General features: G+C 68.8%; 90 protein-coding genes, 2 tRNA genes and 19 pseudogenes (1 of these 111 only partly in view). 55 read left to right on the top strand and 56 right to left on the bottom strand.

Features of this window, described 5'->3' with window-relative positions; all coding sequences use genetic code 11:
• From ACFZBT_RS22700 to ACFZBT_RS22690, 3 genes are all read left to right on the top strand, one after another.
• A protein-coding gene (locus tag ACFZBT_RS22700; protein WP_391106166.1) for a glycosyltransferase crosses the window boundary here: on the top strand, nt 1-98 show its end. It extends 1,168 nt beyond the left edge of the window; 98 of the gene's 1,266 nt are visible here — the last part of the coding sequence; its start codon lies beyond the left edge, outside the window; its stop codon occupies nt 96-98.
• Nucleotides 95-904: a transferase gene (locus ACFZBT_RS22695; RefSeq protein ID WP_391106164.1), complete on the top strand. Its 810-nt coding sequence runs from the start codon at nt 95-97 to the stop codon at nt 902-904. Before ACFZBT_RS22700 ends, ACFZBT_RS22695 begins: the two co-directional genes overlap by 4 nt.
• A 187-nt stretch (nt 905-1,091) precedes the next feature.
• Nucleotides 1,092-1,754, top strand: a complete 663-nt coding sequence (locus tag ACFZBT_RS22690) for a YceI family protein (RefSeq protein WP_391106162.1) — start codon at nt 1,092-1,094, stop codon at nt 1,752-1,754.
• Nucleotides 1,755-1,980: 226 nt separating this feature from the next.
• On the opposite strand, the gene ACFZBT_RS22685 is transcribed toward ACFZBT_RS22690, so the two are convergent.
• The 4 genes from ACFZBT_RS22685 to ACFZBT_RS22670 form a co-directional block, all read right to left on the bottom strand.
• The gene (locus tag ACFZBT_RS22685; RefSeq protein WP_391106160.1) at nt 1,981-2,133 is read right to left on the bottom strand and encodes a hypothetical protein; all 153 of its coding nucleotides are present in this window, start codon (nt 2,131-2,133) and stop codon (nt 1,981-1,983) included.
• A gap of 39 nt (nt 2,134-2,172) precedes the next feature.
• Entirely contained in the window at nt 2,173-3,183 is a 1,011-nt protein-coding gene (locus ACFZBT_RS22680) for an MASE1 domain-containing protein (protein ID WP_391106158.1), read from the bottom strand.
• Nucleotides 3,184-3,233: 50 nt separating this feature from the next.
• Nucleotides 3,234-4,064: a SpoIIE family protein phosphatase gene (locus ACFZBT_RS22675; protein WP_391106156.1), complete on the bottom strand. Its 831-nt coding sequence runs from the start codon at nt 4,062-4,064 to the stop codon at nt 3,234-3,236.
• 137 nt (nt 4,065-4,201) lie between these two features.
• Nucleotides 4,202-5,005, bottom strand: coding sequence for a DUF817 family protein (locus tag ACFZBT_RS22670; RefSeq protein WP_391106154.1), 804 nt, complete (start codon nt 5,003-5,005; stop codon nt 4,202-4,204).
• 100 nt (nt 5,006-5,105) lie between these two features.
• Here ACFZBT_RS22670 and ACFZBT_RS22665 point away from each other — a divergent pair, with 100 nt between their 5' ends.
• A complete protein-coding gene (locus ACFZBT_RS22665) occupies nt 5,106-5,699 on the top strand; it encodes a DUF998 domain-containing protein (RefSeq protein WP_391106152.1) in 594 nt (197 codons plus the stop codon).
• A 187-nt stretch (nt 5,700-5,886) separates the two neighbouring features.
• On the opposite strand, the pseudogene ACFZBT_RS22660 reads toward ACFZBT_RS22665, so the two are convergent.
• Nucleotides 5,887-6,192 (bottom strand): annotated as a pseudogene (locus tag ACFZBT_RS22660) (hypothetical protein); the annotation flags it as partial.
• 268 nt (nt 6,193-6,460) lie between these two features.
• Nucleotides 6,461-7,132: a pyridoxamine 5'-phosphate oxidase family protein gene (locus tag ACFZBT_RS22655; RefSeq protein WP_391106150.1), complete on the bottom strand. Its 672-nt coding sequence runs from the start codon at nt 7,130-7,132 to the stop codon at nt 6,461-6,463.
• 237 nt (nt 7,133-7,369) lie between these two features.
• Between ACFZBT_RS22655 and ACFZBT_RS22650 the strand changes: the two genes are divergently transcribed.
• On the top strand, nt 7,370-7,720 hold the full coding sequence (locus ACFZBT_RS22650) for a transglycosylase family protein (protein WP_391106148.1): 351 nt from the start codon (nt 7,370-7,372) through the stop codon (nt 7,718-7,720).
• A gap of 30 nt (nt 7,721-7,750) precedes the next feature.
• Here ACFZBT_RS22650 and ACFZBT_RS22645 read toward each other — a convergent pair whose 3' ends face one another.
• Entirely contained in the window at nt 7,751-9,583 is a 1,833-nt protein-coding gene (locus ACFZBT_RS22645) for a SpoIIE family protein phosphatase (RefSeq protein WP_391106146.1), read from the bottom strand.
• 316 nt (nt 9,584-9,899) lie between these two features.
• Between ACFZBT_RS22645 and ACFZBT_RS22640 the strand changes: the two genes are divergently transcribed.
• The 5 genes from ACFZBT_RS22640 to ACFZBT_RS22620 all read left to right on the top strand — a co-directional run bounded on the left by ACFZBT_RS22640 (nt 9,900) and on the right by ACFZBT_RS22620 (nt 20,363).
• Entirely contained in the window at nt 9,900-14,084 is a 4,185-nt protein-coding gene (locus ACFZBT_RS22640; protein WP_391106144.1) for a HAMP domain-containing protein, read from the top strand.
• Complete coding sequence (locus ACFZBT_RS22635; protein ID WP_391106142.1) at nt 14,081-14,674, top strand: response regulator; 594 nt, start codon at nt 14,081-14,083, stop codon at nt 14,672-14,674. The genes ACFZBT_RS22640 and ACFZBT_RS22635 overlap by 4 nt, the downstream gene beginning before the upstream one ends.
• 114 nt (nt 14,675-14,788) lie before the next feature.
• Nucleotides 14,789-16,921 carry a telomere-associated protein Tap gene (gene tap / locus ACFZBT_RS22630; protein WP_391106140.1) on the top strand — a complete coding sequence of 711 codons (2,133 nt, stop codon included), beginning with the start codon at nt 14,789-14,791 and terminating at the stop codon, nt 16,919-16,921.
• A gap of 146 nt (nt 16,922-17,067) precedes the next feature.
• Nucleotides 17,068-17,622, top strand: coding sequence for a telomere-protecting terminal protein Tpg (tpg, locus tag ACFZBT_RS22625; protein ID WP_391106138.1), 555 nt, complete (start codon nt 17,068-17,070; stop codon nt 17,620-17,622).
• Nucleotides 17,623-18,212: 590 nt separating this feature from the next.
• Entirely contained in the window at nt 18,213-20,363 is a 2,151-nt protein-coding gene (locus ACFZBT_RS22620; protein WP_391106136.1) for an MMPL family transporter, read from the top strand.
• Nucleotides 20,364-20,560: 197 nt separating this feature from the next.
• Here ACFZBT_RS22620 and ACFZBT_RS22615 read toward each other — a convergent pair whose 3' ends face one another.
• The 10 genes and pseudogenes from ACFZBT_RS22615 to ACFZBT_RS22570 form a co-directional block, all read right to left on the bottom strand.
• Nucleotides 20,561-22,012: an ATP-binding protein gene (locus tag ACFZBT_RS22615; RefSeq protein WP_391106134.1), complete on the bottom strand. Its 1,452-nt coding sequence runs from the start codon at nt 22,010-22,012 to the stop codon at nt 20,561-20,563.
• Nucleotides 22,009-22,701, bottom strand: coding sequence for a response regulator (locus ACFZBT_RS22610; RefSeq protein ID WP_391106132.1), 693 nt, complete (start codon nt 22,699-22,701; stop codon nt 22,009-22,011). Before ACFZBT_RS22610 ends, ACFZBT_RS22615 begins: the two co-directional genes overlap by 4 nt.
• A 592-nt stretch (nt 22,702-23,293) precedes the next feature.
• A pseudogene (locus tag ACFZBT_RS22605) lies at nt 23,294-24,053 on the bottom strand (IS5 family transposase); the annotation flags it as partial.
• A 124-nt stretch (nt 24,054-24,177) separates the two neighbouring features.
• Nucleotides 24,178-24,399 (bottom strand): helix-turn-helix transcriptional regulator, encoded by a 222-nt coding sequence (locus ACFZBT_RS22600; RefSeq protein WP_054237256.1) that lies wholly within the window; start codon nt 24,397-24,399, stop codon nt 24,178-24,180.
• The gene (locus ACFZBT_RS22595; RefSeq protein WP_391106130.1) at nt 24,399-24,890 is read right to left on the bottom strand and encodes a DUF2975 domain-containing protein; all 492 of its coding nucleotides are present in this window, start codon (nt 24,888-24,890) and stop codon (nt 24,399-24,401) included. The genes ACFZBT_RS22600 and ACFZBT_RS22595 overlap by 1 nt, the downstream gene beginning before the upstream one ends.
• A 180-nt stretch (nt 24,891-25,070) precedes the next feature.
• On the bottom strand, nt 25,071-25,448 hold the full coding sequence (locus tag ACFZBT_RS22590) for a DUF1707 domain-containing protein (protein WP_391106128.1): 378 nt from the start codon (nt 25,446-25,448) through the stop codon (nt 25,071-25,073).
• Nucleotides 25,445-25,732 carry a hypothetical protein gene (locus ACFZBT_RS22585; RefSeq protein WP_391106126.1) on the bottom strand — a complete coding sequence of 96 codons (288 nt, stop codon included), beginning with the start codon at nt 25,730-25,732 and terminating at the stop codon, nt 25,445-25,447. Before ACFZBT_RS22585 ends, ACFZBT_RS22590 begins: the two co-directional genes overlap by 4 nt.
• Nucleotides 25,725-25,928, bottom strand: coding sequence for a helix-turn-helix domain-containing protein (locus ACFZBT_RS22580; protein ID WP_391106287.1), 204 nt, complete (start codon nt 25,926-25,928; stop codon nt 25,725-25,727). Before ACFZBT_RS22580 ends, ACFZBT_RS22585 begins: the two co-directional genes overlap by 8 nt.
• A gap of 254 nt (nt 25,929-26,182) precedes the next feature.
• Nucleotides 26,183-26,314, bottom strand: a complete 132-nt coding sequence (locus ACFZBT_RS22575) for a hypothetical protein (protein WP_391106124.1) — start codon at nt 26,312-26,314, stop codon at nt 26,183-26,185.
• Nucleotides 26,315-26,671: 357 nt separating this feature from the next.
• Nucleotides 26,672-27,853, bottom strand: a complete 1,182-nt coding sequence (locus ACFZBT_RS22570) for a cytochrome P450 (RefSeq protein ID WP_391106122.1) — start codon at nt 27,851-27,853, stop codon at nt 26,672-26,674.
• Nucleotides 27,854-27,951: 98 nt separating this feature from the next.
• Between ACFZBT_RS22570 and ACFZBT_RS22565 the strand changes: the two genes are divergently transcribed.
• A complete protein-coding gene (locus ACFZBT_RS22565; RefSeq protein WP_391106120.1) occupies nt 27,952-28,569 on the top strand; it encodes a TetR family transcriptional regulator in 618 nt (205 codons plus the stop codon).
• Between the two features lie 80 nt (nt 28,570-28,649).
• Here the strand turns inward: ACFZBT_RS22565 and istB are convergent.
• The 5 genes and pseudogenes from istB to ACFZBT_RS22540 form a co-directional block, all read right to left on the bottom strand.
• Nucleotides 28,650-29,445: pseudogene (gene istB / locus ACFZBT_RS22560) on the bottom strand (IS21-like element helper ATPase IstB).
• Nucleotides 29,442-29,741, bottom strand: a complete 300-nt coding sequence (locus ACFZBT_RS22555; RefSeq protein ID WP_391106118.1) for a hypothetical protein — start codon at nt 29,739-29,741, stop codon at nt 29,442-29,444. Before ACFZBT_RS22555 ends, istB begins: the two are co-directional and overlap by 4 nt.
• A 73-nt stretch (nt 29,742-29,814) precedes the next feature.
• Nucleotides 29,815-30,150, bottom strand: a complete 336-nt coding sequence (locus ACFZBT_RS22550) for a hypothetical protein (RefSeq protein WP_391106116.1) — start codon at nt 30,148-30,150, stop codon at nt 29,815-29,817.
• A gap of 419 nt (nt 30,151-30,569) precedes the next feature.
• On the bottom strand, nt 30,570-30,950 hold the full coding sequence (locus tag ACFZBT_RS22545) for a hypothetical protein (protein WP_391106114.1): 381 nt from the start codon (nt 30,948-30,950) through the stop codon (nt 30,570-30,572).
• Between the two features lie 151 nt (nt 30,951-31,101).
• A pseudogene (locus ACFZBT_RS22540) lies at nt 31,102-32,171 on the bottom strand (transposase); the annotation flags it as partial.
• A 190-nt stretch (nt 32,172-32,361) separates the two neighbouring features.
• On the opposite strand from ACFZBT_RS22540, the gene ACFZBT_RS22535 reads away from it, so the two are divergent.
• On the top strand, nt 32,362-33,018 hold the full coding sequence (locus ACFZBT_RS22535; protein ID WP_391106112.1) for a maleylpyruvate isomerase family mycothiol-dependent enzyme: 657 nt from the start codon (nt 32,362-32,364) through the stop codon (nt 33,016-33,018).
• A gap of 42 nt (nt 33,019-33,060) precedes the next feature.
• Here the strand turns inward: ACFZBT_RS22535 and ACFZBT_RS22530 are convergent, their stop codons facing one another.
• Nucleotides 33,061-33,612: an EF-hand domain-containing protein gene (locus ACFZBT_RS22530; RefSeq protein WP_391106110.1), complete on the bottom strand. Its 552-nt coding sequence runs from the start codon at nt 33,610-33,612 to the stop codon at nt 33,061-33,063.
• Between the two features lie 126 nt (nt 33,613-33,738).
• Entirely contained in the window at nt 33,739-36,051 is a 2,313-nt protein-coding gene (locus ACFZBT_RS22525) for a molybdopterin-dependent oxidoreductase (protein ID WP_391106108.1), read from the bottom strand.
• Nucleotides 36,052-36,851: 800 nt separating this feature from the next.
• Here ACFZBT_RS22525 and ACFZBT_RS22520 point away from each other — a divergent pair.
• Nucleotides 36,852-37,016: pseudogene (locus ACFZBT_RS22520) on the top strand (barstar family protein); the annotation flags it as partial.
• Between the two features lie 218 nt (nt 37,017-37,234).
• Here ACFZBT_RS22520 and ACFZBT_RS22515 read toward each other — a convergent pair.
• The 3 genes and pseudogenes from ACFZBT_RS22515 to ACFZBT_RS22505 form a co-directional block, all read right to left on the bottom strand.
• Nucleotides 37,235-37,498 (bottom strand): annotated as a pseudogene (locus ACFZBT_RS22515) (hypothetical protein); the annotation flags it as partial.
• The gene (locus ACFZBT_RS22510; protein ID WP_391106106.1) at nt 37,495-37,707 is read right to left on the bottom strand and encodes a hypothetical protein; all 213 of its coding nucleotides are present in this window, start codon (nt 37,705-37,707) and stop codon (nt 37,495-37,497) included. The pseudogene ACFZBT_RS22515 and the gene ACFZBT_RS22510, both read right to left, overlap by 4 nt.
• 330 nt (nt 37,708-38,037) lie before the next feature.
• Nucleotides 38,038-38,259: a hypothetical protein gene (locus ACFZBT_RS22505; RefSeq protein ID WP_391106104.1), complete on the bottom strand. Its 222-nt coding sequence runs from the start codon at nt 38,257-38,259 to the stop codon at nt 38,038-38,040.
• Nucleotides 38,260-38,375: 116 nt separating this feature from the next.
• On the opposite strand from ACFZBT_RS22505, the pseudogene ACFZBT_RS22500 reads away from it, so the two are divergent.
• Nucleotides 38,376-38,675, top strand: a pseudogene (locus ACFZBT_RS22500) (transposase); the annotation flags it as partial.
• A gap of 12 nt (nt 38,676-38,687) precedes the next feature.
• Here ACFZBT_RS22500 and ACFZBT_RS22495 read toward each other — a convergent pair.
• The 9 genes and pseudogenes from ACFZBT_RS22495 to ACFZBT_RS22455 form a co-directional block, all read right to left on the bottom strand.
• Nucleotides 38,688-38,761, bottom strand: a tRNA-OTHER gene (locus tag ACFZBT_RS22495).
• A gap of 66 nt (nt 38,762-38,827) precedes the next feature.
• Entirely contained in the window at nt 38,828-39,145 is a 318-nt protein-coding gene (locus tag ACFZBT_RS22490) for a hypothetical protein (RefSeq protein ID WP_391106102.1), read from the bottom strand.
• A 41-nt stretch (nt 39,146-39,186) separates the two neighbouring features.
• Nucleotides 39,187-39,986, bottom strand: a protein-coding gene (locus ACFZBT_RS22485) for an IS5 family transposase (RefSeq protein ID WP_391106285.1) whose coding sequence is annotated in 2 segments (ribosomal slippage) — nt 39,187-39,647 and nt 39,647-39,986 — 801 coding nt in all. Because the reading frame shifts where the segments join, the coding sequence is not laid out codon by codon here.
• Nucleotides 39,987-40,161: 175 nt separating this feature from the next.
• Nucleotides 40,162-40,932: pseudogene (locus ACFZBT_RS22480) on the bottom strand (Ku protein); the annotation flags it as partial.
• A gap of 183 nt (nt 40,933-41,115) precedes the next feature.
• Nucleotides 41,116-41,256, bottom strand: a pseudogene (locus ACFZBT_RS22475) (DUF6207 family protein); the annotation flags it as partial.
• A gap of 51 nt (nt 41,257-41,307) precedes the next feature.
• The gene (locus tag ACFZBT_RS22470) at nt 41,308-41,643 is read right to left on the bottom strand and encodes a hypothetical protein (RefSeq protein WP_391106100.1); all 336 of its coding nucleotides are present in this window, start codon (nt 41,641-41,643) and stop codon (nt 41,308-41,310) included.
• A 174-nt stretch (nt 41,644-41,817) separates the two neighbouring features.
• Nucleotides 41,818-42,269: pseudogene (locus ACFZBT_RS22465) on the bottom strand (HNH endonuclease family protein); the annotation flags it as partial.
• Nucleotides 42,267-42,641 (bottom strand): annotated as a pseudogene (locus ACFZBT_RS22460) (transposase); the annotation flags it as partial. The pseudogenes ACFZBT_RS22465 and ACFZBT_RS22460, both read right to left, overlap by 3 nt.
• 84 nt (nt 42,642-42,725) lie before the next feature.
• Complete coding sequence (locus tag ACFZBT_RS22455) at nt 42,726-43,319, bottom strand: hypothetical protein (RefSeq protein ID WP_391106098.1); 594 nt, start codon at nt 43,317-43,319, stop codon at nt 42,726-42,728.
• A 704-nt stretch (nt 43,320-44,023) separates the two neighbouring features.
• Between ACFZBT_RS22455 and ACFZBT_RS22450 the strand changes: the two genes are divergently transcribed.
• The 4 genes and pseudogenes from ACFZBT_RS22450 (at nt 44,024) to ACFZBT_RS22435 (ending at nt 49,864) form a co-directional block, all read left to right on the top strand.
• A complete protein-coding gene (locus ACFZBT_RS22450) occupies nt 44,024-46,741 on the top strand; it encodes a ricin-type beta-trefoil lectin domain protein (RefSeq protein ID WP_391106096.1) in 2,718 nt (905 codons plus the stop codon).
• A 23-nt stretch (nt 46,742-46,764) separates the two neighbouring features.
• A pseudogene (locus ACFZBT_RS22445) lies at nt 46,765-46,965 on the top strand (transposase); the annotation flags it as partial.
• A gap of 39 nt (nt 46,966-47,004) precedes the next feature.
• The gene (locus ACFZBT_RS22440; protein WP_391106283.1) at nt 47,005-48,273 is read left to right on the top strand and encodes an RNA-binding domain-containing protein; all 1,269 of its coding nucleotides are present in this window, start codon (nt 47,005-47,007) and stop codon (nt 48,271-48,273) included.
• Nucleotides 48,274-48,608: 335 nt separating this feature from the next.
• Nucleotides 48,609-49,864: pseudogene (locus ACFZBT_RS22435) on the top strand (IS256 family transposase).
• A 56-nt stretch (nt 49,865-49,920) separates the two neighbouring features.
• On the opposite strand, the gene ACFZBT_RS22430 reads toward ACFZBT_RS22435, so the two are convergent.
• Nucleotides 49,921-51,072 carry a hypothetical protein gene (locus ACFZBT_RS22430; RefSeq protein WP_391106094.1) on the bottom strand — a complete coding sequence of 384 codons (1,152 nt, stop codon included), beginning with the start codon at nt 51,070-51,072 and terminating at the stop codon, nt 49,921-49,923.
• Nucleotides 51,073-51,584: 512 nt separating this feature from the next.
• Here ACFZBT_RS22430 and ACFZBT_RS22425 point away from each other — a divergent pair.
• Entirely contained in the window at nt 51,585-52,472 is an 888-nt protein-coding gene (locus tag ACFZBT_RS22425; protein WP_391106092.1) for a hypothetical protein, read from the top strand.
• A gap of 994 nt (nt 52,473-53,466) precedes the next feature.
• Here the strand turns inward: ACFZBT_RS22425 and ACFZBT_RS22420 are convergent.
• Together ACFZBT_RS22420 and ACFZBT_RS22415 are read right to left on the bottom strand one after the other, a co-directional pair.
• The gene (locus ACFZBT_RS22420) at nt 53,467-57,411 is read right to left on the bottom strand and encodes a hypothetical protein (RefSeq protein WP_391106090.1); all 3,945 of its coding nucleotides are present in this window, start codon (nt 57,409-57,411) and stop codon (nt 53,467-53,469) included.
• Nucleotides 57,408-60,308 carry a hypothetical protein gene (locus tag ACFZBT_RS22415; protein WP_391106088.1) on the bottom strand — a complete coding sequence of 967 codons (2,901 nt, stop codon included), beginning with the start codon at nt 60,306-60,308 and terminating at the stop codon, nt 57,408-57,410. The genes ACFZBT_RS22420 and ACFZBT_RS22415 overlap by 4 nt, the downstream gene beginning before the upstream one ends.
• Nucleotides 60,309-61,393: 1,085 nt before the next feature.
• Between ACFZBT_RS22415 and ACFZBT_RS22410 the strand changes: the two genes are divergently transcribed.
• The 3 genes from ACFZBT_RS22410 to ACFZBT_RS22400 all read left to right on the top strand — a co-directional run bounded on the left by ACFZBT_RS22410 (nt 61,394) and on the right by ACFZBT_RS22400 (nt 64,691).
• Nucleotides 61,394-62,251, top strand: coding sequence for a BTAD domain-containing putative transcriptional regulator (locus tag ACFZBT_RS22410; protein WP_391106086.1), 858 nt, complete (start codon nt 61,394-61,396; stop codon nt 62,249-62,251).
• 480 nt (nt 62,252-62,731) lie between these two features.
• Entirely contained in the window at nt 62,732-63,292 is a 561-nt protein-coding gene (locus ACFZBT_RS22405) for a hypothetical protein (protein ID WP_391106084.1), read from the top strand.
• Between the two features lie 553 nt (nt 63,293-63,845).
• Entirely contained in the window at nt 63,846-64,691 is an 846-nt protein-coding gene (locus ACFZBT_RS22400) for a hypothetical protein (RefSeq protein ID WP_391106082.1), read from the top strand.
• Nucleotides 64,692-64,838: 147 nt separating this feature from the next.
• Here the strand turns inward: ACFZBT_RS22400 and ACFZBT_RS22395 are convergent.
• Nucleotides 64,839-65,072, bottom strand: a pseudogene (locus ACFZBT_RS22395) (helicase associated domain-containing protein); the annotation flags it as partial.
• 66 nt (nt 65,073-65,138) lie between these two features.
• Here ACFZBT_RS22395 and ACFZBT_RS22390 point away from each other — a divergent pair.
• Entirely contained in the window at nt 65,139-65,825 is a 687-nt protein-coding gene (locus ACFZBT_RS22390) for a Mov34/MPN/PAD-1 family protein (RefSeq protein WP_391106080.1), read from the top strand.
• Nucleotides 65,822-66,922 carry a patatin-like phospholipase family protein gene (locus tag ACFZBT_RS22385; protein ID WP_391106078.1) on the top strand — a complete coding sequence of 367 codons (1,101 nt, stop codon included), beginning with the start codon at nt 65,822-65,824 and terminating at the stop codon, nt 66,920-66,922. The genes ACFZBT_RS22390 and ACFZBT_RS22385 overlap by 4 nt, the downstream gene beginning before the upstream one ends.
• Nucleotides 66,923-67,011: 89 nt before the next feature.
• Here the strand turns inward: ACFZBT_RS22385 and ACFZBT_RS22380 are convergent, their stop codons facing one another.
• On the bottom strand, nt 67,012-68,058 hold the full coding sequence (locus tag ACFZBT_RS22380; RefSeq protein ID WP_391106076.1) for a hypothetical protein: 1,047 nt from the start codon (nt 68,056-68,058) through the stop codon (nt 67,012-67,014).
• A 190-nt stretch (nt 68,059-68,248) separates the two neighbouring features.
• Between ACFZBT_RS22380 and ACFZBT_RS22375 the strand changes: the two genes are divergently transcribed.
• From ACFZBT_RS22375 to ACFZBT_RS22345, 7 genes are all read left to right on the top strand, one after another.
• A complete protein-coding gene (locus ACFZBT_RS22375; RefSeq protein WP_003995367.1) occupies nt 68,249-68,512 on the top strand; it encodes a helix-turn-helix transcriptional regulator in 264 nt (87 codons plus the stop codon).
• Between the two features lie 169 nt (nt 68,513-68,681).
• The gene (locus ACFZBT_RS22370) at nt 68,682-69,530 is read left to right on the top strand and encodes a DUF6083 domain-containing protein (RefSeq protein WP_391106072.1); all 849 of its coding nucleotides are present in this window, start codon (nt 68,682-68,684) and stop codon (nt 69,528-69,530) included.
• Nucleotides 69,527-70,009, top strand: a complete 483-nt coding sequence (locus ACFZBT_RS22365) for a hypothetical protein (RefSeq protein WP_391106070.1) — start codon at nt 69,527-69,529, stop codon at nt 70,007-70,009. The genes ACFZBT_RS22370 and ACFZBT_RS22365 overlap by 4 nt, the downstream gene beginning before the upstream one ends.
• Nucleotides 70,006-71,475, top strand: a complete 1,470-nt coding sequence (locus ACFZBT_RS22360) for a UvrD-helicase domain-containing protein (protein ID WP_391106068.1) — start codon at nt 70,006-70,008, stop codon at nt 71,473-71,475. The genes ACFZBT_RS22365 and ACFZBT_RS22360 overlap by 4 nt, the downstream gene beginning before the upstream one ends.
• An 857-nt stretch (nt 71,476-72,332) precedes the next feature.
• Nucleotides 72,333-72,620 (top strand): helix-turn-helix domain-containing protein, encoded by a 288-nt coding sequence (locus ACFZBT_RS22355; protein ID WP_037885115.1) that lies wholly within the window; start codon nt 72,333-72,335, stop codon nt 72,618-72,620.
• On the top strand, nt 72,617-74,167 hold the full coding sequence (locus ACFZBT_RS22350; RefSeq protein ID WP_391106065.1) for a helix-turn-helix domain-containing protein: 1,551 nt from the start codon (nt 72,617-72,619) through the stop codon (nt 74,165-74,167). Before ACFZBT_RS22355 ends, ACFZBT_RS22350 begins: the two co-directional genes overlap by 4 nt.
• Nucleotides 74,168-74,743, top strand: a complete 576-nt coding sequence (locus ACFZBT_RS22345) for a transcriptional regulator (RefSeq protein ID WP_391106063.1) — start codon at nt 74,168-74,170, stop codon at nt 74,741-74,743.
• Between the two features lie 80 nt (nt 74,744-74,823).
• Here the strand turns inward: ACFZBT_RS22345 and ACFZBT_RS22340 are convergent, their stop codons facing one another.
• Entirely contained in the window at nt 74,824-75,588 is a 765-nt protein-coding gene (locus tag ACFZBT_RS22340; RefSeq protein ID WP_391106061.1) for a hypothetical protein, read from the bottom strand.
• Nucleotides 75,589-75,798: 210 nt separating this feature from the next.
• Between ACFZBT_RS22340 and ACFZBT_RS22335 the strand changes: the two genes are divergently transcribed.
• A tRNA-Met gene (locus tag ACFZBT_RS22335) sits at nt 75,799-75,872 on the top strand.
• A gap of 56 nt (nt 75,873-75,928) precedes the next feature.
• On the opposite strand, the gene ACFZBT_RS22330 is transcribed toward ACFZBT_RS22335, so the two are convergent.
• A complete protein-coding gene (locus ACFZBT_RS22330) occupies nt 75,929-76,963 on the bottom strand; it encodes a TniQ family protein (protein WP_391106059.1) in 1,035 nt (344 codons plus the stop codon).
• A 176-nt stretch (nt 76,964-77,139) separates the two neighbouring features.
• Between ACFZBT_RS22330 and ACFZBT_RS22325 the strand changes: the two are divergent.
• The 5 genes and pseudogenes from ACFZBT_RS22325 to ACFZBT_RS22305 all read left to right on the top strand — a co-directional run.
• Nucleotides 77,140-78,780, top strand: a pseudogene (locus ACFZBT_RS22325) (DEAD/DEAH box helicase family protein); the annotation flags it as partial.
• A pseudogene (locus ACFZBT_RS22320) lies at nt 78,759-78,980 on the top strand (hypothetical protein); the annotation flags it as partial. The pseudogenes ACFZBT_RS22325 and ACFZBT_RS22320, both read left to right, overlap by 22 nt.
• A gap of 180 nt (nt 78,981-79,160) precedes the next feature.
• Nucleotides 79,161-79,514 (top strand): Helicase associated domain protein, encoded by a 354-nt coding sequence (locus ACFZBT_RS22315; RefSeq protein ID WP_391106281.1) that lies wholly within the window; start codon nt 79,161-79,163, stop codon nt 79,512-79,514.
• A 206-nt stretch (nt 79,515-79,720) separates the two neighbouring features.
• Nucleotides 79,721-80,221 (top strand): hypothetical protein, encoded by a 501-nt coding sequence (locus ACFZBT_RS22310; protein ID WP_391106057.1) that lies wholly within the window; start codon nt 79,721-79,723, stop codon nt 80,219-80,221.
• Between the two features lie 157 nt (nt 80,222-80,378).
• A complete protein-coding gene (locus tag ACFZBT_RS22305) occupies nt 80,379-82,820 on the top strand; it encodes a Helicase associated domain protein (protein WP_391106055.1) in 2,442 nt (813 codons plus the stop codon).
• 200 nt (nt 82,821-83,020) lie between these two features.
• On the opposite strand, the pseudogene ACFZBT_RS22300 reads toward ACFZBT_RS22305, so the two are convergent.
• The 4 genes and pseudogenes from ACFZBT_RS22300 to ACFZBT_RS22285 all read right to left on the bottom strand — a co-directional run.
• Nucleotides 83,021-83,444 (bottom strand): annotated as a pseudogene (locus ACFZBT_RS22300) (TetR/AcrR family transcriptional regulator); the annotation flags it as partial.
• Between the two features lie 249 nt (nt 83,445-83,693).
• Nucleotides 83,694-85,166 (bottom strand): AMP-binding protein, encoded by a 1,473-nt coding sequence (locus tag ACFZBT_RS22295; protein WP_391106053.1) that lies wholly within the window; start codon nt 85,164-85,166, stop codon nt 83,694-83,696.
• A 37-nt stretch (nt 85,167-85,203) separates the two neighbouring features.
• Complete coding sequence (locus tag ACFZBT_RS22290) at nt 85,204-86,127, bottom strand: alpha/beta fold hydrolase (protein WP_391106051.1); 924 nt, start codon at nt 86,125-86,127, stop codon at nt 85,204-85,206.
• A gap of 7 nt (nt 86,128-86,134) precedes the next feature.
• The gene (locus ACFZBT_RS22285) at nt 86,135-87,103 is read right to left on the bottom strand and encodes an enoyl-CoA hydratase-related protein (protein WP_391106049.1); all 969 of its coding nucleotides are present in this window, start codon (nt 87,101-87,103) and stop codon (nt 86,135-86,137) included.
• 274 nt (nt 87,104-87,377) lie between these two features.
• On the opposite strand from ACFZBT_RS22285, the gene ACFZBT_RS22280 reads away from it, so the two are divergent.
• Nucleotides 87,378-88,061 (top strand): WHG domain-containing protein, encoded by a 684-nt coding sequence (locus ACFZBT_RS22280; protein WP_391106047.1) that lies wholly within the window; start codon nt 87,378-87,380, stop codon nt 88,059-88,061.
• 34 nt (nt 88,062-88,095) lie between these two features.
• On the opposite strand, the gene ACFZBT_RS22275 is transcribed toward ACFZBT_RS22280, so the two are convergent.
• Nucleotides 88,096-88,986 carry a short-chain dehydrogenase/reductase gene (locus ACFZBT_RS22275; protein ID WP_391106045.1) on the bottom strand — a complete coding sequence of 297 codons (891 nt, stop codon included), beginning with the start codon at nt 88,984-88,986 and terminating at the stop codon, nt 88,096-88,098.
• Between the two features lie 105 nt (nt 88,987-89,091).
• Between ACFZBT_RS22275 and ACFZBT_RS22270 the strand changes: the two genes are divergently transcribed.
• The 3 genes from ACFZBT_RS22270 to ACFZBT_RS22260 all read left to right on the top strand — a co-directional run bounded on the left by ACFZBT_RS22270 (nt 89,092) and on the right by ACFZBT_RS22260 (nt 91,379).
• Nucleotides 89,092-89,589, top strand: coding sequence for a winged helix-turn-helix transcriptional regulator (locus ACFZBT_RS22270; protein WP_391106043.1), 498 nt, complete (start codon nt 89,092-89,094; stop codon nt 89,587-89,589).
• 111 nt (nt 89,590-89,700) lie between these two features.
• The gene (locus tag ACFZBT_RS22265) at nt 89,701-90,234 is read left to right on the top strand and encodes an SRPBCC family protein (RefSeq protein ID WP_391106041.1); all 534 of its coding nucleotides are present in this window, start codon (nt 89,701-89,703) and stop codon (nt 90,232-90,234) included.
• Nucleotides 90,234-91,379: an LLM class flavin-dependent oxidoreductase gene (locus ACFZBT_RS22260; RefSeq protein ID WP_391106039.1), complete on the top strand. Its 1,146-nt coding sequence runs from the start codon at nt 90,234-90,236 to the stop codon at nt 91,377-91,379. Before ACFZBT_RS22265 ends, ACFZBT_RS22260 begins: the two co-directional genes overlap by 1 nt.
• A 308-nt stretch (nt 91,380-91,687) precedes the next feature.
• Here ACFZBT_RS22260 and ACFZBT_RS22255 read toward each other — a convergent pair whose 3' ends face one another.
• Together ACFZBT_RS22255 and ACFZBT_RS22250 are read right to left on the bottom strand one after the other, a co-directional pair.
• Nucleotides 91,688-92,182 (bottom strand): MarR family transcriptional regulator, encoded by a 495-nt coding sequence (locus tag ACFZBT_RS22255; RefSeq protein ID WP_391106037.1) that lies wholly within the window; start codon nt 92,180-92,182, stop codon nt 91,688-91,690.
• Between the two features lie 153 nt (nt 92,183-92,335).
• Nucleotides 92,336-93,562 carry an acyl-CoA dehydrogenase family protein gene (locus tag ACFZBT_RS22250; RefSeq protein WP_391106035.1) on the bottom strand — a complete coding sequence of 409 codons (1,227 nt, stop codon included), beginning with the start codon at nt 93,560-93,562 and terminating at the stop codon, nt 92,336-92,338.
• Nucleotides 93,563-93,625: 63 nt separating this feature from the next.
• On the opposite strand from ACFZBT_RS22250, the gene ACFZBT_RS22245 reads away from it, so the two are divergent.
• The 5 genes from ACFZBT_RS22245 to ACFZBT_RS22225 all read left to right on the top strand — a co-directional run bounded on the left by ACFZBT_RS22245 (nt 93,626) and on the right by ACFZBT_RS22225 (nt 97,818).
• Entirely contained in the window at nt 93,626-94,453 is an 828-nt protein-coding gene (locus ACFZBT_RS22245) for an SDR family oxidoreductase (protein WP_391106033.1), read from the top strand.
• 144 nt (nt 94,454-94,597) lie between these two features.
• Nucleotides 94,598-94,969: a nitronate monooxygenase gene (locus ACFZBT_RS22240; protein ID WP_391106031.1), complete on the top strand. Its 372-nt coding sequence runs from the start codon at nt 94,598-94,600 to the stop codon at nt 94,967-94,969.
• 80 nt (nt 94,970-95,049) lie between these two features.
• A complete protein-coding gene (locus tag ACFZBT_RS22235; protein WP_391106279.1) occupies nt 95,050-95,886 on the top strand; it encodes an alpha/beta hydrolase fold domain-containing protein in 837 nt (278 codons plus the stop codon).
• A 425-nt stretch (nt 95,887-96,311) separates the two neighbouring features.
• Nucleotides 96,312-97,067 (top strand): SDR family oxidoreductase, encoded by a 756-nt coding sequence (locus tag ACFZBT_RS22230; protein WP_391106029.1) that lies wholly within the window; start codon nt 96,312-96,314, stop codon nt 97,065-97,067.
• Between the two features lie 40 nt (nt 97,068-97,107).
• A complete protein-coding gene (locus tag ACFZBT_RS22225) occupies nt 97,108-97,818 on the top strand; it encodes a TetR/AcrR family transcriptional regulator C-terminal domain-containing protein (protein ID WP_391106027.1) in 711 nt (236 codons plus the stop codon).
• 207 nt (nt 97,819-98,025) lie between these two features.
• Here the strand turns inward: ACFZBT_RS22225 and ACFZBT_RS22220 are convergent.
• Nucleotides 98,026-98,376, bottom strand: a pseudogene (locus tag ACFZBT_RS22220) (alpha/beta hydrolase); the annotation flags it as partial.
• Between ACFZBT_RS22220 and ACFZBT_RS22215 the strand changes: the two are divergent.
• Together ACFZBT_RS22215 and ACFZBT_RS22210 are read left to right on the top strand one after the other, a co-directional pair.
• Nucleotides 98,374-98,517 (top strand): annotated as a pseudogene (locus tag ACFZBT_RS22215) (aromatic compound degradation protein PaaI); the annotation flags it as partial. The pseudogenes ACFZBT_RS22220 and ACFZBT_RS22215 sit on opposite strands and share 3 nt — an antisense overlap.
• Nucleotides 98,500-99,144, top strand: a complete 645-nt coding sequence (locus tag ACFZBT_RS22210; protein ID WP_391106277.1) for a CocE/NonD family hydrolase — start codon at nt 98,500-98,502, stop codon at nt 99,142-99,144. The pseudogene ACFZBT_RS22215 and the gene ACFZBT_RS22210, both read left to right, overlap by 18 nt.
• Nucleotides 99,145-99,255: 111 nt before the next feature.
• On the opposite strand, the gene ACFZBT_RS22205 is transcribed toward ACFZBT_RS22210, so the two are convergent.
• Complete coding sequence (locus tag ACFZBT_RS22205) at nt 99,256-100,011, bottom strand: DeoR family transcriptional regulator (RefSeq protein ID WP_391106025.1); 756 nt, start codon at nt 100,009-100,011, stop codon at nt 99,256-99,258.
• 250 nt (nt 100,012-100,261) lie between these two features.
• Between ACFZBT_RS22205 and ACFZBT_RS22200 the strand changes: the two genes are divergently transcribed.
• From ACFZBT_RS22200 to ACFZBT_RS22185, 4 genes are all read left to right on the top strand, one after another.
• Nucleotides 100,262-101,329, top strand: a complete 1,068-nt coding sequence (locus ACFZBT_RS22200) for a 2-keto-3-deoxygluconate permease (RefSeq protein WP_391106023.1) — start codon at nt 100,262-100,264, stop codon at nt 101,327-101,329.
• A gap of 44 nt (nt 101,330-101,373) precedes the next feature.
• On the top strand, nt 101,374-102,639 hold the full coding sequence (locus ACFZBT_RS22195; RefSeq protein ID WP_391106021.1) for a RuBisCO large subunit C-terminal-like domain-containing protein: 1,266 nt from the start codon (nt 101,374-101,376) through the stop codon (nt 102,637-102,639).
• A 1-nt stretch (nt 102,640) separates the two neighbouring features.
• Complete coding sequence (locus ACFZBT_RS22190; protein WP_391106019.1) at nt 102,641-103,945, top strand: four-carbon acid sugar kinase family protein; 1,305 nt, start codon at nt 102,641-102,643, stop codon at nt 103,943-103,945.
• A gap of 62 nt (nt 103,946-104,007) precedes the next feature.
• Nucleotides 104,008-105,051: an alcohol dehydrogenase catalytic domain-containing protein gene (locus tag ACFZBT_RS22185; RefSeq protein ID WP_391106017.1), complete on the top strand. Its 1,044-nt coding sequence runs from the start codon at nt 104,008-104,010 to the stop codon at nt 105,049-105,051.
• 468 nt (nt 105,052-105,519) lie between these two features.
• On the opposite strand, the gene ACFZBT_RS22180 is transcribed toward ACFZBT_RS22185, so the two are convergent.
• Both ACFZBT_RS22180 and ACFZBT_RS22175 read right to left on the bottom strand, forming a co-directional pair.
• Nucleotides 105,520-107,409, bottom strand: a complete 1,890-nt coding sequence (locus ACFZBT_RS22180; protein WP_391106015.1) for an acetate--CoA ligase — start codon at nt 107,407-107,409, stop codon at nt 105,520-105,522.
• 117 nt (nt 107,410-107,526) lie between these two features.
• Nucleotides 107,527-108,492: an alpha/beta hydrolase fold domain-containing protein gene (locus tag ACFZBT_RS22175; RefSeq protein ID WP_391106013.1), complete on the bottom strand. Its 966-nt coding sequence runs from the start codon at nt 108,490-108,492 to the stop codon at nt 107,527-107,529.
• 591 nt (nt 108,493-109,083) lie between these two features.
• On the opposite strand from ACFZBT_RS22175, the gene ACFZBT_RS22170 reads away from it, so the two are divergent.
• A complete protein-coding gene (locus ACFZBT_RS22170; protein ID WP_391106011.1) occupies nt 109,084-110,109 on the top strand; it encodes a 3-hydroxyisobutyryl-CoA hydrolase in 1,026 nt (341 codons plus the stop codon).
• A 410-nt stretch (nt 110,110-110,519) separates the two neighbouring features.
• Here ACFZBT_RS22170 and ACFZBT_RS22165 read toward each other — a convergent pair whose 3' ends face one another.
• Nucleotides 110,520-111,533, bottom strand: a complete 1,014-nt coding sequence (locus ACFZBT_RS22165; protein WP_391106009.1) for a zinc-binding dehydrogenase — start codon at nt 111,531-111,533, stop codon at nt 110,520-110,522.
• 159 nt (nt 111,534-111,692) lie between these two features.
• On the opposite strand from ACFZBT_RS22165, the gene ACFZBT_RS22160 reads away from it, so the two are divergent.
• Nucleotides 111,693-112,202 carry a winged helix-turn-helix transcriptional regulator gene (locus ACFZBT_RS22160; RefSeq protein ID WP_391106007.1) on the top strand — a complete coding sequence of 170 codons (510 nt, stop codon included), beginning with the start codon at nt 111,693-111,695 and terminating at the stop codon, nt 112,200-112,202.
• A gap of 33 nt (nt 112,203-112,235) precedes the next feature.
• Here the strand turns inward: ACFZBT_RS22160 and ACFZBT_RS22155 are convergent, their stop codons facing one another.
• Nucleotides 112,236-112,403 (bottom strand): CGNR zinc finger domain-containing protein, encoded by a 168-nt coding sequence (locus ACFZBT_RS22155; protein WP_391106275.1) that lies wholly within the window; start codon nt 112,401-112,403, stop codon nt 112,236-112,238.
• Nucleotides 112,404-112,437: 34 nt separating this feature from the next.
• On the opposite strand from ACFZBT_RS22155, the gene ACFZBT_RS22150 reads away from it, so the two are divergent.
• Nucleotides 112,438-113,310, top strand: coding sequence for an alpha/beta fold hydrolase (locus tag ACFZBT_RS22150; RefSeq protein WP_391106005.1), 873 nt, complete (start codon nt 112,438-112,440; stop codon nt 113,308-113,310).
• Nucleotides 113,311-114,033 lie beyond the last annotated feature (723 nt).

Below are 114,033 nucleotides of genomic sequence, written 5' to 3'. Positions count from 1 at the left end.
CGGACAGTCCGCTGGCCGGCCGCGGCCACGCCGCCCGCGACCTCGCCCACACCGCTGCCGCCGGCGCCCTGCGCGCGATACGGAAGGGACAACGATGAGCAAGCACCACGACACCTCCCCGCGCACCGACTGCGCCGTCGACACGGACGGCCGGATCACCTTCCGCCTCCCCCCTTCCCAGGCCGCCCGCCCCCAGCTGCTCCTGGTGCTGCGCCCCAAGAAGGGCAGGCCCGAGACGACCCGCCACCACCTCGGACTGGAACCCGACCCGGCCGACGGCGGATGGCACACCGCGCTGGAACCGCGCCAGACCCTCGACGAAGGCCGCTGGGACCTCTATCTCCTGCCGGAACCGGGAGCCGAACGACAGCGGCTGCGCCCCGGCCTGCGGGATCTGCGCGTCCTCATCGACGGACACCTCCGCGACCGGCCCTCGCCCATCACCGTCCGGATCCCCTACGTCACGAAGGACGGCTTCCTCGCCCTGCGGGCCTGGCTGCGCACCGCCCACGCCGAGGCCCGCACCATCGATGTCACCGACCGGGCCGTCACGGTCGAGGCCCGCCTGCACGGCGCCCGCCTCCACGAGGACGCCACCGTGCGGCTGCGCCTGCGCGGCAGCGACACCGTACGGAGCCTGCGCCCCCGGATCGCCGAGGACGGCAAGGGCTTCTCCTTCACCGCCGACCGGAAGGACCTGACGGTCGACGGTGGGGGAGCGGGCCGGTTCTGGGACGCCTTCGTCCGGCCCACCGCCGACGCGCGGCCGATCAGGATCGGCCGGCTCCTCGACGACGTGGCGGACCGCAAGCACGTATACGTCTATCCGGCGATCACCGCGGACGGAACTGCGGCGCGTCCCTACTACACCGTCGACAACGATCTCGCGATCGAGATGACGTAAGCCGAATACCGACATGCCCGAAATGAAATTCCATGGAGTTTCGGGTGGTTATTTCGTCAAAGCGCGGCGACAGGCATGTGTGGATTTTGTGCAAAGCGGCGGCAAAAAGGTCAGGGGTGCGTTCTCAACAGCCGCAAACCGGAAGGGGACTTGCGGCAATAACCAAACTCGCGTACCTAGGTGAATCATGAACCTGTTCAACCGCGTCGTGTCGTCCCGCCGGCAGGCGCCGCCCGTCCCCCCACAGCGCCCGGCCGGCGCACCGGCATCCCCCACCGCCGTGCTGCCGGACCCCCGTCTGACCGACCTCACCGGTGAATGGGTCGTCGATCCCGCGCACAGCAGGATCGGCTTCTCCGTCCGGCACGCCATGGTGACGACGGTGCGCGGTTGTTTTCTGGAGTACGAAAGCCGGCTCTACTTCGACGCGCACGACCCGGCCCGCTCGCGGGCCGACCTCACCCTGTTCACCTCCAGCGTCGACACCGGAGTGGAACAGCGCGACGCCCATCTGGTCGGCCGTGACTTCCTGGACGCCGCGACCTATCCGCGTATGCGCTTCACCAGCACCGGCGTGGAACAGACGGGCTCGGACCTCTTCCGCATGTCGGGCGAGCTCACCATCAAAGGCGTCTCACGCCCCGTCGTACTCGATCTGACCTACATCGGACACGTCACCGACCCCTTCGGCTACGAAAGGGCCGGATTCGACGGCACCACCACCATCAACCGCTCCGACTGGGGGCTGACGTACAACAGCAGGCTGGCCGAGGGCGGTGCGATGGTGAGCGAGAAGGTGCGTCTGCAGCTCGACATCGCCGCCATCCGCATGGCCCCGTCGGCCGGCTGACCGTTCCGCGCGCGGCCGTACGGCTCACGACTCGGCGTCGGCCCCGGTCACGACCCGGATCGTGGCCGGGCCGAGCGTGAGGACCCCGTCGCTCGGCGGCGTGCACCGGCCGATGGCCGGCGTCGTCCGGGAGGCTCTCCGCGGCCATGGTGGTCACCGACGCGTTCCGGGTGGGCGGGCCAGGGGCCCAGGGCAGTTCTGATGGGTCTCCGCAGGAGGAAAAGCCCTAGTAGCGGTCGCCGGCCAGTCCCAGATCGCGGCGTACCTCGGCCCGGGGCACGCGCTCGTCCGACGGGCCGGGGGAGGGCCCGTCCGCCCGCCGTCCGGCCGGCCGGTGCGCGGGCGACACCGGCAGCTGCGGCACCTCCACCTCGGCCATGACGCCCACCCTGCGTTCCGGTGACGGTGCGCCGGGTCGTCACTCGTCCTGTCTCCGCCCCGGCCCGCCCTCCTCCAGGGGGGCACGGCCGTCCGCCGACTCGCCCGCGGTGAGGTGCTCCAGGACCTCGACCAGTTCCTGGCACGCGCGCTCCACGGAACGCCGGGTGTTGATCTGCTCGGTGATCACGGCCGACAGGATGAGCGCCGTCAGGGCCATCGCCCCGTTGAAGGCCTGCAGTTTGAGCATCACCTCCACGCGGCTGAGCCCCTCGAACGGCCCGGTCCCGTCGGTCGCCGCCACCGTGATCATGATCGACGCGAAGAGGGCGCACAGCATGCTGCCCGCCAGCTGGAAACGCAGCGCGGCCCAGATCAGCAGGGGATAGACGAGGAACAGCAGACTGAGCCAGCTGTGTGCGGCCAGCGGCACGACACAGCAGGCCATCAGCGCCAGGCCTGAGGCCTCCTTCCAGCGCGTCAGGGGCAGGGGCCGGTGGAAGCGGGCCAGCAGGAGCAGCACCGGGGTGATGATCAGCACGCCCATGGCGTCGCCCACCCACCAGGCCAGCCACACGGCCCAGAAGCTCGGCCAGTCGAGCTTGCCCGTGGCGATCAGGAGCCCGGCGCCCACGGTCGAGCTGATCAGCATGGCCGTGAACGCCCCCAGGAACACCAGGGCGAGACCGTCCCGCAGCCGGGCGAGATCGGTCCGGAATCCGACTCGGCGCAGCAGCAGATACCCGACGACGGGCGCCGCCGTGTTGCCCGCCAGGACGCCGAGGGAGGACGGCGTGAGGGAGGTGATGGACACGATGACCAAGAAGGCACCCAGGGCGATCCCCGGCCAGCAGCGCAACCCGAGGAGCAGCAGGAAGGCGACCGAGACGCCGGTGGGGGGCCAGATGGGGGTGACGACCGCGCCCTCGACGACCAGCTCCCGCAGCAGGCCCAGCTTCCCCGACACGTAATAGCAGGCGGCGACGGCCAGCGTCTGCAAAGCGAGGACGACCGGCTTGCGCAGATCCTGGCTACCCACCACAGCAGCCATCAGACACCGAGGTCGCCGCGTCGGCGAGGCGGGAGCGGGGCTCTGCGGCCCTATGGCTGAGCGTCCGGCCCTTCGAGGCCGACCACCAGGACGGCGGCGTCGTCGTCGTGCCCCACCCGCTCGGCACCCTTGATCACGGCCGCCGCGAGCGCGTCCACGTCCATGCCCGCCACCACGGCGATGCCCGCGAGCCGCATCACCTGGTCCAGCCCCTCCTCGAGCGGCATCGACGGCCCCTCCACGACACCGTCCGTGAGCAGGACGAACACCCCGCCCGTGGTGAGCTCGTACCGGGTCACCGGGTACGAGGCCCCTGTCTGGACCCCGAGAGGCGGGCCGCCCTCGTCCGCGGTGAGGCCGGACTTGCCGTCGGCGGTCGCCCAGATGCAGGGCAGATGCCCCGCCCGTGCGCTCTCCAGCACCCCGGCGCACGGATCGAGCCGCATGAAGGTGCAGGTGGCGAACAGGTCCGAGCCGAGGGACAGCAGCAGATCGTTGGTCCGGGCCAGGACCTCGCCCGGCTCGCTGGTGACGGAGGCCAGGGCCCGCAACCCGGCGCGCACCTGCCCCATGAAAGCGGCTGCCTCGATGTTGTGTCCCTGGACGTCACCGATGGACAGACCGATACGGCCGTCGCCCAGCGTGAAGGCGTCATACCAGTCGCCGCCCACGTTGAGGCCCTGGGTCGCGGGCGCGTACCGCACGGCCAGGTGCAGCCGCCGGGCGACGGGCAGATCCCGCGGGAGCATGTCGCTCTGCAGCGCGAGGGCCAGCTCGACCCGTGAGCGCTGCATCTCGGCCTGCGCTCGCGCCTGGGCCGTCAGGTCCCCGAGCCTGGTCAGCAGCTCGTCGCCGTCGTCCGTGGTGCCGGTGCGGGACATTGATCACTCCGGCGAGGGTGGTCACGATCGATGAGAACCCTCGGGTGGCAAAACATCTCAAATGCGTCCATAGGATGATACTCAGTCGAGCGCTCCGGCGACGACTCGCGCTCCCCGCGCTCGCGCACCGTGCGCGCTCACCGCACCGGCCGGCCCGCCCCGGAATCCACCCGTCGGCCCACCGCCGCCAGGACGAAGGTCACGCTGATCAGCAACGCCCACGCGCCGAACTTCGCCACCCCCACGGGCTCCCACCCGTGCTCCTGGTGCGGATAGCGCCACGCGCCGACCAGGGTGGCCAGATTCTCCGCCACCCACAGAAAGAACCCGATCAGGACGAACGACACGGCCAGCGGCATCCGTCGGCGCGTACCCCGCACCGTGAAGCGCACCGACGTCCTGAACGTGACGGCCACCAGCAGCCCGGCCAGCACCCACCGCGCGTCGGGCAGCCAGTGATGACTGAAGAAGTTGACGTAGACGGCCGCGGCCACCGCGGCGGTCGCACGCGGCCGATAGCGCACGATCTCCAGATCGAACAGATGCCAGGCACGGCAGATGTAGCTCCCGACAGCCGCGTAGAGAAACCCGCCGTACAGCGGGACACCGGCGAACTTCAGGACAGCCGGCTCCGGGTAGCTCCAGGACCCGAGCGACACCTTCACCAGTTCGAAGGCCAGGCCGATGACATGGCAGACCGCGATGACGGCGACGTCCCGTCCGCTCTCCCAGCCGCGCATCCAGAACACCAGCGTGAGCAGCACGCCGTAGACCACCAGCAGGTCGTAGCGCGCCAGAGGGAGCTCGGGCGGCAGCGTGGACACGGCCACGCCGCACAGCAGCGCGATGGCGAACGCGCAGGCACGCGTCTGCGTCCACGCGAAGTCGAGCAATTGACGCACCGGTGCGGCCCAGGAGCCGGCGAAGCCTGAAGGGATCATGGTGCCCTGTAGGACGGCGGCGCACGCCGACCGGTTGCGGCGACCCTCCCACCCGCCACCCCTCGGGCGAGGAGCCGAAGATCCGCTTTACGGTGTCCTGGTGCGCTCTGTTCCGAAATGGGTCCTGCTGTCGTCCGGCTGCGCGCCCGTCGTGCTGATCATGGGCTGGGCGGTGTCCGCATCCCTGCAAGGCCCCTCCTACGACCCCGCCGCCCAGACGATCAGCGTCCTCGCGGCTCCCGGCGGCTCCAGCTACTGGGTGATGACAGCCGCCTTCATCGCCCTGGGCATCTGCCACCTGCTCACCGCGTGGGGACTGCGCCCGGCCGCGCCCGCGGGACGAGCGGCCCTGGCGGCCGGGGGTGTGGCGGCCCTGGCCGTGGCCCTGTTCCCGGCGCCGAGCAGCGGCGGCTCCCTCACGCACGGTTCGGTCGCCGTCGTGGGCTTCGTCGTCCTCGCGGTCTGGCCCCTCCTGGCCGCCAGAAGGGGCGACGCCGTGCCCTGGGCCCTGAGGCCCCTTCCCTCCCTGGGGGCGACCGCCGTCATGGCGCTGGGCGCGGCATGGTTCCTGGCCGAACTCCACCAGGAGGGCGCCCCTGGCGCGGCCGAACGCGCGGTGACCACGATCCAGTCGGTCTGGCCCTTCGCGGTGGTCCTGTCCTGCTTCTCCTTCCGCGCTCCCGCGCGGATCTGATCGACCGCCCGCTCCGGGCCGACGGTGTAGCGATGCACGGCACATACGCCCCGCCGGCGTACGGCGTGCTGCTGTCGGCCGAGAAGGCGAGGGATTCGACCGCCTCGCCGGGGGTGGGCAGCGGCCCGCCCAGGGGCTGCTGGGTGAGGGTGTCCCAGAGCCGCAGCGTGCCGGTGTCGCCGCCGACGGCGAGGGTGCGCCCGTCGGGGCTGAGAGCGAGCGCGCTCACTTCCTCGGGGGCGAGCCACCGAGGGAGGAGGGGAAGACGTTCCGCAGGATCCCCGCGCGATGCCGCAGCCGGCCGTCCCGCAGCGCGACCCGCCCGGTCCGGTCGCTCGCCGCCGGGACCCGGCCGTCGAGGCTGAACGCGAGGACGCTGATCTGCTCGCCCTGGACGAGGTCCCGGCCGCTGCCCGGCCCGCCGGGCCACCCGGTTGTCGCCGACGATCAGCCGTCCGTCGAGGCGTACCACGAGATGGGTGCCGGCGGCCATGAGTGCGCACCAAGCTGTCCAACGCCACCTTAGACAACGCCACTTCCCGCTGGCCGGCGCCCTCGTCGGCAACATCAACAAGGTCCGCGGCGCCGACAGCCGGGCCGTGCCCGCGATGCCCGCGTTCTGACGCACACCGGGCTTCCCGGCCGCGGCCGCCGACGCACCCCCCAGGGCGCCGGCGGCCGCTTCCCGCTCCACGCCGGGCTGTCGAGGCGGTGATGGCCGAACCGCCTCGAGGACTCCCTGCGGCAAGGCCGGCCGACACTCAGCGGGAAGCCAGCCCCCGCTCCTGGGCCGCCGCCCCGAAGTAGTCGCCGCCCTTGCGCTTGACGTCGTCGGTGCCCCAGGCCTGCTCGCCGTCGGCGCCGGAACCGTCCGCCCTGCCGCCGTTCTGCCGCAGCGGCGCTCTGACCAGCCTCGGTATGTGCTTCGAACAGTGGATGTACGCCTCCTCGACCTCGACCTCCACCCATACATGGGGACGACGGCCCGGTACGGGATCCACCGGCAGGTCGGGATACCTCTGGCGCATCGTGCCGTCGCTGACCAGCCGAGCCCGGCCGTTGACATGCAGGCCGATACGGTCCCGTGCGAAGTCGATCATCAGCAGGCCGACGTGCGGGTTCTCCCGGATGTTGCCGAGCGAGGCCATGACGCCGTTCCCGCGGTACTCCGGGTAGGCCAGGGCTCCTTCACCGAGTACCCGGAGAAAGCCGGGCGGGCCGGCCCGGAACGTGCTGTCGCACTCGCCGTGGCTGTCCGCGGTAGCGAGGAAGAACATCTCCTGGCGGGCCACGAACTCCCGCATGCGTGGATTGAGCCGGTCCAGCACCTGCTCGTCGTAGAACCGGTCGGCGCGGCCGACGGTGCCCAACTCACGTTGGATCTGGTGCTCGCCCTGACTTCCGGGCCGGTCCGCCCGCTCATCGTGGTGCAACGGTCCTCCTGACGGTTCACCTCGGCACAGCTGGCTGAATCAGCCACCTGTCAGGCCGAAAAAGCACCACCGGCCATGCAGGAGAGGGTAGAGCAGTCGCTCGCACGGCACTTCGGGGGACGACGACGAGACCGCGGTCCGCCTGCCTTCTTTTGGCGTAGGAGTTCATGTTCTCAATTCGCCACTTATCTCACGTGATGCAACGGTCTACATATGATTTCGTCACAGAACGTTGAAATGATCAGAACGCGCGACTGTCGCCGCCGCAGGGCGAGTCCGGCCTTCGTGCTCTTCGCGGCCGCCGTGATACTTGGCGTTGCCACCCGAGCGGAGGCCGCGCCGTCCGCTCGATTCGGGCCCGACTGGGACGCCATCGCCGCGTGCGAGTCCGGTGGGAACTGGAAGGCGAACACCGGCAACGGCCACTACGGCGGCCTGCAGTTCACCCAGTCCAGCTGGGTGGCCGCCGGAGGACGGAAGTTCGCCCCGCGCGCCGACCTGGCCACCCGCAAGGAACAGATCGCTGTGGCCAGGCGTCTGGCCGCGTTGCAGGGGATGTCCGCTTGGTCCTGCGCGCGGGTGGGGTAGCGCGAAGGCAGGTCCGCGGAGCGGGAACCCCTACGAGGGCGGCCCAAGCGGGTGGCCGGGCGTGATGGTTCCGTCGCTCCCGAGCACCGGCACCGCTTCGAGCACGAGTATGGCGAGGTCGTCGGCGATGGGCTGAGTGCTGAAGTCGTGGGTGGTCTGGCGGATGCGCTCGGCGATGGCCTTTGCACCCAGCCCGGTGCAGGTGGCGAGTACGCGGGCCAGGCCGTTGTCGTCGTCGAGTTGGTGCGTGCCGTTGCGGCGTTCGGTGACGCCGTCGGTGACGCAGAGCAGAGTCTCGCCCGGGGTCAGGGTGATGGTGTCGGCGTGGTAGTTGGTGTGTTCTTCGACGCCGAGCAGTATCTGGGGCTGGGCGGCGGCCATGACCGTGCCGTTGGTCGCCAGTCGCAGGGGCGGCGGGTGTCCGGCGCTGGCGATGGTGCATCGGGTGCTGCCGGTGGCGGCGTCGGGTTCGAGCTCTCCGTAGAGCAGGCTGAGCAGGCGGGGGCCTTCGTGTTCGCCGCGGAGTGCGGCGGCTTCGGCGGCTTCCTCGGCCATCGCGCGGTTGAGGCGGTTGAGAAGGGTCTCGACGCCGTGGCCTTCGCGCGCCAGAAGCCGTACGAGGTGACGTGCGAGTCCGGTGACGGACATGGCTTCCATGTCGTGGCCGGAGACGTCGCCGAGGAGGAAACACCACCGGTGCCGCCCCATAGGGAACAGGTCGTAGAAGTCACCGCCGACGGTCTGGCCCTCAGCCCAGGGCTCATAGACGATCGCCGTGTCGATGCCGGGGATGGCGGCGAGCGAGGTGGGCAGCTGCCGGCGCTGGAGTGTGCGGCTGATGCTCGCCTGGCGGGTGTAGTGGCGGGCGGTGACCACCGCCTGCGCCGTGCGGCGGGCGACGTCTTCGACGAGCCGTACGACGGTGTCGGTGAGTTCGGGTTGTCCTGCCTGGCCGATGAGGAGCGTGCCGTGGTACCGGCCGCCTGCGACGAGCGGGAAGGCCAGGGCGGAGCCGCCTGCGGTGTGGGTGGCTTCGCCTTCCGGCCAGGGCCAGGGGAGGCCGGTCGTGCGGAGTGCGGCGCTCGGGGGGTCCTTCTCCAGGGAGCCGCGGAGGGTGCGGATGCGCTGTTCGTCGGTGTGCCAGACGCGGGAGAGCCGCAGGCCGCCGTGGTCGGTGGTGAGCCAGATGCCGCACCAGTCGGCGAGCCTGGGGACCAGGAGCTGGCCGGCGAGGGCGGCGACCATGTCCTCGTCCAGCTGTCCGGCGAGGAGCTCTCCGGCCTCGGCCAGGAACCACTGCCCTTCGCGTTCGGCCCACTGGGCTCTGTGGCCGGGGTGCCCGCGCGGCAGGGCGGGCTCCGGGGGCGGCGGCGGGCGGCGGGCGACCTCGACCGGCAGCCCGGCGGCGCGGTGCTCGGTGCCGGCGAGCGAGGGCGCCGACGCCGCGCATTCCAGGCGGACCCACGTTGCCTTCCCGTCGCGCCGGCAGGTCACGCCCCAGGATTCGGCCAGTGCGTGCATGAGCTGCCGGCGGTAGCCGTGCACAGGGCTGTGCGGGCTCGTGGCGCCGCCGGTACGGCGGGCGGCTCCGTGCTCCAGCACCTCGACCACGACACCCACCCAGCCGGCCTCGCCACCGGCCTGTGCCTCCCCGGTCTCGAGGTGACAGGCCACTTCGAGGCCGGACCCGGCGTGTGCGGCGGCGTTGGTGACGAGTTCGCCGGCGAGGAGCACGGCATCGTCGACGGACCGGTCGCTGATCGCCGGCGCCGCGGGGGAGTGGGGCGCGGTCCGTTCGGTGAGTACGGCACGCACGAACTTGCGTGCCGCCGAGGCCGCCAGTTCGTTGGCTGGTACATGCATCCGTGCTGGTGCTGTCGAACGCGGACCGAAGGCCCGTCGTGTCTGCGACCCCGCTTGTGGCCTCACGGCAACTCCTGCCCAGCTCACTGCGGACCAGTACAGGACGAATGTAGCCTAATCGGTGAGTGGTCATATTTTGCGCCAAGAGAAGTGTGTTGTCATGGATTCTGTCGCTCGCTCTGAACTCGCTTCCACTGAGCCGGAATCCGGGGAGCGGCAGTCCGCTGCGACCGGTTACGCGGACGTGGGAGCGTCTGCGCCCGGCCCGGGGGGTGAGTGGGTGAACGTCGCCGAGTTGCGTCCGCTGCTGACGGCCATGAGTTCTCTGTGTGACGGCGACTTCACGGTACGTATGGGCGACGTGCCCGAAGGGATTCTCGCGGAGCTGGCAGGCAAGTTCGACCAGATCACCACCCGGAACGCGCACCTGGCTTCGGAGCTGGAGCGAGTACGCCGAGAGGTGGGCCGGCAGGGACGGCTGGACGAGCGGCTGGCGGCGAGCCCCGGGGCGGGCGGATGGACGACGAGCGTGGACGCCGCCAACGCGCTGCTGGAAGCGCTGTCGGTCCCGATCGTGAATGCCACGCGGGTCCTGGACGCGGTCGCCGACGGTGATCTGACGCAGCGCGCCGAGCTCCACGACGGCAGGCGCCAGCTCCGCGGTGATCTGCGGCGTCTGGGGCGCGGGGTGAACCGGATGGTGGAGCAGCTGTCGTTGTTCACCGGCGAGCTGACCCGGGTCTCCCGGGAGGTCGGTACGGAGGGCCGTCTCGGCGGGCGTGCCACGGTGCAGGGGTTGTCCGGTGACTGGCGCTATGTGACCGAGGCGGTCAACACGATGGCGTCCCGGCTGACGGCGCAGGTGCGGGACATCGCGGTGGTGACCACGGCGGTCGCGCGCGGTGATCTGACCCGGCAGGTCACGGTGGAGGCGACCGGCGAGCTGCTGGAGCTGAAGCTGACCGTGAACACGATGGTCGACCAGCTGCGGGCGTTCGCCGACGAGGTCACCCGGGTCTCCCGGGAGGTCGGTACGGAGGGACAGCTGGGCGGCCGGGCGCAGGTGCCGGGCGTGTCCGGGGTGTGGAAGGACCTCACGGACAACGTCAACTTCATGGCGTCCAACCTGACCTCGCAGGTCCGCAACATCGCCCAGGTGACCACGGCGGTCGCCACGGGCGATCTGAGTCAGAAGATCACGGTGGACGCCCGGGGCGAGATCCTGCAGCTGAAGCTGACCGTGAACACGATGGTCGACCAGTTGTCGGCGTTCGCGGGCGAGGTCACCCGGGTTGCCCGCGAGGTCGGCACCGAGGGCCGCCTGGGCGGCCGTGCCCAGGTCCGCGGGGTGTCGGGGGTCTGGAAGGACCTCACCGAGAACGTCAATTTCATGGCGGACAACCTGACCTCGCAGGTCCGCAACATCGCCCAGGTCGCCACGGCCGTCGCCCAGGGCGATCTGGGCAAGACGATCACCGTGGAGGCCAAAGGCGAGATCCTGGAGCTGAAGTCGACGATCAACACGATGGTCGACCAGTTGTCGGCGTTCGCGGGCGAGGTCACCCGGGTCGCCCGCGAGGTCGGCACCGAGGGCAACCTGGGCGGGCAGGCGCAGGTCCGCGGGGTGTCGGGGGTGTGGAAGGAGCTGACGGACAACGTCAACTTCATGGCGTCGAACCTGACTTCGCAGGTCCGCAACATCGCCCAGGTGACGACATCGGTCGCCACGGGCGATCTGAGTCAGAAGATCACGGTGGACGCCCGGGGCGAGATCCTGCAGCTCAAGGAGACCGTGAACACGATGGTCGACCAGCTGCGGGCCTTCGCCGACGAGGTGACCCGCGTCGCCCGCGAGGTCGGCACCGAAGGCCGCCTGGGCGGCCGTGCCCAGGTACGCGGGGCATCGGGGGTGTGGAAAGACCTCACGGACAACGTCAACTTCATGGCGTACAACCTGACCTCGCAGGTCCGCAACATCGCCCAGGTCGCCACGGCCGTCGCCCAGGGCGACCTGTCGAAGAAGATCGACGTGGACGCGCGCGGCGAGATCCTGGAGCTGAAGACCACGATCAACACGATGGTCGACACGCTGTCCTCCTTCGCCTCCGAGGTCACCCGCGTGGCCCGCGAGGTCGGCTCCGAGGGCCAGCTCGGCGGCCAGGCCCGGGTCGAGGGCGTCTACGGCACCTGGAAGCGCCTGACGACGAACGTCAACGAGCTCGCGCTCAACCTCACCACCCAGGTCCGGGCGATCGCGGAGGTGGCCAGTGCGGTCACCCAGGGCGACATGTCGCGCGCCATCACGGTCGAGGCCCAGGGCGAGGTCGCCGAGCTGAAGGACAACATCAACCTCATGGTCTCCAACCTCCGCGAGACCACCCGCGCCAAGGACTGGCTGGAGTCGAACCTGACCCGCATGGCGGGGCTCATGCAGGGACATCGCGACCTGGTGGAGGTCGCCGACCTGATCCTGCGTGAGCTGACGCCGCTGGTGAACGCGCAGTTCGGTGCGTTCTTCCTGGCCGAGGCGGGCGCGCCGCCGGGTGAGGGCCTGCAGTTCATCGCCGGGTACGGCACCGACCAGGCCGGCGGGGGCAGCCCGCTGCCCGGCAGCGGCACCCCGGGCCGCGGGCTGATCGCACAGGCCGCGCAGGAGAAGAAGCGCATCCTCATCACGGATGTCCCGCCCGACTACATCACCATCAACTCCGGGCTCGGCACGGCCCGCCCGGCCAGCATCGTCATCCTGCCCATCCTCTTCGAGGACCAGGTGCTCGGAGTGATCGAGCTGGCCTCGCTGAGCAAGTTCAACGATGTGCATCTGGCCTTCATCGACCAGTTCGTCAACACGATCGGCGTCTCGACCAACACGATCATCGCCAACGCCCGTACGGAGTCACTGCTTTCGGAGTCCCAGCGGCTCACCTCCGAGCTGCGTGAGCGGTCCGACGAGCTGCAGCGCTCCAACGCCGAACTCGAGGAGAAGGCCGCACTGCTGGCGACCGCCTCGCAGTACAAGTCGGAGTTCCTGGCGAACATGTCGCACGAACTGCGCACGCCGCTGAACTCGCTGCTGATCCTGGCCCGGTTGCTGGCCGACAACCCCGACGGCCACCTGGCCGAGCAGGAGGTGCAGTTCGCGACGACCATCTACCGCTCCGGCTCGGACCTGCTCCAGCTGATCAGCGACATCCTGGACCTGTCGAAGATCGAGGCCGGACGGATGGACGTACGCCCCAAGACTCTCCCGCTGATCAAGCTGCTCGACTATGTCCACGCGACATTCCGGCCGCTGACCATCGACCGCGGCCTGGGTTTCGAGATCGCGGTGGAGAAGGACGTGCCGGCCGAGCTGTACTCCGACGAGCAGCGTCTGCAGCAGGTGCTGCGCAACCTGCTGTCCAACGCGGTGAAGTTCACCCACGACGGCCATGTGGAGCTGCGTGTCAGCCGGGTGCTGGGCATGCACTTCACCGAGGAGACGCTCAAGAACGCCGATGCCGTCATCGCCTTCTCCGTGAGGGACACCGGGATCGGTATCGCCACCGAGAAGCTGCCGATGATCTTCGAAGCGTTCCAGCAGTCGGAGGGCACCACCAACCGCAAGTACGGCGGCACCGGCCTTGGACTGTCCATCAGCCGGGAGATCGCCGGAATGCTCGGCGGCAAGATCGTCGCCGAGAGCGAGCCGGGCGTGGGCTCCCGCTTCACCCTCTACATCCCCGCTCTGCACCCCGGCGCCACCGCGGTACAGGGCCCCGCGGACCTGCGCACCGTCGGCACCGCTCCCGCCCTTCCCCCGGAGCCCGACCCGTCGCCGGCCGCCGGGGACACCTCGCCCGAGCACGTGCTCGACACCACGGAAGCCCTCGAGCCCGGCACGACGTCCCCCCATCACCTGCCCGACGACCTGCCGGGCGACGGCCGGACCACCGAACCAGCCAATGGCCGCGAGGACACCTGGCCGGAGACCACCCGGCTCAAGGAGTGGCTCAGCGGCCGCCCCGGCCGCGTCCTGGCGGGCCGCCGCATCCTCATCGTCGACGACGACATCCGCAATGTCTTCGCCCTCACCCACGCGCTGGGCCGAGTCGGCATCACCGTGCGTTACGCGGAGAACGGCCTCGAAGGCCTCGAAGTCCTGGAACGCGCCGCTGACGTCTCCGTGGTCCTGATGGACATCATGATGCCCGAAATGGACGGATACGAGACTATCCGTGCGATCCGGGACACCCCCCGCCTCGCCCACCTGCCGATCATCGCCCTCACCGCCAAGGCCATGCCCCAGGACCGCGACAAGGCGATCGACAGCGGCGCCAACGACTACGTGCCCAAACCGGTCAACATCGACCGCCTGCTCTCGGCGATCTGCGACCTGCTCGACCCGCCCACCGACCCGCCGCCCCCCTCGCCCGCACCGGACCCGGACACCGCCGACGCCCCCGAACCACCACCACCGGCTCACGACACCGCCGACGATCCGCCCGAGGACGCACGATGAACACCGACCTGGCCAACCCGTGCAGCATCCTCATCGTCGACGACATGGAGGAGAACCTCATCGCCTTCGAGGCCGTACTCGGCCCACTGCACCAGCATCTGGTCCGCGCACGCTCGGGAGAGCAAGCCCTGAAGGCCATGCTGCGCCAGGAGTTCGCCGTCGTCCTCCTCGACGTCCGCATGCCCGGCATGGACGGCTTCGAGACCGCGGCCAACATCAAACGCCTCGACCAGACCAAGGACGTCCCCATCATCCTGGTGACCGGTACCGAGGGGGGTGCCGACTACGCCTACCGGGGATACGCCATCGGCGCCGCCGACTTCATCGCCAAACCGGTCGACCCCTGGGTCCTGCGCACCAAGGTCACCGTCTTCCTCGATCTGCACCGCAAGACCCGCCAGTTGGCGATGCGCGCCACCGGCACCGACACGGACCGGCTCACCGAGATCGCCCAGCAGCTCACCGAGATCAAACAGCTCCTGCGCGACGGTCCGCAACCCGAACCCGACATGGCGGCACTCGCCGACCGCGTCGCAGAGGTGGAACGCGCCGTGGGAACCCTCCTCCTGGGCCGCACAGCCACTGAGTAGCCGCGCTCTACACCCGCCCGCCAGCAAGAGCACTCCGGAAGCATGACTAGTCAGGTTAAAAGAAAGGGTAAATGTGAAGATAAAAAATGCTAGGGTCGGGGTGGAGGTAGAGGCATGGCATCCGAGGAAGAGCTGTTCGCGTCGGTCGACGCCCTGCTGGAGGAGGAGCCGCAGCTCCCGCCTCCGGTAGAGCGCGCCCGGCTGCGTGAGGCCGCCGGCATCACCCAGGCCCGTCTCGCGACCGCGTTGAAGACGTCGACGCAGACGGTGAAGAACTACGAGAACGGCCGCTCCGAGCCGAAGTCGCCGCGCCTGGAGGCCTATCAGCGGCTCCTGAAGGGGTGGGCGGCGAAGTACCCCGCACACGGCGCCCCCGCCGCTACTCCCGCCCAGGCCGCCACTCCGCAGATGGAGGCGCCGCCCACGTTCACCGGCCCGGCCAACCCCAAGCCGGTGCCTGCCTCACCGACCGTGGAAGCGCCCGCCGTCCAGGCCGCATCCGAGCGTCCCGCCCGTCCAGCCGACCGCCCGGCGACAACATCGCGGCCCCCGGCGGCGAAGCGGGCCGCGAAGCCCGCGGCCGATCCGCGCTTCCCGCACGGTCCGCTCGCCGTGCTGGACGGTGACGGCTCCGCGTACGGCGTGGACGGCCTCGTGCTGGACTGCCCGGCGACCACGATTCCCGAGCTGGTGGAGTGGACGCTGCGCGAGTCCGGCCTCGGTGCCGCGAAGCTGAACCGGCACGGCAAGGACTCCGACCCGCTGGTCGTGCTCACGGCGGCGGCCGCGGTGAAGCTCGGGCTTCCGGAGCGCCTGGAGGGCCACGAGCAGCGCCGCTCCCTGCGCCTGCCCGGCGATCACGACGTGGTCAAGCAGGTGGCGAAGGCGAAGTGGCAGCTGACGCAGCGCGGGTTCGGGCCGTGGGCGCGGATCTACCGCAAGGCGCAGGGGCGCGAGCGGCAGTGCGTGCAGCTGGCGATCCTGTCCTGGGACGCCCTCGACGAGCGGTCCTGGCCCGGTGTCGCGGAGATGGAGCCGGCCGACATCGCCCGAGTCCTCGGGGTGTACGCCCAGCGGGTCATCACCCCGCGCGGGTCGACGGCCGTCTCGGGTCTGGAGCTGATGACGGCGCTGCGCCCGCCCACCCGCGCGGTACGCGACGAAACGACCGGGAACTGGGTGTCCGGCCGCAACCCGGGCTCGCTGGGCACGGATCCGATGGACCCGGCGCCACCGGAGGCCACCGCCGAACACCCCGTCGTCGTCAACTCCGGCTGGGTGGGCGGGTTCCTGAACGAGGAGGCGTACCAGTGGGTGCGGTCGGTGGACACGCTCACCGATGAGGAGTGCGTGCTGCCCTTCGCGGTCGGCCTGGATCTGAACACCGCGTTCCTCGCGGCCGCCGCCCGGCTCACGGTCGGCCTGTCCGCCCCGGACCACTTCCACGGACCGAAGTTCAACCCGAAGATCCCCGGTTCCTGGCTGGTCGACCTGTCCCACGTGGAGCTGGACCCGCGCCTGCCCAGCCCGTTCACCCCGGACGGCACTCGGCCGACCGGTGCGGCTTGGTACCAGACGCACACCGTCGCCTACGCCCAGGAGCTCGGCTACGACGTCCACCCGATCGAGGCGTACCTGCGACGCGAGACCGGAGCCTATCTGGACCCGTGGCACGACCGGCTGCGGACGGCCTACGTCGACACCCTCGCCGACCTCGGCGTCACCCGGGACCTGGACGACCACGCCTTCCTTACGGCGATGGATCAGCACAAGCAGACCGACCCGGCCCTGGCCGCCGTCCTCACGGCCATCAAGGCGACGGTGAAGGGCGGCGTCGGCAAGCTCCGCGAGCGCCCCCAGGGCAGGTCCTACAAGGCGGGGGAGCGGTGGCCGGCCCTGGAGCGGCCGACCTGGCGCCCGGACATCCGCGCCGCCGTCATCTCCAAGGCCCGGGTCAACATGCACCGCAAGCTGCTCAACATGTCGAGGATGACGGGCCTGTTCCCGCTGGCCGTGCTGTCCGACTGCGTCGTCTACCCCTCGCCGGGCGACAGCCCCCTCGCCTTCCTCCCGTACGCGGCGTCCGGCAAGCCGCAGCCGGGCGGGTTCCGCCTCGGGCCTTCCCCTGGGCTGGCGAAGCTGGAGGGCGTCCAGTCGATGCTGTGGGCGGTCGACCTGATGGAGCAGGGCCTCAACCCGGCCCGCCACATCAAGGGCGGCGACGCCGTCATGGACGAAGGCGAGTAGGCCGTGACCACAGACACCGTTGCCATGACCAACCTCACCAGGTTCGAGCTGTGGCGGCACGACCTGCGTGAGACGCGCGAGACCTGAATCCGGCTGGTCGACCCCGCCAGCCAAGACCCCATCTCCGAACGGAGCCGAGCACCAGCATGGAGATCCATGACGCGATCGAGCGGGCCGACCGGGAAGGCTTCACCCGGGAGCCGCCCAAGACCCTCAAGGGTCAGATCGGCTACCTGATCAAGCAGTTGGGCAGCGCGAAGGCCGTCGCCCAGGAGATCGGTGTCACCGCCGACTCCGTCAACCGTTACCGGCGCGGCGCCCGCAAGCACGGCCGGCCCGACGTGGCCGCGAAGATCGACAACGCCGTACGGCAGCGCTGGCAGCCGCAGGTGCGCAAGCGCCGGCAGCGCCAGGCCGCCACCACCGGCGGGATCACCGTGGAGACCCGGGCCCGATTCGGCTACACCGCGCCGATCGGCACGACCGACGACGGACGCTTCCGGCGACTCACCGTGCACCTCCCCCCGCAGTACGCACAGCGCCTGTTCGACGCCCGCGACGCCGGGGCCAGCGACCAGGAAATGCGTGGGATCATCGCCGACGGATTCAAGGACGTGTATTTCCAGGACGGCGGAGTCCGCGCCATGGGACTGTCAGACGTGGCCATCAACGACATCGACTATCTGGATCTCGACTACTGAATTCTGCTCCTCTTGAGAGAGCGGAAATTCCCGTCTTGAGCCCGAAGCATGATCGTGTTCCGTCTGGTGCGGCTGGTCGGAGCGCAGAAGTGGTGACATCGAGTGAGGGGTTTCGGTGACATCGCGGCCCTGCAGGCCGAGCTCGTCCATGATCTCGGCATGCCGTACGTCTTGCCGGAGCCGTCGAAGAAGTAGCGGAGCCGCTCGGCGCGTTCTCCCGCCGCAGCCGCGCAAGCTCCTCGCTCCCACCGGCCGTCTCGGCCCGGCGCGCCCTGCGGGCCCGGAACACCCAACTGGCCAGCGTGGTCTCGTTGATCCCAAGATCCAGGTGCCTTCCAACACCGGCAGATCACCCGAGTACCTCTGACCGGGATGGACGCGCGGTGATCTCCCACTCGGTGCCCGAGGTGTCCGACGGACAGCGGCGCGGACGATTCACCGCGACGCACCCACCCACAAGACATCGATGATCAACATCACCGCCAACAACGGACGCCGGTTACTTCACAGGCTCTAACGGTCGTCTCAGGTTCGCTCATTAGGAAGTAGGCATCAGAAAAGCGATGTGACCCGTATGCAGGAGGCTAGTGATGCCAGTCAACGCAGCGCCGTCCCGGGAAGCGCCGGCCGGTCGGTTAGCAGGCCGGTGGGTGCCGTGGTTGGTGATTGGCTTGTGGTTGGTGCTGGCGGTGTTCATGGTGCCGCTGAGCGGAAAGTTGAGTTCGGTCACCACCGACAGCGCCGCGGACACCCTGCCGGCCAGCGCCGAGTCCACGAAGGTCGCGGTACTGGAGGACGGTCTCCCCGACGGTGACGACAACACGTTCGTCTTCGTGTACCACCGCGCCGGCGGCATGACCGACACCGACCGCGCGACGGTCGAGCGCCACTACAACACCCTTGCCAAGCGGTACCCGCCGAAGGCGACGGCGGCGGCCGGCGAGGACGACGAGGGCCCACCGACGAGCCGCTCCACCGACCGCAAGGCGATGATGTTCACCCTCGAGGTGAGCACGACCTACGGCGCACCGGAGGACATCGTCGGCCCGTTGCGTGACGCCGCGAAGGACCGCCCCGACGGCCTGGAACTCGACGTGACCGGCCCGGGCGCGATCGACGGCGACATGGATGCCGTCTTCGACGGCATCGACGTGCAGGTCCTCCTCACCACCATCGTCGTCGTCACGCTCCTGCTCATCCTCACCTACCGCAGCCCGGTGTTGTGGATCATCCCGCTGGTGGCCGTCGGCGCGGCCGCACTGACCTCGATGGGGACCGTCTACCTGCTCGTCAAGGGCTTCGGCATCGTGGTCAACGACCAGAACTCGGCGCTGCTGACGATCCTGGTGTTCGGCGTCGGCACGGACTACGCGCTGTTGCTCATCGCTCGATATCGGGAGGCACTGCACGACCACGAGAACGTCCGGGTCGCGATGGTCCACGCGCTGCGCTCCGCGGCGCCGGCCATCGTCGCGTCCGCGGCCACCGTGATCGCCGGCCTGCTCTGCCTGCTCGTCGCCGACCTGAACAGCACCAGCGGGTTGGGCCCGATCGGCGCGGCCGGCATCCTGTGCGCGCTGGTGGCCATGCTGACTCTGTTCCCTGCGGTGCTCGTGGTACTCGGCAGGCGGATCTTCTGGCCGGCCATCCCGCGGTTCAGCACGGCCCTGGAGGAGAAGCCGGGGCTGTGGGGGCGGCTCGGCGCCGCCATCAGCCGCCGCCGGTGGGTGGCGACGCTCGGCTCGCTCGGAGTCCTCGGCGTGCTCGCCCTCGGGCTGGCGGGCAACACCGGCAACCTGCGGGAGCAGGACCAGTTCCTGTCCGCGCCGGAGTCGGTCACCGGCTTCACCGTTCTCCGCCAGCACTTCCCGGAGCTCGGCGGCCAGCCGATGACGATCTTCACGCGGCCGGCGCACCAGGAGCGGGTGCTCGACATCGTCAAGGACACTCGCGGTGTGGCCCTGGCCGTCCCGGAGCAGACCAGCGGTGGCTGGGCCAACATCTCCGTATTCCCGAAGGACGCGCCGGACACCGTCGCGGAGTACGACACGATCAAGCGGGTGCGCACCGCCGTGCACGCGGTGAGCGGGGCGGAGGCGATCGTCGGCGGGCCGAGCGCGGAGAACCTCGACACCGAGGTGACCACCAGTAGCGACGAGAAGCTGGTGATCCCGCTGGTGCTCGCCGTCGTCCTGATCGTCCTCGGGCTGCTGCTCCGCGCGATCCTGGCCCCGCTGGTCCTGATGGCCACCGTGATCGTCTCATTCGCCGCGGCCTTCGGCGGCAGCGTGTTCGTCTTCGACACGATCCTCGGGTTCAAGGGCATCGACTATTCGGTGCCACTGCTGGCATTCCTGTTCCTGGTGGCGCTCGGCGTCGACTACAACATCTTCCTGGCCAGCCGGGCCCGGGAGGAGACCGTGCGCCTCGGCACCAGAGAGGGCATGCTCAAAGCCCTCTCCGCCACCGGTGGCGTCATCACCTCGGCAGGCCTGGTCCTGGCGGCCACGTTCGCGGTGCTCGCCACACTTCCGCTGGTGATGCTGATCGAGGTCGGGTTCCTGGTCGCCTTCGGCGTGCTGCTCGATGCCCTGCTGGTGCGGTCGGTCCTGGTGCCCGCCCTCACCCTGCTGATCGGCCGGCGGATGTGGTGGCCGAGTCGGCTGTCACGGCCGGCGGCGGAGCTGCCGGACGGTCAACAGTCGCTAGCCGACGGCGAGGAGCCCGCGCTGCAACGGTGAGCGCGGCGGCACGGACGAGATCCGGGACGGGGAGCACGGCCGGTCCCGGATCTCTTCATGGGCCCGACGGTCGCCGCCCTTTGGCCCTGAGCCACGCGCCGGGGCCGGGGCCGGCGCATCGCGGTGTCCTGCCCCGACGGTGAGCCGCGCGGGGCCATGCCCGAGGGCTGCGTCCTGCGCCGCGCCGCCGGGAGGGGTCAGCGCACCGCGGGGTCCTCCCCGGCGGTGCCCCGCGTGATCGGGGCGGGCGGTGCCGCGGCCGGAAGGTCGATCCGAAGCAGCGCGCCACCGCGTGCGGAGCGGGCGACGGTGGCGTGGCCGCCGTGGGCGTCGACGACCCGCTGCACGATCGACAGCCCCAGACCGGTTCCCGGCAACGCCCTGGCGCTGTCGGCACGGTAGAACCGGTCGAACACCCGCGGTACGTCGGCGGCGTCGATGCCCGGCCCGGCGTCGTCGACCTCGAGCACCGCCGACGAGCCCTCGGCACGGAGCCGGACCTGGACCAGCTGGTCAGCGGGGGACCACTTGCCGGCGTTGTCGATGAGGTTGAGCACCGCCCGCTGGAGCGCGGCGGGACGCCCGCTCACCCACACGGAGGTCACGTCGAGCGCGATCTCGATGTCGGGCACGCGGGAACGCGCCCGGGTCGCGGCGGCCACCACCACGTCGGCGAGGTCGAGCAGCTCGGTGTTCTCGTCGCTGACGTCACCGCGCGCCAGGTCGGTCAGCTCGGCGGCAAGGGTGCTCAACTCGGCCACCTGGGCGCCGAGATCGTTGAGCAGCCGGGTCCGGCTCTCCGCCGGCAGTGCGCTGTCCAGGGTGCCGCGCCGATCGAGACGGATCAGCAGCTCGACGTTGAGGCGCAGGCTGGTGAGCGGGGTCTTGAGCTCATGGGCGGCGTCCTCGGCGAGCAGCCGCTGGGCCCGCCGGGAGTCCCGGAGCGCGGCGAGCATGTCGTTGATCGACCGGATCAGCCGCCGGATCTCCCCACCGCCCTCGTCCGGGATGCCGGCGTCGAGATCCCGGGTGTGCGCGACACGTACCGCGGCGGCGGTCAGCCGGTCGATCGGTGCCAGCCCGGTCCGTGCCACGGTCCGCCCGACCAGGGCGCCGCCGACCACGCAGAGCAGCCCGATCAGCAGCATGCCGAACCCGAACCGGTTGATCGGGCTGTCGTCGGCGACCTGGGCCACCTGGACCGCGCCGTCGCCCGCCCGCAGCGTGTAGACGAGGTACCCGTCCTCGTCGCTGTCGTTCGACTCCATCAGGTCGGCCGACGCGCCCTGCGCCACGCGCCCGGCCTGCTCACCGACCGGGGGCAGCGCGGGTTGGCCGGCCGGCGTCCGGGTCGAGCCGTCGGGCAGGATGATCCGCACCAGCCGACCGGATCCGGGATACGGCGGTAGCCGGACCTGCGCCAGACCGGCGCGCTGCGCGTTCGTCGCCAGGACGCGGGAGTCGGCGCGCAGCTGATTCTCGGCGCTGTCCCGCAGCTCCCAGGCCAGTAGTTCGCTGGCCACCTGGAAGGCCAGGAACACGCTGACCGCGACGGCCGTCGCCGCGATCACCGTCAGCCTGCTCCGCAGGGACCGCCGGCGCCACCATCGGGTCAGCCGGCGCGGTTCCCGGCCGGCGGGCCTGCTCACGGAGGGGTCTCCCGCAGCACGTAACCCAGGCCGCGCAGCGTGTAGATCAAGCGCGGCTCTCCCTCGGCCTCCGTCTTGCGGCGCAGGTAACTCACGTACACCTGGAGGTTGTTGGCCGTGGCGCTCATGTCGAAGCCCCAGATCGCCTCGAACAGTGCGTCGCGGGTCAGGACCCGGGTCGCGTTGCTCATGAGGACCTGCAGGAGGGAGAACTCGGTCCGGGTCAGACGCAGCGGCCGCCCGCCCCGCCACGCCTCGAACCTGTCGGGATCGAGCCGGACGTCGGCGAACGACAGGATCTGCGACTCCTCGTCGGTCGGCGTGCGCCGGCGCAGCAGGGCCCGCACCCGGGCCAGTAACTCCTCGGTGGCGAACGGCTTGGGCAGGTAGTCGTCGGCGCCCGCGTCCAGCCCCGTGACCCGGTCGGAGACCTGGTCACGGGCGGTCAGCATCAGCACGGGCAGATCCTGGCCCGCGGCCCGCAACCGCCGGCAGGTCTCCAACCCGCCGAGGCGGGGCATCATCACGTCGAGGATCAGCAGATCCAGCGTGTCACCGTCGGCCCCACCGACCCCGTCGAGCACGGCGAGACCGTTGGCGACGGTGCTGGTTTCGTAACCCTCGACCTGGAGCACCCGCTCCAGCGACTCACGGATGGCCGCTTCATCATCCGCGATCATGATCCGCACGCCGGCCCGCCCCCTTCCAGTCGATGTTTTTGCCGCTCATTGTCCCCGATCAACCTGAGACCAGGATTAGCGCGTCGCTGGAAACCGGGCTCTTGGCTTGACTCTGTCGGGGATCTTGGAGTTTCGCGGTGCACCGGCCGGTCACCGCCGGCGCCTCGACGGCCTCCTCCAGGAGCACCTCTCGTCGGGTGTCGCAGCCGTCGCGGTCGGCGTCGCTCTCGGCGCGGAGCTGGGCGGCTGCTGCGTCCAGGTAGCGGTTGCTCCGCGGCACCACGGCATCGAGGACCAGGCCCGGGGTGGTTGGTTCAGCCCGTGTCCGCGACGCCTCTGCGGCCCTGATCAGCCTGGCCGGGCTCGCCGCCGAAGCCCGCGGGTGCGCCGTGTCGGCCGTCAGTGAGGTGCGCCGGATGTGGCGGGATCGACTGCGCTGCGGGTCATGGTCGGTGGTGCGGTGATGCACGCGGTGGCGATGAGGAGCCCGCAGGCGACGGTCAGGGCGGTGGTGTATCCGTGCACGGATGCCGCGGTCGGAGTGGTGTTGTGCGGTGCCGCCAGGTAAGACGTCGTTCCAGTTGGTGAGTCGGCGGTAGCTGATGAGGGCTGCGGCTATGCCGACGAAGGCAAGGAAGTGCTCGGCCTTCCGCTCGTAACGGCGGTGCAGCCTTCGGCATCCGGCCAGCCAGGAGACTGTTCTCTCGACGACCCAGCGGTGTCGGCCGAGCCGCGTGGACGATTCGATGCCCTTGCGGGCGATGCGGTGGCGGATGCGGCGCTCGCGAAGCCATTTCCGCAGGTGGTCGTAGTCGTACTCCTTGTCTGCGTGAAGCTTGGCCGGACGTCGGCGGCGCGGGCCGCGGCGGGAGCGGATGGGCGGGATCCCTCGTACGAGCGGTTCCAGGCCGAGGCTGTCGTGCATGTTGGCGCCGGAGATGCCCAGCGGCAGCGGCACGCCACTTCGGTCGGTGATGAGGTGGATTTTCGATCCCGGCTTGCCACGGTCGGTCGGATTCGGTCCGGTCAGTGGCCCCCTTTTGCCGCCCGGACGCTGACGGAGTCGATCGCGCACCGCGACCAGTCCAACTCGTCCTGAGCGCCGAGTTCGTCGAGGATGACCCGGTGCAGTCTGGCCCACACCCGATCCCGGCTCCACTGGGCGAAGCGTCGGTAGACCGTGGGCCAGGCCGCCCCGAACACCGGGGGCAACTGCCTCCAGGTGCAGCCCGAGGTGGCCACGAAGATGATCGCTGCCAGGCACTCACGGTCACCGGCCCGGCGTCGCCCGCCGCCCTGCGGGCGTATGACCTCCGTTAGCGGGACCACCGCCGGAACAGCACCCATGACTCGTCCGGCACCTACCGCCCCACCAGATCCGTCATGCACGGCTCAACGAGCGATCACGCCATCAGAAGCGACGTCTTACCCTGAGGACCGATCTCGTTGTTCTTCTCGCCTGCGTCTTGATCTTGGAAGGGGATGTCATTCCCCTGCGGTGTCCTCGGCTTCCCAGCGCAGCAGGTCGCCCGGCTGGCACTTGAGCACCTCGCAGAGCGCGGCGAGCGTCGCGAAGCGCACCGCCTTGGCGCGGCCGTTCTTGAGTACCGCGAGGTTGGCGGGTGTGATCCCTACGCGGTCCGCGAGTTCGCCCACGGACATCTTCCGCCTGGCCAGCATCACGTCGATGTCCACGGCGATCGGCATCAGATCACCTCGTCCAACTCGGCCTGCATCTGTGACGCTGCCACATCGCGCGCGACGGCCTGGGCGAGCAGCATCCGCAGCACGAGGACGATGAGTCCGACCCCCAGGATGGCCACACCGATCCCGCCCATGATGACGGTGACGCCCGGGTCGTCCCGCTGGCCTGGCGCATTGACGACCGTGACCGCGAACCACAGGAGGGCAGCCCCGACGATCGCGCCGATCACGCCGTCCACGTACCGGAAGGCGGCGTGGGAGAACACGGTTCCGCGTCGCACCATCGTCACCAGCCGCCATACGCAGATCAGGGCGACCTGGGCTGACAGCATGCCCAGGATCGTGATCACCCGCAGCGCGGTCAGCGGGAGAGACCCGTCCTCCGGGTCGCTCCCGCTGACCAAAGTCCACACCATCAATGCCTGCACGAACACGGTGCCGACGAGCACCACGACGAGCACGGCGCGCAGCGCACGCACGGTCAGCTTTCCCATGACCCATCCTTCCATCGAAACGCGATTGGAATCTATCGAGATTCGATAGGTAAAGCAAGGTGGGTTGTGATGAAAGGCGAGCGGCGCTTTCGCTGTCTGTGAATCGGGCGCGATCGGTGCGTGGGGGAGGGGCAGCCGATCCTGCTCCAGTAACCCTCCGCGATTACTCCCTAAGGTCTGCTAACTACGGATCCCGCGTTCAGGGCCCCCTTCCAGGGCTCGCGGTCGTGGGCTCCTTCGGCGTGCCGTGCGTTGGTAGATGAGCCAGTAGACGAGCGCCGCAGGTGGCGAAGTGCACAGCAGGATGATCAGCAGGCGGGAGTCGATCACAGGAGTGGGTGACGCGAGTTCTTCCACCTCGCTCGGCAGATCCCTCACGAGGGCATCGAGTTGATCGCGGGTGCGTGCTTCGCAGGCCACGGCCACACGTTCTTCGAGCTCGGGCAGTGTCAGCCGGCCAACCGCGTAGTGGTGTTGCAGCTGCGCCTCGACTCGGTCGCGCTCGGCGTCTGAAGCTCGTAAGACGGGGCTGGCAGGGGACTCTTCGCTATCATTCATGACGACCTCTCAGACTCAGGGGTAGCGGTGTTCAGGGGCGGTCGGTCTTGCAGGTCGACGACCGCGACAACCACCCGTGTCCAGACCCCTGAGGCATCACGGTCCCCAAACCGGGTGGCGAGCCGTTCGATGTGACCGCGCAGCTCGGCGAGCGCCTCATCAGTCAGCCGCAACGCACCGCGGTGGACATCGACCTCCCGTCGGCCGCCGACCTGCTTGGAGCGGTAGGCGGCGTTGATGTCGGCCCGGGTGGCGTCCAGCATCGAGCCGAGGAACTCAGCCATCTCTTCCGGGTCTGCGGCATCGCTGGGGGGTTCCGTGACCGCGGGGGGCATGGACCCGCTCGACCTTGCCGCGGGCCAGCGGCCGGTATTCGGCGATCTCGATCAGTCCGGCCCGTTCGAGCTGACCCAGGTGGTAGTAGAGCCTGTCAGCCGGAAGGTCGGCACGATCGGCAAGCTCACGTGCGGACTGTGGCATCTCCCATAGTGCTTCCAGGAGTCGGATGCGCAGAGGATCGGCGAGCGCCTTGTGTACACCGTGCCACCGCCTGGTCGATGCGTCAGGGCCCTGTGTGCTCATCGACCTGCCCATCCTCATTGCATCGATCCCCATTGATTGGAAAGGTCTACAACCAACAGGAGGATGCGCGCAGTTGGAGCTGGCGATGCCCAGCTCGGCGATGGCTTCCACCGCCCTGGGTACTGGGCCGGTGGGGTGCTCGGACGGCTGCGTCAGCTGATTGCGGCTTCCTGGGCTTGGGCCTTTGTGTGGGAGGGACGGCAGGAGTCGATGCCGGTCTTGGCGTCCAGCTCGTTGATCCCGTCGAACACGAGAGACCCCCAGAACGATGGGTCAGCCTGCATGACCATCACCGTCATCGGCCACAGGCGACGACCAGGGAGGCCCGTGGGGACTTGATGGAGCGTCAGTAGCCCGTCAGGCGGTAAGGCGTACGCGATCTCACACAATCGCGGTTCCTCGCAACCGAACACCGCAGTGACGCTCCGCGACCACTCCCCAAGATCTGTGCCAGAACCGAGGAGTGACAACACCGGAGGCCGCGATTGATCCATGCCGTGTGCCTGAGTGAGTTGATCTAGACCCGGACTTGAAGGGCCGGATGGCGGTGGGGAGCTGGCAGTGAAGGGGCGTTGCTCAAACTCACAGACGTCGCGCTGCAAGTCGCCGAGCACACATCGTTCTTCTCGACCTTGATCTGCCTACCAGGTGACCGGAAGTTCATGGACGCCGTAGACCGTCATGGCGGACCGCAGTGGCACTTCCTCGGGCGCGACAGTGAGACGTAGTGCCGGGAAGCGGCGAAGCAGTGCGGGGAGGGCGATGCGCATTTCGGCGCGGGCCAGCCGCTGCCCGAGGCACTGGTGGAGGCCGTGACCGAACGCGAGGTGTCCGGCAGTGGGACGGGTAAGGTCAAGCGCGTCCGGGGCGGCGAAATGGTCAGCGTCCCGGTTCGCCGCGGAGAGTGCGACGGTGACGGACTCGCCAGCCTTGATCAGGCAGCCGTGGAACTCGATGTCCTCGAGCGCGACGCGGACCACGTGATGGATGATCGTGAGGTAACGCAGCAGCTCCTCGACCACCGCAGGGGCGTCTTCCTCCTTGTCGCGGACCTGGGCTAACTGTGCGGGGTTGGCCAGCAGAGCGAAAGTGCCTAGCGCAAGCATGTTCGTCGTTGTCTCATGCCCGGTGATCAGGAGCAGAATCGCCAGTCCGGCCCTCTCGTCCGCAGTAAGTCCTTTGTGCGCAGCGAGCCCGCTGAGCACATCTTCCTCCGGCCAGGAACGCTTGTGGCGCAGCAGGTCCCGTAGATATGCCATGAGCTCCCTGACCGCCTCTTGCCGGTTTTCCGGTGTGAGGGCGATGTTCCATAGGGTGGCGGCGTTCCGCTGGAAGCCCTCCCTGTCGGAGTAGGGCACCCCGAGCAGTTCGCCGATCACCTGTGACGGGATCGGCAGCGCGAATGCCTTGAACAGGTCGGCCGGTCCCCCGGCGAGCTCCATCACGTTCAACTGGTCATGGACGATCGCTTCGATCTCCGGTTCGAGGAGCTTTATCCGGCGCATCGTGAAGTCACCGGTGAGCAACCGCCGATAGTGGTCGTGCTCGGGCGGGTCCATGCGGAGGAGGAATCCGGGCGGCACGGGCATCCGTGTCGGCTGGGCAATCGGTGAGCGCATCTGGTCCGGGCGAACGCTGAATCGGGGATCTGCCAGGATCGCCCGCGCTGTGGCATAGCCGGTCACCAACCACCCCTGACCGCCGTCGACGTAGGTCATCCGATGGATTGGGCCGAGTCCCTGCCGGCGGCGCAGCTCCTCGGGCGGGTCGAAGGGGTTCTGGCGGGCCGTGGGCATGACCATTGCCGGGGATGTGCTCTCCATCGGCCGCTCCTCGGTCGGTACGGACCTCCCGATAAAACAGCACTCGATGCAAAACGTCAACGAATGCAAAATTACATCGCGTGCGGTAAGGTGCTGTCGTGACCAGCGACCCAGGGCTGCGCCAGCGGAAGAAAATGCGCACGAGGCAAGCGCTCATCGAAGGCGCCCTGCGATTGTTCGCCGAGAAGGGCTACGACCAGACAACCGTGGCGGAGATCGCGGCCACCGCAGACATCGCGACACGGACCTTCTTCAGCTACTTCGACAGCAAGGACGACATCGTCTTCTTCGACGACAGGTCGCGGCTGGAGCGCGCGGTCGAGATCATCGGAGAACGGCAGCCCGGCGAACCGGTGGCCGACCTGCTGCGACGCGTCATCGACCAAAGTGTTTTCGCGGACACGGACTCGGAGTTGGCGCGGAAGGTCGGCCCGGCTCGGACCCGGCTGATCGCGTCAGTCCCGGCACTTCAGGCGCGCGAACTGCACCTGCTGTTCGACATCCAGCTGCAGCTGACCGAAGCGCTCCACCTGGCTTGCCCGGAGCTGGACCTCGTCGAGGCAGCCGCGGCGGTGGGCTCGCTGGTCGGGGCGATCAAGGTCGTCGTCGCCGCATGCCAAAAGCGGGGCAACCGGCCGGAGCAGACCTATCAAGCCGTTCAAAGGGCCACCGACATCGCGATCGACGGCCTCAACTCGCTCCCCCGCCCGGCTTAGCGTGTTCAGCGCACGCGCACTCGGTCGTGGCACGAGTAGCGGTGCATGCACTCTCTGGCCGGTTTTGGGGCTCGGACGGGTCAGCCTGAGGCTGCGTTCTGCGCCCGGGCGGCCCGGGTGCTGGCGAGCCGGTAGGAGTCGGTGCCGGTCTCGATGATGTCGCCGCCGAAGGTGAGGCGGTCGACGATGGCCGCGCAAAGCCGCGGGTCGGTGAAGGTTTTCGTCCACCCGCCAAACGACTCGTTGGAGGCGATGGCGACGCTGTTCTTCTCCTCCCACTCCGTCAGCACCTGGAACAGCATTTCAGCGCCCCTGCGGTCGAGTTCCATGTAGCCGAGTTCGTCTATGCAGAGGAGATCGACGCGTCCGTAGCGGGCGATGGTCTTGGTCAGGATCTTCTCGTCTGCGGCCTCGACCAGCTCGTTGACCAGCTTGGTGGCGAGTGTGTAGCGGACGCGGAAACCGGCCATGGCAGCCTCGGCGCCGAGCGCGATCAGGAGATGGGACTTGCGGTGCCGGAGTCGCCGATCAGGCAGAGCGGCAGTCCTTTCTTGACCCATTCGCAGGTCGCCAGGGTGTGGATGACCGCTGCGTCGATGTTCGAGTTGGTGTCGAAGTCGAAGGCCCGCAGCGACTTCTCCCGCGGGAACTGCGCCGCCTTGATGCGCCGTTCGGAGCGGCGGCGGGCACGGTCGTCGCACTCGGCCATCAGCCGTTCGGCGAGGAACCCGCGATAGGACATCTGGTCCCGGGCGGCGGCCTCGGTCAGCTCGGGGAACTGCGCGCGGATGGTGGGCAGCCGGAGCATTCGACATGCCTGGTCGAGGGCAGCGGTCACGGCCTTTCAGTCAGCCCGCGGTGACGTTTGAGTGTCACGGCATCTCTCCCTGGATGGCGGGGCGGTCGATCGGCTGCCGGTCTCGCAACAGCTGGTCGTAGGCCGCGACCGAGGGCGGCGGCCAGGTGTCGGGTGGCAGCTGGGCCAGCCGCCGTTCGGTCAGCGAGGTCACGTTCGTCCGTTCCGGCTCTGCAGAGGCAACCGGATCCGCGACCTCATCGGCTTCAGCCGCCTTCCTGGCTTCCAGAGCGACCGCGTCGGCAGTCAGGGCGCCGGCCCTGAGCTCGGAGGCAAGTCCGGCGGCCAGGTGTTCGTGCCAGACGTGGCGGCCCATCAGCAGGACCTCGATCAGGGTGCGAGTGCCGTCCCGCTCGCCATGGGCAGCTTTCGCCGCCTCCCACCAGGCGTCATGGACCGGCGTGAACTTCCCTGCGGAACGCGCCTGTTCGAGAGCGTTGGCCCCGGGAAACGCTCCGGGCTTGCGGACCAGGGGCGTCCAGGTAGTGGTCCAGATCCAGTCGGGCCTTCCCCTTGGCGATCAGCCGTTCATGGCGGGCGACCTCCTGCTGACCGTCGTAGACCACAAGTTCGGACGCGTGCAGCATCGCCCTCACCATCCGCCCGATCAGCCGCACCGGCACCGAGTAGCGATTGGTGCGGACACTGATCTGACTGAAGCGGTCCACCCGAAGGCTGAACAGCCGTCCCGTCTCGAGGGGGTCGTCCGGTAACGGCTGCAGCACCGGACGTTCGACGGTGAATTACTCGCGCACCGGCCGTGGCCGGGAGCCGATCCGGCCCGTTCGTCCTCCTCATCCCACTGCTCGATCATCGCGTTGAGCTCGGCGAGGGAGGCAACCTGGGGGACGGGGACCATGTGATTGCGGCGGAACCAGCCGATCTGCCCCTCCACCCAGCCCTTCTCGTGGGCGCCCTCGATGCCGGGCAGGCAATACGCAGCATCGATGCCGAAGTGCGACCGAAACGCGGTCCACCGCTCGTTCTAACGCGGGAGCGCGAGCTCAGCACCCGGGAGACCGCGGAGCGGAGGTTGTCATAACGGATTTTGCCGGTCGGCACTCCGCCCAGCACGCTGAGAGCGTGGACGTGGCCCTCGAGGAACGCCTCCTGGCCGCAGGAGGCGAAGACGCGGTGCACGGCCTTACCCGAATGCGACAGGCGCATCGCGAACACGAAAGCAGGTGACCTGCTCACCGGCCATCTGGGGCCGCCGGTCGGCGACATGGGCCCGCACCATCTGATAGGTCACCGCCTCCGCCCCGTGCACGTTCAGGAGCTGGTCGAAGATCCGCTTGACCGTGTGACGCTGCTTGCACGGAGCATCCAGATCCGTCCGGAGCATCTGGTCGATCAACGGCTTGTAGGCATCCAGGCGGGGCCCGCGCGGCCGCGGCTTCTTCCGCGGCTCCGGCCAGACCGACTCCAACGCGGCCTTCACCGTGCGGAATCCGACTCCGTACTCAGGCATCAAGGCCCGGTACGACATCCCTGCCCGGACCTCACGGCGGATCGCCGCGTACAAGTCGACCTTGGACTTCGGTGGCGCTATCGCAGCCTCATCCCGCAGAGCACGTCCATGCTCCCACCGCAACCCCTTCAGCGTTGCCAGAACTCACAGACATCGCGCCCTTCGGCCAATCAGGGTGTTCTCGGCCCTGAGCGACAAGTGGTGTCAGGTTCCACCGACAAAGCCATGCCTGCCAGGCCCGGTTGACGTCGGCGTCGTCGGTGCCGGTCGTCGAGGACCACAACCACACCGCCGGGGCCGCCCCGTCCTGCGACTGGTGCTCAACCTCCAGCCGGATCAGCGTGCCCTCGATCAGCGGGAGTTCGCCCTCGTGGTCCAGTCAGACGGCCCGATGGGTCAGACGCGGGTGGACCCGGTCCCACGCCTGCGCCGTCGCCTAGCCGTAGTTCGTGGTGGCGGTGCGGGTGTGACGGCGGGCTCGGGCCAGGTCTGGGGCTTGGTGAAGCGGAACTCCGGGCCGTGCTTCGGCGGGCGGCCGCCCTTCGGGTCGTAGACGCGCGGCGGTTTCGGCAGCCACATCACACGGTCACCGCGAGCACGGCCGGCCAGCTCAACGGGCAGATCCCGCAACACCAAGGCCAGACGGGCCACGTCGTATCCGGCGTCCGCCACGATGACGATGTCCGGTTCGCCCGGCGCCCACTGCCCCGCCGCGACGAGCCGTTCGGGAACGCCGCGGAGCTGGGCGGCGGTAACCGCGGTGGCGTCATCGGCCGGTCCCAGACGGACCGCGTCCAGTATCTGCGTCTACGAGGTGGCGCCCATCTCCAGCACGGCGACGAACGAGTGCGGCCAGCCGGGGACGAGCTGCGAGGCCGTCTTCGCCCGCCCGTAAAGGTGGCAGAACAGGCGGTCCGGCGAGCACGGCGCGTCCGATCGCAGCCACGGCGACACATCGACGGCCAGGACCAGGCGCCCGTCCGGGAAGCGGGGCAGCGACAGGCCAGCCAGCGACGACCGCAGCCCGTCGGTGTCAATCCGGCCCTGGTTGAGGCCGTCGTACATCGCACCGTATCCACGGCGGTGTTCGGGCAGGAGCGTCAGCTCGACTGCCGAGCGCACCGCGCCGGGCGCGCACAGCACCGCGTCCGCCAGCGCAAAGAACTCATCACCACGTCCTGTCAGACACGCGTATAACTCGTCCCGGAAGCATGACGCTTCTCCTACCGCAGCTTCAGGCAGCAGACGCACCCTCACGGCCTTCGTCTCGTTCAGCGCACCTTGATCGGAGTACATGATCAGACGAAGGCGCCGCAGCGTCAGGAGGATGCCCAGGTGAGCGGCTTTGTTCGAGGACGTTTCGACACTCGCAGGTCGAACAGGGACCCGCTACGCGGGGGCAGCCGATGAGTTTGGGCGGCGATAGGAGTCTGATGGAGGACACCCGCTCTCTGGAGGATGCCCTATGGCTACACCACACGTTCTGGAAGCTCGGAAAGCTCTGGAACGGGCGATCCACGTCGAGCGGTTGGCGCTCGCTCAAGACCTCGCCGAGCTCAGCGAGAAACAGTGGGCGAAAGCATCGCTGTGTGAACGCTGGACCGTGGAGGAGGTCGTAGCCCATCTGACGGCAGGTGCCAGCACGAGGATGTGGCGCTGGCTGCTGAGCATGCTGGCCGCGCGGTTCAACCCCGATCTGCACAACGACCGACGACTCGCAAAGCACCGTGGTGCTACACCTGAAGAGACCTTGCGGCGATTTCGCGAAGTTGTCACCGGGCCCGCCGGGCCGACAGGACATTCTGCGGCCTGGCTGGGCGAAATAGTCGTCCACAGCGAGGACATCCGTCGGCCATTGGGCCTTGTGCGGACACCCCCGGTGGCCACCACCACTGCCGTGGCCCGGTTCTTCGCCAGCCGCGATTTCACCGTCGCGAGCAACACTGCAATCGCGGGGTTGCGGCTCGAGGCCACCGACGGACCGTTCACCACCGGCTCGGGGGATCTGCTGCGGGGGCCGACGCTCTCGCTGGTGATGGGGATGGCAGGCCGCGCAGCGGCCTACGAGGACCTTGAAGGGGACGGTGCGGCAGTTCTGCGTGCCCGACTGCGCTCAGGTTAAAGAACAAGCTGAGCGCTGGGCCAGGGGCACATCCGGGGACTATCAGGCGGTGACCTTGCCGAAGATGTGGTTGGCGGGAGCGTCGGGGTCGTTGCCATAGAAGAACTCTTCGAGTGCCTGGTGGAACTCGTCACGGCTCAGTCCGCCGGAACCATCGAGGTCCAGAGCGGCGAAGACGGCGGCGCAGTCCTCGCCAGGGACGGCGGCGACCGAGCTGAACATCTGCTGGAACTCGGCCTGGTCGATCTTGCCGTCTCCGTTGAGGTCGACGAGGTCGAAGAAGCAGTTGGTGACCGGCGCAATCTGGTGCGGGTAGAACGCGCGGTCGGTCAGGACACTCTTGAAGCCTTCGGTCATCTCCCGCACATCGACCTTCCCGTCACCGTCCTGATCCATCGGGGCGATGACGTTCGACCAGAACTGGTCCATCCCCTCGATGAGCCGACGGACGGTCTCGGCATCAGGCGTGGTCTCGCGGGCGCTGATGTAGCGCTCGCTCATCTTGCGGACGTCGTGCTGGGTAATGAACCCGTCGCCATCGACATCGGCGCCCCTGAACCACTGGCCGTACTTGAGGTCTTGAAGTGCAGTCATGACTGCGTACCGTATTCACGCAGTTACGGCGACGCAAAGGTCCGAGTGGAGGCTGGGCACGGGTCGGACCTGCCGACCTGGCGCCTGACGAGGGTGAACACGGCATACCGTTGAGTTGGCTTCGTTTCAGTGTTCGAGGTGTGGTGGTGTGAAAGCGAGTACCTCCTCGACCGGCCCGTCGTAGACCTCGACATTGACGAGAGCACTGTGCGCACTGGGTCCCTGGGACAGACGCGAGCACCCGCGGTCCCCGGTGAGGGTGTTCGGGTTGCCGTGGCGGTCCAAGGTGCCGCTCCGGCCCGGCTGGGCCGGATCCCACCACGCTCCGGTGGACAGCTGGATGACGCCGGGCATCACGGCGTCCGACAGGATCGCGCCCGCCAGGCAGCTGCCTCGGTCGTTGAAGACACGCACGATCATGCCGTTCTCGATTCTGCGTGATGCCGCATCTTGCGGATTGATCGTTACAGGCTCGCGGCCGTGGATCTTTGATTTGAGGCTGTGGCCACCGTTGTCGTATTGGCTGTGCAGGCGTGAGGCAGGCTGATTCGAGATCAGGTGCAGCGGGAAGCGGTCCGCCAGGTCGGCGCGAAGCCACTCCACAGGTTCGAACCACGTCGGATGTCCGGCGCAGTCGTCGTAGCCGAACGAGTCGATCTCCTCGGAGAAGATCTCGATCCTGCCCGACGGCGTCGTCAGGGGGAAGCGCTGTGGATCGGAGCGCAGTGCCTCGAAGCTGCCGGGAAACGGCCCGCTGAGTGCCGGCAGTTCGACACCGCAGGCGCGTTGCCAGAAGTCGTCGAAATCTGGCAGGCCCGCGTCGTCGCCGAGATTCGCGCGGGTCTGAACGTACAGGTGCCGGACCCATTCGATCTCGGAACGCGCCTGGGTGAACTCGCGCTCATAGCCGAGCCGGGCAGCCAAGGCGGCGAAGATCTGGTGGTCGGTGCGTGCCTCGCCGGCCGGCTCGCGGACCTTCGGCATCGCGAGGAGGTGAGGGTCGGAGAACCCTGCGGCGAAGTCGTCACGCTCCAGGCTGGTCGCGACGGGAAGCACGATGTCGGCGAACTTCGCCGTGGTGTTCCACCAGGCTTCATGGACCACCACCGTCTCCGGGCGCTGCCAGGCTCGGGTGAGGCGGTGGAGGTCCTGGTGGTGGTGGAAGGGGTTTCCTCCGCACCAGTAGATCAGGCGCAGGTCCGGCAGGGTCAAGCGCTGACCGTCGTAGTCGATGGTCGCACCCGGTTCCAGCAGGGTGTCGGCGATCCGGGCGACCGGAATGAAGTCCGCAACAGGGTTCGCCACCCGCGGCATCGACGCCACGGACGGGCGGCCCGGGGCAACACCGGTCGCGTCCATCGTTGCGTAGCCCGCGCCCCAACCGCAGCCGGGCCGCCCCAGCGAACCCGCCATGGCCGCCAGCACCACCGACATCCAGATCGGCTGCTCACCGTGGTCTGCCCGCTGGATGGCGTAGTTGACCATGATGAGGGAACGCTGTGTGAACAGGCGGCGGGCGAGATCTGGGATCGTGTCGCGGCTGATGCCCGTGATCCTCGCGGCCCAGTCGGCGTCCTTGACGACGCCGTCCACGTCGCCGGTCAGGTAGGAGGCGAAGCGGTCGAACCCCACGCAGCAGCGAGTGAGGAAGTCCTCGTCGTACCAGTCGTTGACCAGCATCGTGTGCGCGATGCCGAGCATCAAGGCCGTGTCGGAATTCGGGATGACCGGCAGCCACTCGGCGTCGAGAAAATCGGCGGTGTCGCTGCGGATCGGGCTGACGTTCACGAACCGCACCCCGGCCTCGCGGCACTTCCGCTGCAGGTCCCGCGTCTGGTGCCGGGCCAGCCCGCCAGGGTTGATCTGGCTGTTCTTCAGGGCCAGCCCTCCGAACGCCACCACGAGCTCACAGCTCTCGGCGATCTCGTCCCACATCGGCATCCGGGACTGGTAGCTCCACGGAGCCCCGCCGATCACATGCGGAAGGATGACCTCAAGAGCGGCGGTGCTGTACGTGTTGCGCGAGTCGGTGTAGCCCCCGCCCAACGCCAGGAACCGCTGGAGCTGACCCTGCGCATTGTGGAAGCCGCCCGCACTGGCCCAGCCGTACGAGCCGCCGAACACCGCGCTGTCCCCGTGCTGTGCGCGCACTCGGCGCAATTCCTCGCTCACCAGCGTGAGCGCGTCGTCCCAGCTGACTTCTACGAAGGCGTCCGCACCTCTGGCCGTTTCATCGGCGCGCGGCAAGCCATGGAGCCACCCTTTGCGCACCGCGGGTCGCAGCACACGCGCACTGTCCTCAGCAGCCGTCACCATGCCCGGGCCGATCGGCGACGGCGCGGGGTCATCACCCCGGGGCTCAATGCGCACCAGCTGACCCGAATCGACCACGGCTACGAAACTGCCCCAGTGCGTTGCCACCGGCATGCGTCGTTCCACCGTGCACCAACTCCATCCCTGAAGTCTCTCCGGCTCTCGAACAACGGCCGCTACACCACAGGGGTTCGGCGTCAGTCAGCGGCCCGCGGGACACAGGATCCCCCTGGCGGATGCTGCCCAACCCTGACGGTGCGCACGACTCCCACCGCCGCCACTCAACCGGAGCCCGGAGCGCCTCTGTCGACCGCGACCTGACCGTCGTACGGATGCCGGACTCGGGCTCCAAGGGCCGGGGACGGTCAGTCCTCGGGCCGGAGCGGAACGGCCGCGGGTGCGACCTCGAGGCGGCAGGCGTGGCGACCGTCGACGACCAGATCACCGTCAGCGGCCCCGTCGCCGAGGCCGCCCGATTCGTCACCGTCAAGCCCGGCGACGCTTTCTCGACCATCGCCAGGTCCGAGTGCGGAACCAGCACCGCATGCCCGGAGATCTTCCGTGCCAACAAGCCGATGCTGGCACACCCGGACAAGATGTACCCGGTCTGGCCCTACGGCTGCCCTGGTACGACCGGGACCACGCCGGGCCCGCTGTCAGGGTGGCTGGCGGCGGGACTGGGAGCAGCGGGGAAACGCTCTGGCCTCCAGCTTCGGTCAGGCTCGGCGGGCGGCCGGTGCCGCCGCCGGTTCGAGGGCGGCGTGGCCGTGTATGTGCACGTCCCCGAGGTGCAGAAAGAGTCTGCTCTGAAGGGTGCCTGTGGCCTGCCGCACTCGTTGATCGCCCATATGAACCCGCTCCGCGAGGGCCAGGCCTGTCTCTTCGGAGCTCTGACGCCTTGGAAGATGGCCGATTACTCTGTCGTGATGGCCAAGAGGATTGAGTCCGAACTGGTGGTTGACCTGCGAGGTAGGCCGATCGAGACGCTCGATGATTTCTGGGACGCCGTGGCTGAGCCTTGCGGACTGCCGGAGTGGTTCGGCCGGAACACGGAAGCCTGGCGGGACACTATCCAGACGCGGGGCATCTCCATGTGCTCGTGCGGCAGGTGCCGGCCCAGCAGCAGGACCTCGATCAGGGCCCGGGTGCCGTCCCGCTCGCCGTGGACCTTCTGAGCCTGAGCCCACCAGGCATCGTGGACGGGGGTGAACCTGCCCGCTGAGCGGGCCTGCTCGAGGGCGGTGGAGCCGGGAAACGCGCCGGGCTTGCGGACCAGGACCTCCAGGTAGTGATCCAGATCCAGGCGGACGGCGCCCTTGGCGATCAGCCGCTCGTGCCGGGCCACTTCCACGTTCTGGTCGTAAACCACCAGGTGAGAGGCGTGCAGGACGACCCGCACCCGCTTGCCGATCAGCCGGATCGGCACCGAGTAGCGGTTGGTGCGGACCGGGATCAGCCCGGCGTACGACTGCGTCCTCCTGGACCTACGCCGAGAACCGGGCGCACAAGGCTGGCGACAGGCCCAGCGTGGGCTGCCATCCGTCGCTGTGAGGCCCTGGCCGTGAGCGTTCAGCGGCCGGACTGGGAAACGCCCTGCACCACCTGAACGACAACGTCCAGGATTCCCTGACCGAACGCTGTCGGCGCGATCAACACCCCGAAGACCAGCACGATGACAACGGTCAGCTTCTCGTCGTTCCGGCTGCGCGCATGCGTAGTCCGCCGCAGCCGCAGGATGATGATGACCGCCAGCAGCACAGCCACGTTGATCGTCACCAACACCAGGCCAGCCCTCCCCCATCAGGCACGTTCACCAACTTGTGTAGCCCAAGAGGCTCCAGGAGGCGGACCGCTTCCCCACTGTTGGCAGCAAAACGCTCCTGACCGGCTGAATTCACAACCTTGACCAGGCAATACAGGCCGGAGGCGCCGCAAGGTCAGTCGCTGCTGGGCAAGTCCCCGTCTTCGCGGCAGCCGGCTCCCAGGGTGCGGCCGGTGCGGGGAGTCGAGGCCAGGTTGGCGCCGAGCACTCCCCGCTCTGGCTTTGTTCACGGGTCGTGGCTCTGGCACGAGTTGTGTGACGCGGGCGCACGTTCAGCGACGGCCCCGTGCCTAGTAGATGTGGTCGTCGGCGCGTTCATCCTCGGGCTTCCGTCGAAGACGCCACACGCCGAAGCCGGCCCCGAGGGCCCCGCCCATGAGAGCTGCTGCTCCTGACCACACGCCGCTGAGCGAGAGCGCCGCAGCGAGCAAGCCGACCAACAGGGCGCCAACCAGCAGGTACATGACCACGATGAAGCACGCAGCGAGGTATCGATTCCTCAGCGGCGTCATGCCACCTTGCATGAGGTCCTCCCGTCCCCTTCGGCTGGTCCCCTTCTCGCCTTTCCCCGAACGTTCACGACAACCCGGCTCACGGGGACGCGTCACAGAAGTTGAGCCAGAGCCCCAACTGCCCCGAAATCGACGCACTCACCAGGCACGTCCGGTCCTCCGCGATCATGCTCACCGAGCGCCTGGGCGAGTACCTACCGGACTGGCTCACCGCCGTGAGACAAGACGACCTCCCCAGCCTCCACACCCTCGCCGCGGGAATCGACCGCGACCGTGACGCCGTCATGGCCGGTCTCACCCTCCCCTGGAACTCGGGCGTCATCGAGGGCCACGTCAACCGCATCAAGATGCTCAAGCGGCAGATGTTCGGACGCGCAGGTTTCCAGCTCCTGCGGAAGCGCGTCGTACTGGCATGAGTCCGAGTGGGATGGGGCTGGCCGGATTCGAACCGGCGTCCTCCCACATGCGGTGAAAGCGCGACAACCGCTGCGCTACGAGCCCCGTCCCGCCCGCGATCATACGAGCAACCCGTACCCAGCGCCCTGATTCTATCCACTAAGAGGCCATCTCATTTGGCGTCGACGGCACCCGAAATGAGCAGGGCAAGTTGGTGCAAGCGCTGGTAGTACTGATGGCCTGATGGGTCGCTGATCTGCGGAATCACTCGGCCCAAGTCTTCGACACAGCTTTGGAGGATGCGCCTGCGTTGTGGATCGAGGGTGCCGCCGTTGTTGATCCACGTGGAGGCGCATCCTGCGGTGTCCGCATCGAGCAGCACCATGTCAATGTCTTCCACTTCGACGCCTCGTAGGTTGGCGGGGAACTCGGCATCGCGGTGTTCCTGCCAGAGAAGGGCTGCGTTCTGGATCTGCTCGGATCTGATCATCTGGCCATACTCCTGCATGCGGCATTGTCTGCGGCGTGTGTTCAGGAGCTCATGTGGCGGTAGCAGATGAGGGTGCAGGCGAGGCTCGTGAAGGCGAGGAAGTGCTCGGCCTTGCGCTCGTAGCGGCGGTGGAGCCGGCGGCAGCTAGCGAGCCAGGCCATGGTCCGTTCGATGGTCCAACGGTGCCGCCCAAGTCGCTGTGAGGTCTCGACGCCCTTGCGGGCGATGCGGTGTCGGATGCCGTGCTGGGACAGCCATTGCCGCAGGTGGTGATAGTCATAGCCCTTGTCGGCGTGGAGCTTGCCGGGCTTGCGTCGGCGAGGACCTCGGCGGGACCGGATGGGCGGTATGCCCTTCACGAGCGGGATCAGGGCCTGGCTGTCGTGTACGTTGGCGCCGGAGATCCCGACGGACAGGGGCAGACCGGTCCGCTCGGTGATCAGGTGGATCTTCGAGCCGTACTTGCCCCGGTCCACAGGATTCGGACCCGTCAGGTCCCCCTTTTCAAGGCCCGCATGTTCACCGAGTCGATCGCGCAACGCGACCAGTCCAGGTCGCCGCGGGCTCCCAGTTCGTCGAGGACCAGGCGGTGGAGCTTGGCCCAGACCCGTGCCTTCGTCCACTCGGTGAACCTGCGGTGGGCTGTCGCACCGGACGGGCCGAATGATGCCGCGGGCAGCTGCTGCCACGTGCAGCCGGACGTGGCCACGAACACGATCGCAGCCAGAACCTCCCGATCGCCGTGGCGACGCCGGCCACCACCTTGAGGCCGCGACGGCGCCTCCGGCACCACCCGCTGGAACAGCTCCCACAGCTCGTCCGGCACCAGCCGCTCAACAATCCCCGCCACGGTCAACAGCCTATCTACCAAATGAGATGGCCTCTAAGACTGTTCACTCAGCGCGACGAGATCACACAACCTGAGCCAGAACCAAAAGAAATGAACGAAGCCAATGGGCTGTTCCACCACGTATCGCTGTGCCAGCGGGCTGAGGCAGCGGCGATGGCAGGCAGGGGGACTGCTGCACGGACTCGTTCAGGGCGGCCATCAGATCGACGATCTGCCCAGGCTGCGACTCCGGCTCGGCCAGCGTCGGCGGCTCGCGATGCTCCCGCTTGGCCTCGATGATCTGCCCGAGGGCTTCGGTGTAGGAGTCCTGGAAGTCCTCACCCTCAAGATCCTCGCGGGTCATGTTGTCCATGAGCGCGAGCGCGCCGTCGATCTCGTCCTCGCTCAGCTCGACCGGCGGCGGAAGCAGTTCTTCCGGCGACCTGATCTCGTCAGGCCACCGCATCGCGTGCAACACGATGACGTCCTCGCGTACCCGCAGCAGGCCCAACCTCTCCCTGCCGCTCCAGGCGTACTTCGCGACGGCTACCTTGCTGGAGCGGGCCAGGGCCATGCGCAGCAGCTTGTACGGCTTCGCGGCGACCTGCCCGCTCGGCGCCAGGTAGTGGCCCTCACCGATCTTCAGAGGGTCCACGGAGTCCAGCGGCACGAACGCGACGATCTCGATCGCCTTCGCCGTCGGCAGCGGCAACTCCCGCAGCTCCTCATCGCTGATCGGGATGACCTGTTCTTTGGTCAGCTGCTAGCCCTTGCCGATCTCGCCCTGGTCGACCTCGCGGTCCTCGATCTCGCAGTACTTGCGCACCCGCACCCGCCCCATGTCCTCCAGGTGGTACTGGTGGAAGCGGAAGCTGTGGTCCTCGGTCGCGGACTGCACGTTGATCGGCACGGTGACGAGCCCAAAGCTGATCGCACCTGACCACACGGTTCGGGGCATGACGGACCTCCGCGGTGACCCCGAGCACCCCCAGCCTACGAGCGCCTCGCTCGCCCCGCATATGTGCTGAGCGGCTCCGGGCCAGCCCCCGGACCGGACGCTCTCACCGGGGGAATCCGGCGAGAGCGAAGCTGGCGCGCCGAGCCGGGGCTCGCAGCGCACCGACGCGTCAGGCTCCTGGCCCAGGTCCAGGAAGCAGCGCAGCCGGCCGGGCTCGCTGGGCTCTCGTGTCGTACGGTCTGCCGGGGCGATCGCGTACCGCGGCGAGCTGCTACTGGACGGCGAAGCCGGTCTGGCCGTCGGCAGCTGCGACCCTATCTGCACCGGGCGTGGGGGAGGCCCTGGTCCGAGGGGGCGGGTCAGCGGCTGTCCTGGTCAGTGCTCCCTGATGAAGCAGTCGGATACGTAGCCTTCGATTCCGGTGCGGTTGTTGTGCCCGTATGTCCAGTGGTCCTTGACGCTGCCGTCCGGGCAGGGCACCGCTTCCGCGTTGCTCTGCCCGCCCATCCAGGTGTACCCGTCGCCGGGGTTGCCGTGCCCCTTGACGGACGAGGTGGTGCTGTAACTGCTGTGGATCCGCACGCCGGTGGCGGTGAAGTCGCCCTGGGGTGGTGCGGCGGCAGCGGGCGACGAGAACAGTGTCGCCAGGAGCGTCAGTACGGCGGCGGTCGTCACGGCGGTGGTCTTCGCGGCGGTGTGCTTGGTGTTCACGGGGTGCCTTCCTGTCCGGGCTGGTGCGGTCGGTGCGGTCGGTGCGGTCTGTGCCGTCGGCCCGAGGTGGTCCTCCAGGTAGTCACCGTGGATCCAGCCCGTTGGCCCGGCCTCCGGCGATGTCACCCCGTGAGGCCTTCATCGTCCTGGGCGGCCGGGCAGTGGCGGGGCCTTTCACAGGGCGGGTGTGTAGGTGACGGTCTGGCCGGGGCATACGGCGGCGAGATCGTTCAGGGCGGCGTGTTCGGTGTCGTCGACGGTGAGGTTCCAGCGGAGTTTCGTGGCGGTCCATTCGGCGGCGTACCGGCAGTGGACATCTGCGGCCGGGGCATCCACTGGGCCGGATCCTGGTCGGACTTGCTGCGGTTGGAGCGGGCGGTGACCGCGACGAGCGACGCCTCCTGGCCCTGGTCGTTGGCGTAGGCCTCGCGGCGCTGCGCGGTCCAGGCGGAGGCGCCGCTGTCCCAGGCTTCGGCCAGGGGCACCATGTGGTCGATGTCCAATCCGGAGGCCGAGGTCACCGTCATCTGGTCGTAGTACGACCACCAGCTGCCGCCGGTGAGCCGGCACCTCGGTCCCACGGCCGGCGCTTCGACGGCCTCGGCGATGAGGACTTCGTTGCGGGTGACCTCACCGGTGGTCAGGCCCTTGGCGGCCAGGGAGATGACCATCTCGACGACGCCGGTCAGGCGCTTCTGCCGCTTCTTGACGATCTTCGGCTCGAAGGTGCCGTCCCGGTCGCGGGGCACGGTTATCTCCACCGCTCCGACCTCGGTGAGCACGGTCTTGGAGCGTTTGCCGTTGCGGGAGTTGCCGCCGTTCTTGCCGACCGAGTCGTGCTTGTCATAGCCGAGGTGGTCGGTGATCTCGCCTTCGAGGGCGGACTCCAGCAGCCGCTTGGTCAGCTGCTGCAGCAGCCCGCCCTCGCCGGTCAGATGCAGACCCTCGGCCTGGGCCCGGCCCACCAGCTCGTCGATCAACTGGTCGTCCACAGCCATTACCCGCACAGCCTCCACGGGCTCGACAGCCTCGGATCCGGACACGTTCTCACTGGTCATCGATGCATCTTCCATGATCGGGAGTTACACCGAACGCCTTACAGTCCCCAGCTCGGTCACCCACAATGCCGGATGCCGACCAGGCGCCAGCCGGGGACGCACCTCATGCACCCACTCGCCCAGGACGTCGACCACCCAGTCCATCTCCGGCACCAGCAGCACGGTCCGCCGCTTCGGCGGTGCCCCCTTGGAGGACTTCCCGTACCGCACCGCCAGCGAGCCGAACTGTCCGAACTGCGGGCTCTTCCGATGCCGTCGTAGGTCCACCAGGTCGACCATGGAGGACTCGGTGCGCCGGGTTCCGTAGGCGTAGATCGTCTTCAGCACCGCGGCGTCGCGCAGCGCGGTCAGCGTCCCCTTTCGCCCGTGTCCGTGGATCTGGGCCGGCCGGGCATCGGCTGCGTCGAACAGGGCCTGGACCTCGTCGTAGGTCAGCGGCCTACGCCGAGGGTCGCCCTCGTAGTCCAGCGTGTGCACCACCGAGTTGGCTTCATGGAAGACGACCTGAGGTGTCTGCCCGAACCGCTCTCGGCAGGTGTCCACCCATCCGTACCGGCGGTCCAGCAGGTACTCCACGAACAAGGTGATCGTCACCTCGTACGTCCGCGCCGTCGACATACGGATCGGATTGGCGCCGCTACGCAGGTGCGCGATGAACGCTTCGCCATCCGCTGGAGTCCATTGCCACCGGTACAGCCCCGCGCGCCGACGACCTGCTGCGCGCCCGTTTCACCCTCAGCCGGCCATGACATCCGCCACGCTGCCACGGTTCAAGGAGCTGCGGTGCCTCATCGCTGTGACGGGGGGCCGAACACGTTTCTGCCGCCATGACAGCCGACCCCGACCAGTCGCCGTTCGAGCCGCGGCCGAAGCCCGCTCGGCCTCGAGCGTGTCGCCCCGGGCATGCCGCGGTGGAACTCGTTCGTCGCACGCGTCACGCACGTTGATGTCGAACGTCACCCTCTTGGTCTGGCCGGGCCGCAGGAGACCTTCTTGAAGCCCTTCAGATGCCTGGCCGGCTCACCGGTGGCGGCCGGAGCGCTGAGGTTTCGCCCTGCCCGACAACCAGAACCTGCGCCTCTTCGCCGCCACGATCAGCTGACCTGCACGGCAACCCCCGTCCCACAACTCTCCCCCGTGGTCTGCCTCATAGGCCGCCATGTCGCTCCGCGAGCGGCATCGCCAGGCCGTCGTGACACAGCCACGCGTTCCCACCACGAGGAGGTGGCGTTCCCATGAAGGAGTACGGCGAGGCCTTGGGCGACGTAGGAGTGAGGCTCGGTACCTCACGCCGAAGGTCGGCCTGGGGCCGCTTAACGGCTGTGGCGTCCACCGTGCCGTGGGCGGCCGTCCTTCCGCCCGCCCGCGCACGGAAGAGCTGGAGGAGAACGTCCATCAGGCTGGCCCTCGGCTGCCTGCTCCTGGGCACGGCCGTGGTGCCGGCCTCGCCCGCGTCCGAACCGGTCAAGGACAGAGGCGACGACAGCTGGGTGCTGAGTACGAACGACCCGTCGAAGAACTACTCACCGACGTTCGTCGGCAACGGCTACCTCGCCGCCCGGGTGCCCGCGGCAGGTCACGGATACAGCAGCACGCCCATCGTCACCCAGTCCCAGCTTGCCGGCCTCTACTCCGAAGGCACCGAGCAGAACGAGCAACGGGCCGGCCTGCCGACCTGGACCACGCTCCGCTTCGGCCGCACGGGCGGCGACGCCCAGCCGCCGACGATGATCGACCCCGCCACCGACGGCACCACCCGCAACTACCGGCAGTCGCTGCACCTGCGCACCGGTGTGCTGGCCACGTCGTTCGACTGGACCTCACCCGCGGGTGACACCACCAGCTTCGACTACGAGGTCAACGCCAACCGCGCGGACGGCCATCTGGCCACGGTGAGCCTGCGGGTCGTGCCGCACTGGAGCGGGACAGCCACCGCCGTGGACGAGTTCGACGGCCGGGGACTCCACCACGCTTTCGTCACCAAGTCGCAGGTGAACGGCAGGACCGGCACGCTGTCCCAAACCGTCGTGACCGACGGGAAACTGGTCACCGCCGGGCTGAACTCCGTCCTGCGCGTCAACGGCAGAACCGTGCCCACCCAGCCGATCGCCGCGACCAGCGACGGCACCGCCGGGCAGAGCACGGCCTTCCCCGTCCGCGCCGGCAAGTCGATCAAGATCACCAAGTTCGTGGCCATCGCCTCCAACGTCGACACCGACCGGAAGCTCGCGGCCGCGACCCCGCAGCAGGCCGCCGCCACCACCGCAGCCCGCGCCGCCAAGGGCGGCTACCAGCGAGCGCTCGCCCGCAACAACCAGGCGTGGGCACGCCTGTGGCAGTCGAACATTTCGATCCCCGGTGACACCGCCATGACCGCGCAGATCCGCGCGTCCATGTTCTACCTGCTCGCGAGCATGCGTGCCGGTGTCAACTGGAGCACCAGTCCGGGCGGGCTGTCCTCGGACAGTTACAACGGTCACGTGTTCTGGGACATGGAGACCTGGATGTACCCGGCGCTGCTGGCCCAGTACCCGGACATAGCGGCCGGGGCGAACTCCTACCGGCACAAGACGCTGTCCGTGGCGCGGGAGAACGCCGCCAAGCTGTCCACGCCCAGCCAGCCGATCAAGGGCGCCAAGTTCGCCTGGGAGAGTGGGCTGACCGGCAAGGAAACGGCCCCGGACCCCTGGGGCACGTACGAGATCCACATCAACTCCGACATCGCCCTGGCGCAGTGGCAGTACTATCAGGTGACCGGCGACAAGGCGTGGCTGCGGGACAAGGCGTGGCCGGTGCTGAAGGGCATCGCCGAATACTGGGCCACCCGCGCCGTGCCCGACTCCTCCGGCGGATACGACATCAACGACGTCATGGGACCGGACGAGTACTACTACCCGGTCGACAACAGTGTGACCACCAACGCCGGCGCACAGGCGTCACTGCGCATCGCGATCCGCGCCGCGCACCTGGTGGGCCGGACCGCCGACCCGGCGTGGAAGAAGGTCGCCGACGGCCTGAAGATCCCGGTGGACACCAAGAACAACATTCACCCCGAGTTCGACGGCTACAACGGGCAGACCGTCAAGCAGGCCGACGTCACCCTCCTGCAATACCCCTGGGCCGTGCCGATGTCGCCCAGCCTGGCCCAGAACGACCTCGACTACTACAAGGGGCGCACCGACCCCAACGGCCCGTCCATGACGGACGCGATCGCCGCCATCAACAGCGCGGCCCTCGGATCACCGGGCTGCCAGGTCTACGACTACCTCCGCTACAGCGCGGATCCGTACCAGGCCGCCCCGTTCAACCAGTGGTACGAGACCCGCAGGGGCGGAGCGTTCAACTTCACCACCGGCCAGGGCGGCTACCTGCAGGAATTCCTCTACGGGTTCACCGGGTTGCGCTGGGGAACCGACGCCGTCACTGTCGATCCGTTCCTGCCGACCCAGCTGCCGGGCGTCGATGTCAACGGGGTGAAGTGGCACGGCAGCACCTTCGACATCTCCGTCGGACAGCAGCGCACGATGCTGACCCTGCGCTCCGGCCCTCCGCTGGCGGTGCGCGACGGCGACGGCACCCTGCATCGGGTCACCGCCGCCGCGCCGCTGAAGACCCCGACCCGGCACCCGGCTCCGACGCCGAAGCCGTTCAGCTGCACCGGGACGATCACCCCGACCGCCGAGACCAGCCGCTGCGTGGACATCCAGTGGGGCGACAACAGTGACGGGACGCCGCTCCAGATCTGGGACTGCAACGGCACCGTCGCGCAGGACTGGACGCGTCCCGGCAACGGCACCCTGATGGCCGCGGGCAAGTGCATGGACGTGCGCGGCGACTCCAGCGCCGACGGGACACGCGTGCAGATCTACACCTGCGACGGCAGCCCTTCACAGCAGTGGACGTACGACCAGGACACCGATGAGCTGAAAGCCTTCGGTAAGTGCCTCACCCCGTCGGGCGGCGGCACGAGCAACGGCACCCGGCTCGTGATCGAGAGCTGTAGCGGCAGCACCGGCCAACAGTGGCGCCTGCCATCCTGACGCTCCAGCCACGGCTGTGCGGTACCACGACCAGGTGCCGCACAGCCCCGAAGAGCGCTCCGGGGCGGACCTGGCTGCTGATCGCTGCCCACCCAGTTCCGGCTCGCCCGGCCCCTGGCGGCCGACCTGCGCCGTCCCTGGGAGAAGGAGGACGAACCGCCAAGCTCACACCAGCCCGGGTTCGGTTCCGGAACCTCCACGCGAAGAACCCCCCACCAGCGCGTGCCTCTGACAGCGCTCGATATGCCCTCTACGCTGCGCGCATGGCACGCGTATGGACGAGACTGCACGAGCATCTTGGATCTTCCCCTGGCCCGCTGACCTTCGACATGGTCTGCCAAGCTGCGGCGGACAACCTGGAGGAGTCGGACGATCTGGACTGGAAGGAGATGCTTCCGCAGCCGCCCAGGGACGGTCGGTGGAACGAACTCGCCAAGGACGTCGCGGCCATGGCCAACACCCGTAACGGGCTGCTCATCTACGGCGTCCAAGACAAGACGACCAAACTCGTGGGCATCGACCCACAGGAAGTCAACCGGCAGCAATACGCCCAGTGGATCCGCAACCACGTCCAGCCCTACCTGCCGGACCTCGACATATTCGAGCTGGCCGGCGAAACGAAGACCGTCCTGGTCGTCGACGTACCGGCCAGCGAGATGGCACCGCACTTCGTGTACGGCACCGCAGCGCGCGACAAGGAACAGCAGGCCGCGGTCGTCCCCCACCGGGACAACGACCACACCGCCTGGATGGCAGAGCACCAGGTTGAGCGCGCCTACCGCGACCGCTTCGCCCGCGTCGGTCTGGTGGAGGAAGAACTCCAGCGCCACATCGACTTCACCACCAAGACCATCGCCGCGCACACCTCCGCGCCCTCGGCATGGTTCATCGCGGTTTCCCGGCCTCAGCGACCCCTGCCTCGCGGCGCCTACCCGATGAGCAGGGATGAGGCACGGGAGGTCCTGGGGAACGCCGAGACACGAGCCCGCGTTCTACACGCGAAGGCGTCGGTGCCAGGCCCTCTGGTCGGAATGGGACCGGAAACCCGGCTCAACCCGCGTCCCGGGCTGCGCCGCTGGGTGTGCAACAACCTTCAGTCGCCCATCAACCGAGAGATCATCACCGAGCTGCACTACGACGGCACCGTGGTGATGGCCGCCAACCTGTCCTTCATCCGCGACAGCGAGGAACCTCCAGGCCAAGACGATGCCCTCCCCGTATCCGAGCGTCTGGTGACGGCATGCTGCTACGACTTCATCGCCACTGCGCAGGAGCAGCAGAGAAAGCTGCGCTTGGACAGCACGTTGCAACTCACTGCGTCGATTATCTCCCCCGAAAAGCCCAGAGCCCTGGCGCCGCTCACCTCCGCATGGGGTGACCTCCATGGCAGGGAGAGCACACCGTCGTACGCCCGCCGGCCCCATCACATCCAACCCGCGCACGCCGTGCTCTCCCCGGCGGCAGCAGACGACGAAGGACGCAGCAGCGCCGACGAGCTGTGCACGGATCTGATGAACCAGTTCGGGCTGTAAGCACGGCAATCGTGGCAGACGGACGGGCGATCGATGGTGACCGGCAGACCGCCCGGTTTCCCATCTAGCCCGAGGGGAGCCGGCCAGGATCCCAGTGTCTACACGCACTCCAGTGCGATGCTGCTGGCCCGGGGGCAGCGAAATCCCCCGGGCCGTACCGGGCGCCCACGCCACCACATTTTTCAAATTCACTTCACGTCGCCCAGTCGAGTCCGAGGTTGGAGCTGGGGACTGTAAGGCGTTCGGTGTGACTCCCGATCATGGAAGATGCATCGATGACCGGTGAGAACGTGTCCGGATCCGAGGCTGTCGAGCCCGTGGAGGCTGTGCGGGTAATGGCTGTGGACGACCAGTTGATCGACGAGTTGGTGGGCCGGGCCCAGGCCGAGGGTCTGCATCTGACCGGCGAGGGCGGGCTGCTGCAGCAGCTGACCAAGCGGCTGCTGGAGTCCGCCCTCGGAGGCGAGATCACCGACCACTTCGGCTATGACAAGCGCGACTCGGTCGGCAAGAACGGCGGCAACTCCCGCAATGGCAAATGCTCCAAGACCGTGCTCACCGAGGTCGGAGCGGTGGAGGTAACCGTGCCCCGCGACCGGGACGGCACCTTCGAGCCGAAGATCGTCAAGAAGCGGCAGAAGCGCCTGACCGGCGTCGTCGAGATGGTCATCTCCCTGGCCGCCAAGGGCCTGACCACCGGTGAGGTCCAGGCGCACCTGGCCGAGGTCTATGGCGCCGAGGTCTCCCGCCAGACCATCTCCACCATCAGCGACAAGGTTCTCGAGGGCATGGCCGAATGGCAGAGCCGGCCGCTGGATGCCGTTTATCCGGTGGTCTTCATCGACGCCATCCACGTGAAGATCCGTGACGGGGCGGTCGCCAACCGGCCGATCTATGTGGCCCTGGCCGTGACCACCGACGGACGGAGGGAGATCCTCGGCCTGTGGGCCGGCGACGGCGGCGAGGGCGCCAAGCACTGGCTGCATATCCTCACCGAGATCAAGAACCGTGGCGTGAGTGATGTGCTGATGCTGGTCTGTGACGGCCTCAAGGGCCTGCCCGAGGTGGTGGAGACGGTCTGGCCGCGGACGATCGTGCAGACCTGCGTGGTGCACCTGCTGCGGAACTCCTTCCGCTATGCCGCCCGCCAGGACTGGGACAAGATCGCCGAGCTTCTCAAGCCCGTCTATACGGCGCCGACCGAGGAGGCCGCCCTGGACAGGTTCGCCGAGTTCGCCGAGGCATGGGGCAGGAAGTATCCGGCGATCGTGAAGCTGTGGGGGAACGCCTGGGAGGAGTTCATTCCGTTCCTGCGGTTCGACACCGAGATCCGTCGCATCGTCTGCACGACGAACGCGATCGAGTCGGTCAACGCCCGTATCCGCCGGGCGGTCAAAGCCCGAGGTCACTTCCCGAACGAGCAGGCCGCACTGAAGTGCGGCTACATGGCGCACTGAAGTGCGTCTACATGGCGATCATGTCGCTCGATCCCACGGGCAAGGGCCAGGCCCGCTGGACCATGCGCTGGAAGACCGCGCTGAACGCTTTCGACATCACCTTCGGCGGCCGCCTCTCGGCAGCCAGGCAGTAACCCTCAACTACCCCAGTTACACCACTCGTTTGACAGTCCCCAAATAAGACGACTTCTTAGGTGAGGAGGTGGATGTCCATGGCGGTCATTGCCCAGTCGATGGGGTTGGCGAAGGTGTGGCCTGATGCCTGTGAACCGGCGAAGAGCAGGCCTACGGGGTTGCGGTTCTGGTCGTTGGTCCAGATGACCGAGCCGGAGTCGCCTGCGGCGCTGAACTGGTAGGAGGGGTTGCGGATGGAGATCTGGCGGTCGAAGAAGGCCGTTCGGCCTGCGTAGTTGATCTGGCCGCTCCAGGAGGTGGATTCGACTGCTCCGTATGTCAGCTGGGTGGTGCGGCCGCTCTTGCCGACCGGTTGGCCGTGGAACGGGGCGCGGGTCGCGTTGTTGATTCTGAAGTAGTGTGGTGCGCCGCCGGAGAGGTAGACCAGTTCGCGGCGTACTCGATCGGGGAAGCACCAGCCGACGGCGACGTCGACGTAGTTGGGTTTGCCGGACGTATTGATCACGCCGAATTTCTCGAGGATGCCGATCTGGTCGTTGGGGAAGGTGCCGCTGTCGTACTTGCCTGGCTGGATGATGCCGTCTCCGATGGTGGAGTTGTTCACCCGGGCGAGTACATGGTTGTTGCTCAGGCAGAGCACCTTGTTCGCGGCGGCTCCGCTGCGGCCGAAGGCGAGGCAGCCCAGGGTTCCTGCGGCGGTGTCCTGGTAGTGGTGTACGGATATTCCACCCGGTGCGGGCCGGTCCCGGAAGCGGTGTGAGAAGGCGTCGACGATCCCGCTGTGGATGATTCTCAGCGGTGTTTCGCGCGCTTGGTGCACGCCCATCGAGTCCACCAGCAGGGTGCGCACCTCGGTCACGGTCATCGGTTCGGCGACGTACACATGCAGTACCTGCTGGCCGGGCTCTCCCTCGCTGTCCCGTTCGGCGGGCCCGATGGCGACGCCCTGGATGTTGCCTGCGCCGGAGAGGCTCTGCGCGGAGGACGGCCCGCCGGCATCGACGACCCGGTCCCGGATCGACTCGGCGGCGGCCTCCCTGACCTCCCGCACGCCGGCTGCCACGCCGTCTTGCGGTTCGTGCTGGGACAGGCTGTCGGCGGAGGGTTCGAAGGCGATCCCGGCGGCTTCGCCGGTGGTTCCTTGCCCCTGGGGGCCGCCCTCGTCGGGAACCAGGTAGTCCCTGCCTTCGTTGTCCTGGCTTGTCATGATGCGTTCTCCGTTTCGGGTGCCTCTGTGGACAGTTGGCCCCCTTCCTTCGACGCTACGCATCCGGTGTCATCCGGGCGTCACTGCGCCGTCAGGCGGCGGCCGTTCGAACGTGCGCGATGACGCGCCGGTGCGGAGGATGGAATGGGGGCGGGCTCGGCGGGGCCGAGAAGGGTGCTTTTGCCGCAGGACCCTCGCTGTGGGAACCCGGGGAGAGGTGGTGAGCCATGAACAGGCCGCGGCACCAGGTCCGGCAGGCGAAGGCGGGGAACCGGGGCCCCGCCCATCGGGTGCGGCTTCCCGGTTTCGTGGACGACGAGGTCGGCCTCGGTGAGGTGGTGAAGCTTGCGGCCTCAACGCTCGGTATCACGCCGTGTCGCGGTTGCGAGGACCGTGCCCGCAGGCTGAACCAGTGGATGACCTTCTCGGGCGGGCGCGGCGGCACGAGATGAGACCGAGGGGCGCCTGCTCCATCGCGCCCTGCCGCACATGGCCAAGTTCAGGAGCTACCCATGGGTGCTGAAGACATCGAGGCAGACACCAAGGAACAGCCGACCGGTTCGGTGACCGCCGGGCCGTGCAACTGCGGGACGCATCGGGGCGCGTCGGACGCGCGCACGCACAAGCCACCCTCGTACGTCTACGTGATAGGCCAGGTCGACTTCCGCTTCCCGAACTCGGGCGTTGAGCAGGAACTCGTGCAGAGCATGAGCCGTGCCGACACCGCGGGGATGACTGACCGCGAAGCGCTGAGCGAAGTCCTCAACCGTCCGGAGAACCGCTATCTGGCACGGCAACTCTGCTACGTGCTCACCGTCCAGGGCGTGGACACCTATGTCCTGCTACCGCGAGAGCCGTCAGACATCGGCCTCCTGGCCGAGGCCGTACGGCCTGCCCATCAGGCGTCGGCGTTCGATGTGGTCATCGGGGCGCGCACAGCACAGGCTCCGCCTGGCCTGTGCCCCGGGCTGGCGCTGCCCGTGGTGAGCATCGACCAGATCTACTCCGCCGATGTGTACGATCTGATGTCCGCCATCGAACGGCCCGAGTCCATGGAGGCCGAGCAGTTCGACCGGTCCGCCGAGGACCTGCTGAGGACGGTCATGAGGGTCTCCGGCAATGTGGGTGCCTCGGCCGAGCACCGGGCCCTGAACTATCTGATGGTGCGCTATTCGACCATCTACCGGAAGACCTTCGAACGGTCCATGGAGGGCTATTCGCTGACGTCGATAGACGTCCGGCCTTCCGGTATCGGCGGCCCTCGCCGGATCATGAACGTCGTCCTTACCTTTTCCAGCCGCACCACGGACGAGGTGGAGAAGTACTTCGTCCCAGTCGACGTCACTTTCGAATTCCCCTTCCGCGTCGGCGGATACACGCGCTACTTCGACCACGGCTGAAGCTCGTTCGGAAAGGAGATTCCCGTGAAGGCGAGAACACCAGGTTTCCATGACGACTGGCCGAACTGCGGAGAGAACTACCCTACGGGCTGGGCCCTTTCCTTCTGTCCGCAGGAGTGCGACGTCATGTGCCGTATGAGCTGCGAGGACGAGTACAACCCGGCACGGTGTGAGGCCAAGTGCCAAAAGGAATGCATGAATGAGTGCCTGTTCGTGCCGTGCTGCAACAGGCGCTCGGTCTGCGACGACGGGTGGGTATTGGAGAGGGAGGAGTGCCAGTCCTCTTACTACTCCGGTTTCGCATCCTCTGCATGGGTGAACACGGGCGACAAGTGCTGACCCTTCCGGCGGCCCGGACAGGCACAGTACCTGGCCGGTCGTCTAAGCACCGCACCTTCACGCCGTGCCGGCGGGAGACGAGTCGGGGCCGGTTGTCACCGACCCGGTCGTAACTCCCGCACGGATGCCGCCGGGTAAGACGTGGTTGCGATCGGCTGTGCGCAGAGTGCGCGGCAGGTCGGGCGTGCGATCGGCGAGCAGCGATCGGCGAGCAGCTGGGTGGGGCCGCCCCCAGTTGGGCGGGGTCACCCCCGGCAAGCTCCCGCCGCACCAGCGTGCGCTGGCCGGACTGGCGTACCTGCGCAGGCATGAAGACACACCCGCCGCGCAGACAACCCGGCACCGCAATCTTCCCTCGGCACCGCCCACGCCTGAGCGAAGGTCCCTCACCTCCCGAGCGGTGATGATCATCCTTGCGCACGTCACCTCCGCGTGAGGCAAGGCTTGTTCGAGGCCTTGCGCCCTTCACAGGTTTGCTCAAGGCCTTGTGTCCTTCAACGGGACACTGACACGTCGAAACGTCTCTCAACAGCACGCTCAACAGCACGGGAGCCTTGTTTGCCGGGGATCTTGGGCCCCCGGGCTGGCCCCGGGCCCCTCTCCGGACAGTGTCATGGGAGCCCATGACTATGACTATCCAGCCCAGCAGAAGAGGTCATAGCGTGAACGTGTCCAGGTACGACACTCGCTGGATCAGACCCCGGTCGCCGCTTTGGATCTCCTCGACCTCCTGTATCAGCAGGCGCTGCGGCCGTGTCGGCGGGGCCACCGGCAGGGTCAGCGTCCCGGTCCAGTGGGCGAAGGGCCCCGTGGTCTCCGTCTGAGTCAAGGTGGCCATGGCGGAGGACGTGCCGACCGTCGACCACTGGGCGGGATCGTCGATCGACGACAGGCCCCGGACCTGCACCCCGACGGTCATCCTGGTCGCGATGTTGCCCTGGCCGGGCGGCGGCACGGGGCCGGTGACCGTCACGGTCGCCGTCCTGTCGACGACGCCCACTGACGCCTGCCGGCGGGCGGGAATCTGTATGAACCCGGCGTCCACTGCAGGGGAGAGCCGCAGGTCCTGCGGGGTACGCAGCGCGTGCCGTTGCAGGCGCGCGACCCTGAGCCGCACGAACGGCTGGTAGACGTTCTGGGCCTGGAAGCGCACGTCGGCGTACCACAGTTGGCGCTGCTCGTCATATGTGACGGGGTAGCCCATCGCGTGGCCGGGGGATACCGGTTCGTCGACGGCGGCACCGAGCAGGTCGGCGGGACGCGGGTAGCCGATCACGGGCGCGGAACCCGGCTGGCGGACGGGGTCACGCCCCCACATGGTTGCCCACTTCTCGGAACCCGAGCCGGGCTGCTCGTTCTGCCCGAGGACGCGCACGGCCAGCATCTCTCCCTCTCCCGAGGCGTACCAGGGCCGCTGCAGGTAGACCCGGACGATGCCGTCTAGGCGCGTGCTGGTCCTCAGCGTCCCGCTCGTGCCGCTCTCCCACTGGAACGCGGGCACGACCGAGTGGACCGCGGGCGCCGGAGGCCGCACGGCCGAGGGAACGTGCAGCGTGACGGCCTTGCCCGCCCGCGTCACTGGCGGCTCGGTGTACGCGACCTCGACGGTGGCCCCGTCGGGGATCCCGCTTCCGCTGATGCGCGAGACCTTGCCCCCGGCGTCGTCCACGGTGAAGTCACGGCCGAAGGTGTACGTGGGGCCGGGATCGGCCGGGGTGCCCGCGGTCGTGAGCGGGTCGACGGCGGCGCGTACGACGACCGTGCCCGGTACCAAGGCATTCGCTACCGCCGCAGGGGCCGTGCCGGTGAGCCGCACCCTGCGCCGCTGCGTGAAGTAGGAAACGAAACGCGAGGTGCCGACGGGGGTGAAGCGGATGGCACGGTGCCGGGCGTCGCCCACGTCATGGCGGGCCCGGAACGGCACCGTCGCGGTCACGGCGCTCGCCGAGGCGTCGCTCTCCTCGGTCACCACCGGACGGTGATCGATGTCGGAACGGACGTGCTCTTCGCCCTGGTGCAGGATCGCCCGCCCGGGCGACTGACTCGGCTTGCTCTGCGTCACGTCGTCGACGTACTCGGTCCAGGTGGCCTCGGTGTGCACGGACAGCGTCGTCGGCTCATGGACGGTCACCACCGGGTCGTGCAGGACGTATCCGGTCTCCTCGGGAGCACGTTCGACCTTCACCTGCCCGAACTCCGGCCCAGTGACGGGGCAGCGCACTGCGTGGATGAGGCGGAGCTCCGCAGCGGGCGTCAGCTGTGCGAGCAGTCCGTTGGCGGCCATCGCGCGCGTCTCATCGAGGGCGCCGGGCGCCTGAGCCTTCGACTCGGTGAACCAGTGCCACAGCCCGAGCAGGTCCTCCTCGCCAGGGTTGAGCATGCTGCTGAGCAGCGCCGTCAGGTTTGCTCCGGGGCCCAGCGCCACCCGTATCGTCCGGGCCGCGAGGTCGACCACCGGAAGCGGCGGTGCCCCGCTCATCCCGCCCGGCGTGACCACGAGCCGTAGCGGAAGCCGCTCATGCCATCCGCTGCCCTGGGGCCACATCGCGAGGAGCTCAGGCATCCCCGGCAGGCCGTGCAATGCCGCTCCCCGGGACAAGGGGTCGGGAAGCCAGGGCAGAGTCATCCTGTCGGAGTCCACGTACGGGGAGCCTCCGGAGTCCGGGTCGGCCTGCCCCTTCACCGAGCCGCCGTCCAGGCGACTGAGCAGGTCGTACACCGCGGGACTCAGCTTGTTCTTCCCAGCCACATCCAGCACGCCGTGCCGCTCCAGCAACTGTATGGCGGCTTTGGGGACCAGCAGATGGCGCTCACACGTGCCGCCGGGCAACGGGGAGGCCGAGTTGGCGTTGTCGGTCCTGACGACCAGCACCGTCAGGGACTCACCCGGGGTGACAGGGCGTCTGGGCACCAGAACGGGTGCCAGAACCGGTTCGTAGCGCGAGTAGCGCAGCGGCGGGGTCGCCGGCTCGTCGTCGGCCGGCTGCGCCTTGAACGGGAGGCTGCGGCCCGCCAGATCGACGAGACGGGCGCGGAAGCGGTAGGAACGGCCGTACCGCAAGGACGGCAGTGTGCCGTCGGCCGGCTGAACGGCCGACGAGAAAGGAAGTGAGGAATCGAGGGCCGGGCCCGGCTCCTGGAGCTGCTCGGTGGGGTTCAGCATCTTGCCGGGGGGTTCGGCCACCAGGCTCCAGCCGTTCCAGCGGAACAGGGATTGGTGCAGTCGGCTCACGGGGCGTCCCTGGGCGTCGACCCCCCGGTGCAGGGCGTCGGCGACTGTGCCCTCGTCATCGATCGGCAGGGACGCCGTATGCCCCTTGACGGTGTAGCGGCCGGTCCGCCGGCACAGGGGATACCAGCGGCCGGACTCCACGTCGAATACGTCCACCCGGTAGCCCTGCTGCACGTTGTCCGCGTTCAGCGTGATGGCCTCGCCGGGCTTCTCGGCCGTCTGCAGGTCCGTGTCCAGTGCCGAGGCCTGCTGCAGGTTCTCACGGAAGGCGACCTGACGGTCCGCCTCGGCCACGTAGATGCCATCGGAGCGCAGGGCGGGCGCCCGCAGCTCTGGGGCGTCCCCGTCGCGGGGGAGCCGGGCGAGCATGTCGGCGTACGACTGGAAGGCGAGGGCTGCGGAGTCAAGGTCGACGTCATGGACGGTGTACCGCGCGGTGTCCTCGAGCGGCAGATGCAAAGCGCCGGCCGTGCCGTTGCGGCGTGCCAGGACGAGCCGGCCTTGCTGCACGACGCACTGCGTGAAGGGCTGGCTGGTCCGGACGAAGGGATGGTCCTGCGGTACGGCCTGGATGCTGACGGCGCCGCTCAGCGCCGCGGGCAGCGCGACTCTCACCCGCCGCACGAGGCCGATCCGCTCCATCAGCCCGGGATGGTCGGCGAGCGCCGCGAGCAGACCATGGAAGTCGCACCCCGGTAGTTGCAGCTCGCCGGTGGCGTGGGCCTCCCCGTCGGTGTGAGGGCGGACGAACGGCTCATGGAAGTCGGCCACGCGTGCCCACCCGTACGGATCCAGACCGAAGTCGTCCGCCACCACACCCTGCTCGACCAGCGTGGTGTACGCGTCGGTCGCCCGATGCCCGCCGGTCGCCGCGACCCGGCGTACGAGACGATCGACCGCCGCCCAACTGTCGCGGCCCGTGGGCTCTTCGCCGCCGGAGGGATCGGCCCGGTAGCGGCCGTCGGCCGATGTGAACAGCCGCGCGTACTGCTCGCGCAGCGAGCCCGACACGAGGTGCAGGGGGTAGGACTGCAGCGGGTCGGTCGCCACGGTGTGGTCGAACACGTACGGCTTGACCTGGACGGCGGCGAACAGCTTCGACCACAGCGAGGGCTCCTCAATCGCCTCGACCGTGGCCTGCGTGGTCGACGAAGAACCCGTCGGCGTACGGAATCGGACACTGAGTCTGAACGGGAATCCGGGCCAGTTGTGGACGTGAGGGAAACGGGACAGCGGCAGCACCCCCGTGCCCGCTTCGTCGCTGGACAGCTGGAGGCCGAACACCAGCGAAAGGTGTGCCATCCCGTCGGCCACCTGCGACGCCGACGGGTCCGGCAGCAACGTCCACACCACTGTCTCCCTGTTCATGCGTCCTCCATCGGGGCGAAGGCGGCGCACCTTTCCTGCCAGGGCTGCGGGGTGGGGAACGCCTGGGCGAACGCCGGGTCATCACCGCCCACGAAGGTGCGCTCCAGCTTCATCGTCACCGACTCGGAGAAGAAGGCGACGCGGACCCGGACGGTTACCGAGGCCCAGCCGTAGAGCGTCTTGGGCGACCGGAATTCGAGAGCCAGATAGAATTCGACTGAGATATTGACGATGCCGAGGATGTCCAGTTCCCCAAAAGCCCGGAAGAAGCCCCTGATGTGTGAGGCGTCGTTCTTCAGCTGGATGTAGACGCCGGCGGTGATGCACACCGAGCCACTGGCAACACCGAGGTTCAAGGCGGCGGCCGCGCCGAACTCCACCTGCCCCTCCAGAGCGACCACCTTGCCGGTCTCGACGGTGACCGCGAGGAAGCCGCCACCGCCGAAGACGGCGACCGTGACCAGGAACGGCCGCTCACGCGAGGACACCGCGAAGGTCGCCCGTACCGGGTCTCCATTGAAAGGCAGTCGCACCGAGGCCGACAAGGCGAGGTTCTGCAGCATGAACACGCCCATGCCGACAGAGGGAAGGCCGAGGGTGTAGCCGACGTCTATCCCGCTCGTGTCGACCTTGATCCGCGGTCCGTTCGCAACCGACGGCAAGTACTGGCGCAACCGGTTGAGGAACTGCAGGTCCCCGCTGAACCCCACAGCCCCGACTTTGACGTCGAGGCAGGGCGAGCTCCCGGGTCTGCTGGTGAACGCGACCCGCTGGAAGCGGACGTCGAGGACCTTGGCGAACGACAAGGTGAACGAGCGCAGTTCACCGCGCACCTCCGTCTGGGGTTCACCACCGCCAAGGCTGACCAGCGTGGTGCTGCGCATGTCCAGCGCCGTATCGGCCGTCGACACGAGCGGCCCGAACGAGCCCGCCTTCACCTCGGGATGCCAACTGAGCGTGGTCTCCACGGCGTGCGGTGGGCTTCCCGGCCGCCGCCGTACCGTGGTCAGCATCCGGGGGACGCCCTCACCGTCGCCCGCGCCCGCCGGGGGGATACCGACATCGTCCACCAGCTTGGTCAGGTCGATGAAACCCAAAAGCCGCGTCGGGACCGCTGTCGGCTGCGGCGGCGCAGTGAAGTAGCTGGCCGGGGAGAAGGTGCCGCCCTTGAACTTCTCCAGGTCACCGCCCACCAGGCCCGCCGCGCTCGACAGCCCTGAGACCGGCAGGTCAAGCTTGGCGACCCCACCGCAATCGGTCACCGGAGGCGCCAGGGGCACCGGCGTGCGCAGCCGGGCATAGACCTGCCGGGCGGCCGCCAGGCCCTGCGCGACGTACTGCTTGTCCAGCTCCAGCCAGTGAGCGGCCGAGGTGAAGCCTTCGGCCTGGGCGGCCGCACTGCGCGCGGCAAGACCGTCCAAAGCGGCAATTCGCGCCTCCGCAGCGAACAGCACGGGGTGCGCGGCGAGCCGCCCGGCCTCCTCCAGGGCACTCTGCGAGGCACTCGAAGGCTCCGCCCCGATCCGCAGCGCCGCCAGGTCGACGGTGGTGGACTCCGGGTCCGAACCGGTCGCCGGTGCCAGTTCCAGCCGTCCTGCGGCAGGCAGCACGATGTCCTTCGCCTGCGCGTTGAAAGCGGTCAACGCCTGGGACAGGTCGCCATGGGCCTTGTCCCCCTTGACGAAGACCATCGGCGCCGTGAAAGAGACCGAGTGCCCGCGCCGGTCCTCGGCCGTCAGGTTGAACCGAAGCCGCCCGCCGGCTCCCGGCGCCCCTTGCACCCAGAACCCCACGTCTGTGAGCGTGTCCCCGGTCGCGGTGACGTCAACGGCCCGCGGGTCGTTCAGCCGCACCCTGGTGAAAGGGAAAGCTCGACCCTGACGGGGAAGCGCGGCGACCCCGTCGTAGGTGACCTCCGGCAGCAACACCGTCAGCACACTGGACTGCACCAGACCGTGGTCGAGTCGCCGTTCGGTCTGGGTGTCGATCTGCACGGGGAAACCGAAAGGCAGCAGAAAGCCCCGCTGCACCACCTTCACCATCGCATCACGGCCACCGACGGACTGATGGCTGTAGCCGATGACACTGACACTGGGCAGGCCCCGCCAGTTGCCCGTGAGGTCCACCCGCGCACCGAGTGCGCCGAACGTAAGATCCCTCGCCCATGCGGGGCGCCGTTTCATCGCGGCGCCGACATCACGTCGCCGCACCGGCGACAGCGAACTCATAAACCCCTCGTCGAAGGTCACGACCTCGGCCGGCTTGACCGGCACCGGCAGCCGGGACGGGGCCCTGACCGGATCGGACGCGCTCGGCGCGAGGGACAGACGCGTGTGCCAGATCCCGGTCGCCCCCGACGGCCCGCCCACCGGCTCCGCGGCGTGCAGCCACGTCACCCCCTCCATCGTCTCCGGCGTGAGGACAAGCCCCCAGATGCACTCCAGCCGCGCCCCGGAGGGCGCCAGCCCGGCCCAGCCGAGCAGCCCCGTGGCGGTGAACGGGACCGCCGTCCCCGGCGCCACCCGAAACGACACCTCACTCGGACCGGAGAACCACGCCCGCTTCACCGCGGTCGAGGCGCTCCCAGACGGTGTCGCCTCCTCCAGCATCGCCTGCGGAGGCATACGAACCAAGAGCATGCCGGGCACGGTGGCGCTCTTGGGCACCAGCCGCTGCTCCGCGCCCGAACCGGTCCGCACCAGACCACTGAAGCGGAACTCCAGGACCACCATGTCGTCACGCCGCAGCAACGCGACGACCATGTGATCCATGTCCATGTCGGCCGCAGAAGCCGCGTCCAGATCCTCGATCGTCGCGAAGCCGGAGGCGCTCAGCCCAACAGCGAGGGGCACATCGTCACGCCAGAGCCCCTGCTCGATGTCCTCATGACCGGTCATGGCCCGATCCCCTCAGTTCAGCACGCCGCACGCAGCACGGATCCTTCAAGGCTAGGAACGGGCCGTCACCCCACCGTCAACACGCACACGGGAGCGTACGTTCGCCTGCCCGCCCTGCTCCGGGCCGTCCTGCCCACCGCCTCCTCGGCACGGTCTGCCAGCAGCACAGCCACGATCAAGTCCGCGACGACCCCGGGCAAAAGATCAAGGACACGACACAGACCGTTCACCGTGGCCACGCGGATCACCCCTCCGCAAGCCTTCTCACCTCCGACTCGGCGACGGCGCCTTGGCTCGCCGGCAGCCGGATCCAGACCGCCCGGCGAAACGCCGACCGGAGATACGCGGCCGGTCCCCCAGCAGTTGCACGCCCGGCTCGGCGCACGCACCCCTGCCCGCCCCGGGGAACCGACTCACAACGGCGGGACGAGCCCTGGGGCATACACCCAACTCCCTCAAGAGGCAAAGCCTGCGAAAACGCTGAAGGCCAAGGCCCTCACATACGAACGAGGCCAACTGCCCCTGCCGTTGCTGGAACCCGGGCGGCAGGGCGGACCCGCACCACAGTCCGGCACGGCAGCAGTTGCGTCCACCATGAGGGCCGGGGAAAATTTCGTGCGTAAGGGCGACTGCGCCTCTGCAAATCGACTAAAGGGCCGTCATGCCCAAGCGGAACATTGCACTTTGGCCGTCCACCGCCGTCCTTCGGATCTTGCTGCTCCGAGTCCAGCCCGCATAGTGTCACCATGACGAGACCTCCTTCCCGCAAAAAGGCAGAGTGATCTCGATGGTTAACACCACGATCACACCATCTCGGGACGCTCTCATACCAGCCGGGAATTCACACCCAAACCTGCACGGGTACGGCAGACAACGCGCCACGCGAACCCGCCCGGCCGATTTTGCCGCCCGTAAGTACGCAGGAACCCGCCCGCCGCAGCCGACCTGACGGAGCGTCCTACGCACCCCCAGCCTTTGCAGGCTTCACAAGATGAAATCCTGAGGAGCAGGCGGCAGAGTGCGCGGGCAATACTTCGGGGCGCATCTCCGACCAGCTTCCGCCATGGACGCTTGCGAGAAGGCAAATGAACGATTCCATCACCAGCTCCCGCCTGCAACTCCTCGGTCGTTTCCATCTCAAGCATGCCGGCGAATCCATAGAATTGTGCATGAACGCGCAACGACTCGTAGCCTTCCTGTACCTGAGTGGGCGCTCCAGCCGCACACTCGCCGCAGGCACGCTATGGCCGGACGTGGCGGAAGAGCGCGCGCGAGGCAGCCTGCGGACAACACTGTGGCACTTGCCGCACGGAAACCCGACAGTCATCGAATGCAGCGGAGACAACCTGTCCCTCTCCTGCGCCGTGAGCGTTGACGTCACCACACTGGAAGAAGTCGCCCTTCGCGTGGTGCAATCCAACGGACTCCTCGACGCGCCACCCCCGCTCGAACTACTCACCCGAGGTGATCTGCTACCAGGATGGGACGAGGACTGGATCCTCCTCGAGCGAGAACGGATTCGCCAGCTGAGACTGCACGCACTGGACAAGCTGGCCGAGGGACTCACCCAGCAAGGCCGGCACGCCCTCGCTCTCGAAGCGGCACTCGCCAGCGTACGAATCGAACCGCTACGAGAGAGCGCACACCGCGCCGTCATCTCGGTCCACCTCGCGGAGAACAACATCGGCGAGGCCATACGCCACTACCGGATGTTCGTTCGACTCCTCCGAGAACAACTCAACGTAGAGCCATCCCAAGAATTCATCTCAGCATGCTCCACCCAACGCACATGGAACCTCCTCCGAAACGAGGCCACAATCACGACTGGCTCAAGGAGAACCAACCCGCAACCCAGTCGTAGCCGATCGAACAACACGGCAACACACAGCCCACCGCGGCCATCACACGACCGAGCAAACAGAGGAAGACCCGGCGACCACTGACCCGCCTCCGCAACCACACCAGGCCACTCAACCTGCCCCACAAGGCCCGACCAACCCTGAAACTCTGCTCATCTCCGGGGAACTCGCCCGGCACCATAACCATGCGACGAACACGAGAAAACCGGCACACCGTAAGCCGGGCTCGCCCTCGGGCTGGCTATTTCCGACAACACGGCGATAGGCCCGGTACTCGACGGTGGCGCAGGCGGAGTCCTCGGCGTCACCCTCCACACAGCACAGCACAGCACAGCACAGCACAGCACAGCGCTCACCGCACCAGTCCCCGTGACCGCTCCACACGGCATCTCGAACTGGGCCGCTCACCTGGGTATTCTCCTGAGACGGCCTTCACCTGATCATGCGCTCCTGTGACAAGCCAGTGAGGGTGCTGCGCGCCGCCGGCCGGGCGCCGGAAGACCTTGGTCTCACGAAGGAATTGGTCACCTGGCTGGACACTCAGCTCAAGGCGGTCCAGCGGTCATGCTCACCCGATGCCCCAAGTGCGGGGCAGACCTCGGCCCCTCCCTCGTCCGCGACGAGGGGCCCTGGAACCAGGGACGGCGCAGAAGCCTGAGCAGCAACCAGCAATTCGTGCCGCGCGGCGAGCTGGAAGGCGACGTCCTGACGCCGTGCGGGCACATCGTGGAGCTGCAGTACGGGCCCCTGTCCCGCATCGACATCGAATACCGGGAGCGGGTCTACGGCACGATGGTCTGGCTCTTCTACGCCTGTAAGGCCCATCGCGAAGGCCGACTGCGCCTCGGCCCGACTCTCGGGCGACCGCAGGTCAACTTCGCCTGGCGCATGCCCCGCCAGACCCTCGACGCCTGCCGCCGCCCGGTCTACCTCGACCTCGGAGAATCCGACCAGGCCGGTGGCCTGCACCTGGTCCTGCGGCTCAACCGATGCCATCCGAAACAGCCCGGTCGCCTCTCGGGCAGCGGTGTCCTCTACACCGCGGAGGCCTTCCACAACTGGATGGCGCACGGCCTTCCCCTCACCCCCTTCATCTATGAGGCCCCCGACCATGCCGTCGCCTGACCTCCCACTCCAGCTGAGCAGCCATCTCTTCACCCGCACCGTCGACACCCGGGACGTCCGCCTCGTACGGCCCGGCGACACCGACCGGCCGACCTGGGCGGTCTACGAAGGCACCCGATATCTGGGCACCGTCCACGCGCAGTTCGACACCGGCCGCCACTGGCACGTGCAGTCGCTCCCGGAACAGCACCTCCGCCTGGACGACGCCATCCGCGCGATGCGCCGGCCCGCCTCCTGGCGGACAGACCACGAACGCGTCCGACGGTGGGCCCGCGGCATCCTCACTGATTGCGATGTGCGGGCCTGCTCCCCGCAGCAACAGTTCTCCCGCACCGCTCGGCGCTGCCCGCCAGTTCCGGCATCTTCGGGGCAGGATTGGCGGACGTCGGCTATGAGAGAACTGGCGACGACTAGCAGCAGTCGACCACGGCGGCGACGCCCAGGTCGAAAAAGGCTGTGGTGAGCGGGGTTCGCGCCGGGCCCGGCCAGCACACGGCCGCCCGGGCCGGTGGGCGCACGGACAGGCGAAGAGCGCCGAGAACGGAGATCACACGTGACGAGTTTCAACCCCGACTTCGAGGGAGCCGAATTCGCCGATCCGGCAGCTTACGCACACCTCCTGGCCCGTGAGAGCGTAATGTGCTGGTGGTGTGAGAGTCGACCGGCCACCACCGGAGAACACAAGTTCAAACGAACCAGCCTGGCACGCCTGATGGGCGATGGCGAGGTCCTGGTCTGGGGAGACGGAGAACAGCGACACGAGATACGGGGAAAGGGCGGCCTCAAGCGGGACCGCTATGGTGTGGTCAAGTTTCCCAAGTCGATGTGCGCGCCGTGCAACAACGAAACCTCTAAGCCCTTCGATATCGCCTACGACACCTACGCGCAGTACGTCGAGACGCACCTGCTGAGGATCTTGCCAGGACTCGACCTGGGGTCACTGTACGGATCCGAGTGGCGGCAGAAGTCACTGGACCTGGCTCGGTATCATGCCAAGCACTTCGGGTGCCGGATGGTCAGTGACCGTTTCCCTGTCCCGCGGTCGCTGCGCGATTTCATGAACGGTGCAGAAGACATGGCCGATGGTCACATGGTGATCATCTCCACCGACTCCGTCAGCAAATCCTATGGGCGCGGATTGTCGATCAGTCCGGTCGTGCCCTGGATATCCCGCGACATGACGAGGTTCACCTCCTGTGCCATGGCTGCCTACATTGGCCCGATCGGCATCAGATACGAATGGGTCGCCGACGGAATACCAGACCAAGAGAGAGACCAGTTCTTTCACCACTCGAGCCCGGTGATCAACTACTTCCGGAACGAGAAAGACGTGGTGATGGGGAAGACTCGAAAGCCGGGACGCTTTGCACGTCTCCTACAATGGGCGTATAGACCCTGAAATTCGCGTTACGCCCGCCTGGGATAGCGGGCTCACCAGGGTCCACACGACCCCTTCCAGGGTGTGGGCCGTCGACCTTTCTCGACCAGGGCACGGGCTGTCCACTGCGGCTCACGAGTGAGCGCGTGCACGAGGTCGACTGTCCGCTTATGCCCATTCGACGCCCAATGCCCGTAGTGCGTCCCGTTGCTCCGTGCTGAGCTTGTCGCGCCGGGCCTTGGTGTTGGAGACCCATACGCCCAGTTTCACGACCACGGATTCAGTCTCCCCGTCGACCATGATCTGTTCGCTGTGGCCGCGCGGTACAGGCCGGTGCGCGCCTTCCCGTTCCACCCACTGAGCGAGGGCTGCCAGGCCGCGCTGGAACGCCTGCTGTGCCTTGTGACAAATCCGCTAGCGATCACTAGACGGACGATGCGCTGATCTGAGGACCTAGTGATCGTCCGCATGCCCGCGGGCCCCGCCAGCGCCCAGCCCGCCGGGCCGCGCTGGCTGACCTGGCCCAACGACACCGTCGTCACGGATGAGGCCACCGGCTACGACGTGCGCATCACCCCCGCCGCACTGGCCGAGATACGCGCGGAAGCCCGCCGCGGCACCCGGCTCAGGGGCCCGCTCGTGGAAACCGGCGGCACCCTCCTCGGCGTCATCGACGGCGCCACCGGTGTGATCTTCGTCGACGAGGCCACCGGCCCGCCCCCCGATTCCTTGCTGACGGAGGCCTACTTCCGGCACGGCCTGGACGGTGTCAGCTGCCACCTCACCGCCCGCCGGGAGGCGACCGGCAACATCAGCCGCTTCCTGGGTATGTGGCACACCCACCCGCACACCGCCGCGCAGCCCAGTGCCACCGACCGCGCCGCCATGACCAGCCTCACCCTCCCACTGAGCGACGCCCCCGCCCGCGCCCTGGTCCTGATCGCCGGGGGACCGGACCCCGTCTGGCACAAGTGGCTCGCGACCGGTGACGGCCCCCACCTCTACGCCCACCTCGCCACCCGTACTGCCTCCGCTGCGGCCGAGCCGCCCCCGCCGCAACCACCCGCCCGCCTCGGCCCCTTGACCTGGTGGCCCGGCGGCTACGCCACCCGCCCCCACCGTCCCGTCTCCTTTCCACGCAAGGCTCGCCCATGACTCGCACCATCGGCCTCGCCCTGTCCGGCGGCGGCTCCCGCGCGGCCGCGTTCCACCTCGGGTGCCTGCGCGCCCTTCATGACCGCGATCTCCTCGACCGCATCCGCGTCGTTTCCGGCATCTCCGGCGGCTCCCTCCTCGCCGCTCTGTGGGCCTACGGCCCGCAAGACTTTGCCGATTTCGACACCCGCACCACCGACCTGCTGCGCTCGGGCCTCCAGTTGGACATCGCACGCCAGGCGTTCAAGCCCTCTGCGGCCGTACGCAACCTGACCGCGGCAGCCCGCGCAGGCACCCGCGGACCGCTCTCCCGCCACGGCGGCGTCAGCGTCGCCCGCTCCGCCAACCGCACCGACGCCCTGGCCGCCGTCCTCACCCACAAGGCATTCGGCACCACCACCATGGCCGATGTCACCCACCCCGGCCTCGACGTCGTCCTCACCGCCACCGACCTGGCCACCACCAACGCCGTCCGCTTCGGCAGCACCCGTAGCGGCTGCTCCCGCTACGGCACCATCACGGAACCCATCCACGTCGCCACCGCCGTCGCCGCCTCCGCCGCCTACCCCGTCTTCCTGCCGGCCCTGGAACGCACCTTCACCTTCCAGCACAGTGACGGACACAGCCAGCAGCACACCGTGCTGCTCACCGACGGCGGCGTCTACGACAACCTCGGCCTGTCCGTCCTCGAGCCCGGACGCTCACCGCACCACACCCAGCACGTCTACGACGTGCCCTTCATCATTTCCTGCGACGCCGGCCTGGGCGAACTCGCCCTGAAGACACCGCACTTCATGTTCGGACGACTCAACCGCGCCTTCGCCACAGTCCACCGCAAGGCCCAGGACTCCGCCCGCTCCCGCCTGCACGAGTGGGCCGCCAACGGCCGCATCGACGGCTTCGCCCTGACCTACCTCGGCATGAAGGACGACCGGCTGCCCGCACCGCCCGCCGACCTCGTCCCCCGCAGCGCGGTCGCCTCCTACCCGACCAACTTCGCGGCCATGGCCCGCAGCGACTTCGAGGCCATCACCACCCGCGGCGAACAGCTCATGCGCACCGTCCTGCCGATGTACTTGCGGCCCGCACATCGGTGAGGAGGCAGCGAAGCAACCAGTAGGAATGTCCCTTTGGAACGCACAGCGGCAGGATGCATTGCGGCTGGCATACAGGCCGCAATGCCCGTTTACGCCCTGGTCTCTCGGGCGATGTCCTCGCTGGCCGGAGAGTGCGCGGGCAGCTCCCACCGGACCTCGCCGCTGTCGTGATGATGGTGCCAGGCGGTCACGAGGCGGGCGCGGACCAGTTGGTCGAGGAGGTCTTCCAGCTGCTGGGGCGGCTGTCCGCACTGGCGGGTGAGGTCATCGAGCTCGCCACCGCCAGCCCCGGAAGAGCTGTGGGCGGCCAGGGCGAGCGCGGTCAGCCGCAGAGCGGAGGGCAGGCCGGGCGAGGCGGCCAGCGGGGCGGGGTGCAGGGCCCATTGGGCGGCGCGGATGCGCGCGGGGCGTCCGGGGGCCTGGTGGAGGACGGCGGCGTCGAGCAGCTGTGCCTGGACGGGGGAGCATCTGCGGCTGGGGCGGTGCAGCCAGCCGGCGTGCTCCAGTTCGAGCCAGAGCTCCGCGCGGCCGTGCAGCCGCATGCCGCGCAGGAAGCCGTGGGGCAGGCGGATCTGCCCGTGATGGTCGGCGCGCAGCGCGCACTGCAGGGCGAGCAGCCGGGCGGCGGGGGAGGAGAAGCGGGGCAGTGCTGTGGCGAGGTAGGTGAGCATTTCGCGTACGCGCTGCTGCTCTGCCGGGCCGAACACAGGCGCGGTGCGCGCAGGGCGCGCCATGCCGGCGGCCGACTGGGCGTGGCTGGCGGCGAGCAGGGTGGGCGGCACGACGGCGGTGTGGCTCATCGCCGCCGCGCAGGCGGCGCAGGCATCGGCCAGCCGCCATGCGCGCCCGCTGCGGTCGCAGGTCAGGGCGAGCAGGACGGGTCCCGCGCAGCCGCGGTGGCGGGCGTGCCAGCGGCAGCCTCTCGTCCGGCACTGACAGGTGCGCAGATGGCCGGGCAGCGCGTCGGCGCGGGCGTGGCGGGCCAGATGGGTGAGGGCGGCCGAGCGGGCGGAGGCGGCCGGCAGGACAGGGCTGTGTGCGCAGCGGGGACAGGTCAGGGCCGGCCCGCCCGTCTGCGGGCGCAGGTGCACCGTCCAGATGCGCTGCACCGCGGCGTGTGTGCTGGCAAGCCGCATCGGCTCGTTGTTCCTCCGTTCCGGTCCGCGTCGGCCTCGCGCGGTGGCCTCCCGGACGTGCGCGGGAGCCGCCCGCACCGTAGTGCAGATTCCTGCACTTGCGCAGAGTGGGCGTCCGGCGCGCTCACCTGCACTGATAGTGCAGAAATCCGCACTGACAGGGCAGGTGTCTGCACCGTCGGATGGTGGGGTGACGATCTTGCCGCCCGACCCGGACCGCGACGCCCTGCGTGTGACGCTGGCGCGGCTGAGGAACGCGCGCGAGTGGACCTTCGACGAACTCGCCGGCCGCAGCGGCCTGGCCCGGCGCACGCTGATCGACCTCGAACACGGCCGGGCCGCCGGTACCGTCACCACCTGGCACGCCCTCGCGCACGCCTTCGATGTCCCCATCGAGGAGCTGCTCGGCTCTCTTTGCGGCGACCACACCCCACCCGGATCCAAGGGCGCCTGACTCCGGTCGCGTCAGGCCTGGCGCGCTGTGCAATTCACCCGAACCGGCGAGCACGCACAGAACGCACACCCGCCGACTCGCATTGCCGTTCGACAGGGCTGGGCCGCGCGGGGGACTGCCCGCCCGCCAGCTCCGCCCTCGGGGCGTGTCACCTGGCACGGTCCTCGCCATGCGCCCCAACTCCATCCCCGGCTGCCACTGGGACGGCAGCCCTCGCACCGCCCCGGCGCGCCGTCCGCTGCGGGTGGCCGCCACCAGCCCCAGCCGCCTGCTGCGCGCCGGCCAGTGCGGCCGCTGCCCCCGGTGCGGCAACCGCATCGACCTCTACCCGCGTGCCGACGGGCGTCCCATCGCCCTGCATCCCGCCGAACTGGCCACCGCCCACGCTCCTGCCTCCTGCCACTGGCACCTGAGCTCCGGCATCGCTCACCCGCACGGCGACGGCAGTGCATGGTGCCGTATTCCGCACGCCGTGCTCTGCCCGCAGCGCACTCCCATCTGCCGAATCAGCCCGTCCCTCACGTCGGTGCGCCGCCAACTCGCCGTACGAACCCGGCGTCTGATCGACACCGGCGCCTTCATTCCCACGGCTGCCCCCACCAGCGCAGCGCCTGGCGGCCCCGACCGCCCGCTCGTGCGGATGCTGCTGGGCTACTACCTCGCCGACGGCCCCGTGGAGGCCATCCGCTGCGTAGCCCAGACGAGCCACCGACACCGCTGCCCCCGTCCCGTCCTGGCCCCGCACGCCCTGCCCGGGTCCTGGAAACTGCTGCCTATCGGCCACCTACTCGGCCAACTCGCCCTGCCCGAGCAGACGACGGCCGTCTACGACCTCAGCCAGCTGCCCCATGCCGAACAACGGCGCTGGCGTATCCAGCGCTGCCCCGCGCACGCCACCACCCACGGCGCCACCGACCTGGCCCTGGCCGGATGGCAGATCTTCGATCCCCTCCTGCACGCCCAGCACCTGCGTACCGGTCTGCCATACCCACCGGCACCCGGCAGCAAAGAGAAGTGATGATGCCGCACCATGCCCTGGAAATCCTCCTGACGCGCCCGCTGGTCCCGGCTGAGCTCCGTGACGCCGCCCGCGTGCTGCCGCTCGCGACCAACCACGACACCACCCGCCTCATGGCCCTCGTACGCGCCAAAACCCCCGGCCGCGCCGCACACCGGCTGCGCCAGCACCTCGCCACTCGGCTCCCCGTGGACGTGATCACCACCCACTACCCGGACGCCGACGGGCAGGTCCTGCTCAACCTCGCCTTCCCGCCCGCCGTCCACGCCACGATCCGCCACGCCGCCCATGAAGCGGGGCAGAGCCCGGAACTCTTCGTGAAGCTGGCCCTGCACCGCGCACTGGCCCAGCACGCCAGTGACGAGGCCGACCGGCTCGACCGGGCCGTGCAGCAACTGCTCGCCGGCACCACGGCCGCGCACCTCCTGGCAGCCGTCGGCCACGCCCTGACCCGCACCCCCGGAGCAGCCCCCGCATGAACCCGACCGACGAACAGACGGCCGCGGCCGACGCCTTCCACGCAGGCCAGCACCTCGCCCTGCAGGCCGGCGCGGGTACCGGCAAGACCACCACCCTGACCCTGCTCGCCCACACCACCAAACGCCGCGGCCGTTACCTCGCCTACAACCGGGCCATCGCCCAGGACGCACGCACCCGCTTCCCCGGCACCGTGCAGTGCAAGACCGCCCACGCCCTGGCCTACGCCGTCGTCGGCCACCGCTACACCCGCCGCCTGAACGCCCCCCGACGCCCGGCCTGGCAGACCGGGCAGGCCCTCGGCATCACCAAGGCGATCCGCATCGGCGACCGCGACCTCTCACAAAAGACCCTCTCCAACGCCACGCTGCGCACCGTGGCCGGCTTCTGCCACACCGCCGACGAGACGATCACCCGCCATCACGTCCCCCGCCTGCGCGGTCTGGAAGACAAGGACTTGCACACCCAACTCGCCGCCCACATCGTGCCGTTCGCCCAGAAGGCCTGGGCCGACCTGCAGCACCCCGACGACGGGGCCGTGCGCTTCGACCACGATCACTACCTGAAGATCTGGGCTCTCAGCCAGCCGAAGATCGATGCCGACTTCCTGCTGCTGGACGAGGCTCAGGACACCAACCCCGTCGTCGAGCAGATCTTTCTCGATCAGCGCGGCCACGCTCAGCTGGTGATGGTCGGCGACTCCGCGCAGGCCATCTACCAGTGGCGTGGCGCCAAAGACGTCATGACCGGCTTCGAGGGCACTCAGCTCGTCCTGTCGCAGTCCTTTCGCTTCGGCCCCCACCTGGCCCAGGAGGCCAACCGCTGGCTGGCCATCGCCGAGGCACCGATCCGCCTGTCCGGCACCCCTGCCGTGCCCACCGAACTCGGGCACCTCGCCCGGCCCGACGCTGTGCTGTGCCGCACCAACGTCGGCGCCATGGCCCACGTCATGGACCTGCTGGCCGCCGGATACCGGGTGGGACTGGCCGGGGGAGGGGACAGCCTGCGCGCCCTGGCCCTGGCCGCCCGTGACCTCAAGGAGGGCCGCCGCACCTCCCACCCCGAGCTGGTGCTGTTCCCCTCCTGGGGTGAACTGCAGGACTACGCAGCCCACGACCCGGCCGGACGTGACCTGCAGCCGCTGGTCGACCTCGTCGACACTCATGGCACTGACACCATCCTGGCCGCCCTCGCTCACCTCACTCCGGAGCAACAGGCCGGGGTGACCGTGTCAACGGCCCACAAGGCCAAAGGCCGTGAATGGCCCTGCGTGAAGATCGCCGACGACTTCACCCCACCGAAGGACACTGACCAGCACGACGACACCGGCCGCCCCGTCCCCGGACCGATCAGCGACAGCGAAGCCCGTCTCGCCTATGTCGCCGTGACCCGCACCCGCCTGTGCCTCGATCTCGGCGGCCTCTCCTGGATTCACGAGCACCCCGACGGAAATCCGCCGGCACGCTGACCCCCTGCGGCAGAACGGGAGCTGTCGGTGCGAGCGAACCGAAGCACGGGCGCGGCAGGACCTCAGCTGGTCCGTGGGCTGACATCCCCTTGGAAGCCGCTTTCCTTCCCGCCCGTTGGCGGAACGCGGGAGGGCCTGGCGTACGCGGCGTCCTCCGCGACCGGGGCACCGACTGGAGCGGTACGGCGGACAGGCCCGACGCGCTGCCCGCGCAGGACGACGGCGGGCGGGAGGGGGGCTTTGGCTGCGCGGTCTGCCGAGAACTGCCTAGGCATTCAGGCCGCCCGCTGTCCACAGACGGCCCCGGGCAGGCTCTGAGGCCATGAACACCAGTTCGCCGGCCATCGCCCGCAACAACAGGAAGGCGCCGCGCTGCGAGCGCCACGATGCCTTCCTCCATCCGGAGGAGCAGGCCGAGTTGGCCGCACGGTTCCCGGCCGGCCACCAGGCGCAGATGGCATTCCCACCTGGCCGCCTACACCCGCAACGCCTCTGCGGTCGCCGCGCTCTTGGGCACCCGCGCGCGTACGGTGCACCGTCACTGCCGCGGGTGGTCGCTGCCTCCCGGGCCCCGGCTGCGCCGTGCCCTGCGCCGCCGTGTCCTGGACCTCGTGTGCCCGCGGTGTCTGTCCGACCGGGCGGTTGAAGAGGCACGCCAGGCGAAGTGGGACGCCCGGCGCGCGGCCCGCCGGATTCCGCGTGAACAAGACCGTCCCCATCGCTGACCCGCAGGCCTGAGGAGAGACCCGTAGCAAGGGCCCGCGCGCGCAGGGTGATGAAGCTAGCTTCTGTGCATCACTGAAAGCAATTCACTTATATTCATGCGGAATTTGCATCGACTCGGATACAATGAGGGCGTGGGAATGACCTTGGAAGAGTCGCTGCGGCTGACGGTGGCCGCGTTGATGCAGGTGACGGGTGACTCGCAGCGGTCGGTCGCGGCAGTGCTGGGGCTGACGCAGACGCAGGTGTCGCGCCGGCAGTCGGGTGCCGTTTCGTGGAGCCTGCGCGACGTGGATGTCCTGGCCGAGCATTACGGCATCGGCGCCCTGGACTTGCTTGCGGGTCCGACCAGAGCATGCGAGGCGCTGCCCGCCGACCGGCGCCGTTCCGTCCGGGCCGAGACGAAGGGGGTGAGCCGGTGAGTGACTTCGACGCGATCGACTCGCTCCTCGACGCCGTCGGCCCGCAGGCCGAACTCCCGCCCTGCCAGGTACGCCGCGAGCTGCGGGAGCGAGCCCGGCTGTCCAAGGCGCAGGTGGCCCGTGCGCTCGGGGTGAGCCCGTCCACCCTCAGCGGATGGGAGAGCGGCCGGGACCCGGCCGGTGAGGTCCGCACCAAGTACGCGTATCTGCTGGACGGGCTGAACGCCAAGCTCACTAACGAGACCGAAACCACCACGGCGGAGCCGGCTGAGGAGCGGTCCGTGGCATCAGGCACTGCTGTGGCGGCCGTCGCCTCTACGTCGTCGACGGAACCCGGTCAGGACGAGGACGAGGTGGAGCTGCTCGCCGTGCCCGAGCCGTGTGTGCTGTGCGGGCGTCCGGCCCAACAGCGTGTGGCGGGGTTCTCTCAGCATCTGGACCCCTCCGGCTGTCAGGCAGACCCTGCACAAACCCCGAAGTCCTCGCTCACCGCGCCATCTGCCCAAGTGCCGCGTACGGCCCGCCGCCCCCGTCCGGCCAGCGGGAAAGACACGGCCCCGCGCGGGCGGGCGTTCCAGGAGCCGTCCGGGCCGGCCGACTTGATCCACGAAGCGGTGCACGCCGTGCTCGCCGAACACCGCGGCGACGTCGAGGCCGCGAGCGCCGTGTTGCTGAAGCGGGCGATCCCGGACGCGATGCGCCTGCTGGACGAGACCCGCAAGGGCGCCCGCTACGACGTGATCGCCCACCCCTGGATCCCCGATATCCTCAAGAAGCAGACCTCCAGGGGCGCCGACCAGATCTGGGAGGCCCGCCCGAAGTGGACGCGGACCGAACTGCCGCCCGGGAAGCACGAGGTCACCGCGCTCGACATCAACGGCGCCTATCTGAGCGCACTCAAGACCCACCTCCCGCTCGGCCAGCTGGAACACTCCACGGGCTTCGCCCACGACCGGCGCCGCGCCGGAGTCCACCTGATCACCCCGCCCGCCTGGGAGCACGACGCGGTGCTGCCCAACCCGATCGGCCAGCGCGACGAACCGGGCCCCCTGTGGGTCACCGAACCGACCCTGCGCCTGCTGCTGCGCCTGTCCGGCCCGAAGCACCGCCTGTGCGAGCCGCCCGAGATCCACGAGTCATACACCTCGGGAGCCACCGAGAACCTCCTGGAGAAGTTCCGGATCGCCCTCAAGGACGCCCGCGACACCGCGCTCGCTGACGGCGACGGGCTGACGCTGGAGTACGTGAAGGCGATGTACTCCAAGTTCGTGTCCACGATGGGGGAGTCGAACTACAACCGGGAGCTCTACCGCCCGGACTGGATGCACATCATCCGTTCCCAGGCCTTCGCCAACCTCTGGATGAAGGCGCTCAAGGCCCACGACGCAAGACTGCCCGTCGTGCGGGCGATGGGAACCGACGAACTCCACGTCATCGGAGACTGGCGCCGTGTCTTCCCTGAAGGCCGCGGTGTTACCGAGGTCAAGGTCAAGGACACGTACACCGCTGGAACCGATGCCGAAGCCAGCACGGGGGAGATGCAGTAGATGCCGGAGAAGAACATCGACTTCGGGAAGTTCGGCGCGAGCGGGATCAAGGGCAGCGAAGCCGTCGCCCGCCAGCTCGACTGGCTCGCCGCTCACATCGCCACCCCGGTGACCGCCAGGCGTGGCCTGATGGCACGCCTGCACTACCTGACGACGTCGGACAGGGCCTGGCAGGCAGCCAAGGACGCCGGACTGACAGTGAGCGACCGGACGCTGAAGGCATGGCTGCAGGGCACCCGCCGTCCCTCGAAGGCTAACCTGGAACGCATCGACGCCGCCTACAGGGCGGTGCGGCGCCGCAACGTCGCCCGCCACCTCACCGCCCGCCTCAACCGCGAGGGCCGCGGCACTCGCGTGGAGATCCACCCCCTCGACCAGTCCGGCGTGGCGCGCCAGCTCCAGCGGGTGGTGGCCCACAGGACGATGAACGTGCGCCGCTGGGACAAGATCGTCGCGTCCTGGGCGGCCGGCGACCACCAGGGCTTGGACGACGCCTGGACCGCCGATGTCCTGCCCGACCTGGGCTCCCAGTGGGGCCAGTACGAGTACGTCAAAAACATCGGCTTCGCCGCGTAGAAGCCGCCGTGTGACGCTGTCCCCTCTCGGGGCCCAGGAGACGGACGTGGTCGCCCCACCGGGGCGATCGCAGCGGTCGATCACACGGTGGGCAGGCCCGGAAGCCGGTCGTAGGCGGGATCGCCGGGGAAGGCGATGGACTCGATGTGCTGCGGCGGGATCGCGTTGCGGTAGAGGACGTCGGCGTTGGCGGGGGCGTAGCCGATGGCCTTGCCGACGAAGGTGTGCACCACCGATTTGAAGACGAGGTGCCTGCCGGGACTGGCCAGGTCCACGTAGGCGGTGACCAGTGCGGGCCGGCCCAGGCAACGCAGTCTCTGAGCAACGCCGTCAGGGTCGTCGCAGTGCTGCCAGTAGATCGCCTCGCCACCCCAGAAGGACAGCAGCCGCCACACCCCGTCGATGTCGTGGGCGGTGGCCTCGGCCGAGAGCGTCAGGCAGACCTGACCCTCTCGATTGCCCATCCTCTGCTTCCCCGGGGCGACCATGCTCTGGGAGCGCAGTACCTCCCGCTCAGCGGCGGTCAGATAGCCCCGCTCATGGGCCTGGTTCAGGCGGTCATCAACGAGAGCGACATCCAGGGGGCGCAGGCCATGGGCACGAAGCGCATCGGCCTCGTGGTCGAGCAGCCTGGTGCAGTGCTGCGCCTGCAGAAGGTGATCACGGAGCAGGTCGAGGATCTGCGCCTCCCGGTCCTCCAACTTCAAGTCGACGTACAGCTCCGGCTCGTCCGGTTCGGTTTCGTCGGCGATCTTGTAGATGAGTTCTGCCAGAGGCCCGGGCCAAGTGGCGGGGCTGTCTACATCCACGACGGGCCGACTGGTGGCGGCGTGAGCCAGTGTCATGGCGAGCCAGTATCCCACTGCCGGACCAACAGGCTCCGGACCGGGAAATGGGCCACGAGACCTGGACGATGAGCGGGGCCAGCGCGCCGGACGCCGCAGCTACGGCCAGGTCAGGCCGACCTCGAGGGCCAGAAAGGTCCGGAACCACTCGACTCCGGCCCATAATGGTCTCCAGCGCCCGCCGCCATGACGTACGGTGGTGTTCACCGACGCGGGGTGGAGCAGCTCGGTAGCTCGCTGGGCTCATAACCCAGAGGTCGCAGGTTCAAATCCTGTCCCCGCTACTGCAAGGTGGAGGGCTCACAACCGTACGGTTGCGAGCCCTCCACTCTTATGACGCCTACATGTTCGCGGCCGCCATGCCCAACTGCCAGGTCAGGCACGAGCGTTGGCTCACCGGACCGGTCCGGGACGCGATCCGGCTGTGCCCCGCCCCAAGCAGCAGCCCGTTTCCGCCCGCCGGACCGGGCGCGGGCACCCCCCTACGGTGACGCCCCAGCCACATCAGCAGCGCCTGACGCCCTTCAGCCACGTCCACCCCCCACTCGGCCATCAACTGCTCCACGCCTGCAAGCCATCGGGACCGGTCCGCCGTATCCCGCTGCCCCGCGCGTTCGAAGTCCAGCATGGCGTGCGCGAGTTCCGCGGCCTCCGGGTAGATCACCAGCGGGGCCGCCCGCATCTCCCGCGCGTCCAGCCCAGCCGTCCAGGCCCGCCGCACCCAGCACACGGTGTCCGGCATCCGCGTCCACCAGTACACCGCCACCTGGAAGGCATCGGCGAACAACTCCTCGCCGGCCGACCCCCACCGTTCGGCCAGCTGCTGGCGCACCTGGTGCGCCGTCACCGTCTCGGGCAGCTCGGCCAGCTGCACGAAGTCCGGACCGCGGCCGCGGGAGTCGTCCGACCAGTAACCGTGCCGCAGACAGACCTGCCAGCTGTCCGGCGACATCAGCCACACCGCCTCGCCGACCCCCAGGGCATCGGCACACAGCGGGCAGTACCGCACGAGGTGCCCCGCCACAGGCTCCCAGCGCCACCACCACTGCGCCGCCTCTGAGCCGGGCAGCAGCTGTTCTGCGCCCAGGCTCGGCAGATCCTGCTGCAGGAGACCAGCCGCACGGTCAGCAAGGACAGCCAGATAGCGCAGCCCCGCGTCGTTCACGTACATCTCGGTGGACTGCGGGTACTTCTCCACCCGCTCGGGGTACGCGGATGCCTCGCCCTGCCCGACGCGGTCGAGGAAAGCAGCCAGGCTCAGGCCGTTGGCGTGCGCGAGCCGGTTCACGAACGACCCCGTCGACTCACCCGGCACCGGCCGCACACGCAGCGGCAGCGGTCGGCGCGGCCCGTACAGGCCGGGATCGTCCAGCACCGCTGCCCTTCCGCCGAAGCCGTCACCAAGAAGCACCGTGACCGGCCCGCCAGCAGGCAGTCAAGAACACCGACACTCGTTCAGGTGAACCCAGGCGAACGCCCAGCCACGGCCTCGCACACTCCTTCCACCCTGTGAACCAGGTGCCTGTGCACACCGTCACCCGGGGGAGGACCATGGCCACGACGACACGCATCCGCCCGGACACGACCGCCCCCGCCCCCACGACCGCCTCGCGCCTGAAGACCCGCCTGCGCGGAGGCCAGCAAATCGCCGTCGACACCTCCGCCAGCAGCTTCATCGAGGGCTACCGCCGTGTCAGCGTCTACATGGCCACCGGCACCGGAAAGACCCTGGTGGCCCTGCACGTCGTCCAGGAAACCGCACCCCAAGGCGCCTCCCTGGTGGCAGTCCCCTCCCTGCGACTGCTTGAGCAGACCGCCGCGAAATGGCACAGCGAAGGACGTCCCGGCCGCTACCTCGGTGTCTGTTCCTCAAGCCACCCGGCAGACCCGTACCTGGCCGACGTCCTCACCATGGTGGGCACCGCCGACGACCTGGCCTGGCAGGCAGCCGACACCCCAGGACCGCTCAACGTGTTCTGCACCTACGACTCCCTGGACAAGGTCGTCGAAGCCCACCGCGACTTCCATCTGCCCCGCTGGGACGTCGTGGTCGCCGACGAAGCCCACCGCACCGCCGGTGACTACGACAAGCCCTGGGCCCGCATCCACCACGACGACAAGCTGCCCGCCCGCCACCGTCTCTACATGACCGCGACACCCCGTGCCTTCGACGAGAAGAAAGCCCGCGAAAAGGGCATCAACGCGGACACTGTCATCGCCTCCATGGACGACGTGAGCATCTACGGGCCCGTCGTCTACCGCATCTCCCTGAGAGAGGCGATCGATGAGGGGCTCCTCGCCGACTACCGCATCGCCGGCGTCGTGATCAGAGACGAAGACCTGCGGGGCCTCCTGAACCGGCTTCCCGCGAACACCTGGACCGGCGAAGCCTTGCGTGCCGCAGCCGCTCAAGTCGCCCTGCTGGTCGCGCAGCACCGCTACGACCTGCGCCGCACGCTGACCTTCCACCCCTGCATCGCCGCGGCGGACGTCTTCGCCGAAACACTCCACGAGACCGCGGCCCTCATGCCCCCGGCCTACCACGCGCCCCTGCAGGTCGGCACCGTCAGCTCCCGGCAGAGTCCCTTCGAACGCCACAAGAATTACACCGACTTCGCCTCCGCGCCCCTCAACACCCCTGCCTCAGAGCAGCCGCCCCGCCGGGCCGTCCTCACCAACTGCCGCTGCTGCGCCGAAGGCGTCGACATCCCCGCCATCGACTCCCTGCTCTTCGCCCATCCCAAGACCAGCAGCATCGACATCATCCAGTCCATCGGACGCGCACTGCGCCAGACCCCAGGCGACAACAAGGTCTCCACCATCGTCATCCCCATCTACATGGCACCCGGCGAAACCCTTGAGGAGGCCGTCAAGAAAACCGCCTTCCACCTGATCTACCGGGTCCTCATCGACCTCGACGTCTACGACGAGCACACCTTCCACCTCGTCGACCACTTCCGGTACCCGAGCGACCCCACCGCCACCCCCCAGATCGCCCCGCGCCCGGAACGCGCCGACGAGATCATCCCCGTTCTCGACCTGAACGATGTCATGGCCCCCAACCGTGTATGGGAGGCCGCCTTCGAGGTCGCCACAGACTTCCACCTCCAAAACGGCCACCTCGACGTCCCCAGCCGCTACCTCCACGACGGCCGCTTCTACCTCGGCTGGTGGATCGGCGCACAGCGCTCCATGTGCAAGAACGGCCTGCTCCTGCCCGAACGCATCGCAGCACTGGACACCCTCGGCATGATCTGGGAGCACCCCCCCCGCACAGCATCGAGCGCAAACTCCTCATCGCCCGCGACTACGTCACCCGCCACGGACACCTCGCCCCCCGGTGGGGCGAACACCACCAAGGCCTGCACCTGGGCCGCTGGCTCGCCGACAGCCGAAAGGAAGCCAACACCCGCCGCCTGCCCCACTGCTACCAGCGGGCCCTGAACGAGATCTACCCCTGGTGGAACACCAAAGGCAGAGCCGAATGGAAACGCACCTACGCCCGCGCCCACGCCGCCGCACGCGACAAGACCCTGATCTTCCCCGGCCCACACCAACTCACCGGCGCCCCCGTGCTGACCCAATGGCTGGCCGAGCAGATCGACAACCTCGCCGGGCTCGAGGACTACCAGCGCCACCTCCTGGGCGACCTCCCCATCGAGCACCCCCTGGCCCTCCTGCTGCGCCGCCCGCGAGGCTCTTCCCAACGGGCCTTCGCCCGAGGATTGAAGGCCGCCTACGCCTACCGCTGCCGCCACCAACACCTGGACGTTCCCTACAACTACACCTGCGAAGACGGCTTCGCCCTGGGAAGGTGGCTCGCCGAGAAGCGGCGTTTTCCGCAGGCCCTCTTGCGAGAACAACTGGACGCCCTGGAAGCCCTCGACATGCGCTGGATCTCACGCCACCGGCACCGCACACCCTGAACCCGCCGTACCAACCGGCAGAGCACGGGACAACGGGCGTCCCCCCGCTTGGGCCCCCGCACGAACAGCTGCACCAAATCCTCCCGGCAGCGCCCGCCGCACCCTCCAACAGACCCGGAACCCGAGCCCGGCTGACATCACCAGACGTACCGCAGCCCAAAGCACGAAAGAACCGAACGACCTCAACCCAGGAGTACTCCGGCATCATGACGACACCGCTCCACTCACCCGGCCGGCAGCCCGCTTTCCACATGAGCCTCACGCATGTCACGCTCCCCAGCTCACAGGTACAGGTCAACCGCCTGACCGAACTCATCAACGAAGTCACTCTTGGCACCAGCGTGATCGTGATCGTGGTGAGCCCCGCCACCCACCTGGCCGAGACCGACTTCGATCAAAGCCGCTTTATCTGGCCGACCTGGCAGGGAGAGACCATCCCCGAGGCCCACCAGAACTGGAAGGCAGTCTTCGCCACCCCGGACCGCACCTTCAGGGGCATCTACTACGAGGGCCCCACCCTTGAAGAGACGCAGACGTTCCGCGTCCCCAATACCGTTCTGTCCGACGCGATGTGGGAGATGGTCCAGAACGCACCCTGCGCGGTCCTGTGCACCGGCCTCACCGGAGACCCCTCCGCAGCCGAAATCACGACCGCCCTAAAAGAAGGAAGGCTCCAAGCAGTCCTGGTAGAAGCCCTGTTCGCCTAGCCTCCCCACCAGCCCCACGACATCCCCTAACGTTGCACGGACACGACCCACACCCACCGACCCGGCCCACTCCTCCCACAACACCACTCAGCGAAGGACACCCGACACGATGGATCTCGCCGGCCACCGATCCATCGCGCACTGAGGATCGTGTTTCATGCCCTCCGATGAGCCCATCGCCGAGATCTCCGCCGTAACCGCCTCCCGCGCCCGCCCCGCCCGGCTCCCCCTACGCCCGGACCAGCAGCGGGCCGTCGACAGCGCGGCACGTCACCTCGCGCGCGCACACAGCCGCGGGCACATGGTGTCGGCCTGCGGCACGGGAAAAACGCTCACCGCGCTGCGGACCGCCGAAGCCCTCGACACCCGGCACCTGCTCATCGCCGTGCCGAGCCTGGACCTCATCTCGCAGTGGGCCCGCACAGCCCGCAACGACGGACGCCCAGAGCCGATGATGGCCGTCTCGTCCCTGGCCGCGGCCAAGCACCCGGTCCTGGCCGGAGCAGGCGTCCACAGCACCAACAACCCGGAGTTCCTGGCGACCTGGCTGGCCCGGCACGAGCACGCCACCGTCTTCGTCACCCTCGACTCCCTCCCGAGGATCGAACAGACCCAGCACACTGGCGCTCCCGCACCCACCTTCGACCTCCTGATCGTCGATGAGGCACACCGCACCGCAGGGAGCTGGGACAAGGACTGGACCGTCCTGCACGACCACACCCGCATCCGAGCCGACCGCCGGCTCTACCTGACCGCCACCCCCTACGAATGGGATCCACCACGCCTGACCGAAGCACCCACCACCCGCCCCCAGCCCAAGCGCACCGCAGCCACCGCCCCCGCCTGGGACACCCCCGCCCTCGTCGCCTCCATGGCGGACATCAAAACCTTCGGCCCCCGCCTGCACACCTACAGCCACGCCGACGCCATCGAAGACGGAGTCCTCGCCGACTACCAACTGGTCGTTCCCACGATCACCGACACCCACCTGCGCACCGTCCTCACCACCCCCGGCACCTACTCCGGCTTCGGCCCGACCGCACGCCGCACCACCGCCCTGCACCTGGCGATCCTCAAAGCGATGACCGAACACGACCTCCACCACGTGATCGTGTACTTCCAGCAGGTCGCCGACGCCACCGACTTCGCCCGCCAGTTCCCCCACACCCTGCGCACCCTCACCGAAGCCCAGCGTCCCGCCTGGGCCGGCGACCTGGTCGTCCAGTCGATCAACGGCACCCACAACCCCGGCCAGCGCCACGACATCCTGACCGACTTCGCCGCCGCCGACCGCGCCGTACTGACCAATGCCCAGGTGCTGGGGGAGGGCGTCGACCTGCCGACCGTCGACGCCGTCGTCTTCGCCGACCGCACCGCCAGCGTCCGCCGCATCGTCCAAGCCCTCGGCCGCGCCCTGCGCAAACCCCCCACCCAGACCACCAAGACCGCCAGCCTCGTCATCCCCGCCTACATTCCCCATGGCGCCGATCCCACCGACCTCCTCGGCACCCCCTACGAAGCCCTCTGGCTCGTCACAGCGGCCCTGCGTCACCATGACCAGACCATCGCCGCCCGCGCCCCCCGCACCACCGCCAAACACCGCCTCGAACAAGGCACCCGCACGCTCCTCGCCCGCCGCTACCGCTTCGACTTCACCCTCGACCCCGACGCCATCGCCCAGGCCATGGACCTGATCGCCTGGCCCGCCGACGACGCAGCCCTCTCCGCCCCGCGTCGGGCAGGCCTGGCGGCTGCGACCCGCTTCCACGCCGAACACCACCACCTGCGCGTCCCCACCGACTACGAAGACGCCTACGGCTACCGGCTCGGCAGCTTCATCGCCGGCCAGCGCACCGCCCGCAGACAATGCCTCCTCACTGAGGACTGGATCGCCGAACTCGACGCGTTCGGCATGATCTGGGACGACCACGAAGCCGCCTGGCAGGGCCACCTCACCACCGTCACCGCCTTCCACACCGAGCACGGCCATCTCGCCATCCCTCTCCACGAGCCCGGCGGCCAGTTTCTTGTCAGCCAGCGAGCCCTCGCCCGCAACCACCGCCTCCACCCCGACCGCCAGGCCCAGCTCGCCGCCCTGGATCCCCACTGGACCCTCCCGCACGGCCCCGACTGGCACCGCAAATACCACCTCCTGCGACGCCACATCGAAGCCGGCCACAGCCCCACCACGCTGCGGCGCGACACGGTGATCGACGAGGTGAAGGTGGGAAGCTGGCTGCACCGCCAGTTCTCCACCTGGAACCAGCTCGCCCCCGGGCAACGCGACCTCCTGGCCCGCCTGCGGCTGACCCCGAACGCCACCGCCCTGCCCCCTGCGAGGCGGATGAGCCCCCCCGCGGCGAAGCGGCCCCGCCGTTCCTTCGAGCAGACCGCGCAGATCCTCCGGCTCTTCGTCGAGCACTGGAACCGCCCGCCCGGTGCCCGGGAATGGGTTGAGGTCGACGGAGAACGCGTCATGATCGGACCCTGGCTCTGCAAGACCCGTTCCAAAAGGAACGCCGGTCAACTCACCTCGGAACAAGATGAGTTGATGGCAGAGATTCTCAAAGCGGACTGGGCTGCCTGCGAATCCGGGTAGAAATCTCTTTTGGGTCACTGTCCCGGCGTCGGGGAAAGCGGCTAGGGCGGCCCGGTCGGGGTTTGCCGTCCCGCTTGCTTCCTGAAAGTTGGGCGATGGCCAGGCCGGTATCCGGGGCTGCCATACGCGATGTGTGTTTTCCGGCTGGCGAAGCCCCCGGCGACTGTGCGAGGGCCGTGAGCCATCCTCCTCGGTACACCTCAGCGCATGAAGGTGAGGGTGTTCTCAATGCCCTCTTCGAGGACCTCGTCTGCGAACTTCCGGCCGGAGAGGGCGCGGGACAGCTGCAACGTCTCCACCAAAATGGTGGAGAGCCCGGTGGCCTTCCCATGAGCGGACTGGGAGTCCTCAGGTGACGGGCGGGCGGCGATCTCGTCCAAAATGTCCCGCGCGCCGGTGTAGGCCTGCTTGGTCTGGCCCGCGCAGCGGTCGATCTCGTCGAACAGTGCGCAGCGTGCCGTAGCTCGCGACCTGCGTGCGCACTTGGTCGGCCATGACGTGGGCGATGAGGTCGTCCGTGGAGGCGAAGTCCGCGTAGAAGTCTGAGTTGGTGAGCCCGGCGTCCGACATCAGCGTGGAAGTGCCCGAGCCGTCTGTGCCGTCCTGCTTGAACCGCATCGTCGCTGAGGTTCCTCACGGTCTGCGGCCTGTGAGCGAGCGCACCGCTCACGCTGGGCGGCGACGGCCCTCACCGCCGCCGCCCAACCGCCAAGGGCCTGAGCCACCCTTGCGAGCGACTCCGCGGATGTCCCCGGCAGGCCGTGCGCGCGGCGAAGCTCGCGCAGTCCCGGGGAGCCCCGGAACTGCCACTCGGCCCCTGGCACGGAGCTGAGGGCTGCCGCCGCAGACAACCCGCAGCGCCATCCCTGGACTTCAGGACCGCACAGAGCCCTCAGTGTGGGCAGCGCGCAGTGAGACCTTGTCGATTTTGCCGACCGCGTTCTTCGCGATGGCTTCCACGACGTAGAACGCGGTCGGGCGCTTGAAGCCGGTGAGGCTGCGTGCGCAGAGGGACTGCAGTGCCGAGGGATCGACGGTCGAACCCGGTCGGGGCTGGACGTAGGCGACGACGACTTCGCCCCATTTCTCGTCGGGGACGCCGATCACGGCTGCCTCAAGCACCGACGGGTCACCGACGAGGACGTCCTCGATCTCCTTCGGGTAGATGTTCTCCCCACCGCGGATGATCATGTCTTTCGAACGTCCGACCAGGGTCAGGTATCCGTCAGCATCGAGCCGGCCGACGTCGCCGGTGTGCAGCCAGCCGTCGACGAGGACTTTCGCTGTTTCTTCCGGGCGGCCGAGGTAGCCCCGCATGACGTTGGGTCCCCGCACGACGACCTCTCCCTCCACGCCCGGCGGCACCTCGCTGCCTTCGGCGTCGACGATGCGGATCTCCTGGCCGGGGAAGGGCACTCCCACGGTTCCGGCGCGTCGGGGGCCGGCGACGGGGTTGATGGTGGAGGCGCAGGTTCCTTCGGACAGGCCGTATCCCTCGACGAGCGGGAACCCGTAACGGGCCTCGAACCGGGTCAGCAGCTCGGCGGAGGCGGGTGCCGCGCCGCAGACTCCGAAGCGCAGGGACGAGGTGTCCGGGCGGACCTGGTCCGGAAGCGCCGCGAGCATGCTGTAGATCGTCGGCACGGCGCTGAAGAAGGTGGGGCGCTCGCGCGCGACGACGTCGAAGAAGGTCTCGGGACGGAACCGGTCGGCGATGACGACGCTCGCGCCCGCCAGCAACGGTATGAGGGTGCTGACCACGATGCCGTTGACGTGGAAGAGCGGCAGGATCAGCAGGCACCGGTCGTCCGGCCCGACCTCCAGCGCCCGACGCCCCATGTCCGCCATGGCGTCGATATTGGCGTGGTCGAGCATCACGCCCTTCGGCACCCCGGTGGTACCGCTCGTGTAGATGAGGAGGGCCAGCGCGGAGGAGTCCGCATACGGTGCCTGAGCCGATCCCACCGCGTCTTCGTGCAGGTCGCCGACGGCGAGCACAGAAAGACCGCCCGGCACGACGGCCGCACCGTCGTCGACCACCAGCAGGCGTGTACCGGAGTCCGTGAGCTGTCGGGCCACTTCGACGTCGGTCATGCCCGGGTTGACCGGTGTGATGGTGGCGCCGAGCCGCCAGGCGGCGAACAGCAGGAGCACGAACTCGACGCGGTTGGTCAGCTTGAGGGCCACGACGTCGCCGGGGCCGATCCCGAGGTCCTTCAGGTGTCGTGCTGCCGCCTGGACGCGACGCAGCAGTTGGACGTTGGTGAGGGCCTGGCGGCCGTCCGAGACCGCGGCCCCGTCGGGGTCGAGGGCCGCGCGGCGGTCGGGCAGAGATGCGAAATTCATGGCGAGGGCGTACCTGTCTCGGTGTGATGCGATCCGGTCACGGAGCAGACGCGGCGGCTGCCGGGCTCAGCTGGCGGGTGAGGAACTCGATCTGGTCGCGCACCAGGACTTCGAAGGTGGCGCCGGTGTAGAAGTCGAAGTGGCCGGCGTCGTACCTCTTGATCTCTCCCTTGGGCGCGGTGTGCGCGTAGCGGAGGGTCTGGGCGGGAGGCGTGACGGAGTCGGTGTCGCTGACGCAGAAGAGGATCGGCATGGCGATCTTCTTGGCAGCGCGTCCGGGCCGGTAGGTGAGGATGGTCGGGATGACTCTCGCCGCCACCTCGTTGCGGAATGTTGTTCCGGGGGGCTGGAGCGCCTGGTATCCGGGCAGGGCGTCCGGGGCGTTCATGAGGGCCGACGCGCCGGGGGCGGCGGCGATGGGAACCATCACGGGCGGCTTTCCGCGGCCTCTGGCTGCCAGGTCGCGGGCTACCACGGGGAGGACTTTGAGCGAGGCGGCAGGGCCGAGCGCGAGCGCCGAGGCGAGACCGTCGGTGAACGGGCATTGCGCTACGGCCGCGCGCAGTTCGGGGTGGCGGGAGGCGACGGTGATGGCGTGGCCGCCGCCGAACGAGCTGCCCCATACGGCGATGCGGGTCCGGTCGACGTCCGTGCGGGCTTTGACGTAGGCGAGGGCGGCGTCCCAGTCGGTGAGCTGGCGCTTGATCGACAGGAGCTGGCGGGGGTGGCCTCCGCTGTCGCCGAAGTGCCGGTAGGTGAAGGCCACCGCGGCGATTCCGGCCTGTGCGAAGCGCTCGGCGAAGGCGTCCAGGCGCATCTCGCGGACGGCGCCGAGGCCGTGTCCGAGGATGACGACGGGCGGGGAGGTGACGCCCGTGGGGAGGTAGAGCCAGCCGGAACAGGTGCTGTCGCCGGAAGGGAACGTGATGTCGTGACGGGTGAAGGACTGCGCGGTGGTCATCGTCGGCTCACCGCCCGTGCGTCGGGCGACGGATCGGCGCGCTGCCCGACGCGAGGGACCGCGCGTAGGTGCCGGGTGTGTAGAGCGGGAGTTCGCCGGTGGCGTCCGTCGTCTCCATGTAGTCCTGCATGAGTTCCTGACTTTCCTTCGACATGACCCTGGCGAAGAACTCGGCGCGTTCGACATGCAGGCCCTCCTCCAGCGACAGGGAGCCGCCGAAGTACACCGCCCTCTTGGCGGCCTCGACCGTGCCCTTCGACCGCTTTCCGAAGTGCTCGGCGAGTTCGACCGCCTGCGCGACCACCTTGTCCTGCGAAACGACCGTGTCCACCGCCCCGTTGGCGAGGGCCTCCGCGGGCGTGAACGGCTTGCCTTCGAGAATCGCGGCCAGGGACCGGTGGGTGCCGATCAGACGGGTCAGCCGCTGGGTGCCGCCTCCCCCCGGGATGATGCCGAGGAGAATCTCCGGCTGGCCGATGAAGAAGTCCCCGTCCGCCATGACCCGCAGATCGCACGCCCAGGCGAACTCCGCGCCGAGCCCCAGAGCCGAACCGTTGAGGGCGGCCACGAAGAGGACGCCACTGCGGTTCATCCGGAGGAAGGTCGAGTGCAGACGCTCCAGCTGGAGGGCCCCCCGCATCGGGGTCCTGCGCAGCACGGCTGTGAGAAGACGGGACCGGTCCACGTGCTTCGCCATGCGTACGACTGCGGCGGCACCGCGCCGGCCGACCGTGGGGCTGCTGGCGCCCCCTTCCTGCAGCCACCGGACCGCGGCATGGCTGACGAATCGCTCGGGATGTGCTCCGGTGAAGACGACGGCACGGACGTTCGCATCACGGTCGGCTCGGGTCACGAGCTTTTCCAGCTGCTGGGCGATGTCCAGGCCGAACTCCTGGTGCGGGCCGCCGTCGACCCGGACGACCAGGACGGACCCGCGGTCCTCGATCGCCAGATGGCCCTTGTCTTTGTATGCCATGAGTTCTGCTCCTGTGCTGAGTTCATGGGGTGGAAGGCGCATGGGGGTGGAAGGCCCCTGGGGACAGCCATGGATGCGTGCCGCGGCGATGAGGTCGAGTCCGCCCCGAACACGCTGTGCCCGTACAAGGTGGCGGGAGACTGGACCAGCGCTGACGTGTCCCAGGACGAACGCCGTATCCAGATCGGCACGTCACATGCGATGTGTACTATTGCCGCGAAGAATTACATAACCAAGTTATTTCGGGTGTGTCAACGGTGGAGGCGTGCGGAACATGGCAGGGCGGGCGAGAGTCGACGACGCACCGGAACGGCTTGTGCGGGCGGCCATCGGTCTGCTGGCCGAACAGGGTCCGTCGGCTCTGAAGGTGCGCGCGGTGGCGTCCGCGAGCGGACTGTCGACGATGGTGGTCTACAGCCACTTCGGCGGGATCCCCGAACTGATGAGTGCCGTCGCCGACCACGGGTTCAAGGAACTCGGCAGAGCGTTCGCCCAGGTTCCGGTGACAAAGGACCCGATCGCCGAACTCCTGGCCATGAACTTGAGCTGCCGTCGGCTGGCCCGCGAGAACCCTCACCTCTACGACCTGATGTTCGGGCTGTCCACCCGGGCGACATACCGGCCTCTGCCGGAGGCGGACCTTCGCCTGAGCGGGCATTCCCCGGCCTTTCGTGAGGCCCACGCTCATGTCACCGCGGCATGCGAACGGCTCGTGGAATCCGGCCGGGTCGAGCGTCAGGAACCCGAGGTCATCGCCGCCCAGCTGTGGAGTTTCGTGCACGGTTACATCACCCTCGAACTGGCCGAGCACTTCGCCGAGTTCGACGACGCCGTGGTGCAGGTGCTCCTGCCTATGGGCGTGAACTTCTGTGTCGGGCTGGGTGACAAGCGGGAACGTGCCGAGGCCTCCCACGAGGCCGGCCTGCGCTTGTACGACTCGATCGTCCAAGGCCGCTGAGAAGTCGGGCGGTCGGGTGCTGTCCCGGGCGTGACTAGGACGACCTGGTCTCGGCGGCAGGGGTATCGGCTGGGGTGAGCTGGTCGTGCCTGCCCAGCGCTGCGACCTCGCGTTCGAGCGAGGGAACCGCCCGGGCGGCGAAGCGCCTTGCCCAGGGCCAGGCCAGCGGTGAATTCAGCGCCGCCTTGGCCCAGTTGGCCACGACGACCGCGCGTGGGACGTACACCCGGCTGCGTCGGCGCGCGAGCCCGTCGACGATCGCGGCGGCCGCCCGGTCGGCGCTGGTGGTGACGTTGCCCGGATAGGGCAGTCGCGCGCGCAGGCCCTGGAACGAGGGGAGGTCCGCCTCGGCGCCCCGGACGAGGTCCGTGTCGATCCAGGAGGGGTGCACCACACCAGCCGTGATCCCGAGGTGTGCCACCTCCTGGCGGTAGGTCAGGGCCAGCAGTTCGGCCCCCGCCTTGCTCGCGCCGTAGGAGGCCATCGCGGCCAGCGGCATGAACGACAGCGCTGACGCCACGACCAGCACGTGGCCCCGGCTGCGCTCCAGATGGGGCGTCGCGTACTTGAGGGTGCGGAACACGCCGTTCAGGTTGATGTCCAGGACCCGCTCGAACGACGCCTCGTCCGTCTGCCGCACCGTCCCGTACGCCACGACGCCGGCGTTGGCGATGACGAGGTCGATGCCGCCCATGACGTCAGCGGCCTCGTCGATCGCCGACCGCAGGGCGGCTCCGTCGCGCACATCGGCCTCACGCCAGGCGGCGGGACCCAGCCCGTCGGCGAGAGCGCGCAACCGATCGGCTTCGAGGCCGATCACGGTCACCCGGGCCCCTCGGGCGGCGGCGAGGCGGGCCACCTTCTCGCCGATGCCGCGTGCCGCTCCGGTGACAACCAGCTTCTTGCCCAGCAAGTCACGTTTCATGGCGGCAACATAACTTCGTTATTGAAGGAGCACAAGGGTCCGCGCACCGCTCGCGCTCGCCCCATCTGCTGGGTCTCAAGACTGGACGAACCTATGCTGGCCCTCATGAGGCGGACATCCTTTGCGCAGTGGCCCTGCTCGATCGCGCGGACCATGGATCTGCTCGGGGACTGGTGGACACCGTTGGTGCTGCGAGAGGCGTTCTACGGGATCCGGCGGTTCGACGCGTTCCAGGAGTCGCTCGGGATCGCCCGCAACACGCTGACGGACCGGCTGCGCCGGCTGGTGGACGAGGGGCTGCTGGAGAAGCGGCCGTACCAGACGGAGCCGGTTCGCCATGACTATGTGCTCACCGAGAAGGGACGTGACTTCTACGGTGTGCTGCTCGCGATGAACCGGTGGGGGGACCGCTGGCTGTCCGGTGAGGCGGGCCCGCCGGTGACGATGAGCCACGAGGCGTGCGGGCAGGAGACGCATGCCGAGGTGGTCTGCGCCGCCTGCGGCGAGCCCATGACCGCGGACAACACCCGCCCCCGGATGGGCCCCGGCTACCCACCACATCTGGCCGAACGTCCGGATGTGCGGGAGCGGTTCGCGGGCTGACTCGGCAGTGCCGTGGTGGCCACGTCACCCTTGACAGGTGGGTCTATCTACGCAACTTTACTGGCCAGGAGCTCAAGTGGGTGTTCCTGGCGGGCAGGGAGGCTGCGGATCATGGAGTGGACGGGCGCGTTCTACGCGGACAAGCCGACGGTCGAGGTCACCACGTGGATCGCCGCCGCTCCGACGCAGGTGTGGACGCTGGTCTCCGACATCGAGCTGATGCCGCGTATCAGTTCCGAGCTTCAGTCGGTGCAATGGCTGGACGGCGGGAGCGGCCCTGCTCTGGGAGCCCGGTTCGTCGGCCGGAGCAAGCATGACGCGTTGGGGGAGTGGGCCACCACGTCCCACATCGTCGAGTACGAGCCGCCGAGGAGGCTCGCCTGGGCGGTCGAGGATCCGCAGCACCCCACCGCTCTGTGGCGGTTCACCCTGGAGTCGCACAACGGCGGCACTCTGCTGCGGGAATGGATGCAGATGGGACCCGCCCGCTCCGGCCTGTCGTTCGCCATCGATCGTATGCCGGACAAGGAGCAGAAGATCGTCTTCGTGCGCATGCGGGAGTTCGAGGCCAACATGGCCTTCACCCTCGAAGAAATCAAGAAGCTGGCCGAGAGCCCCCAGGCCGCGGACGAGGCGGATGCCTGATGCGTACCTCCACCACGATCGAAGCGTCCGGTGGCGACTGGCGGGAGATCGTCGACTACGTCACCGAGGCGGAGCGACTCGGTCTGGACATCTGCTGGGTGGCGGAGGCGTGGGGCTCCGAGGCGCCCTCGCCGTTGGGGTATCTCGCCGCGAAGACGGAGCGCATGCTTCTCGGATCGGGGATCATCCAGCTCGGCACCCGCACGCCGATGGCCATCGCCCGCGCCGCGATCACGCTGGCGCAGATCTCCGAGGGGCGCTTCCTCCTCGGGCTGGGCCCTTCCGGACCGCAGGTGATCGAAGGGCTGCACGGTGTGCCTTTCGACCGGCCGTTGTCCCGGATGTGCGAGACCGTCGAGATCGTGCGACAGGCCGCCTCGGGGGAGAAAGTCTCCCACTCCGGGCGTGAATTCCAGATCCCGCTGCCGGGCGGGGAGGGCAAGCCCATGCGCCTGTCCATGCGTGCCGAGCACGACATCCCCGTCTACCTGGCCACCCTCTCGCCGAAGATGCTGCACCTGACCGGTGAGATCGCCGACGGCTGGCTGGGCACCAGTTTCGTACCCGAAGGCGCCAAGGAGGCGTACTTCGACCACCTGGACCGCGGCCTGGCGGGCGCCGGCCGTACGCGCGCCGACCTCGACATCTGCCAGGGCGCCGAGGTCGCCTTCGCGGACGACGAGGACGCGCTGCGCGCGATGGTGGCCGGACGCAAGAAGGAGCTGGCCTTCAGTCTCGGCGGCATGGGATCGGCGACCACGAACTTCTACAACAACGCCTACAGCCGCCAGGGTTGGGCCGAGGTCGCGGCCGAGGTCCGAACTCGCTGGCAGGCCGGGGACCGGGACGGCGCGGCCGGCCTGGTCACCGACGACATGGTGCTGGCGACCACGCTGATCGGAACCGAGGACATGGTGCGCGAGCGGCTGCGCGTCTGGCGCGACGCCGGTGTCGACACCGTCCGTTTCTATCCCGCCGGTGAGAGCCTCGACGCCCGGCTCGCCACCTTGGGCCGGGCCATCGACCTGGTCCGCGACATCGAGGACGAGGCGGCACAGCAACGACAGGCCATGGGTGCCGAGGTGGGTCGCCCTGTGCCGATGCCGTCCGCCCAGGCCCCCGTTCGGGTCAAGCGCGGGCCCTGAAGCCCTCGGCCGCCAGGCCCGACCAGCAGGGTGATCCCAGGCACCCTTGCTGCACTCCGCGAAGGTGGGGACCGCGCGGCGCGGTGGTCCAAGCGGCTCCCCGGATCGCAGCGCGGGTCGGACCTGGACGGCTGTTCACTGGTGCTCGCCGTCGCCCGTGACAGTCACGGCCGGCTCCTGGCCGCGACGGCCCTCACCGGGCCCGAAGGCGAACGATCTCGAATCGGCGGACGAGGGTGGTGGACTACTCATGTGGCCCGGTCGGCGCAGCAGGCGCAGCGTCCCCGGAACCTGATTTCCTCCTGCTGTTAAGCCCTTTTCGCGCCGCTCTGCTCTCTGAGAGCGTCGAACATGGAGGTGAGAGCGGGACTCTCGGCGAGGCTGCTCAACAGAGCGTGAAGCGAGTGCCGTTCAGTGGTGCCCAGGTCGGCGAGGATGTCGCTGTCGAGACCGACGAGTGTGCGGTTGAGGTCGGCCAGGACCTTGCGCCCGTCGTCGGTGATGTCGACGGCGTACCGGCGTCGGTCCTGCGGATCGCGTGTCCGCTCGGCGTATCCGGCCCGCTCCAGGTCGTCAAGACTCGTCACCATCGTCGCCGGGTCGATGCGCAGGAACGAGCCGAGCGCCAGTTGCGGCATGGCTCCATTGTCGGCCAGGGCCTGCAGCACGCTGTAGTGGCGCACTCGCAGGCCGGTACCGCTGATGCCGTCCTCGGCGATCCTGAAGGCCACCTGCCCGAGTTTGACCAGCAAGCAGATGGTGTGTTCGGCCACCGTCCCCGGTACCAGCGGAGCCTCGGACATCGTTTATCCCGCCTATGGTTAGCCCTGCGTATCGTCTGGGTCCATCGTACGAGAAGGCCTGAGATGGCCGGACCCATGAGGTGACCGGACCGGGGCAGCGATGCGATCTCGGTGCGCTGAATCGGGGCTCGAGGGCAGGAATGCGCGGGGCCGTCAGCCGGCGATGGTCCGGCCGAAGATCTGCCGGGCTATGACCCACTTCTGGATCTCGTTGGTGCCCTCGTAGATCTCGCCGATCTTGCTGTCCCGGTAGATCGCCTCGACGGGGCCAGGGCTTCCGCCGGCGCCCAGTTCGCGGGCGAAGCCGAGGCCTCCGAAAGCCTGGACGGCGTCGCGCGCCATGTCCACCGACAGCTTGGTGGCGTAGTACTTCGCCATCGCGGCCTCGGGTTCCGGGGACGGGTTGCCGGCGTCCAGGCGCAGGGCGGCCTTGGTGACGAGGGTGCGGGCGTTGTCGATCTCGGTGGCCCGCTCGGCGAGCAGGAACTGCCAGTGCTGGTTGGCGGCCACCGGCTTGCCGAAGGCGTGTCGAGTCGACAGGTGGGCCACGGTGTGGTCGAAGGCGGCCTGTGCCATGCCGACCCCGGCGGCCGCAATGCCGATCCGGCCGTAGGTCAGTGTCGACAGTGCGTGGCGCAGTCCCTGTCCCTCGGCGCCGCCGAGGAGGTCGTCGTCGGACAGGTGTACGTCCGTGAAGCGGATGTCCGCGGTGAGCTGGCCGCGGTTGCCCATCTTGCGGTCGGCAAGGCCCACTTGAACGCCCGGAAGTGCTGTGTCGACGATGAACATGCTCAGCCGCTCGCCGGTGCGGGCGAGAACCACCACGAACGCGGCCACGGGCGAGTTGGAGATCCACCGCTTGTGGCCGTTGAGCACCCAGCCGGTCTCGGTGCGTACGGCCTCGGTCCGGACGGCCTGCGGAGACAGGTCGCTGGAAGCGTCCGGCTCGGTGGTGGCGAACGCGCCGACCACCGAGCCCTCCGTGACCTTGGGCAGCCAGCACTGCTGCTGCTCCTCGGTGCCCTGCCGCAGGGCGTTGCCCGCCAGGATGCAGTGCACGTCGAAGACGGCCGCGACGCTGCTGGAGTAGTAGGCGAGTTCCTCGATCGCTGCGGCGGTGGCGGTCGCCGGGTGGGTCAGGCCGTCGCCGCCGACCTCGCCGGGGAAGGGAATCCGGAAGACCCCCGCCGATGCGAGCGCGTCGAACACCTTTCGGGGGAAGCCGTCCGTGCGCTCGTCGCCGTTCGCGATCGCCGCAGCGTGCGGAGCCACTTCTTGCTCCGCGATCCGGCGCACGGCGGCGCGGACGGACTGGGTCTCTTCGGGGGCCAGGAGCTCGTGGTAGAGCCGGTCGCTCTGGCGTGCGGGAGTGGAAGCCATACGCGGACGATATCATTCGCATCACATATGATTAGTTCACCAATCGATTGTGGAGGTTCGACCATGACACGGACGCTGGCCGGCAAGACCGTCCTGATGTCGGGAGGCAGCCGCGGCATCGGACTCGCCATCGCCCTGCGCGCGGCCTGCGACGGCGCGAACGTGGTGATGCTCGCCAAAACCGCCGTACCGCACCCGAAGCTCGACGGCACGGTCCACACCGCCGTCGAGGAAATCGAGCGCGCGGGCGGCAAGGGGCTGGCCGTCGTCGGCGACGTCCGCAACGAGGGCGACGTACGCACCGCCGTCAACGCCGCGGCCGCTGCCTTCGGCGGCATCGACATCGTGGTGAACAACGCCAGCGCGATCGACCTGTCGTCGACGGAGCAGCTGGAGATGAAGCGGTACGACCTGATGCAGGACATCAACACGCGCGGCACGTTCCTGCTGAGCAAGGCCGCGATCCCGCACCTGCGCGCGGCGGACAACCCGCACATCCTCACCCTCTCGCCGCCGTTGAACCTCGCGCCGCACTGGGTGGGCAAACATCTCGGTTACACGCTCTCGAAGTACGGGATGAGCCTGTGCACCATCGGGCTCGCCGAGGAACTCGCCGCCGACGGCATCGCCGCCAACTCGCTGTGGCCGCGCACCCTGATCGACACCGCCGCCGTACGCAACGTGGTCGGCGGCGCCGGGCAGGCCCGTAGTCCGCAGATCATGGCTGACGCCGCGTACGCCGTCCTCACGCGTGACGCGCGCACGTGCACCGCCAACCTGTTCATCGACGACGAGGTCCTGCTCGACGAAGGCGTCACCGACCTGTCCGTCTACAGCCCTGCCGGATTCGAGGGTGAGCTCGCGCTCGACATATTTGTCGACGCTGCCTGATCCCGCTCGGTTTCGAGGCGGGGCGCCCCGCTCGCGCGGCGAGCCGAAGCCCGGTACGTGTCACCGGTGAGGCCGGATGAGCCGGCCGACAGGACGGGGCGAGGCAGCCTCATTGGCGCCAACCGGGCATTCGGCTTGTCGCAGATGCTCATTTGGCAGCCTTTCTGCCGCCAGTACCGAAGATGGAGAGTCCGTCCAGCTGCCGACCTGGTTGCCGCCGTCCGCCACGCCGTCGCCCTGCCCGTCATCGCCGCGGGCGGAATCGCCGCCGCCGCCGACGTGACGGCCGCGCTGCGCGCTGGCGCGGTGGCCGCCATGGTCGGCACCGTTCTGCTGCGCCCCCAGGAGAGCGGACCCGACCGGGGCTCAGGCTGCTGCTGCGGCCTTTGGCTGCTTCCTGGACGAACAGGCTGGGCGCTACGGCTGGAGCGTCCAGCCCCCTTCGGCAGTCGGCTCGCAGTGGTCCCTTGCGTGATCAGGGGCGAGCGTCCAGTATCAGGAATCCTGATACTTTAACTTTGTAGTGATGGGTGCCAGTCATGTCATTCAGGCCCAGAATCCAGGCCAGAGGGGTTCAGCTGCTGCTCGGCCGAATGATGAGCCGCGTGCACAAGGATCTGCGCTTCACCGACATCCCGAGGCGCACGGAATCCATCCGGGTGGAGACCGGTGCCGGGCCGGTGACGTGCACCGTCTACCGCCCGTCGGCCGCCGCCGCAGCCCCTGCCCCCGTGTACGTCAACTTCCACGGCGGCGGGTTCGTGGTCGCCCGCCCCCAGCAGGACGACCACATCTGCCGCTACATAGCCGCCACGGCCGGCTGCGTGGTGATCAACGTGGACTACGCCGTCGCCCCGCGGCAGCCGTACCCCGTACCCGTCACCCAGGCGTACGACGTCACCGCCTGGGTGGCCGAGAACGGCGCCGCCAACAACTGGGACGGCTCGCGACTCGCCGTGGGCGGGCACAGCGCCGGGGCCAACCTGACGGCCGCGGTGTGCCGCACCGCTCGGGACCGCGGCACCTTCACCCCACGCCTCCAGATCATCGACTCCGCACCGCTCGACCAGCTCACCGACCCGGCCACAAAGCAGTCACCGATCGCCAAGCCCCTGCTCACTCCTCAGCTCATGCGGGTCTTCACCGCCGCCTACGTCCCTGACCCCGCAGACCTCGCCCATCCGCTGGTGTCACCCGGACTGGCCGACGACCTCGCCGGACTGCCGCCCGCCCTGGTCATCACCGCGGAGAACGACCGCCTGCGCGACGAGGGCGACGCGTACGCCAAGGCTCTGGAGGCCGCCGGCGTTCCGGTCACCCACCGTTGCTTCGAGGGTGTCGACCACTACTTCACCCACACCGGCCCGGTACCGGCCGGGAAGGAAGCCATCGATCTGATGGCCACCACCCTGCGCACGGCACTCACCGCCTGACCGCTGGCAATGGCCGAGCACTTGTGACAACACGCTGCCTCGGTGACACCTGTCGTGCGTCGGCTCACGCAGCGACGATCCGTGCCGCCGGTGCGCAAGGCGTGCGCAACTCGAATGCCATGTCGCGGCCGCCGGTGAGGAGTCGGGAGATGGTGGTCTTCCCGACCCGGGCGGCCCCGCACAGATCTCGCGGCGCTCATCGGGCGCTGGGCATACCGGCGGGGCGCTGAAACGGCGTCCCGCGGCGTGGATCTCAGGAGCTTCGGTCGCCGGTAGCGGCCCGCTCGCTCGCCACCTTCCCGGCACAGCGGAACCACCCCGGCCGCCGATGGTAAGTGGATCGACTTGCCTTCGGGAAGGGCGGGAGCTACCTTCGAATGGTGAGTCCATCGACTTACCTTTCTACTCGGCAAGGAACAATCACCATGAATCGTCTTGCGGGCAAGCGCGCCCTCATCACCGGCGGAACGAGCGGGATCGGCCTGGAGACCGCCCAGCGTTTTATCGCGGAGGGGGCCGACGTGCTGGTCACAGGCGTCACCCCGGCCAGCATCGAGAGGGCGCGGCAGATCCTCGGGGACAAGGTGCCGGTGGTGCAGGCCGATGCGCGCGATCTCGATGCGCAGCGCGGCCTGGCCAAGCGGGTGCGTGAGCACTTCGGGGAGCTGGACGTGGTGTTCCTGAACGCCGGTGTCTCGGACTGGCGGCCGTTCGAGGACCACACGGAGGACAGTTACGACCGGCTCTTCGACATCAACGTCAAGAGCGTCTTCTTTCTCACCCAGGCCCTGGTGCCCGTGCTGGCCAACCCGTCCTCGGTCATCCTCAACGCGTCCAACAGCGCGCACGGCGGCTACGGGAATTCGAACGCCTACGCCGCGACAAAGGCGGCTGTCGGCTCTCTGATGCGGTCGTGGAACGCGGACCTGCTCAGGTCGCACGGCATCCGGTTCAACGCGGTCAGCCCCGGCCCGGTGGACACCCCGCTCTACTCCAAGCTCGGGATCGAGGACCCCGCGCAGCAGACGGCGGTGCTGGAGGGGATCAGCGCCGGCATCCCGCTGGGCCGCATGGGTCTGCCCGAGGAGGTCGCGGAGGCCGTCGTGTACCTGGCCTCCGACGCCTCCGCCTTCGCGGTCGGCCAGGACCTTATCCTGGACGGCGGCCAGACCGTCCTCTGACAGCGCGGACGCGGCCGGGAGCAGAGCGAGGTGCGTGGGTATGTCGGTGGCGGGCCGAGCGGAAACCGGTGGCGACACGTGCCAGGCCGGGTATCACGCGCAGACCAAAGCCGGATATCACGCGCAGATCAAAGCGGAGAACCGTGCGCGCATCATCCGCGCCGCCCGCGACCTCTTCCTCGCCCGGGGATACGACAAGACCTCCCTGGCCCAGATCGCCAAGGAGGCCCGCGTCTCCACCGGCACCCTCTTCAAGCGGTACCCGACCAAGGCCGCGCTGTTCGCGGCCGTCACCGCCGAACAGTGGCAGCTGGATGTGGAGTACGCCGAACCGCCCCCGCCCGGCGACCCCCGGTACGGTCTGGACCACATCGGCCGTGACTACGCCTGCCTGGTCGCGCGTCCGGGCACGGCGGCGCTGTGCCGCCTCATCATCACCGAGCTGCCCCAGATGCCGGAACTCGCCGACATCGTCGGCACCGGCTTCGCCATCGACCGCGGACCCTTCTTCGACCGGCTCCGCGACTACCTGGACGCCGAGGCACAGGCCGGCACACTCGACTTCCGTTCGGCCGACGGACAGCCACAGTCGGCATCCGAAGTCGCCGAACAGTTCCTCGGCATGATCTGCAGCCAGTTCCTGTGGCCCCAACTCGTACGGACCGACTTCGTCCCGCCCAACCCCACCGACGCCGCGATCGTGGACGAAGCCGTCGCCCTCATGCTCAGCCGCTACAGCACCGGATCCTGACCGCCGGACCACCTGTTCACGCTGCCAGGCGCCAAGACGTCATCCCTGCCATGACAGCCGCGGGCAGGGGTGACTCGACCGGCAACGAACACGGGCGAGCGCGACCGGTCACTCCAGCAGCCAACAGCGGCAGTCGGCCGAGCCGGGTCGGCACTCCGCACCGTCGAGTCCGTCGGCCGCGTGCCCCTCGGGCTCCAGCCTGCCCCGTTACTCCGCGAGCAGCCGGCGCAGCCACTCCATCCGGGCCGTCGGGCAGGCCTGGGAAAGGGTTGCCTGGGGGACGAGGCCGTCAAAGCCGTGGAAGCCGCCGGGCCATACGCGGAGCTCGGCGACTTTGCCGGCCTGCCACAGGCGGGTGGCGTAGGTGACGACTTCGTCGCGGAACGTCTCGGCCGAGCCGACGTCGAGGAAGGCCGGTGGCAGCCCCGACAGATCCTCCGCGCGGGCCGGGGCGGCGTACAGGGAGGCGTCCGGGCCGCCGCGCCGCTCGCCGAGCAACGCGGTCCACCCGGTCTCGTTGGCCGTGCGGTCCCACACGCCGAGGCCCGCCATCGCGTGGCGTACACCTCGCTGGACTTGACGGTGAAGTTCCTGCGGCGGATCACCGTGGACACGGGCACGGCGCGGGCGATCGGCACGGTTGTCAGCCAGAGTCGTCAAACCGCCCTCGCGCAGGCACAGTTGTTCGACGGGACGGACGCGGAATGGCCTCTGTCGCGGGCCGTGGACACGGACTTCCATCTGCGCGCGGAAGGACGCCTGCCCCCTGAGTCGCCGCCGGTCGCCGAGCAGCCCGAGGAGCTCACCTACGACCCGATGGACCCGGTGCCCACGACGGGCGGGGCCCTGTTGCTGACGGACGACGTCCGTCCCGGGCCGCTCGACCAGACGGCTGTGGAGGCGCGCGAGGACGTCCTGGTCTTCACCACCGAAGCGCTCACCGAGGACATCGAGGTGACAGGCCGCGTCAAGCCCGTCCTCTTCGCCGCGACCGACGGCCCCTCCACCGACTGGGTGGCCCGCCTGTGCGACGTCGACGAGCACGGCGTCTCCCGCAACGTGACCGACGGCATCGTGCGGGTACGGGGGAAGCGACACCGGGCGAGGCGGCCGAGCACGTCGTGGACCTGTGGTCGCACAGCATCGTCTTCCGCGCCGGACGCCGCAGGGGTCCAGATCACCTCCAGCAACTTCCCCCGCTGGGACCGCAACCTCAACACCGGCGAACCCGAGGAGAGCGCGACCACGGCCCGAGTGGCCCGACAGCGGGTCTTCCGCGACCCTGCCCGGCCCTCCCGTATCGTCCTGCCGGTGGTCCCGGGCTGACAGAAGCTGCAGAGGGGGCGGCCAGAGGGGTCGGCCGACCCACAAGAACCATCGGTCGACGTCCGGAACAACCTCTGCGACCCGTCCCGGACCGATGTCATCGCACGCGCACTACGGAGCGACAACGACCTCCGGAAATGCGGAGCGCAGCTCAGGGGGAGGCGTCTGGTCGGTGACGAGGACATCGATGACCGACAGGTCACCGAGGGCCATCGCCTTCTTACGGCCGAACTTGGTGTGGTCGGCAGCGACAACGACCCGGTCGGCGAGATCGAGAAGTGTGCGACGCACTTCGACCTCGGCGGGATCGAAGTAGGTGATCCCGCGGTCGATGGACAGTCCGCCGCAGCCGAGGATCATCAGGTCCAGATGGATCTGCGGCCTTTCCTGAGCGGCCGTGGGGGCGACCAGACTCAGTTCGGGTGTCATGAGTCCGCCCAGAACGAGGACCCGGCTCCTCGTGTCGCGCAGTTCGAACGCCGCGTGGAGCGAGTTGGTGATCACGGTCAGATCGTCCCGGACGGCGAGTTCCGCGGCGACGGCGGTACAGGTGGTGCCGGTGTCGATGCCCACCGAGGCACCTGGCTTGACCAGATCCGCCACGGCCCGCGCGATTTTCGACTTCTCGGACATCATCGTCGAGGACCGGGATCCGTAGGCGGGTGCCCGGCGTGGCACGGCGCCGCCATGGACCCGGTCCAGCAGTCCTGCTTGATCGAGCTCGGCCAGGTCGCGGCGGATCGTCATGCCGGACACGCCGAAGCGCTCCGCGAGCGTGTTGACGTCGACCTGCCGGAATTCCTGCAAGGCGCCGAGGATGGCTCGCTGTCGGGAGTTGCGCACGGGTTCCATCTCGTCCTGAGCCACGCTCATCACGCTATCCGGCCTCCTGCCCTGGGGTTCGACCAGGGGTGACTCATTGCTGTCACCCTGTCGGAGCGCTGTTCATATGAACACTACAGCGACTTATGCGGTCTGTCGCGCCACCCGATCCCACGGATGCACTCGGCTCGATGCGGACGACTTCGGTGGCGAGAACCCATTGACCTGCCCGCTTCCCTGACCTACGGTCCGAGTCACCCAATGTTCATTCGAACATCGCCGTTCGGAGGTCCCCATGGCTGTGCCCATCAAAGCCGGCATTGAGAAAGTGCCTGGCGGGCTGATGCTCGTCCCGATGCTCGTCGGAGCCGTGGTGCACACGGCGGCACCGGGCTCCGGAGAGTTCTTCGGTTCCTTCACCGGAGCCCTGTACACGGGCCTGCCCGCGATCCTGGCCGTCTTCTACGTGTGTCTGGGCGCGACCCTGGACGTGAAGGCGACGCCCTACATCGCCAAGAAGGGCGGTGTGCTGCTGGGGACCAAGGTCCTGTTCGCGCTGGTCGTCGGTGTCGCCCTGGGGAGGTTCCTCGGCGAATCGCCGGTCAGCGGTGGAGTCTTCGCGGGGTTGTCGACGCTGGCGGTCGTGGCGGCGCTGAACGACACCAACGGTGGCCTCTACATGTCGCTGATGGCCCAGTTCGGACGCAAGCGCGACGTCGGCGCCTACAGCGTCATGAGCCTTGAGTCCGGGCCCTTCCTCACGATGGTCACGCTCGGCGTCGCCGGTCTGTCCGCTTTTCCCTGGCAGACCCTGGTGGGGGCGGTCCTGCCGTTGGTGCTCGGGATGCTCCTGGGCAATCTCGATCCCGAGATGCGGCGCTTCCTGGCCCCCGCGGTGCCGGCGATCGTGCCGTTCCTCGGGCTGTCACTCGGGCTGACGCTCAACCTGACCGCTGTCTGGGAGGCCGGTCTGTTGGGAGTCGGGCTGGGGCTGTTCGTGGTGCTGGTCGGCGGGGCGGTTCTGCTGCTGGCCGACAAGGTGAGCGGTGGCGACGGCATCGCGGGCCTGGCAGCGGCGACCACCGCCGGCAACGCGGCCGTGGTCCCCTCGATAGTGGCGGCCGCCAATCCCGTCTACGCGCCGGCCGCCGAGTACGCGACCGTGCTCGTGGCCTCGTCGGTGGTGGTGACGTCGATCCTGTGTCCGCTGATCACCGTCTTCTGGGCACGCCGGATCCTGAAGCAGCCCGCCGCGGCCAGCGGGGCCGCCGATGCGATAGCCGACGCCGACGGGCCGACCTCCGCCCCGCACCACGTGCCCAACGGAACCAGGCAAGCCGCCGCACAGCACGACGGCACCTGAGACGAACGACCCCCACACCACAGTCGTCGAGAAACGGAGAGCACATGCGTGACCAGCGGGTCGTGCGCTGCACCTACTACCTGGAATCGGAGATCGATCCGGAACGGGCTGCCGCGGCGATGGCCGGGGAGCAGTCCAGCGGCACCTTCGTCGCTGTGCCCGGCGAGTCCCCCCGCATCCGAGAACGGCATGCCGCGCAGGTCGTCAGCGTGCGGGACCTGGGCACGCGCAGCCCGTCGTTGCCGTCGCGTTCCCGCCCCGAGGCGGTGCGGGCCGCTGTTGTGGTGGTCGAGTTCCCGATGGAGAACATCGGGACCGACCTGGCGACCCTGCAGACCACAGTTGCGGGCAACCTCTTCGAGCTGGGTGAGCTGTTCGCCTGCCGTCTGCAGGACATCGAGCTGCCGGACGAGTTCGTTGCCGCTCACCCGGGCCCCGCGTTCGGCATCCCGGGCACCCGCAGGCTGATGGGAGGTGCCGAGGGCGTCATGGTCGGCACCATCATCAAACCGAACGTCGGTCTGGACGAGAGCGAGTTCCGCCTGGCCGTCCGGGAGTTGGCCAGGGCGTCGGTCGACCTGATCAAGGACGACGAGCTGATGACCGATCCGGCGTACCTCCCATTGGAGCGCCGGGTTGCCGTGGCCACCGAGGAGATCCGGGAGGCCGAGCAGATCACCGGACACCCGGTCATGTACGCCTTCAACATCACGGGGGACCTCGCCGGGCTCCGCCGGCGCCACGACCTGGTGGTCGGGGCGGGCGGCCGGTGCGTGATGCTCAACGTCCCCGTTATGGGACTGCCCGCACTGGCCTGGCTGCGGGAGTTCTCCGAAGTGCCCGTGCACGGACACCGCGCCGGACTGGCCGCATCGATGCGCTCACCCGCGCTGGGGATGTCGTACCGGGTGTGGCAGCAGCTGGCCCGCCTGGCGGGAGCCGACCATCTGCACGTCAGCGGTCTCGGCAGCAAGTTCTACGAGAGTGACGAGGAGGTCGCGGCTCACGTTCGCAGCCTGCTCGAGCCCCTGGGCAAGTCCTTGAGTCCGGTACCGACTCTGTCGTCCGGACAGAACGTCACCACCCCGGCACCCACCTTCACCGCGGTCGGCTCGACCGACCTTCTGATGCTCGCGGGCGGAGGCGTGGCCGCGCATCCCGACGGACCGGCGGCCGGCGTGCGCAGTCTCCGGGCCGCCTGGGCTGCCGCCGTCGACGGTGTTCCCCTGGAAGTGGCGGCACACGCGGCGGCCGAGGCAGGCGACCCGGCGCTGCTGCACGCCGGGCGCACGTTCGGAGGTGTGGCCTGACATGACGTACGTCAGTTTCGTGGCCGACGACCTGACCGGTGCCAGCGATGTCCTCGCCCAGGCCCACCGGCACGGTCTCGACGCCGTGCTCGTCACCGGGAACGGAAACCGTCCGCTGCCCACCGACTGCGATGTCGTCGGGATCGCCGGACCATCGCGTTCGCTCGGCGGAGCCGCCTTCGACGAGCTGGTGCGCGCACAGCTGGAACGCATCGCCACCGCCGATGCCCAGGTGCTGATCTACAAGGTCTGCTCCACCTTCGACAGCGCCCCCGTCCGCGGCAGCATCGGCCGAGGCATCGAGCTGCTGCACGAGCGCTTCCCCCACCACGGCCCGATCGCCGTCGCACCGGCACAGCCCGGCTTCGGCCGGTACACCGCCTTCAGTAACCACTTCGCCGCCTACTCCGGGGACGCCTACCGCCTCGACCGGCATCCCGTCATGGCGCAGCATCCCTCGACCCCGATGCACGAGGCCGACCTGCGGCAGGTGATCGCCGAGCAACTGCGGACCGGCGAGGTCCCCGCGGCCATCCACCTCCCCGTCCACACCGATGGCTCCTTCGGCGAGCAGTGGACGAGACTCCGCCGCTCCGGCGGGGCCGCCTTCGTCGTGGACGCCGTCGAGGACGGTCACCTCGACACCCTCGCGCTGGCACTGCGAGAGGACGACACACGGCCGGGCCCGTCGATCGTGGTCGGTTCGGGCGGTGTCATGGCCGCCCTCGCCCGCACCTCCGCCAAGCGTTCCGACGTGGCCGACAGCCCCCAGCCCGCCTCCGGGCCGGTGCTGGCCGTCAGCGCGTCGGCCTCCAGCACGACGGACGCACAGATCGCCGACGCCGTCGCGCACGGCTGGGCCGAACTGGCCGTACCCACGCAGTTGCTCAACGGACAGGATCCGTCCCTGCTGGACGATCTGGAGAAACGCTCGGCCGCCCTGCTCGCGGCCGGACGGAACGTCATCGTGCACACCACGCGCGGCACCCAGGACCCCCGCTACGCCGCGGCCGGTCCCCTCGACGCCGCCCATGTGGGCGGACTCCTGGGCGCCCTGGCCGGGAACATGGCCGCCAAGGGCCTCACCCGGGACGTCGCCGTGCTCGGCGGCGACACCTCCAGCCATGCGCTGCTGGCCATGGGGGTGAGTGAACTGCGCGTCGCCACCCAGTTCGTCACGGCCGCACCTGTCTGCCGCACCGACAGCGAAGCCGCCGTGGCCGGCTGCCGACTGCTGCTCAAGGGCGGACAGGTCGGCCCGGTCGATGTCCTCGAACGCTTCGCGCAGCCGCATCCCGCCAACTGACCACCGGCCGCCCAGGCCACCAGTCGTCTCGTCACGCACGAAACACGAAGGAGAGTGCATTCATGAGGGCAGTCGTCAAAGCAGTCCCGGACAGGGGAGTCGAGTACGTCACCGATGCGCCCGAGCCGAAGGCCGGAGACGGCGCGGTCGTAGTGGAGATCGCGGCGGCCTCGCTGTGCGGCACCGACCGCGAATGCTACGAGTGGTCACCGGCGGCCCAGGCGTTCAACCTGCAACTGCCCGTCGTACTCGGTCACGAAGCGGCGGGCACCGTCGTCGAGGTGGGCACCGGTGTGGAGAACCTGCGCGTCGGCGACCGCGTCGCCCTGGAAAGCCACCTGGCGTGCGGCCAGTGCTTCGCATGCCGGACCGGCGACGCCCACACCTGCGAGCGCACGCAGATCCTGGGCATGCACTTCGACGGGGTCTTCGCCGAACGCGTCGCCGTGCCCCACCGCATCTGCGTCCCGCTTCCCGAAAGCGTGCCCCTGGAGACCGGCGCACTTCTGGAATCGGCCGGTGTCGCGGTCCACGCCGTTCAGCGAGCCGGCTACTCGGTGGCCGGACGGGGCGTTCTGGTCAGCGGCGCAGGGCCGGTGGGCATGGTCGTCGCGCGGCTGGCATCGCTCATGGGCGCCGCCTACGTGATCGTGATCGAGCCGAATCCGTTCCGCCGCGCCGAAGCCGAACGGCTCGGAGTGATCACGATGGAGCCCGGGGAGGGTGTCGCCGAGCGCAGCCGCGAACTCAGCGGTCACCGCGGCGGGGCCGACGTCGCCTTCGAATGCTCGGGAGCGGCCGCCGCACTCCCGTCCCTGTTCGACGCCGTACGCCGAGAAGGAACGGTCGTGACCGTGGGACACCCGGGCCGGCCGGTGCCGATCGACGTCGCCGCCCAGATCAACAAGCGAGGCATCACACTGCGCGGCATCTTCGGCCGCCGCCTGTGGGAAACCTGGGAGCAGACGCTGCTTCTGCTGAACTCCGGGCGCCTGGACCTGGACTGGCTGATCACGCACCGACTGCGACTCAGCCAGGTCGACCAGGCGATGGATCTGCTCACCGGGGACGCCTGCAAGGTGCTGTTGGTACCAGAGCTGGGCTGACGCACCGATATCGGCCGCCGTCCGCCGGCCCATCCGCACACGTCGAGCCCACAGCGTGGAGGGCATGCCGCAGAGGACGCGGTCGTATGGCGCCGGGCTCCGTCTTCGAACGGAGCTTGCCCAGAGCAGAAAGGACGCGAGACTGACCGCTGCTTCGTAGGAGGTGGCGATCTTGATGCCCCTATGGATGTCAAGCGGCCAGAGCCTGGCCTTGAGGCAAGGCATGGGTTCGGATGATGATCGTGTGAAGCTCTCGGGCGACGTAGCGTTTGAGGCAGCGGATGGCTTCGCGTCGAGCGGACCGCCACCGGTCCACCACCAACGCCGAGCTCACCGCGTCCGGCCGCACTGAAGGCGTCGTCGGTCCGGCGGAGCGTCGCAGGACTGTCCACCGCGTGCGAGGTGATCGGCACCGACGTCCATCAGCGTGGAACGTGCTTTTTGTGGCTCATGTCCTGGGGCAGCCGTTCACGGCGTGTGATCGGTGCGGCGGAGAACCGGGCGCAGGGTTTCGATGACGGCGGGGTCGTCGACGGTGGAGGGGGTGGGTTCGTCGTGGCCGTCGGCGATGCCGCGCATGGTCTTGCGAAGGATCTTGCCCGAGCGGGTCTTGGGCAGGGCCGGTACGACCGTGACGTCCTTGAGGGAGGCGACGGCGCCGATGCGCTCGCGGACGAGCTGGACGAGTTCGGCCTCGACCTCGCCCGGCGCGCGGCTGGTGCCGGCTTTCAGGACGACGAAGCCGCGCGGGATCTGTCCCTTGAGTTCGTCGGCGACGCCGATGACGGCGCATTCGGCGACGTCGGGGTGGGCGGCGAGGGCTTCTTCCATGCTGCCGGTGGACAGCCGGTGTCCGGCGACGTTGATGACGTCGTCGGTGCGGCCCATGACGAAGACGTAGCCGTCCTCGTCGATGTGCCCGCTGTCGCCGGTGAGGTAGTAGCCGTCGAAGGCGGAGAGATAGGAGGCGATGTATCGGTCGTCGTCGTTCCAGAGGGTGGGCAGCGCACCGGGCGGCAGGGGGAGCTTCACCACGATCGCGCCGTCGACGCCCGCCGGTACCGGCTCGCCCGAGGCATCGAGGACCCGGACGTCCCAGCCCGGCAACGGGCGGGTGGGCGAGCCCGGCTTGAGGGCGGCCGCTTCGATGCCGACCGGGTTGGCGACGATGGGCCAGCCGGTCTCGGTCTGCCACCAGTGGTCGATCACCGGGATGCCCAGGAGGGCGCTCGCCCAGTGGTAGGTCTCCGGGTCGAGACGCTCGCCGGCGAGGAACAGGTGACGCAGGCCGCTCAGGTCGTGATCCGCAGTGAGCGTTCCCTTCGGGTCCTCCTTGCGGATGGCCCGGAAGGCCGTGGGCGCCGTGAACATGGTCTTGACCTGGTGGTCGGCGGCGACGCGCCAGAACTGGCCCGCGTCGGGGGTGCCGACCGGCTTGCCCTCGTAAAGGACCGTGGTGGCTCCGGCCAGCAGGGGCCCGTAGACGATGTAGGAGTGCCCGACGACCCAGCCGACGTCGGAGCCGGTGAACATGGTCTCGCCGGGGCCCACGTCGTAGACGGCGCTCATCGACCACTGCAGGGCGACCGCGTAGCCGCCGCAGTCGCGGACGACTCCCTTGGGTTTTCCGGTCGTTCCGGACGTGTAGAGGATGTAGAGGGGATCGGTGGCGGGGACGGGAACGCAGTCGGCCGGGGACGCGCCAGCGACCAGACCCGCCCAGTCGAGATCGTCGGGCCCCAACTCGGCGGACTGCTGTGGGCGTTGCAGGATCACGCTCTTCTCGGGCTTGTGGGCCGCGAGTTCGATCGCCTGGTCGAGCAGGGGCTTGTACGCGATGACCCGCTTGCCCTCGATGCCGCACGAGGCGGAGACCACGACCTTGGGGGCCGCGTCGTCGATACGCAGGGCGAGTTCGCGTGCGGCGAACCCGCCGAAGACGACCGAGTGGACCGCGCCGATCCGTGCGCAGGCGAGCATCGCGACGACGGCCTCGGGGACCATCGGCATGTAGATGACCACCCGGTCGCCGTGTCCCACGCCGAGCCCCGTCAAAGTTCCGGCGAAGGCCGCCACCTCGTCTCTCAGCTGCGTGTAGGTGTAGGTGCGCTGGGTGTCGGTCACGGGGGAGTCGTAGACGAGTGCGGGCTGTTCACCCCGGCCGGCCTCGACGTGCCGGTCGAGCGCGTTGAAACAGACGTTGAGCCGCCCGTCGGGAAACCAGCGGTAGAAGGGCGCGCCCGAGGAGTCCAGGGCGCGGCGCGGGGCGACATCCCAGTCGATGCCTTCCGCCGCCTTCAGCCAGAAGCGCTCCGGGTCCTCGGTACTGGCGCGGAAGACATCCTCGTACGTTCCCATCGCGCACTCCTTTGTGGCATCGGGACGGTGGTGTGGTTGCGTGCGGAACGGTGTCGGACACACGTACCGTATGCCGGTCGGCGTGGTCGAGCAGGATGCCGCTGACCGGTGGGCCGGTCACCGGCATCGCGGTGGTGCGGCGGCCTGCAGACCTGAGGTCAGGCGCGGCTTTCGCTCACGCGCCGAGGTGCTTGCGGAGCCACTGGCCCATCTGCCCGATGGCCTGGTCCACCTCAGGTACGCGGCCCGCGCCCAGGATGAACGAATGCTGCCCTTCGGGCATCGCGTGGGTCTCGGTGGTTTGAAGTCCGCGAGGCGGCGGCCGAGCTGGGCGCCGTCGTCGGCGAGGGTCTCGTACTCGCCGTAGTAGACGAGCGTGGGCGGCAGGCCGGTCAGGTCGGCGTTCACGAGGCTGATCTCGGGGGATGTGAAGTCGACGGCGGGGTCCTGCAGCCAGGCGCCCCTGAAGAGCTCCAGCGTGCCCCGGCTGAGCATCTTGTCGTTGGTCTCGTTGGCGTCCACTGCCGGGTTCCGGAGGGTGAGGTCGGTCCAGGGGGAGACGCTGACGATCGCGCCGGGGGTGGCCTCGCCCTTGGCGAGCAGGCGCAGCGGCAGCATCACCGCCAGGGTGCCGCCGATCGAGTGGCCGGTGCTGGCGATGTTCTGCGGCTCGTAGCCCTGCGCGAGCAGCCACCGGTAGGCGGTCTCGGCGTCGTCGAGCTGCGCCGGATAGGGGTGTTCGGGTGCCAGGCGGAAGTCCACGACCAGCGAGCGGGCGCCGGCCGCCTTCGCGATGTGTCCCGCGGCCTTGCGGTCGGAGTGCATGGAGGCGGTGACGGATCCGCCGAAGTGGAAGTGCAGCAGCGCGCGGTCGGGATCGGCGCCCTCGGGGATGGCCCACAGGGCGGGGACGCCGCCCGCGTCCACTTCGGCGTAGGTGACGCCTTCCGGCTCGCTCGACGCCTTGTGGTTCGAGTCGATGATGTCACGGATGACGGCCAGGTCGAGGCCCGGTGTCGCCGCCTTCGCGCTCACGCTCGCGAGGAACTCCGCGAACTCGTGTGCCTGTGGGCTTACTCCCATGGTGGTGCTCCTTCTCGGGCGGGTGCCGTGCCGGGTTCCCCTGCGGCAGCCGGGTCGATGTGCCGGTCATGACGCTACTGGCTGAGTATAGAAAAGTAAACTCAGATAGCCTGTCAGTCTCATGGAGGCGAGGAGGCCCTTCAGGGCATCGGAGACGGGCCCCGTCTCGACCGGGGAGACGTCCAGCGGCGCAGTCGCCCGCGCCCTGGAGGCCGGGGGTGAGGCGTGGTCCGCTCTGATCCAGTGCGAGGTCGTGCAGTCGGTGAGGTGATCGATCGCAAGGCGGCTGCTGGAGGGGACGCCGGTGACGGGAGCGGGATCGAAACCGGATGAACACAGGCGAACTGCCGTGTCGCGGTGATGAGTTCGACCGGGAGCCTGGAGTGCCGGCGGCGAACCAGTCCCGGGGCGAGGGGCGAAGGCGGTGCCGCAGCCCCGCCGTGGCCGCCGGTAAGCTCGCCGAGCCGCTCCGCGCCTTGTGCAAGGATCTTGAGGTGCCTGGCGCCTGCCCCTCAAGCCCGCGGCGCCGACAGCGAGTCAAGGAACGTGATGGCCATGACAGCCAGGTCCGCGGGGACGAGATGACGAGCCATGCCTGATACCGCTGCGGCCGAGATCCTCGCCGACGTCCACCGGGGCGTCGGCCGCATCCTGTTGAACCGGCCCAGGGCGCTCAACGCCCTGACCACGGACATGGTCTTGGCCATCGACCGTGCGCTCGCCTCATGGGAGCACGCACCGCTGTCCGCCGTGGTGCTCGCCAGTACCAGCACGAAGGCGTTCTGCGCCGGTGGCGACATCCGTACGATCCGCGAGCACAGCCTCGCGGGGGATGCCGAGGCCAGTGAGCGGTTCTTCGCCTCCGAGTACCGGCTCAACGCCCGGATCGCCGAGTATCCCGTGCCGGTCGTGTCGCTCATCGACGGTCTGTGCATGGGCGGCGGTCTGGGGCTGTCCGTGCACGGTGGCTTCCGTGTCGTCACCGAACGCGCGGTGCTGGCGATGCCCGAGACCGGGATCGGGTTCTTCCCGGACGTCGGGGCCAGCTACTTCCTGCCGAGACTGCCCGGCGCGATCGGCATGTACCTGGGACTGACCGGGCAGCGGATCGACGCGGCCGACGCCCTGTACACGGGGCTGGCCACGCATTTCGTTCCCGCGGACGTGCTGGACACGGTGGGGGACGCCCTGGCCGACAGCCCCGATGAGCCGGTGGACGTCGTCCTGAACCGTCTCGCCGGCCGTTCCCCGGTGGCTGAGAGCAGGCTGGCGGAGATTCGCGGGGACGTGGACTGGGCTTTCGGCGCTTCGGCTCTCGGCGAGATCGACAAACGCCTGCGTCACCTCGACACCCCTTGGGCGGCAGCCGCGTCGGGCGCCCTGGAGTCCGCCTCGCCGCAGAGCCTGGAGATCGCCCACGCCCTGCTGGCCCGAGGCAGACAGCGCACGTTGCGCGAGTGCCTCGACGCCGAACTCGCCCTTACGCGCACGATCATCCGCACGCCGGACTTCCTGGAGGGCGTCCGGGCCGCCCTGGTCGACAAGGACCGCACTCCCACCTGGCAACGTGCGTCGCTCGGCGGGCGGACGATGCCGTCCTGGGCATGTCCGCCGTGAGCAGGACACAGCCTTGCATGAGGGGGCAGGAGGGCCGTGCGTCAACGGAATGGGAACGCATGCGGCAGTCGCACGGTTCATGACAACCGGCAGGCCGCTGATGTGAGCGGTCTGACCGCGTCCGTACAGCCGGATCTCGTCGACCACGACGACAGCGTGCCGCCGGTGTCGCGGTTGCGCGCCTTCTGGACCGAGTAGTGGCGAGGAACGATCTACTGGGATGTGGGCGGCAGGGCATACTCCGCGCGGGCATCCAAAACCGCGCGCCGCACTGTGCCGCGGGCACGGCGTGCCGAATTCCCCGAACCCCTGCAACTGGAGCTCTCCGCGGCATCGTCGAGACGTGGACCGCGGGCGGGATCGTCCTCTGATGACCGTGGCGGAACGGAGGGGCTGTTGCCGGCCGCGTCTCAGTCGGTGTCGGGTGCCATGGAGACCACGACCTTGCCGGCCTTGGTGCGGCCCTGCTCGACATACGCCATCGCCTCGAGCGTCTGGTCGAAGGGGAAGACGCGGTCGATGACGGGGCGGAGTTTGCCGCTGTCGTAGAGGGCGCCGAGCTTGCGCAGCTGGGAGCCGTTGGCCTGCATGAAGAGGAACTCGTAGCGCACTCCCAGCTTCTTTGCCTGCTTGCGGATCTTGCGGCTGAGGGTGTTCATGACCAGGCCCAGGACGGCAGGGGCGCCGAGCTGCTTGGCGAAGGCGGCGTCGGGCGGGCCGACGACGCTGATGGCCAGGCCGCCGGGCTTGAGCACAGTCAGCGACTTCTCGAGGTTCGTTCCGCCCAGGGAGTCCAGCACCAGGTCGTAGTCCGAGAGCACCTTGGAGAAGTCTTCCGTGGTGTAGTCGACGACGACGTCGGCGCCGAGGCTCCTGACCAGCTCTTCGTTCCTGGGGTTCGCGGTAGTCGCCACGGTGGCGCCGAGGTGCTTGGCGAGCTGGATGACCGTCGATCCGAGGCCGCCGGCTCCGGCGTGGACGAGTACCTTCTGTCCCGGCTGCACGTGCGCGCGCTCGACGAGGATCTGCCAGGCGGTCAGGGCCACCAGCGGCACCGCGGCCGCCTCCTGAAGGGAGAGTGAGGCCGGCTTGGGGGCGACATCGTCCGCGTCGATCGCGATGAACTCCGCGAAGCCGCCGATCCGCAGGTCGCGCGGGCGGGCGTAGACCTCGTCGCCGACCTCGAAGCCGTGTACGGCGGAGCCGACCCGCGTCACCACGCCCGCCACGTCGTGGCCGAGCACGAACGGGCGCTTGTACTTCAGGACCTGCTTGAACTCCCCGTTGCGGACCATCTTGTCCAGCGGGTTGATGCCGGCGGCGCTCACTCTGACCAGGACGTCGCGGTCCCCGACGGCGGGCTCGGGTACGTCTGCGGCGCGGACGCCGTCCTTGCCGTACTTCTCGACGACGAACGCCTTCATGCCGGCGGCCTTTCTGTGTGGGTGTTCCGGTGCTCGATGTGATTCTTCGGGCAGGTCCCCTTGTGCGCCCGTTTCTCGCGTGCGGCCGGGGGAGCTGCTGGTCATGACGCTACTGGCTGAGTATAGAAAAGTAAACTCAGAAGAGGTTAGTATCACTGCATGGACGCGAGGACCGAAACTCTTCAGGACGCCGGCAGGGACCCCCGCCTGGACCGGGACACGTCGAACTGCTCTATCGCCCGGACCCTTGAGGTCGTGGGGGAGAAGTGGACGATCCTGATCCTGCGCGAGGTCTGGTACGGCTCGTCCCGTTTCGGCGAGTTCGAACGTGTTCTGGGCTGTCCTCGCAACCTCCTCGCGGCGCGGCTCAAGATGCTGGTGGAGGAAGGGATCCTGGCCACCGAGGCCTACAAGGAGCCGGGCTCGCGGAGCCGGCCGAAGTACGTGATCACGCCCAAGGGCATGGACCTGGTCCCGGCCGTGATGGGGCTCCTGCAGTGGGGCGACCGCTACCGCGCCGACCCCGAGGGCCCGGCCATGCTGGCGCGGCACCGTGGATGCGGGGCGCACGTCGACGCCCAGATCCGCTGCGAACGGGGCCACGCCGTAGAGCCGGAAGACATCGAGAGCATCCCAGGTCCCGCCTTTCGTCTGAGGCCCGCCGAGTGACCTGAGCGCGGTGGCGCCAGGAGCTCGAGGGGGTCAGTCTGCCGGGGTGTCCTCACACTCCGCCTGGCCGGCCTGGTGGAGACGGGTCTTTGTGCGGTTGCCGCAGCGGGGCATGGAGCACCAGCGGCGGTTGCGGGCGGGGGAGCGGTCCGCGAAGCGCAGGGCGCATTCGTCCGCGCCGCAGACGCGTACCCGCCGGATACAAGACGGTTAGTCGTGCCGAGGAGGCGCATTGATGGGACAGCCGACAGTGACGACCGGAGTGACGCAGGTGGACGGGGTCCGCCTGCACTACGTCCGGGCGGGATCCGGCCCCTTGCTCGTGCTGCTCCACGGCTGGCCGCAGACCTCCGACTGCTGGCGGCCGGTGCTGGCGGATCTCGCGGCCGGCCACACTGTCGTGGCGCCCGACCTGCGCGGCTACGGACTGAGTGACAAGCCCACGGCCGGTTACGACAAGCGGCGGATGGCTGCCGACATCGCCGGTCTCGTTGAAGCGCTCGGCTTCGAGAAGGCCGCGGTCGTGGGGCACGACCGCGGCGCCCGTGTGGCGCACCGTTGGGCGCTGGACCGCCCCGAGCAGGTGGAGCGGCTCGCCGTACTCGACATCGTGCCCACCCGGGAGATGTTCCGTCGCTTGGATGCCTCCCTCGCCTCCGGGTACTGGCACTGGCTGTTCCAGATGCAACCCGACCTGCCGGAGCGCCTCGTGGGACGCGACATCCGCGGATATCTCGAGTACTTCTTCGAGCGGTGGACCTACAACCGCCACGGCCTGACATCCGAAGCGGTCGACGGCTATGTCCGGGCGTTCTCCCGTCCGGGTGCCTTGCGCGCGAGTTTCGACGACTACCGCGCCATGGAGCAGGACGTCGCCCTCGACGACATCGACGCGGCCGAGGGCCGTCGTCTCACCATGCCGGTACTGGCGCTGTGGGGTTCCGTGGGGCTGCCGTCCCGCCTGCCGACGCTGGAGATCTGGCGCGAGTACGCGGACGACGTCACCGGTGCCGAGATCCCGGAGTGCGGCCATTTCATCCCGGAGGAGCAGCCGACAGCGCTGCTGGCGCATCTGCGGCCGTTCCTGGCTGACGGAAGGGCTGTTTAGGCCGGGCCTTTCTGGTCGGCGACCGCGGAAGCGACCAGGTCGTCCTTGGAGTCGAAATGGGGGTAGAACGCGCCCGTTGGTCAGTCTCGTATCCGCCATGAGTGCGGCGGTCCCCGAACCGTCGATGCCGTCGGCCTTGAGCCGGCGGCCGGCTGCCTCGATATCCGCCGCCACGTCGCCCGCTTGCGGTCTCGTCCGTATCGCACCCGCATATTCCTGTACTCGTCCGACCGGCGGCTGGTCGCCGCCGCCGAGCACATTGAACATGGTAGTGTGGGCGTAATATAAATGATCGGGGAGCCGACGTTGACAGCGACACGGCTGGTGGCCCTCATGACGGGTGCGTTCCGGGCGTCAGTGTGCTGCGCCGCATCGTGCCGACCCGATATCCCGTTCTGGTCGCGAACGGCGAGGACGACCGCAGGCTTCCCGCACGAGCATCGTTCGACCTCGCGCATCGCCTGCCGAACGCCTCACTTCGGATCTACCCCGATGCCGGCCCTGGCGGCGCCTTCCCGCACCACGAGCGGTCCGTGCCGCATGTTCCGGAGCTTCTTCGATGAGCTCCCCCACCGGAGGTATCAGAAAGATGAGCCTGAAGAAGATGGTTCTCGGTTCCGCGGGCCTAGGTCGTGTCCGCAAAGTGGCGGCATCGTTGGTTTGTTCGTGGTGCGTCGTCATGAGCTGACTGATGAGTCGTGGGCGGTGATCGAGCCGTTGCTG

This window comes from Streptomyces sp. NPDC008137, from assembly GCF_042957035.1.
In the GTDB taxonomy this organism is placed as follows: Bacteria; Actinomycetota; Actinomycetes; order Streptomycetales; family Streptomycetaceae; genus Streptomyces.
The sequence above is the reverse complement of the archived record's forward strand: the minus strand, read 5'-3'. Positions and strand labels throughout refer to the sequence as shown.

What these genes read in the sequence shown, in the direction of transcription:
- ACFZBT_RS22360 (WP_391106068.1), top strand. Translation starts at nt 70,006, where the DNA reads ATGAACCCGACCGACGAACAGACGGCCGCGGCCGACGCCTTCCACGCA.
- ACFZBT_RS22235 (WP_391106279.1), top strand. Translation starts at nt 95,050, where the DNA reads ATGAGCCGCGTGCACAAGGATCTGCGCTTCACCGACATCCCGAGGCGC.
- ACFZBT_RS22270 (WP_391106043.1), top strand. Translation starts at nt 89,092, where the DNA reads ATGAGGCGGACATCCTTTGCGCAGTGGCCCTGCTCGATCGCGCGGACC.
- ACFZBT_RS22180 (WP_391106015.1), bottom strand. Translation starts at nt 107,409, where the DNA reads ATGGGAACGTACGAGGATGTCTTCCGCGCCAGTACCGAGGACCCGGAG.
- ACFZBT_RS22265 (WP_391106041.1), top strand. Translation starts at nt 89,701, where the DNA reads ATGGAGTGGACGGGCGCGTTCTACGCGGACAAGCCGACGGTCGAGGTC.
- ACFZBT_RS22160 (WP_391106007.1), top strand. Translation starts at nt 111,693, where the DNA reads ATGGACGCGAGGACCGAAACTCTTCAGGACGCCGGCAGGGACCCCCGC.
- ACFZBT_RS22680 (WP_391106158.1), bottom strand. Translation starts at nt 3,183, where the DNA reads ATGGCTGCTGTGGTGGGTAGCCAGGATCTGCGCAAGCCGGTCGTCCTC.
- ACFZBT_RS22260 (WP_391106039.1), top strand. Translation starts at nt 90,234, where the DNA reads ATGCGTACCTCCACCACGATCGAAGCGTCCGGTGGCGACTGGCGGGAG.
- ACFZBT_RS22430 (WP_391106094.1), bottom strand. Translation starts at nt 51,072, where the DNA reads ATGACAAGCCAGGACAACGAAGGCAGGGACTACCTGGTTCCCGACGAG.
- ACFZBT_RS22285 (WP_391106049.1), bottom strand. Translation starts at nt 87,103, where the DNA reads ATGGCATACAAAGACAAGGGCCATCTGGCGATCGAGGACCGCGGGTCC.
- ACFZBT_RS22645 (WP_391106146.1), bottom strand. Translation starts at nt 9,583, where the DNA reads ATGCATGTACCAGCCAACGAACTGGCGGCCTCGGCGGCACGCAAGTTC.
- ACFZBT_RS22590 (WP_391106128.1), bottom strand. Translation starts at nt 25,448, where the DNA reads ATGAATGATAGCGAAGAGTCCCCTGCCAGCCCCGTCTTACGAGCTTCA.
- ACFZBT_RS22150 (WP_391106005.1), top strand. Translation starts at nt 112,438, where the DNA reads ATGGGACAGCCGACAGTGACGACCGGAGTGACGCAGGTGGACGGGGTC.
- ACFZBT_RS22170 (WP_391106011.1), top strand. Translation starts at nt 109,084, where the DNA reads ATGCCTGATACCGCTGCGGCCGAGATCCTCGCCGACGTCCACCGGGGC.
- ACFZBT_RS22195 (WP_391106021.1), top strand. Translation starts at nt 101,374, where the DNA reads ATGCGTGACCAGCGGGTCGTGCGCTGCACCTACTACCTGGAATCGGAG.
- ACFZBT_RS22340 (WP_391106061.1), bottom strand. Translation starts at nt 75,588, where the DNA reads ATGACACTGGCTCACGCCGCCACCAGTCGGCCCGTCGTGGATGTAGAC.
- ACFZBT_RS22295 (WP_391106053.1), bottom strand. Translation starts at nt 85,166, where the DNA reads ATGAATTTCGCATCTCTGCCCGACCGCCGCGCGGCCCTCGACCCCGAC.
- ACFZBT_RS22345 (WP_391106063.1), top strand. Translation starts at nt 74,168, where the DNA reads ATGCCGGAGAAGAACATCGACTTCGGGAAGTTCGGCGCGAGCGGGATC.
- ACFZBT_RS22490 (WP_391106102.1), bottom strand. Translation starts at nt 39,145, where the DNA reads ATGATCAGATCCGAGCAGATCCAGAACGCAGCCCTTCTCTGGCAGGAA.
- ACFZBT_RS22585 (WP_391106126.1), bottom strand. Translation starts at nt 25,732, where the DNA reads ATGGCTGAGTTCCTCGGCTCGATGCTGGACGCCACCCGGGCCGACATC.
- ACFZBT_RS22175 (WP_391106013.1), bottom strand. Translation starts at nt 108,492, where the DNA reads ATGGGAGTAAGCCCACAGGCACACGAGTTCGCGGAGTTCCTCGCGAGC.
- ACFZBT_RS22530 (WP_391106110.1), bottom strand. Translation starts at nt 33,612, where the DNA reads ATGACTGCACTTCAAGACCTCAAGTACGGCCAGTGGTTCAGGGGCGCC.
- ACFZBT_RS22620 (WP_391106136.1), top strand. Translation starts at nt 18,213, where the DNA reads ATGCCAGTCAACGCAGCGCCGTCCCGGGAAGCGCCGGCCGGTCGGTTA.
- ACFZBT_RS22505 (WP_391106104.1), bottom strand. Translation starts at nt 38,259, where the DNA reads ATGACGCCGCTGAGGAATCGATACCTCGCTGCGTGCTTCATCGTGGTC.
- ACFZBT_RS22570 (WP_391106122.1), bottom strand. Translation starts at nt 27,853, where the DNA reads ATGGAGAGCACATCCCCGGCAATGGTCATGCCCACGGCCCGCCAGAAC.
- ACFZBT_RS22425 (WP_391106092.1), top strand. Translation starts at nt 51,585, where the DNA reads ATGGGTGCTGAAGACATCGAGGCAGACACCAAGGAACAGCCGACCGGT.
- ACFZBT_RS22200 (WP_391106023.1), top strand. Translation starts at nt 100,262, where the DNA reads ATGGCTGTGCCCATCAAAGCCGGCATTGAGAAAGTGCCTGGCGGGCTG.
- tap (WP_391106140.1), top strand. Translation starts at nt 14,789, where the DNA reads ATGGCATCCGAGGAAGAGCTGTTCGCGTCGGTCGACGCCCTGCTGGAG.
- ACFZBT_RS22440 (WP_391106283.1), top strand. Translation starts at nt 47,005, where the DNA reads ATGGCACGCGTATGGACGAGACTGCACGAGCATCTTGGATCTTCCCCT.
- ACFZBT_RS22600 (WP_054237256.1), bottom strand. Translation starts at nt 24,399, where the DNA reads ATGCCGATCGCCGTGGACATCGACGTGATGCTGGCCAGGCGGAAGATG.
- ACFZBT_RS22385 (WP_391106078.1), top strand. Translation starts at nt 65,822, where the DNA reads ATGACTCGCACCATCGGCCTCGCCCTGTCCGGCGGCGGCTCCCGCGCG.
- ACFZBT_RS22190 (WP_391106019.1), top strand. Translation starts at nt 102,641, where the DNA reads ATGACGTACGTCAGTTTCGTGGCCGACGACCTGACCGGTGCCAGCGAT.
- ACFZBT_RS22185 (WP_391106017.1), top strand. Translation starts at nt 104,008, where the DNA reads ATGAGGGCAGTCGTCAAAGCAGTCCCGGACAGGGGAGTCGAGTACGTC.
- ACFZBT_RS22245 (WP_391106033.1), top strand. Translation starts at nt 93,626, where the DNA reads ATGACACGGACGCTGGCCGGCAAGACCGTCCTGATGTCGGGAGGCAGC.
- ACFZBT_RS22635 (WP_391106142.1), top strand. Translation starts at nt 14,081, where the DNA reads ATGAACACCGACCTGGCCAACCCGTGCAGCATCCTCATCGTCGACGAC.
- ACFZBT_RS22255 (WP_391106037.1), bottom strand. Translation starts at nt 92,182, where the DNA reads ATGTCCGAGGCTCCGCTGGTACCGGGGACGGTGGCCGAACACACCATC.
- ACFZBT_RS22690 (WP_391106162.1), top strand. Translation starts at nt 1,092, where the DNA reads ATGAACCTGTTCAACCGCGTCGTGTCGTCCCGCCGGCAGGCGCCGCCC.
- ACFZBT_RS22695 (WP_391106164.1), top strand. Translation starts at nt 95, where the DNA reads ATGAGCAAGCACCACGACACCTCCCCGCGCACCGACTGCGCCGTCGAC.
- ACFZBT_RS22230 (WP_391106029.1), top strand. Translation starts at nt 96,312, where the DNA reads ATGAATCGTCTTGCGGGCAAGCGCGCCCTCATCACCGGCGGAACGAGC.
- ACFZBT_RS22240 (WP_391106031.1), top strand. Translation starts at nt 94,598, where the DNA reads ATGCTCATTTGGCAGCCTTTCTGCCGCCAGTACCGAAGATGGAGAGTC.
- ACFZBT_RS22275 (WP_391106045.1), bottom strand. Translation starts at nt 88,986, where the DNA reads ATGAAACGTGACTTGCTGGGCAAGAAGCTGGTTGTCACCGGAGCGGCA.
- ACFZBT_RS22675 (WP_391106156.1), bottom strand. Translation starts at nt 4,064, where the DNA reads ATGTCCCGCACCGGCACCACGGACGACGGCGACGAGCTGCTGACCAGG.
- ACFZBT_RS22455 (WP_391106098.1), bottom strand. Translation starts at nt 43,319, where the DNA reads ATGTCGACGGCGCGGACGTACGAGGTGACGATCACCTTGTTCGTGGAG.
- ACFZBT_RS22685 (WP_391106160.1), bottom strand. Translation starts at nt 2,133, where the DNA reads ATGGCCGAGGTGGAGGTGCCGCAGCTGCCGGTGTCGCCCGCGCACCGG.
- ACFZBT_RS22280 (WP_391106047.1), top strand. Translation starts at nt 87,378, where the DNA reads ATGGCAGGGCGGGCGAGAGTCGACGACGCACCGGAACGGCTTGTGCGG.
- ACFZBT_RS22580 (WP_391106287.1), bottom strand. Translation starts at nt 25,928, where the DNA reads ATGCCACAGTCCGCACGTGAGCTTGCCGATCGTGCCGACCTTCCGGCT.
- ACFZBT_RS22535 (WP_391106112.1), top strand. Translation starts at nt 32,362, where the DNA reads ATGGCTACACCACACGTTCTGGAAGCTCGGAAAGCTCTGGAACGGGCG.
- ACFZBT_RS22595 (WP_391106130.1), bottom strand. Translation starts at nt 24,890, where the DNA reads ATGGGAAAGCTGACCGTGCGTGCGCTGCGCGCCGTGCTCGTCGTGGTG.
- ACFZBT_RS22640 (WP_391106144.1), top strand. Translation starts at nt 9,900, where the DNA reads ATGAGTTCTCTGTGTGACGGCGACTTCACGGTACGTATGGGCGACGTG.
- ACFZBT_RS22380 (WP_391106076.1), bottom strand. Translation starts at nt 68,058, where the DNA reads ATGCGGCTTGCCAGCACACACGCCGCGGTGCAGCGCATCTGGACGGTG.
- ACFZBT_RS22420 (WP_391106090.1), bottom strand. Translation starts at nt 57,411, where the DNA reads ATGAACAGGGAGACAGTGGTGTGGACGTTGCTGCCGGACCCGTCGGCG.
- ACFZBT_RS22250 (WP_391106035.1), bottom strand. Translation starts at nt 93,562, where the DNA reads ATGGCTTCCACTCCCGCACGCCAGAGCGACCGGCTCTACCACGAGCTC.
- ACFZBT_RS22575 (WP_391106124.1), bottom strand. Translation starts at nt 26,314, where the DNA reads ATGCAGGCTGACCCATCGTTCTGGGGGTCTCTCGTGTTCGACGGGATC.
- ACFZBT_RS22415 (WP_391106088.1), bottom strand. Translation starts at nt 60,308, where the DNA reads ATGACCGGTCATGAGGACATCGAGCAGGGGCTCTGGCGTGACGATGTG.
- ACFZBT_RS22405 (WP_391106084.1), top strand. Translation starts at nt 62,732, where the DNA reads ATGCTCACCCGATGCCCCAAGTGCGGGGCAGACCTCGGCCCCTCCCTC.
- ACFZBT_RS22370 (WP_391106072.1), top strand. Translation starts at nt 68,682, where the DNA reads ATGCGCCCCAACTCCATCCCCGGCTGCCACTGGGACGGCAGCCCTCGC.
- ACFZBT_RS22165 (WP_391106009.1), bottom strand. Translation starts at nt 111,533, where the DNA reads ATGAAGGCGTTCGTCGTCGAGAAGTACGGCAAGGACGGCGTCCGCGCC.
- ACFZBT_RS22225 (WP_391106027.1), top strand. Translation starts at nt 97,108, where the DNA reads ATGTCGGTGGCGGGCCGAGCGGAAACCGGTGGCGACACGTGCCAGGCC.
- ACFZBT_RS22555 (WP_391106118.1), bottom strand. Translation starts at nt 29,741, where the DNA reads ATGGGCCGCCACGTCTGGCACGAACACCTGGCCGCCGGACTTGCCTCC.
- ACFZBT_RS22650 (WP_391106148.1), top strand. Translation starts at nt 7,370, where the DNA reads ATGATCAGAACGCGCGACTGTCGCCGCCGCAGGGCGAGTCCGGCCTTC.
- ACFZBT_RS22310 (WP_391106057.1), top strand. Translation starts at nt 79,721, where the DNA reads ATGACGACACCGCTCCACTCACCCGGCCGGCAGCCCGCTTTCCACATG.
- ACFZBT_RS22410 (WP_391106086.1), top strand. Translation starts at nt 61,394, where the DNA reads ATGAACGATTCCATCACCAGCTCCCGCCTGCAACTCCTCGGTCGTTTC.
- ACFZBT_RS22670 (WP_391106154.1), bottom strand. Translation starts at nt 5,005, where the DNA reads ATGATCCCTTCAGGCTTCGCCGGCTCCTGGGCCGCACCGGTGCGTCAA.
- ACFZBT_RS22290 (WP_391106051.1), bottom strand. Translation starts at nt 86,127, where the DNA reads ATGACCACCGCGCAGTCCTTCACCCGTCACGACATCACGTTCCCTTCC.
- ACFZBT_RS22390 (WP_391106080.1), top strand. Translation starts at nt 65,139, where the DNA reads ATGCCCGCGGGCCCCGCCAGCGCCCAGCCCGCCGGGCCGCGCTGGCTG.
- tpg (WP_391106138.1), top strand. Translation starts at nt 17,068, where the DNA reads ATGGAGATCCATGACGCGATCGAGCGGGCCGACCGGGAAGGCTTCACC.
- ACFZBT_RS22305 (WP_391106055.1), top strand. Translation starts at nt 80,379, where the DNA reads ATGCCCTCCGATGAGCCCATCGCCGAGATCTCCGCCGTAACCGCCTCC.